Annotated in this window: 96 protein-coding genes and 4 pseudogenes (1 of these 100 running past the window's edge); 56 read left to right on the top strand and 44 right to left on the bottom strand. The window is 67.6% G+C overall.

What is annotated here, in order from left to right; genetic code table 11:
* From ACZYY4_RS11825 to ACZYY4_RS11805, 5 genes and pseudogenes are all read right to left on the bottom strand, one after another.
* Nucleotides 1-847, bottom strand: a pseudogene (locus ACZYY4_RS11825) (DUF5631 domain-containing protein); the annotation flags it as partial.
* 31 nt (nucleotides 848-878) lie between these two features.
* Entirely contained in the window at nucleotides 879-1259 is a 381-nt protein-coding gene (locus ACZYY4_RS11820) for a hypothetical protein (protein ID WP_463810160.1), read from the bottom strand.
* Nucleotides 1260-2336: 1077 nt separating this feature from the next.
* The gene (locus ACZYY4_RS11815; RefSeq protein ID WP_463810159.1) at nucleotides 2337-2816 is read right to left on the bottom strand and encodes a nuclear transport factor 2 family protein; all 480 of its coding nucleotides are present in this window, start codon (nucleotides 2814-2816) and stop codon (nucleotides 2337-2339) included.
* 51 nt (nucleotides 2817-2867) lie between these two features.
* Nucleotides 2868-4547 carry a serine/threonine-protein kinase PknH/PknJ gene (locus ACZYY4_RS11810; RefSeq protein WP_463810158.1) on the bottom strand — a complete coding sequence of 560 codons (1680 nt, stop codon included), beginning with the start codon at nucleotides 4545-4547 and terminating at the stop codon, nucleotides 2868-2870.
* Between the two features lie 104 nt (nucleotides 4548-4651).
* Nucleotides 4652-4882 (bottom strand): annotated as a pseudogene (locus tag ACZYY4_RS11805) (VOC family protein); the annotation flags it as partial.
* A 58-nt stretch (nucleotides 4883-4940) separates the two neighbouring features.
* Here ACZYY4_RS11805 and ACZYY4_RS11800 point away from each other — a divergent pair.
* Nucleotides 4941-5858 (top strand): alpha/beta fold hydrolase, encoded by a 918-nt coding sequence (locus tag ACZYY4_RS11800; RefSeq protein ID WP_463810157.1) that lies wholly within the window; start codon nucleotides 4941-4943, stop codon nucleotides 5856-5858.
* On the opposite strand, the gene ACZYY4_RS11795 is transcribed toward ACZYY4_RS11800, so the two are convergent.
* The gene (locus ACZYY4_RS11795) at nucleotides 5824-6810 is read right to left on the bottom strand and encodes a dipeptidase (RefSeq protein ID WP_463810156.1); all 987 of its coding nucleotides are present in this window, start codon (nucleotides 6808-6810) and stop codon (nucleotides 5824-5826) included. The two genes, ACZYY4_RS11800 and ACZYY4_RS11795, sit on opposite strands and share 35 nt — an antisense overlap.
* A 42-nt stretch (nucleotides 6811-6852) precedes the next feature.
* Here ACZYY4_RS11795 and ACZYY4_RS11790 point away from each other — a divergent pair, with 42 nt between their 5' ends.
* Nucleotides 6853-7458: a GNAT family N-acetyltransferase gene (locus tag ACZYY4_RS11790; RefSeq protein ID WP_463810155.1), complete on the top strand. Its 606-nt coding sequence runs from the start codon at nucleotides 6853-6855 to the stop codon at nucleotides 7456-7458.
* Here ACZYY4_RS11790 and ACZYY4_RS11785 read toward each other — a convergent pair whose 3' ends face one another.
* The 4 genes from ACZYY4_RS11785 to ACZYY4_RS11770 form a co-directional block, all read right to left on the bottom strand.
* Entirely contained in the window at nucleotides 7459-8577 is a 1119-nt protein-coding gene (locus tag ACZYY4_RS11785) for a nitronate monooxygenase (RefSeq protein ID WP_463810154.1), read from the bottom strand.
* A 25-nt stretch (nucleotides 8578-8602) separates the two neighbouring features.
* Nucleotides 8603-10063 carry an alkaline phosphatase family protein gene (locus tag ACZYY4_RS11780; RefSeq protein WP_463810153.1) on the bottom strand — a complete coding sequence of 487 codons (1461 nt, stop codon included), beginning with the start codon at nucleotides 10061-10063 and terminating at the stop codon, nucleotides 8603-8605.
* A gap of 96 nt (nucleotides 10064-10159) precedes the next feature.
* The gene (locus tag ACZYY4_RS11775) at nucleotides 10160-11254 is read right to left on the bottom strand and encodes a DUF4185 domain-containing protein (protein WP_463810152.1); all 1095 of its coding nucleotides are present in this window, start codon (nucleotides 11252-11254) and stop codon (nucleotides 10160-10162) included.
* 3 nt (nucleotides 11255-11257) lie between these two features.
* Nucleotides 11258-11974, bottom strand: coding sequence for a TetR family transcriptional regulator (locus tag ACZYY4_RS11770; protein ID WP_463810151.1), 717 nt, complete (start codon nucleotides 11972-11974; stop codon nucleotides 11258-11260).
* Nucleotides 11975-12044: 70 nt separating this feature from the next.
* On the opposite strand from ACZYY4_RS11770, the gene ACZYY4_RS11765 reads away from it, so the two are divergent.
* Both ACZYY4_RS11765 and ACZYY4_RS11760 read left to right on the top strand, forming a co-directional pair.
* Nucleotides 12045-13094 carry a ferredoxin reductase gene (locus tag ACZYY4_RS11765; RefSeq protein WP_463810150.1) on the top strand — a complete coding sequence of 350 codons (1050 nt, stop codon included), beginning with the start codon at nucleotides 12045-12047 and terminating at the stop codon, nucleotides 13092-13094.
* Nucleotides 13095-13112: 18 nt separating this feature from the next.
* The gene (locus ACZYY4_RS11760) at nucleotides 13113-14231 is read left to right on the top strand and encodes a fatty acid desaturase family protein (RefSeq protein ID WP_463810149.1); all 1119 of its coding nucleotides are present in this window, start codon (nucleotides 13113-13115) and stop codon (nucleotides 14229-14231) included.
* Nucleotides 14232-14246: 15 nt separating this feature from the next.
* Here the strand turns inward: ACZYY4_RS11760 and ACZYY4_RS11755 are convergent, their stop codons facing one another.
* Together ACZYY4_RS11755 and ACZYY4_RS11750 are read right to left on the bottom strand one after the other, a co-directional pair.
* The gene (locus tag ACZYY4_RS11755; RefSeq protein WP_463810148.1) at nucleotides 14247-14459 is read right to left on the bottom strand and encodes a TOBE domain-containing protein; all 213 of its coding nucleotides are present in this window, start codon (nucleotides 14457-14459) and stop codon (nucleotides 14247-14249) included.
* Nucleotides 14460-14504: 45 nt separating this feature from the next.
* Nucleotides 14505-15113 (bottom strand): TetR/AcrR family transcriptional regulator, encoded by a 609-nt coding sequence (locus ACZYY4_RS11750; RefSeq protein ID WP_463810147.1) that lies wholly within the window; start codon nucleotides 15111-15113, stop codon nucleotides 14505-14507.
* 107 nt (nucleotides 15114-15220) lie between these two features.
* Here ACZYY4_RS11750 and ACZYY4_RS11745 point away from each other — a divergent pair, with 107 nt between their 5' ends.
* A complete protein-coding gene (locus tag ACZYY4_RS11745) occupies nucleotides 15221-16561 on the top strand; it encodes a cytochrome P450 (RefSeq protein ID WP_463810146.1) in 1341 nt (446 codons plus the stop codon).
* Between the two features lie 5 nt (nucleotides 16562-16566).
* On the opposite strand, the gene msrA is transcribed toward ACZYY4_RS11745, so the two are convergent.
* Complete coding sequence (msrA, locus tag ACZYY4_RS11740) at nucleotides 16567-17082, bottom strand: peptide-methionine (S)-S-oxide reductase MsrA (protein ID WP_463810145.1); 516 nt, start codon at nucleotides 17080-17082, stop codon at nucleotides 16567-16569.
* 71 nt (nucleotides 17083-17153) lie between these two features.
* Between msrA and ACZYY4_RS11735 the strand changes: the two genes are divergently transcribed.
* Genes ACZYY4_RS11735 through ACZYY4_RS11725 form a run of 3 tightly spaced genes read left to right on the top strand, consistent with a single transcriptional unit; the run spans nucleotide 17154 to nucleotide 19066 of the window.
* The gene (locus tag ACZYY4_RS11735) at nucleotides 17154-17654 is read left to right on the top strand and encodes a nuclear transport factor 2 family protein (RefSeq protein ID WP_463810144.1); all 501 of its coding nucleotides are present in this window, start codon (nucleotides 17154-17156) and stop codon (nucleotides 17652-17654) included.
* Between the two features lie 6 nt (nucleotides 17655-17660).
* Nucleotides 17661-18680, top strand: a complete 1020-nt coding sequence (locus tag ACZYY4_RS11730; protein ID WP_463810223.1) for an NAD-dependent epimerase/dehydratase family protein — start codon at nucleotides 17661-17663, stop codon at nucleotides 18678-18680.
* Between the two features lie 11 nt (nucleotides 18681-18691).
* Nucleotides 18692-19066 carry a DUF427 domain-containing protein gene (locus ACZYY4_RS11725; RefSeq protein ID WP_463810143.1) on the top strand — a complete coding sequence of 125 codons (375 nt, stop codon included), beginning with the start codon at nucleotides 18692-18694 and terminating at the stop codon, nucleotides 19064-19066.
* Nucleotides 19067-19069: 3 nt separating this feature from the next.
* On the opposite strand, the gene ACZYY4_RS11720 is transcribed toward ACZYY4_RS11725, so the two are convergent.
* Nucleotides 19070-19459, bottom strand: a complete 390-nt coding sequence (locus tag ACZYY4_RS11720) for a nuclear transport factor 2 family protein (RefSeq protein ID WP_463810142.1) — start codon at nucleotides 19457-19459, stop codon at nucleotides 19070-19072.
* Between the two features lie 64 nt (nucleotides 19460-19523).
* On the opposite strand from ACZYY4_RS11720, the gene ACZYY4_RS11715 reads away from it, so the two are divergent.
* The gene (locus tag ACZYY4_RS11715) at nucleotides 19524-20438 is read left to right on the top strand and encodes a DNA-3-methyladenine glycosylase family protein (RefSeq protein WP_463810222.1); all 915 of its coding nucleotides are present in this window, start codon (nucleotides 19524-19526) and stop codon (nucleotides 20436-20438) included.
* On the opposite strand, the gene ACZYY4_RS11710 is transcribed toward ACZYY4_RS11715, so the two are convergent.
* Complete coding sequence (locus tag ACZYY4_RS11710) at nucleotides 20425-21018, bottom strand: TetR/AcrR family transcriptional regulator (protein ID WP_463810141.1); 594 nt, start codon at nucleotides 21016-21018, stop codon at nucleotides 20425-20427. The two genes, ACZYY4_RS11715 and ACZYY4_RS11710, sit on opposite strands and share 14 nt — an antisense overlap.
* A gap of 115 nt (nucleotides 21019-21133) precedes the next feature.
* Here ACZYY4_RS11710 and ACZYY4_RS11705 point away from each other — a divergent pair, with 115 nt between their 5' ends.
* From ACZYY4_RS11705 to ACZYY4_RS11690, 4 genes are all read left to right on the top strand, one after another.
* Nucleotides 21134-21799 (top strand): TetR/AcrR family transcriptional regulator, encoded by a 666-nt coding sequence (locus ACZYY4_RS11705; RefSeq protein WP_463810140.1) that lies wholly within the window; start codon nucleotides 21134-21136, stop codon nucleotides 21797-21799.
* 61 nt (nucleotides 21800-21860) lie between these two features.
* Complete coding sequence (locus tag ACZYY4_RS11700; protein WP_463810139.1) at nucleotides 21861-22796, top strand: class I SAM-dependent methyltransferase; 936 nt, start codon at nucleotides 21861-21863, stop codon at nucleotides 22794-22796.
* A gap of 75 nt (nucleotides 22797-22871) precedes the next feature.
* The gene (locus ACZYY4_RS11695; RefSeq protein WP_463810138.1) at nucleotides 22872-24248 is read left to right on the top strand and encodes an aldehyde dehydrogenase family protein; all 1377 of its coding nucleotides are present in this window, start codon (nucleotides 22872-22874) and stop codon (nucleotides 24246-24248) included.
* Nucleotides 24249-24288: 40 nt separating this feature from the next.
* The gene (locus tag ACZYY4_RS11690; protein WP_463810137.1) at nucleotides 24289-25152 is read left to right on the top strand and encodes an SDR family NAD(P)-dependent oxidoreductase; all 864 of its coding nucleotides are present in this window, start codon (nucleotides 24289-24291) and stop codon (nucleotides 25150-25152) included.
* Nucleotides 25153-25173: 21 nt separating this feature from the next.
* Here ACZYY4_RS11690 and ACZYY4_RS11685 read toward each other — a convergent pair whose 3' ends face one another.
* A complete protein-coding gene (locus tag ACZYY4_RS11685; protein ID WP_463810136.1) occupies nucleotides 25174-25989 on the bottom strand; it encodes a tyrosine-protein phosphatase in 816 nt (271 codons plus the stop codon).
* A gap of 100 nt (nucleotides 25990-26089) precedes the next feature.
* Nucleotides 26090-26233 carry a hypothetical protein gene (locus tag ACZYY4_RS11680; protein WP_109535621.1) on the bottom strand — a complete coding sequence of 48 codons (144 nt, stop codon included), beginning with the start codon at nucleotides 26231-26233 and terminating at the stop codon, nucleotides 26090-26092.
* Between the two features lie 132 nt (nucleotides 26234-26365).
* Here ACZYY4_RS11680 and ACZYY4_RS11675 point away from each other — a divergent pair, with 132 nt between their 5' ends.
* Complete coding sequence (locus tag ACZYY4_RS11675) at nucleotides 26366-27013, top strand: TetR/AcrR family transcriptional regulator (protein WP_463810135.1); 648 nt, start codon at nucleotides 26366-26368, stop codon at nucleotides 27011-27013.
* Between the two features lie 6 nt (nucleotides 27014-27019).
* On the opposite strand, the gene ACZYY4_RS11670 is transcribed toward ACZYY4_RS11675, so the two are convergent.
* Nucleotides 27020-27925, bottom strand: coding sequence for an alpha/beta hydrolase (locus ACZYY4_RS11670; RefSeq protein WP_463810134.1), 906 nt, complete (start codon nucleotides 27923-27925; stop codon nucleotides 27020-27022).
* 50 nt (nucleotides 27926-27975) lie between these two features.
* Between ACZYY4_RS11670 and ACZYY4_RS11665 the strand changes: the two genes are divergently transcribed.
* The gene (locus ACZYY4_RS11665) at nucleotides 27976-29316 is read left to right on the top strand and encodes an FAD-binding oxidoreductase (RefSeq protein ID WP_463810221.1); all 1341 of its coding nucleotides are present in this window, start codon (nucleotides 27976-27978) and stop codon (nucleotides 29314-29316) included.
* Here the strand turns inward: ACZYY4_RS11665 and ACZYY4_RS11660 are convergent.
* The gene (locus ACZYY4_RS11660; protein ID WP_463810133.1) at nucleotides 29313-29849 is read right to left on the bottom strand and encodes a TetR/AcrR family transcriptional regulator; all 537 of its coding nucleotides are present in this window, start codon (nucleotides 29847-29849) and stop codon (nucleotides 29313-29315) included. The genes ACZYY4_RS11665 and ACZYY4_RS11660 overlap by 4 nt on opposite strands.
* 162 nt (nucleotides 29850-30011) lie before the next feature.
* Here ACZYY4_RS11660 and ACZYY4_RS11655 point away from each other — a divergent pair, with 162 nt between their 5' ends.
* The gene (locus ACZYY4_RS11655) at nucleotides 30012-30605 is read left to right on the top strand and encodes an SDR family NAD(P)-dependent oxidoreductase (protein ID WP_463810132.1); all 594 of its coding nucleotides are present in this window, start codon (nucleotides 30012-30014) and stop codon (nucleotides 30603-30605) included.
* Here the strand turns inward: ACZYY4_RS11655 and ACZYY4_RS11650 are convergent.
* Nucleotides 30602-31408 (bottom strand): thioesterase family protein, encoded by an 807-nt coding sequence (locus tag ACZYY4_RS11650; protein ID WP_463810131.1) that lies wholly within the window; start codon nucleotides 31406-31408, stop codon nucleotides 30602-30604. The two genes, ACZYY4_RS11655 and ACZYY4_RS11650, sit on opposite strands and share 4 nt — an antisense overlap.
* A 10-nt stretch (nucleotides 31409-31418) precedes the next feature.
* Nucleotides 31419-32288 (bottom strand): SMP-30/gluconolactonase/LRE family protein, encoded by an 870-nt coding sequence (locus ACZYY4_RS11645; RefSeq protein WP_463810130.1) that lies wholly within the window; start codon nucleotides 32286-32288, stop codon nucleotides 31419-31421.
* A gap of 78 nt (nucleotides 32289-32366) precedes the next feature.
* On the opposite strand from ACZYY4_RS11645, the gene ACZYY4_RS11640 reads away from it, so the two are divergent.
* A complete protein-coding gene (locus ACZYY4_RS11640) occupies nucleotides 32367-33266 on the top strand; it encodes an acyl-CoA thioesterase (RefSeq protein ID WP_463810129.1) in 900 nt (299 codons plus the stop codon).
* On the opposite strand, the gene ACZYY4_RS11635 is transcribed toward ACZYY4_RS11640, so the two are convergent.
* Nucleotides 33261-33950 (bottom strand): DUF427 domain-containing protein, encoded by a 690-nt coding sequence (locus ACZYY4_RS11635; RefSeq protein WP_463810128.1) that lies wholly within the window; start codon nucleotides 33948-33950, stop codon nucleotides 33261-33263. The two genes, ACZYY4_RS11640 and ACZYY4_RS11635, sit on opposite strands and share 6 nt — an antisense overlap.
* Before the next feature lie 157 nt (nucleotides 33951-34107).
* Here ACZYY4_RS11635 and ACZYY4_RS11630 point away from each other — a divergent pair, with 157 nt between their 5' ends.
* From ACZYY4_RS11630 to ACZYY4_RS11600, 7 genes are read left to right on the top strand one after another with little or no spacing between them, the layout of a single operon-like run.
* Entirely contained in the window at nucleotides 34108-34665 is a 558-nt protein-coding gene (locus ACZYY4_RS11630) for a hypothetical protein (RefSeq protein WP_463810127.1), read from the top strand.
* Nucleotides 34665-35381 (top strand): NIPSNAP family protein, encoded by a 717-nt coding sequence (locus tag ACZYY4_RS11625; protein WP_463810126.1) that lies wholly within the window; start codon nucleotides 34665-34667, stop codon nucleotides 35379-35381. Before ACZYY4_RS11630 ends, ACZYY4_RS11625 begins: the two co-directional genes overlap by 1 nt.
* 50 nt (nucleotides 35382-35431) lie before the next feature.
* Nucleotides 35432-36601: a cytochrome P450 gene (locus ACZYY4_RS11620; RefSeq protein ID WP_463810220.1), complete on the top strand. Its 1170-nt coding sequence runs from the start codon at nucleotides 35432-35434 to the stop codon at nucleotides 36599-36601.
* Nucleotides 36602-36604: 3 nt separating this feature from the next.
* The gene (locus tag ACZYY4_RS11615; protein ID WP_463810125.1) at nucleotides 36605-37573 is read left to right on the top strand and encodes a zinc-binding dehydrogenase; all 969 of its coding nucleotides are present in this window, start codon (nucleotides 36605-36607) and stop codon (nucleotides 37571-37573) included.
* Nucleotides 37570-38322: an HpcH/HpaI aldolase family protein gene (locus tag ACZYY4_RS11610; RefSeq protein WP_463810124.1), complete on the top strand. Its 753-nt coding sequence runs from the start codon at nucleotides 37570-37572 to the stop codon at nucleotides 38320-38322. Before ACZYY4_RS11615 ends, ACZYY4_RS11610 begins: the two co-directional genes overlap by 4 nt.
* Nucleotides 38322-39053, top strand: coding sequence for an SDR family NAD(P)-dependent oxidoreductase (locus ACZYY4_RS11605; protein ID WP_463810123.1), 732 nt, complete (start codon nucleotides 38322-38324; stop codon nucleotides 39051-39053). The genes ACZYY4_RS11610 and ACZYY4_RS11605 overlap by 1 nt, the downstream gene beginning before the upstream one ends.
* Nucleotides 39050-40537 (top strand): flavin-containing monooxygenase, encoded by a 1488-nt coding sequence (locus tag ACZYY4_RS11600; protein ID WP_463810122.1) that lies wholly within the window; start codon nucleotides 39050-39052, stop codon nucleotides 40535-40537. The genes ACZYY4_RS11605 and ACZYY4_RS11600 overlap by 4 nt, the downstream gene beginning before the upstream one ends.
* Here ACZYY4_RS11600 and ACZYY4_RS11595 read toward each other — a convergent pair.
* Entirely contained in the window at nucleotides 40518-41633 is a 1116-nt protein-coding gene (locus tag ACZYY4_RS11595) for an alcohol dehydrogenase catalytic domain-containing protein (protein ID WP_463810121.1), read from the bottom strand. The genes ACZYY4_RS11600 and ACZYY4_RS11595 overlap by 20 nt on opposite strands.
* A 14-nt stretch (nucleotides 41634-41647) precedes the next feature.
* On the opposite strand from ACZYY4_RS11595, the gene ACZYY4_RS11590 reads away from it, so the two are divergent.
* The 16 genes from ACZYY4_RS11590 (at nucleotide 41648) to ACZYY4_RS11515 (ending at nucleotide 57967) form a co-directional block, all read left to right on the top strand.
* Entirely contained in the window at nucleotides 41648-42133 is a 486-nt protein-coding gene (locus ACZYY4_RS11590) for an acyl-CoA thioesterase (protein WP_463810120.1), read from the top strand.
* A gap of 91 nt (nucleotides 42134-42224) precedes the next feature.
* Complete coding sequence (locus ACZYY4_RS11585) at nucleotides 42225-42665, top strand: SRPBCC family protein (protein ID WP_463810119.1); 441 nt, start codon at nucleotides 42225-42227, stop codon at nucleotides 42663-42665.
* A gap of 77 nt (nucleotides 42666-42742) precedes the next feature.
* Nucleotides 42743-44422, top strand: coding sequence for a fatty-acid--CoA ligase FadD5 (fadD5, locus tag ACZYY4_RS11580; protein ID WP_463810118.1), 1680 nt, complete (start codon nucleotides 42743-42745; stop codon nucleotides 44420-44422).
* A 269-nt stretch (nucleotides 44423-44691) separates the two neighbouring features.
* Nucleotides 44692-45444 carry an MlaE family ABC transporter permease gene (locus ACZYY4_RS11575; protein WP_463810219.1) on the top strand — a complete coding sequence of 251 codons (753 nt, stop codon included), beginning with the start codon at nucleotides 44692-44694 and terminating at the stop codon, nucleotides 45442-45444.
* A 1-nt stretch (nucleotide 45445) separates the two neighbouring features.
* Nucleotides 45446-46315: an ABC transporter permease gene (locus tag ACZYY4_RS11570; RefSeq protein WP_463810117.1), complete on the top strand. Its 870-nt coding sequence runs from the start codon at nucleotides 45446-45448 to the stop codon at nucleotides 46313-46315.
* Between the two features lie 5 nt (nucleotides 46316-46320).
* Entirely contained in the window at nucleotides 46321-47535 is a 1215-nt protein-coding gene (locus tag ACZYY4_RS11565) for an MCE family protein (protein WP_463810116.1), read from the top strand.
* A complete protein-coding gene (locus ACZYY4_RS11560) occupies nucleotides 47532-48560 on the top strand; it encodes an MCE family protein (protein WP_463810115.1) in 1029 nt (342 codons plus the stop codon). The genes ACZYY4_RS11565 and ACZYY4_RS11560 overlap by 4 nt, the downstream gene beginning before the upstream one ends.
* Nucleotides 48557-50155, top strand: coding sequence for an MCE family protein (locus ACZYY4_RS11555; protein ID WP_463810114.1), 1599 nt, complete (start codon nucleotides 48557-48559; stop codon nucleotides 50153-50155). The genes ACZYY4_RS11560 and ACZYY4_RS11555 overlap by 4 nt, the downstream gene beginning before the upstream one ends.
* 6 nt (nucleotides 50156-50161) lie before the next feature.
* Nucleotides 50162-51727, top strand: coding sequence for a virulence factor Mce family protein (locus tag ACZYY4_RS11550; protein ID WP_463810113.1), 1566 nt, complete (start codon nucleotides 50162-50164; stop codon nucleotides 51725-51727).
* A gap of 17 nt (nucleotides 51728-51744) precedes the next feature.
* Nucleotides 51745-52896, top strand: a complete 1152-nt coding sequence (locus tag ACZYY4_RS11545) for an MCE family protein (protein ID WP_463810218.1) — start codon at nucleotides 51745-51747, stop codon at nucleotides 52894-52896.
* Nucleotides 52890-54482, top strand: a complete 1593-nt coding sequence (locus ACZYY4_RS11540) for an MCE family protein (RefSeq protein ID WP_463810112.1) — start codon at nucleotides 52890-52892, stop codon at nucleotides 54480-54482. Before ACZYY4_RS11545 ends, ACZYY4_RS11540 begins: the two co-directional genes overlap by 7 nt.
* Nucleotides 54452-55108: an Mce protein gene (locus tag ACZYY4_RS11535; RefSeq protein WP_085259170.1), complete on the top strand. Its 657-nt coding sequence runs from the start codon at nucleotides 54452-54454 to the stop codon at nucleotides 55106-55108. The genes ACZYY4_RS11540 and ACZYY4_RS11535 overlap by 31 nt, the downstream gene beginning before the upstream one ends.
* The gene (locus ACZYY4_RS11530; RefSeq protein WP_085259169.1) at nucleotides 55105-56058 is read left to right on the top strand and encodes an RDD family protein; all 954 of its coding nucleotides are present in this window, start codon (nucleotides 55105-55107) and stop codon (nucleotides 56056-56058) included. Before ACZYY4_RS11535 ends, ACZYY4_RS11530 begins: the two co-directional genes overlap by 4 nt.
* Complete coding sequence (locus tag ACZYY4_RS11525) at nucleotides 56055-56600, top strand: mammalian cell entry protein (protein ID WP_085259168.1); 546 nt, start codon at nucleotides 56055-56057, stop codon at nucleotides 56598-56600. Before ACZYY4_RS11530 ends, ACZYY4_RS11525 begins: the two co-directional genes overlap by 4 nt.
* Nucleotides 56597-57298 (top strand): mammalian cell entry protein, encoded by a 702-nt coding sequence (locus tag ACZYY4_RS11520; RefSeq protein ID WP_085259167.1) that lies wholly within the window; start codon nucleotides 56597-56599, stop codon nucleotides 57296-57298. The genes ACZYY4_RS11525 and ACZYY4_RS11520 overlap by 4 nt, the downstream gene beginning before the upstream one ends.
* Before the next feature lie 3 nt (nucleotides 57299-57301).
* Nucleotides 57302-57967, top strand: coding sequence for a YoaK family protein (locus ACZYY4_RS11515; protein ID WP_085259166.1), 666 nt, complete (start codon nucleotides 57302-57304; stop codon nucleotides 57965-57967).
* A gap of 87 nt (nucleotides 57968-58054) precedes the next feature.
* Here the strand turns inward: ACZYY4_RS11515 and ACZYY4_RS11510 are convergent, their stop codons facing one another.
* Genes ACZYY4_RS11510 through ACZYY4_RS11490 form a run of 5 tightly spaced genes read right to left on the bottom strand, consistent with a single transcriptional unit; the run spans nucleotide 58055 to nucleotide 63184 of the window.
* Nucleotides 58055-58864, bottom strand: a complete 810-nt coding sequence (locus tag ACZYY4_RS11510) for a mannan-binding family protein (protein WP_234808473.1) — start codon at nucleotides 58862-58864, stop codon at nucleotides 58055-58057.
* 37 nt (nucleotides 58865-58901) lie between these two features.
* Complete coding sequence (locus tag ACZYY4_RS11505) at nucleotides 58902-59510, bottom strand: Mce protein (RefSeq protein ID WP_085259164.1); 609 nt, start codon at nucleotides 59508-59510, stop codon at nucleotides 58902-58904.
* A gap of 19 nt (nucleotides 59511-59529) precedes the next feature.
* Nucleotides 59530-60780: an MlaD family protein gene (locus ACZYY4_RS11500; RefSeq protein WP_085259224.1), complete on the bottom strand. Its 1251-nt coding sequence runs from the start codon at nucleotides 60778-60780 to the stop codon at nucleotides 59530-59532.
* Nucleotides 60777-62003 (bottom strand): MCE family protein, encoded by a 1227-nt coding sequence (locus tag ACZYY4_RS11495; protein ID WP_085259225.1) that lies wholly within the window; start codon nucleotides 62001-62003, stop codon nucleotides 60777-60779. The genes ACZYY4_RS11500 and ACZYY4_RS11495 overlap by 4 nt, the downstream gene beginning before the upstream one ends.
* Before the next feature lie 38 nt (nucleotides 62004-62041).
* The gene (locus ACZYY4_RS11490; protein WP_463810217.1) at nucleotides 62042-63184 is read right to left on the bottom strand and encodes an MCE family protein; all 1143 of its coding nucleotides are present in this window, start codon (nucleotides 63182-63184) and stop codon (nucleotides 62042-62044) included.
* A gap of 371 nt (nucleotides 63185-63555) precedes the next feature.
* Here ACZYY4_RS11490 and ACZYY4_RS11485 point away from each other — a divergent pair, with 371 nt between their 5' ends.
* Entirely contained in the window at nucleotides 63556-64785 is a 1230-nt protein-coding gene (locus ACZYY4_RS11485) for an IS110 family RNA-guided transposase (protein ID WP_463810216.1), read from the top strand.
* An 11-nt stretch (nucleotides 64786-64796) separates the two neighbouring features.
* On the opposite strand, the pseudogene ACZYY4_RS11480 reads toward ACZYY4_RS11485, so the two are convergent.
* The 5 genes and pseudogenes from ACZYY4_RS11480 to ACZYY4_RS11460 form a co-directional block, all read right to left on the bottom strand.
* Nucleotides 64797-65850: pseudogene (locus ACZYY4_RS11480) on the bottom strand (MCE family protein).
* Between the two features lie 4 nt (nucleotides 65851-65854).
* Nucleotides 65855-66949: an MlaD family protein gene (locus ACZYY4_RS11475; RefSeq protein WP_463810111.1), complete on the bottom strand. Its 1095-nt coding sequence runs from the start codon at nucleotides 66947-66949 to the stop codon at nucleotides 65855-65857.
* Nucleotides 66946-68589 carry an MlaD family protein gene (locus tag ACZYY4_RS11470; RefSeq protein WP_463810110.1) on the bottom strand — a complete coding sequence of 548 codons (1644 nt, stop codon included), beginning with the start codon at nucleotides 68587-68589 and terminating at the stop codon, nucleotides 66946-66948. Before ACZYY4_RS11470 ends, ACZYY4_RS11475 begins: the two co-directional genes overlap by 4 nt.
* Complete coding sequence (locus ACZYY4_RS11465; RefSeq protein WP_463810109.1) at nucleotides 68590-69447, bottom strand: ABC transporter permease; 858 nt, start codon at nucleotides 69445-69447, stop codon at nucleotides 68590-68592.
* 1 nt (nucleotide 69448) lies between these two features.
* Nucleotides 69449-70318: an MlaE family ABC transporter permease gene (locus ACZYY4_RS11460; RefSeq protein WP_463810108.1), complete on the bottom strand. Its 870-nt coding sequence runs from the start codon at nucleotides 70316-70318 to the stop codon at nucleotides 69449-69451.
* Between the two features lie 358 nt (nucleotides 70319-70676).
* Here ACZYY4_RS11460 and ACZYY4_RS11455 point away from each other — a divergent pair, with 358 nt between their 5' ends.
* Together ACZYY4_RS11455 and ACZYY4_RS11450 are read left to right on the top strand one after the other, a co-directional pair.
* A complete protein-coding gene (locus tag ACZYY4_RS11455) occupies nucleotides 70677-71270 on the top strand; it encodes a hypothetical protein (RefSeq protein ID WP_463810107.1) in 594 nt (197 codons plus the stop codon).
* 87 nt (nucleotides 71271-71357) lie between these two features.
* The gene (locus ACZYY4_RS11450) at nucleotides 71358-71981 is read left to right on the top strand and encodes a flagellar basal body-associated FliL family protein (RefSeq protein WP_463810106.1); all 624 of its coding nucleotides are present in this window, start codon (nucleotides 71358-71360) and stop codon (nucleotides 71979-71981) included.
* A 30-nt stretch (nucleotides 71982-72011) separates the two neighbouring features.
* Here the strand turns inward: ACZYY4_RS11450 and ACZYY4_RS11445 are convergent, their stop codons facing one another.
* The 4 genes from ACZYY4_RS11445 to ACZYY4_RS11430 form a co-directional block, all read right to left on the bottom strand.
* The gene (locus ACZYY4_RS11445; RefSeq protein WP_463810105.1) at nucleotides 72012-73100 is read right to left on the bottom strand and encodes a phosphodiester glycosidase family protein; all 1089 of its coding nucleotides are present in this window, start codon (nucleotides 73098-73100) and stop codon (nucleotides 72012-72014) included.
* A 133-nt stretch (nucleotides 73101-73233) separates the two neighbouring features.
* Entirely contained in the window at nucleotides 73234-73956 is a 723-nt protein-coding gene (locus tag ACZYY4_RS11440) for a pirin family protein (RefSeq protein WP_463810215.1), read from the bottom strand.
* Nucleotides 73957-73980: 24 nt separating this feature from the next.
* Nucleotides 73981-75105: an NDMA-dependent alcohol dehydrogenase gene (locus ACZYY4_RS11435; RefSeq protein WP_463810104.1), complete on the bottom strand. Its 1125-nt coding sequence runs from the start codon at nucleotides 75103-75105 to the stop codon at nucleotides 73981-73983.
* Nucleotides 75106-75173: 68 nt separating this feature from the next.
* Entirely contained in the window at nucleotides 75174-75917 is a 744-nt protein-coding gene (locus ACZYY4_RS11430) for a glucose 1-dehydrogenase (protein ID WP_463810103.1), read from the bottom strand.
* Nucleotides 75918-75964: 47 nt separating this feature from the next.
* Between ACZYY4_RS11430 and ACZYY4_RS11425 the strand changes: the two genes are divergently transcribed.
* Genes ACZYY4_RS11425 through ACZYY4_RS11415 form a run of 3 tightly spaced genes read left to right on the top strand, consistent with a single transcriptional unit; the run spans nucleotide 75965 to nucleotide 78114 of the window.
* Nucleotides 75965-76804, top strand: a complete 840-nt coding sequence (locus tag ACZYY4_RS11425) for an alpha/beta hydrolase (protein WP_463810102.1) — start codon at nucleotides 75965-75967, stop codon at nucleotides 76802-76804.
* A 45-nt stretch (nucleotides 76805-76849) separates the two neighbouring features.
* Nucleotides 76850-77611: a DUF2786 domain-containing protein gene (locus ACZYY4_RS11420; protein WP_463810101.1), complete on the top strand. Its 762-nt coding sequence runs from the start codon at nucleotides 76850-76852 to the stop codon at nucleotides 77609-77611.
* Nucleotides 77608-78114 carry a TIGR04338 family metallohydrolase gene (locus ACZYY4_RS11415; RefSeq protein ID WP_463810100.1) on the top strand — a complete coding sequence of 169 codons (507 nt, stop codon included), beginning with the start codon at nucleotides 77608-77610 and terminating at the stop codon, nucleotides 78112-78114. The genes ACZYY4_RS11420 and ACZYY4_RS11415 overlap by 4 nt, the downstream gene beginning before the upstream one ends.
* A 71-nt stretch (nucleotides 78115-78185) precedes the next feature.
* Here ACZYY4_RS11415 and mymT read toward each other — a convergent pair whose 3' ends face one another.
* Nucleotides 78186-78335 (bottom strand): copper-binding metallothionein MymT, encoded by a 150-nt coding sequence (mymT, locus tag ACZYY4_RS11410; RefSeq protein ID WP_463810099.1) that lies wholly within the window; start codon nucleotides 78333-78335, stop codon nucleotides 78186-78188.
* A 120-nt stretch (nucleotides 78336-78455) separates the two neighbouring features.
* Between mymT and ACZYY4_RS11405 the strand changes: the two genes are divergently transcribed.
* Both ACZYY4_RS11405 and ACZYY4_RS11400 read left to right on the top strand, forming a co-directional pair.
* Nucleotides 78456-79115: an O-methyltransferase gene (locus ACZYY4_RS11405; RefSeq protein WP_463810098.1), complete on the top strand. Its 660-nt coding sequence runs from the start codon at nucleotides 78456-78458 to the stop codon at nucleotides 79113-79115.
* Nucleotides 79116-79243: 128 nt separating this feature from the next.
* Nucleotides 79244-79690: an SPW repeat protein gene (locus ACZYY4_RS11400; protein WP_463810097.1), complete on the top strand. Its 447-nt coding sequence runs from the start codon at nucleotides 79244-79246 to the stop codon at nucleotides 79688-79690.
* A 144-nt stretch (nucleotides 79691-79834) separates the two neighbouring features.
* Here ACZYY4_RS11400 and ilvD read toward each other — a convergent pair whose 3' ends face one another.
* Nucleotides 79835-81559: a dihydroxy-acid dehydratase gene (ilvD, locus tag ACZYY4_RS11395; RefSeq protein ID WP_463810096.1), complete on the bottom strand. Its 1725-nt coding sequence runs from the start codon at nucleotides 81557-81559 to the stop codon at nucleotides 79835-79837.
* Between the two features lie 77 nt (nucleotides 81560-81636).
* Between ilvD and ACZYY4_RS11390 the strand changes: the two genes are divergently transcribed.
* The 4 genes from ACZYY4_RS11390 (at nucleotide 81637) to ACZYY4_RS11375 (ending at nucleotide 85096) form a co-directional block, all read left to right on the top strand.
* A complete protein-coding gene (locus ACZYY4_RS11390) occupies nucleotides 81637-82218 on the top strand; it encodes a DUF305 domain-containing protein (RefSeq protein WP_463810095.1) in 582 nt (193 codons plus the stop codon).
* The gene (ricR, locus tag ACZYY4_RS11385; RefSeq protein ID WP_463810094.1) at nucleotides 82215-82508 is read left to right on the top strand and encodes a copper-sensing transcriptional repressor RicR; all 294 of its coding nucleotides are present in this window, start codon (nucleotides 82215-82217) and stop codon (nucleotides 82506-82508) included. The genes ACZYY4_RS11390 and ricR overlap by 4 nt, the downstream gene beginning before the upstream one ends.
* A gap of 78 nt (nucleotides 82509-82586) precedes the next feature.
* Nucleotides 82587-83807 carry an MFS transporter gene (locus ACZYY4_RS11380; protein WP_463810093.1) on the top strand — a complete coding sequence of 407 codons (1221 nt, stop codon included), beginning with the start codon at nucleotides 82587-82589 and terminating at the stop codon, nucleotides 83805-83807.
* A gap of 161 nt (nucleotides 83808-83968) precedes the next feature.
* Nucleotides 83969-85096 (top strand): L,D-transpeptidase, encoded by a 1128-nt coding sequence (locus ACZYY4_RS11375; RefSeq protein ID WP_463810092.1) that lies wholly within the window; start codon nucleotides 83969-83971, stop codon nucleotides 85094-85096.
* A gap of 36 nt (nucleotides 85097-85132) precedes the next feature.
* On the opposite strand, the gene ACZYY4_RS11370 is transcribed toward ACZYY4_RS11375, so the two are convergent.
* A complete protein-coding gene (locus tag ACZYY4_RS11370; RefSeq protein ID WP_463810091.1) occupies nucleotides 85133-87121 on the bottom strand; it encodes a M13 family metallopeptidase in 1989 nt (662 codons plus the stop codon).
* A gap of 52 nt (nucleotides 87122-87173) precedes the next feature.
* On the opposite strand from ACZYY4_RS11370, the gene ACZYY4_RS11365 reads away from it, so the two are divergent.
* Both ACZYY4_RS11365 and ACZYY4_RS11360 read left to right on the top strand, forming a co-directional pair.
* Nucleotides 87174-87875: a hypothetical protein gene (locus ACZYY4_RS11365; RefSeq protein ID WP_463810090.1), complete on the top strand. Its 702-nt coding sequence runs from the start codon at nucleotides 87174-87176 to the stop codon at nucleotides 87873-87875.
* Nucleotides 87872-88585, top strand: a complete 714-nt coding sequence (locus ACZYY4_RS11360) for a hypothetical protein (protein WP_463810089.1) — start codon at nucleotides 87872-87874, stop codon at nucleotides 88583-88585. Before ACZYY4_RS11365 ends, ACZYY4_RS11360 begins: the two co-directional genes overlap by 4 nt.
* 19 nt (nucleotides 88586-88604) lie before the next feature.
* On the opposite strand, the gene ACZYY4_RS11355 is transcribed toward ACZYY4_RS11360, so the two are convergent.
* Together ACZYY4_RS11355 and ACZYY4_RS11350 are read right to left on the bottom strand one after the other, a co-directional pair.
* Entirely contained in the window at nucleotides 88605-89099 is a 495-nt protein-coding gene (locus ACZYY4_RS11355; protein ID WP_463810088.1) for an XRE family transcriptional regulator, read from the bottom strand.
* Nucleotides 89096-92074: an MMPL family transporter gene (locus ACZYY4_RS11350; protein ID WP_463810087.1), complete on the bottom strand. Its 2979-nt coding sequence runs from the start codon at nucleotides 92072-92074 to the stop codon at nucleotides 89096-89098. Before ACZYY4_RS11350 ends, ACZYY4_RS11355 begins: the two co-directional genes overlap by 4 nt.
* Before the next feature lie 188 nt (nucleotides 92075-92262).
* On the opposite strand from ACZYY4_RS11350, the pseudogene ACZYY4_RS11345 reads away from it, so the two are divergent.
* A pseudogene (locus ACZYY4_RS11345) lies at nucleotides 92263-92796 on the top strand (hemophore); the annotation flags it as partial.
* A gap of 16 nt (nucleotides 92797-92812) precedes the next feature.
* On the opposite strand, the gene ACZYY4_RS11340 reads toward ACZYY4_RS11345, so the two are convergent.
* Nucleotides 92813-94036 carry a lysylphosphatidylglycerol synthase transmembrane domain-containing protein gene (locus ACZYY4_RS11340; protein ID WP_463810086.1) on the bottom strand — a complete coding sequence of 408 codons (1224 nt, stop codon included), beginning with the start codon at nucleotides 94034-94036 and terminating at the stop codon, nucleotides 92813-92815.
* A 78-nt stretch (nucleotides 94037-94114) separates the two neighbouring features.
* On the opposite strand from ACZYY4_RS11340, the gene ACZYY4_RS11335 reads away from it, so the two are divergent.
* Nucleotides 94115-95269, top strand: a complete 1155-nt coding sequence (locus tag ACZYY4_RS11335; protein WP_463810085.1) for an AI-2E family transporter — start codon at nucleotides 94115-94117, stop codon at nucleotides 95267-95269.
* On the opposite strand, the gene mmpL3 is transcribed toward ACZYY4_RS11335, so the two are convergent.
* Nucleotides 95229-96265: the 3' end of a trehalose monomycolate exporter MmpL3 gene (gene mmpL3 / locus ACZYY4_RS11330; protein ID WP_463810084.1), read on the bottom strand. It continues 1846 nt past the right edge of the window; only the last 1037 of its 2883 coding nucleotides appear in the window; its start codon lies off the right edge, out of view; its stop codon occupies nucleotides 95229-95231. The genes ACZYY4_RS11335 and mmpL3 overlap by 41 nt on opposite strands.

The raw sequence follows: 96265 nt of genomic DNA, 5'->3' as shown, positions 1-96265 counted from the left end.
CGACAGTGCTACCGCCGGGTGCGGTGTTGGTGCCGCCGGGTGGGGCGCCGACTGGACCGACAGTGTTCCCGTTGGTTGTGCTGGCGGCTGGGCTGACTCCGCCGGGTGTGTTGGTGCTGCCGGGTGTGGCGCCGGCTGGGCCGACAGTGCTACCGCCGGGTGCGGTGTTGGTGCCGCCAGGTATAGCGCCGGCTGGACCGACAGTGCCATCGCTACCCGGACCATTAGCGGAGACCCCGCCGATTCCGGCGCCTGTAGCGCCGCCGCCGTCGGTTCCACCGCCTTTGTGAGGTGTCCTGTTCACGTCGTCCGCGCTGATGTGCGGCGTGGGCGGTGTGCCGAAGTTGGCGCCGTGGTCTTGAAGCCACTCCTGGGCGTCTTGGGCGACGTCCATGTCGTTGAACATCGACTGTGTCGCGGTGACAATCGCACTATTGGCGTCAATACCGGCACTCGCCGCTAAGGCGTTGGCCTTGGCGATTACCCCGTTGATCTCAGGCAGTTTCGATTCCACCGAGCCTTGCCGCGAAAGGATGTCATCGATCTCTTGGTTGCCTTGACGCGCGATCTCGGTTAGCCGATCGCGAAGATGGTTTACCGCGTCAGCAACTCTGCCGTTGGCGGTGCTTTTAGCGCGGCAGTCGTCCCGAATTTTTCTGAGCCGTTTTATTCCTGTCCGCAGCCTGGCAATCATGTCATCGGCGGTGTGGCCGCTGTTGTTCTGTCCGAAGAATGTGAGGACTTTGTCTAACTCGCCGGCTTCTCGCTCTTTGACATCGGCATGGTTGGACCAGAAGCTGATTCCGAGCGTCGGTTGGGCAGGCGGCGCGGGCCACGAGGCACTCACCAGCCAGGCTGACCAGGCCCCGGGCGGTAGGTCACTCACCGCAGAGCTCTTCCATTGTTCCGACCTTGGCGTTCGTAGTTTCGATCGCCGCTTGATATTTTGCGGCGTCCGCCAGGCTTCCTGTAGCTGCCATGTTCTGATAAGCGGCCGCTAATGCGCGTGCAGCGTCGCGGTCCTTTGCGGCTAGCGCTGGGTCTGCGGCCGCGGTTTCGAGCATGAGCGCACCGTTAATCATCGAGATTCTCGCCAGTGCAGTGTCGCCATCCGGCGCCGTTTCGATGTGGGCAGCGCGCGATGCGAGCTTGTATTTATCGCATAGTTGTTCCTGCGCCGCGGTCTTTTCGGCCGCAGTGTAGGCGGGGCTGGGCGATGGCCGGACGAGTGCCAAGATCGCCACGATCAAGGCGGCCACAGCAATCAAACCAGCTAGTACCGGAAGTGCTATCGCGGTCCGACGGTGCGGTTGAACTAGAGGTGGTACAGGCCAGGGCTGTGTCGTGGTCACATTGCGGATGGTAGACCCGATGGGCACTTCTGCGCTTACACCGCTGCTTCATCAGCTGAACAATGGAAGTCGACTGCGGTCGGGCCCTGCCGTACGCCATCGCGCATGCTTAGGCCGGTCGACGCGCGAGCCATCGGACTGCGGGCGTGGCGTGCCGCACACTTATGCAGAGGCGCTTTCATCGGCAGTCGGGCCCACCGGGACGGGTAGGGAGACGGTGGAAGGCCGTTTCGCAGAGTTTCTACGCAAGTAGTTTCGGCACGGAAAGATTGGCCTACCTGCTGCACCAGCCGCGAAGCCGGAGAACGAATCGAGGCTGACATGACAACGAGTTCGGTACCGAGCCTGGACGCTGGTAACCACGGCACCTGTCGCGGTTGCCTGCCTGACCTTGGGCATGGCCTGGGCGGTGCGACACTACCGCGCGTCACCCGCCGCCAGCGCCGACGACTGCGCCGTGGTGGCGCAGTTGGCCCAGCTGTGGAGGGCGGATTCGGAAGACGCAATGGATGGGCTAGCCAGAGACGACAACAACCCGTTCACCGAAGCCGACGGCACCGCTGCGCTGAGCGAGAAGGTGCGCTCCGCAGCGCAGTCGGTTAGCGATCCCGCGATCAAAGCAGAACCTGGCCAGCTGGGCGGATGGCTTCGCGTTGCTGGCTCAGATCATTCGTGGCGACGCACAACGGTCCATGCCAGCAGAGCCGTCCGCGGAATCCGAATGAATCTCCCAGGCCGGCGATCTGATCTACCTGACCGCCGACAAAGCTACGAGCCACCTGCCCCGAGGCCTTTTCGTCTCGTCGCTAACTCTAACCGCGCCAACGGCTTTCAGAATTCCGGCCGCGGTCGGCAGGAAAGGTTGGTTGCCGATCCGGCACCTGGCGCGGCACAACGATGCCTGCTCGGTGGGCGCGGGCGCCCCTACTGAACAAAAGAATTGCAGAAGAGCACTCAGAAGTACTGCGCCGAGCGCAGTAGGTGTTATCGGACGCAGATCTTCCAGCCGTCAGTGCGCTCCAGTCGCAGTGGGGGAGAGCCATTTCCGATGGCTTCGTTTTGGGAGTCGAGTGTCACCGTGGCGACGTCACCGTCGATGTCGACGGCGCTGACCGTTACTCGGGTCATCCCGCCGTCCGCCCGGCCCTTCTTCAGTAGGTCCATGACCGGGCCGTCGGTGAATTGGTCGCGCATCGCCGGGCACATCTGCTGCTTGTAGACGTCCCAATTCTGCGTGTTGTAGGCGTCCTGGAATGCCTGCACGGTCTGGCGGATCTGGTCTTCGTCGGAGGGGGGAGCCGGTGGTTCAGGAGCCGGCGGAGGTGGCGGTGCGGCGGCCACCGGTGCAGGGGAGGAAGAGTGCTCGGCCACAGGAGTTCCCGCGGTCGTCGACGAGTTGCAGGCGGTCACCAGCACGCCGGTGACCAGCAACGAACCGATGCCCGCGTACCAGCGCACAGTCATGATGAGTGGACCTCCTGGTTGTGGTGGCAGTTCATGTTATGACCGACCGGCCTATGGGCGGGGCACCCGGTCGCCGGTGGCGTTGACCAGCGCGGATACGTCGTTGCCGCCACGCGGAAGACACTGCCGGATGTCGATGAGCACATTGCCGCGCACGTTGATGCCGTGCTGGCAGACCGCGGTGCCGTCGCGCAGCTTGGCGGCGGAGGTAACGGTGCCGGCGAATGTCTGCGATTGGTCGAACTCCCAGGCCTGCGGGCCGCTGCCGGGGGCGGCGACGGTGATCGACTGGCCGGCGCAGCTCTGCCATTGTCGCTGCTGTTTCTGCAACGATTGCACCGCGGCCATGTGCGTCGGGTACGAGACAACGGCTTGGACCACACCCTCCTCGGTCACCTTGCGGTTCATCGCGCGAAGGGACTGCACGGCAACGCCGCTCTGCCCGTAACCGGCGTAGCCGTGCTCCTGGGCGGGAGCCCAAGTCCCGACGCAGTCCGCGGGACTAACGGTGCCGGCATCGTCGAGCAGGGTGTCGACGTCTTCTTCAAGGACCAACTCGTGCGCGCTGCTGCCGCGGAGTTGGTCGGCGGGCAACAGAATCGCTCGCAACGCCGCCGGTTGCACGTCATCAGAGGCGGGGCCGAGCGTGGAGTCTTCTTCCGGGCCGGCCAGGGGAATCGTGGAGTGCGCCGGCGTATCCGACGCGACTGCGCCGGTCGGCTCAGAAGGGTGCTCCTGGCCCGTCACCATGACGGCAGCTATCGAACCCGACACCAGCAGTACCGCCGCCGCGCCGCCTGCCAGCATCCAGCTGCGCCGCCGCGGACGCGATGAAGACTCCGGGGCTGGCCGTGGCACAACCTGCGGAGTGGCGTAGCGCAACCCGGCCGGCAGTTGGTTGGACAGTGCGGCCTGCGCCGCCTGAGCGAGCGCGCTTGCCGAGGCGAAGCGAGCCCCTGGATTCTTGGCCATGGCCGTGGCGATGACGACGTCAAGTGCCGGCGGCAGAGCGGGCAGGAAATCGCTGACCCGCGGCGGCGGCTGTTGTAGGTGGGCCATCATCACCGCCGCCACCCCATTGGCCGACGAGAATGGGGCGCGGCCGGTCAGCAGCGAAAACAGGGCGCAGCCCAGCGAGTAGATGTCGGCGCGACGGTCGAGTTGCGTGCCGGACAAGACTTCCGGTGCTGCGTAGGCGATGGTCGCTAACACCGATCCGGTCGCGGTCAGACCGACGTCGTCGAGGGCTCTGGCAATGCCGAAATCGCCCAGCAGTGCTCGCTCGTCTGGCCCCGGCGTACCCGACAGCAAGAAGTTGGCGGGTTTCACGTCACGATGGATGACGCTGCGTGCGTGGGCGTAGTCGAGGGCTTTGGCGACATCGGTGATGATGTGGACGGCGCGCCGCGCTGTCATGGCTCCGCTTTGTTGGGCGGCGTCGGCGTCGGTGCCGTCGACGAATTGCATTGCGATCCACAATTGCCCGTCCGCGGTCTGCCCGCGGTTGTAGACCGAGACGATGTTGGGGTGGTCCAGACCTGCGGCTACTTCGGCTTCGCGAATGAAGCGCGCACGGAAGTCAGGGTTGCGGGACAGCTCCGCGGACAGCACTTTCAGCGCCTCGTGACGGGGCAGTGTCGGATTGGCCGCGAGGTACACCGTTCCCATGCCGCCCGCGCCGAGGACCCGCTCGATGCGGTAGCCGGCGACTATTTGCCCGGCGGTGAACATCGACACCCCCATCGGTCATGGACGTCGCCTGAACGCATACCGCCGCATTGCGGCAAAGACTACCGAGTCGGTGCCTGCAGCATAGGAGATCCCCGCGCGCCCCCTTACCGCGCCAACGGCTTATAGAACACCAGCCCGTTGCCCTTGTTGTCGTAGACCGCGGCGCGACGCTCATGCGCATCGTCGTACGGGCCCTTCACGATCCCGCCACCGCTGGCTTCGATGGCCTTGGCGGCATCGTCGACGTCGTCGGTTTTGATACCGACCACCACCTGGCCGTGGATGGGATGGTCCACCGCGGTCGTCAAGGCCAGCGTCACCGATCCGCCGTCGAGCTGCTGTCTCCTGTCGGTCCGATCTGATTCGAGGCTAGGCCCGGGATACCGTCAGCGGGTGGGTAAACGTCTTGCCGCTTTGGCGATCACGGTCGTTCTTGTCACGCTGCTGGTCAATACGGTGATCAGCGACCGCACTTCGCGGGCCGCTGAATCATTCGGGAGCGGACGGGTGCTCGAGCTACCCGGGCCGGACTTGAACATCCGCGAGTACGGCTCGGATGGGGACCGCGCCGTCGTTCTGCTGCACGGCTATACCGCCTCGATCCGGTGGTGGGAAGCCGTGGCGGCGGAGTTGGCGCACGGCACCCGGGTGATCGCGGTCGACCTGGTCGGCCACGGCGGCTCCGAAGCGCCTCGTGATCGGGCGGCCTACAACGCCGCCGGGCAAGCGAGCGCGGTGCACCAGGCGCTCGATGCCCTGGGGGTGCGGCACGCCGTGCTGGTCGGACATTCGATGGGCGGGCTGGTAGCCACCGCGCTGGCCGAGAGCGCACCGGAGCTGGTGGAGCGGGTGGTGGTCGCCGATACCCCTGGGGCCCAGGGGATGGTGGCCATGCCCGTGTTGGGCAATGCGGTGTGCTGGCCGGTGCTCGGTGCGGCCCTGGACCGATTCCGCAGCATCGACGCTGTCGACAAGCCCTCACTGCAAACCGGCTTCGCTACCGGCTTCGTCGTTCCCGAGCTGGCCTACCAGTCGTTGAAGCGCATGACCCACAACGCATTGTGCGACGCCAAGACGGCGGGTGATATCAACGAGCAGCGTGCCGTGGCCGACCGGCTGGCGGGCTTGGGCAAACCGGTGCGGGTGGTCTGGGGCGAAGATGACGTGCTGACCCCGACGCAGCCCAACGTGGACCGCTACCGCGCAGCCGGCCTGGATCCGGTCGTCATCGCCGGATCAGGACACAGCCCGATCGTGGAGAAGCCGGCAGAATTCGTCAGCGCCGTAAAGCAGTTCGTCCAAGGGGCCTAGCCGCCCAGCTCCGCTCGGCCACCCGACGAAAATTTCCTCCGAGCACCGCACCGATGTCGGCGCCAGCCCAGCCGCGGGCCGAAAGGTGCTCGCCCAGCTCCAGCCACGTCTCCGGTGGCATCCATTGGATCAGCCCCCAACGGGTATAGCTGTCGTCGAACAACTGCGGGTTAGCGGCCATCTCCTCGGTGAGTTCGGTGTGATCGAACGAGTAGTCAGTGCTGACCCCGACGTGCTCGACGCCGACCAGCTCGACCGCGTACTCCAGGTGACGCGTCATCGCCTCAAGCGTTGGAGTGTTGGGGCCCAGGAAGATTCCGACCCCGGTGATGCCAATGACGCCGCCGGTGGCTGCGCACGCCCGGGCCTGATCGTCGGTGATGTTGCGCGGGTGATCCCAGATCGCCCGCATGCAGGAGTGGCTGTAGATCACCGGCCGGGTCGAGACGTCGCACAGGTCCAGGCCAGTGCGGGCGCTGCAGTGTGAGCCGTCGGGCACCATGCCGACGGCGTTCATCTCGACGACGACCTCGCGGCCCCATGCGGTGAGCCCGCCGTCAGTGGCGTCCAGACAACCATGGCCGGCCCGGTTGGCGTGGTTGTAGGTGGGCAGCAGGGTGCGCACCCCGTGCTCGACCAGGATCGCCAGATTTCCGAGGTCGTCGTCGAGCGGGTTGGAGTCCTCCAGATCGAACACCACCGCGATGCCGCCGGCACCGGTGATCGCCTCGACGTCGGCCAGGCCGGCCGCCACCGTCAGGCCCGGATGAGCGTCGATCGCGCTCCGATAGTGCCGCAGCAGGGCCATGGTGTCGGCGAACCGCTGCGGTGAATAGCCGGCGTTGACCGAGAGCACGGCGCCGCCGGGGCGCTGGTAGCGGGTCAGCGGGGCCACCTCGGTGCCGTCGCGCAGCGGCAGGCAGGTGTGCTGGTCCCACAGCAAGGTGCTCATAGCCACTGATCCTGCCCCTGCGGACGGCACTAATCTGGCCAGATGGCGATTGACGTACGGCCCGCGAACAAGCCCGACATCACACCACTGGCACAGACGTTGGGCCGGGCGTTCTACGACGATCCGGTGTCGATGTGGATGCTGCCCGATGACGCCTCCCGTACCGCTCAGCTGGCGGCGTTCTTCGGCACCTCGACCCGGGTGCACCATCTATCCGGCGGCGGGGTTGAGGTGGCCTACGACGGTTCGACCGTGGGGGCGGCGGCGCTGTGGGATCCCCCCAACTGCTGGAAGCAGTCGACGTGGTCGCAGTTGCGGATGGTGCCGGCGTTGATCCGGTCGTTCGGCTTCCGTCTTTCGCAAGGCCGGGCGCTCTCGGATCTGTTGGACGCCAACCATCCTGAGGAGCCGCACTGGTATCTGGCGGTGATCGGCAGTGACCCGAGTGTGCGTGGCAAAGGCTTCGGGAAGGCCGTCATGCAGCCGCGGCTGGATCGCTGCGACGCCGATTACTGCCCGGCCTATCTGGAATCCAGCAAGGAAGAAAACGTGCCGTACTACGAGCGTTTCGGCTTCCAGGTGATCGGGGAGATCACATTGCCCAATGGCGGGCCGACACTGTGGAAGATGTGGCGGGAGCCGCGGTAGTCAGTCCTCGACGGAGGCACCGAGTCGTTCGGCGGCCGCGAGGTAGTCCTGGGCGAACTCGAACACGACGTCGCGGGCGGGCTTGACCTTGTTCATCAGTCCGACGCCCTGGCCCACGAAATAAGTGGACAGTGCTTGCGCCCCGGGGTGGCCGGTGGCGGCGAGGGCGTCGATGCGGCGAAGCGTGGGCTCGGCCAGCATGGACTGCAGCGGCAGCGGCAGAGTTGGGTGACCGGTTTCGTTGGGCCGCCATGCGTCCGTCCACTCCGAGACCAGTTGCCGGGCGGGCTTGCCGGTGCGCCCGGTGGAGCGGATGGTGTCCCGCGAACTCGCCGCGAGCATCTTCTGCTTGGTGTGCGGTGCGGTTTCGGCTTCCTCGGTCGTGAGCCACACCGAACCCGTCCATGCCCCGGCGGCCCCCAACGCCACGCAGGCCGCCATCTGCCGGCCGGTGACGATCCCGCCGGCGGCCAGCACCGGTACCGCGTTGTCGATCGCGTCGATGACCTCGGGAACCAGTACCAGCGTGGAGACTTCGCCGCAGTGGCCGCCTGCCTCGGTGCCCTGGGCGACGATCAGGTCGACGCCGTGCGACACCTGTTTGAGGGCGTGTTCCTTGGCGCCGACCAGGGCCGCGACCGGGATGCCGTTGTCCTGTCCGGACTTGATCATGTAGTCCGGGGGCACGCCGAGTGCATTGGCCATCAGCTTGATGGGATGGGCGACGGCGACCTCGAGCAGTTGTTCTCCGGCGCTGCCGGCGAGCATGGCCGTTCCCAGTCGGGGGGTGTCGTCGGGCTCGATGTCGTGCTGGGCCAACAACTCTGCGATGAACGTCTTGTAGTCATCGGGGATCCGGTCGGACAGCTGGTGACCGGACAGGTTCTCGCCCTTGCCTTCGAATTTGGCCGGCACGATGATGTCGATGCCGTAGGGCTTGCCTTTCACCTGCTCGTCGATCCAGCTCAACTCCTGATCCAACTGCTCGGGGGTGTAGGCGGCACCGCCGAGCACACCGAAGCCGCCGGCGTTCGTCACGGCGGCCACGACGTCGCGGCAGTGGCTGAAGGCGAAGAGCGGAAAGTCGATGCCGTACTGCTCGCAGATGGGGGTCTTCACGTCGCCGCTCCTTCGTTGGACAGGGTCAGCCCACCAGTGCGTCGACGTCGAGCAGCAGGGGCACCTCGGAGTCTCCCAGGTCGGGGACGACAACGGTGTGGTCGGCCAACAAGGCTTCCACCGATCCGGTGAACTCGGCGCTTCCGGGCAGCGGTAGCGGGGCGTCGTTCGGCGCGATGACGCCGGCCCCGGTGAGGTATCCGACCGCCCTGCCCAAATCGGTGGCTACGTCGACCACCACCGGGCCGACGGTGTTGAGCACCCACTGGGCGCCCTGGGCCAGCCCGCTGATCAGAAAGATGTCCTGGTCGATGATCGTCTGCAGGTAGTTGTTGATGGGCGGGAGCAGGTAACTTTCGATGAAGAAGCCGGCGCCGCCGGCCAGCGCACGCAAGCTCAGCATGATGTCGGTACCGATGTTGGGGTAGCCGAAGCTGTTGATCGCATCAGTGAGGGCCTGCTTGAGATCGACCGGGAAGACGACGCTGTTCAGCAGGTCCGGGTCGCTCTGCATCGGGGCGCCGTCGAAATCCGACCGCATCGGGATCCCGAAGGCTTGCAGGATCGTGGGCGTGATGTCGACGGTGCGGTAACTCAAGCTTTGAGCGCCGTCTTGCGCATCATTTCCAGCCAGCGAGAACATGACGAAACTCGATGTCTCGTTGGGCGTCTGGAAGCCGTGGCCGAGGCTGAAACCGGGCAGGGTCAGCGTCTGTTGGTGGCCGTGGTCGGTGACCGCGATGATCGTCCAGCGGTCGCCGGTGGCCGCCTCGGCCTGGGCCACCGCCTCCATGATCTGCTTGATGTTGGCCCCGACGTTGACGACGGCTTGCATGTACTCCTCGGACCCGCCGCTGAACGAGTGTCCGGCGTGGTCGACCTGCGACTGGTAGGAGAACAGGAAGCTCGAGATGTCCGGGTTGTCCGCGGTGGCCAGGATCTTGGCGACGGTCGCGTCGGTGACCAGCGCGTCCATCTCCGCGGAGGTGGAGCCCCCGGAAATGCCGATGATGTTGTCGGCCGGATAGCCGCCCGTGGAGGCCATGTCGGTGAAGAGGCCCCGGCCGGAGATGACGGTGGTGTCGATCTCCGGCTTGTTGTACTCGATCAGGTTGAACACCGACGGCCAGGTCGTGTACGGCTCGGGCCGGTAGATGTTGCTGACCACTCCGTGCTTGTCGTCCCACACCCCGGTGAGGATCGTCGACCACGACGGAGTGGACATCGTCTGGTGGCCGATGACGCTCGTGGCGGCGGTGACGCCCCGGTCCATCAGCATCTTGAATCCGCTGTCGTCGCCTGAGGCGTACTCCAGGATCTTGTCGAGGTTGGTGCCGTCGGTGCCGATCAACAGCACATGCTCGGCGGCGAGCAGCCAATCGGCGGTCAGCGCGGACAGCCCCGTCTGCTGCCCCACCGCCGCGCCCGTTCCGGCGACCAGGCCGGCGACGGCCGCACCACAGAGCAACTGCTTGATGGTTGTCACGATCGATTCCCTCGCCAACGTTGCACCCGGACCAACTGGCGGAGACACTAACAGTTTCCCAGGGAATATTTAGAACCCTCGCAGGGTCGGTCAGTTTCACCAGGAAGTTACTGAGGATTCTCTGGGATGGGAGCCCAGACTTACAGAATTGTCTCGGCCGCTGAGCAACGTCGCCCGGAACTGCATCACCCGGTAGGGCCAGCCCTGCGCGGTGTTCCACTGCGACACCATCAATCCGACCCCGCCGGTGCGGTCAACCCGCGAACCGGGCAGCAGGTAGCCGCCGTAGAGCTGGGCCACCCGGCCGCCGGCGTGGTCCTCGTCGTCCCAGCTACTGCCCATCAGGGGCAGCTGCAGCGGTGCTTCGCACAAGTCGGTGGTGGGCGAGTCCAGCACGCGATAACCCAGCGCATAGCGCGACGACACGAACCCGCCGAGCACCCAAACTCCGGCGGCCAGGCGCCGCAGCGACAGCTCGCCCCACGTCTCACCGGGCGGGGTGATCGGCACCGGGGTCCGGCCCCAGGCCCGCCGTCCACCGCGATACCCCCAGCCGGAGTACTTGGCGGGATCGGCGATGTCGGCGGGGCGCACTCGCCGCAGAATGATGCCCTTGTCGCGCTGAAACCCGGTCGAGACCACATAGATCCAGCCGTCGTCGGGGTCGTAGTCCCACGACCAGCACTGGGTGTGGCCGCGGTGCAGTCGCGCGGGGAACCGAATCCCCATGTTGAGCCACGAGATTCCACTATCGGCGGATTGCCAGATCTCGGTCCAGGCCACCTTGCCGAAGCCGCGGTTGACGATCGCGTGCAGGTACAGCATCTGATCCACCCGCAGCAGATCGGAGGGGATCACGGTACTGATCGAGCTGCGGTCGAGCCGGGAAACCGGGTCGCGGTGCCGGTAGTGCCACAGTTGCCGGGCGTAGTCGCCGTCGGCGCCGCCGGCGCGCTGGTAGCGGATCCGGTGGCCGGCATCGCCGGTCCCGATCAGGATCACCGGGGAACGCCAGTCGCCCCGACCGACCCGCTGCCCGGCGAAGGTGTCGCCGAACACCGACACCAGCGTGCCGCCCGGCGCCAGCACCGAGGCGCCCAGGTCCGCACACGTCACGCCCCACCGGTCGGTGATGCCCGGGCCGGTGACATCGGCCAGTTTGGCGGGGATATTCCGCGCGGCGGGGCTCACCGCTCAGGGCTTGCTGCGCCAGCCGCCGGCAGAAAGGGCGATCATCCGGAGTTGTTTGACGGCAACATGTTTGATCTCGGCGAGAGCCTCATCGTCCGGGGCCTCCTCGATGGCCTCGGCGGTGATGGTCATCGCGTTGACGAACAACCCGGCCAGGATGTTCAGATCCTCGGTGCTCCACCCGCTCAGCGCGGGGAAGCGCGCCAGGTCGGTGGCCAGCTCGGAGGTGATCAACCGGATCTCGGTGCGAATCGCGTAGCGCAGCACCGTCTTCCCGCTGAAGCGTTCCCGGTTGATGAACCGCCAGTACTCGTGGCGGGAGGCCACGCTGTCGATCAGCACCTCGACCGACGACTCGATGATCCGGGCGGGATCGACACCGCCGGTTCGGGCATCGCGCAGCGTCTCCCGCAGCGCGCTGAACGACTCGTCGATGAGCACCAGGCCCAGTGCGTCCATCGACTCGAAATGCCGGTAGAAGGCGGCCGGCACGATGCTGGCCGCACGCGTCACCTCGCGCAGGCTCAGGGCGCTGAAACTGCGTTCGTCGAGCAGGGTGAGTGCCGCGCTGATGATGGCGCGGCGGGTGGCTTCCTTGCGTTCCTCGCGCGATAGCCGCTCCGGCCGGTCAGGACGGTGCGGGCGCTCGGGTCGGGCCGGACGCTCGGGCCGCGGCGGCCTCGTTCGCCCGGACCGTGAATTCGGCGTACGACTGTTCACTGAGTGTGAAGCGTAACACAACCGGCCGATAGCCCTTGACGGGTCGTGAACAAGTGTTCACTGTGTACATATGTTCACTCAAACTTTGACGCGGCGAGTACTGGGGTCCAGCCTGGTCGATCTGCTCACCGGCCCGCACGGGGTCGACCGCTACACCGAACTGGTGTCGCCGACCTGGAGTCGCAATGACGCCCGCGCCCAGGTGGTCGCCGTGCGGCGCGCGACCCCGCGCAGCGTGACTCTGCTGCTGGAGCCCAACGACGCCTTCGCCGGCTTTCACGCCGGCCAACACATCAACTTGTCCGTCGACATCGACGGGCGGCGGCGCACCCGCTGCTACTCACCGGCCAGCGCCGAGGGGCAGCGGCTCATCGAGCTCACCATCGGCCGCCATGAGTCTGGCCTGGTCTCGGAGCACCTGTACCGCAACGCCCGGCCCGGCATGGTCGTCGGCCTGGACAAGGTCGGCGGCGACTTCGTGTTGCCGGCGATACGGCCCCGGCGGATCCTGCTGATCTCCGGCGGCAGCGGGATCACCCCGGTGATGTCGATGCTGCGCACCTTGATCGCCGAAGGCTATGCCGGCCGGGTGACATTCATCCACTACGCCCGCACGCCCGAGGAGGCCTGCTACCGCGAGGAACTGGCCGCGATGCCGCGTGTGCAGGTGCTGCACGGCTACACCCGAACACCTGAAAAGGGTGACCTGCAAGGCTATTTCGACGCCGAGCACCTGCAGGCGACGACGCCGGAGCCGGATGCGGTGTACGTGTGCGGTCCGCCGGCGCTGGTGGTCGCGGTGCGTGAGCACCGTCCCGACGCGATCTCGGAGAGCTTCGTGCCGCCGGAATTCGCGGCCGACCCGTCCGGGGGGAAGGTGACCTTCCTCGGCAGCACCATCTCGGTGGCCGACGACGGCCGGCCACTGCTGGAACAGGCCGAATCGGCCGGCCTGCAACCGGCCAGCGGATGCCGGATGGGCATCTGCCACAGCTGCACCTGCCGCAAAACCGGAGGCACGGTGCGAAACCTGATCACCGGGGCGGTCTCCACCGCCGAGAGCGAAGACATCCAGATCTGCGTGTCAGTGCCCGTCGGCGACGTCGAAATCGACCTCTAGAAACCAAAGGAGCCCACCATGACACAGTCAGTCCTCGAACAGCCGCAGACCGAGCAACCGCAGGCACCCGAGCAACCGCAGGTCCTCCAGCGCTCAGTGCTGCCCGCGCAGCTCGACGCCTTCGGCGCCGAACTCGACGCCATCCGCCAGAGCGTCCTCGACGACCTCGGCGAACGCGACGCCGACTACATCCACCGGATCATCAAGACCCAGCGCACCCTGGAGGTCGGCGGGCGCGCGCTGCTGTTCTTCAGCATCATCCCGCCGGCCTGGCTGGCCGGGACCGCCATGCTGGGGCTGTCGAAGATCCTCGACAACATGGAGATCGGCCATAACGTCATGCACGGCCAGTACGACTGGATGGGCGAGCCGGCGTTGTACGGCAAGGACTTCGAGTGGGACAACGCCTGCCCGGGCGACCAGTGGCGGCATTCGCACAACTACATGCACCACACCCACACCAACATCGTCGGGATGGACCGCGACGTCGGCTACGGCATCCTGCGGATGAGCGACAAGCAGCGTTGGGAACCCTATTTCCTGGGCAACCCGCTGTACGCCTTCCTGCTGATGGTGCTGTTCCAGTACGGGGTGGCGGTGCATGAGCTGGAGACTGAACGCATCCGGGCCGGCGAGATCGGGTTCGCCGACAAGCGCGAGATGCTGCGCGAAACGTGGCAGAAGGTGCGTCGCCAGACCCTCAAGGACTACGTGGCCTTCCCGCTGCTGGCGGGCCCGTTCGCGCCGCTGGTGTTCGCAGGCAACATGACCGCCAACCTGATGCGCAACGTGTGGTCCTACACGATCATCTTCTGCGGGCACTTCCCCGACGGCACGCAGGAATTCACCGTCGAGGAGACCGAGAACGAGTCGCGCGGGATGTGGTACTACCGCCAGATTCTCGGTTCGGCCAACATCGCCGGCGGCAAGTGGTTCCACATCCTGAGCGGCAACCTGTCGTTCCAGGTGGAGCATCACCTGTTCCCCGACCTGCCGGCGCACCGCTACGCCGAGATCGCGCCGCAGGTGCGCGAGATCTGCGAGCGTTACGGCGTCCCGTACAACACCGGCCCGCTGCTCAAGCAGTTCGGCAGCGTGGTGCGCAAGATCTGCAAGCTGGCGCTGCCTTGGAGTTAAAGAGCACTAAGTGGCTTACTCGACCCCGACGGTGACCTCGGTCGATTTGATGAAGACCGTCGCGGGCTGACCGACCTTGAGGTCGAGATCGAGGGCGGCGTCGCGGGTGACCGAGGAGGTGATCACCTGCTCGCCGCCGTCGAGGCGGATCTTGACCACCGCCATGACCGTGCCGACGTCCAGGTCGGAGATGGTTCCGGTGAGTTGATTGCGGGTGGAGAGTTGCATGGCGGTCCTCCGGATTCTCGGTGTCCCTGACGGGTCAACGGTAGATCAGCACCGAGGGCCCAGCAGGGCAATCGAGGCATCGACCGCCGGCTGGGTGATCGCGCCGATGTCGGTGCCGTCCTCGACTGCCAGCGCGGTCAGCTCTCGCAGGCCGCCGAGCAGGATCACCGCCAGTGCCGGGCTCAGCGGCGGCAGATCGGCCCGCCGAAACCCCGGGCTGCCGCTGAGCTCGATCAGCAGGTTCGACATCAGATCCAGGCCGCGCCGCTGGGCTGGTCGCGCCACTTCGCCCAGCGACGGCAACTCGCGGATCCAGCTCAGCGTGATGGCCGGCCGCGACCCGATCTGCGCGACGTAGGCCCCGACCGCCTGGCGGATCTGATCCTGCCAGTCGGCCAGCGGGTCGATCGCCTCGCGAATCCGCTGGGCCAGCGCCTCGTTGTCGACGCGCAGCAACTCCAAGAAGCACTCTTCCTTGCTGGCGAAGTGGCCATAGAAGGTGCGTTTGGAGGTGCGGGCGACGCGCACGATGTCGGCGACGGTGCTGGCCCGGTAGCCGCGCTCGGCGATCGAGTCGGCCAGGCCGTCGAGCAGTCGGCGCCGAAACGGATCGGCGGCACCCGTCACCTCGCCGTCGGCCGCCAGAGTCGTCATCGCCGCACCTCTCCCGTAAACCCTTGCCAGTCCCTGGTACTAGAGAGTACCGTGTCCGACAAGCGTTTGGTACGCGTCGGTACCACGGATCGCCGGGGAGGCATCGTATGACCCACACGGTCGCCAGCAAGGTCACTGACACCACGGACGTGCCTGCGATCAACCTGCCCCCGGGTCCCCGGACACCCAAGATCATCTCGATCCTGCTCTTCACCCTGGCCCGGCGACAGCTGGTGGCGCGACTGACCCGCAAATACGGCACCGCGTTCACCGTCACCAGCCCGGTCTTCGGGTCGACGGTCTTCGTGACCGAACCGGAGCTGGCCAAGCAGGTGTTTCTGGCCAATCCCGAGGATCTCGGCAACATCCAGCCCAACCTGTCCCGGCTGCTGGGGCCCGGCTCGGTGTTCGCCCTCGACGGCGCCGAGCACCGGCGCCGGCGCAATCTGTTGAGTCCGCCTTTCCACGGCAAGAGCATTCGGGCCTACGAGCAGATCATCGTCGAGGAGACCCTCCGCGAGATCGCCGACTGGCCGACCGGGAAGCCGTTCGAAACGCTTGGGCCGATGAATCGGATCACCATCAACGTGATTTTGCGGGCGATCTTCGGAGCCGAAGGCGCTGAACTGGACCAATTGCGGGCCGGCCTGCCGAAATGGGTGACGCTGGGCTCGCGACTGGTGACGCTGCCCATCCCGATCCGCAACTACGGGCGGTTCACCCCATGGGGCCGGCTGGCCGCCTGGCGAGACCAGTACGAGACCATCCTGGACAAGCTGATCGACGACGTGCGGGCCGACCCGAACTTCGAGCACCGCACCGACGTGCTGACCCTGCTGCTGAGCAGCACCTACGACGACGGTACGACCATGACCCGCCAGGAGATCGGTGACGAACTGCTGACCTTTCTGGCGGCCGGCCATGAGACCACGGCGTCGACCATGGCCTGGGTGTTCGAGCGGCTGAGCCGCCATCCCGAACTGCTCGACGAACTGACCGTGGAGGCCGACGGGGACGAGAACACGCTGCGCCGCGCCACGATTCGGGAAGTGCAGCGGGTGCGCACCGTGATCGACTTCGCCGGCCGGCACGTCTACGCGCCCACCGTCCAGATCGGCGAATGGGTGATTCCCCGCGGGCACGGGGTGATCGTCGCGATCAACCAGATCCACCAGAACCCGGGCGCTTTCGCCGAGCCGGGTCGCCTCGATCCCCGGCGTTACCTCGACGGCAGCCCGTCGGCGTTCGAATGGCTGCCCTACGGCGGCGGCAGCCGACGCTGCCCGGGCTCGGCGTTCGCCAATCTGGAGATGGACTTGGTGCTGCGAACCGTGTTGCGGCACTTCACTATCGAACCCACCACCGCACCGGGGGAGAAGTACCACTCCCGGGGAGTGGCCTTCACCCCGAAGAACGGCGGACGGATCACCGTGCACCGCCGCGACTGACGCGGCTACGGCTGGCGCTGCAGCTGCCAGTCCGGCCTGATGTAGTGGCAGGTGTAGCCGCTGGGGAACCGCTCCAGGTAGTCCTGGTGTTCGGGTTCGGCCTCCCAGAAGTCACCGGCCGGGCTGACTTCGGTCACCACCTTGCCCGGCCAGCGCCCGGACGCCTCCACGTCGGCGATGGTGTCCAGCGCGACCCGGCGCTGCTCATCGTCGAGGTAGAAGATCGCCGAACGGTAGCTGGCCCCGACGTCGTTGCCCTGCCGGTCGCGGGTCGTCGGGTCGTGGATGGCGAAGAAGAACTCCAGCAGGCTGCGGTAGTCCGTCGCCCCCGGGTCGTAGGTGATCTCGATGGCCTCGGCATGGGTGCCGTGGTTGCGGTAGGTGGCGTTCGGTACCTCGCCGCCGGTGTAGCCGACCCGGGTGGCCACCACGCCGGGTTGCTTGCGGATCAGGTCCTGCATGCCCCAGAAGCAGCCTCCGGCCAGGATCGCCGTGGCGAAGCCGGTCTCTGAATTGGTCATGCCCCAGTATCCCCCGCGTGAACCCCGGCCATGCCTCGACAACGTCGATAGAACGTGTTCTAGTTCTTCGCATGACGAATCCGCAGTTCAGCCGCGCGGAGCTCGCGGCCGCATTTGACACCTTCGAGCAGACCGTCGCCCGCGCCGCCGAGACCAAGGACTGGGACGCCTGGGTGGGGCATTACACCCCCGACGTCGAGTACGTCGAGCACGCGATGGGCACCATGCACGGTCGTGACGAGGTGCGCAGCTGGATTCGTAAGACCATGTCGACCTTCCCGGGCAGCTACATGACCGAATTCCCGGCGCTGTGGTCGGTTATCGACGAGGCCGGCGGGCGGATCATCTGCGAACTGGACAACCCGATGCGCGACCCCGGCGACGGCACCATCATCAGCGCCACCAACATCTCGATCATCACCTACGCCGGTGACGGCCTGTGGTGCCGCCAGGAGGACATCTACAACCCGCTGCGCTTCGTCGCCGCGACGCTGAAGTGGTGCCGCAAAGCCCAGGAACTCGGCACCCTGGACGACGAGGCGGCCGCCTGGCTGCAGCAGTACGGGGGATAAGGCGTGATCGGCAAGCCCAAGCTCGTCATAGGCGCCAACGGCTTCCTCGGCTCACACGTCACCCGCCAGCTCGTCGATGCCGGTGAAAACGTGCGGGTCATGGTGCGCCCGAACGCCAACACCATCGGGATCGACGACCTCGACGTCACCCGGTTCCACGGTGACGTGTTCGATTCCGCCACGTTGCGCGAGGCGATGACCGGCTGCGACGACATCTACTACTGCGTCGTCGACACCCGGGCCTGGTTGCGCGATCCGGCCCCGCTGTTTCGCACCAACGTCGAGGGCCTGCGCAACGTACTCGAAGTGGCGATCGAGGAGCCGATCGCGGCCAACCTGCGCCGGTTCGTGTTCACCAGCAGCTACGTGACCGTCGGCCGCCGGCGCGGGCACGTCGCCACCGAGATCGACCAGATCAGCCGCCGCCGCCTCACCCCCTACGTGCGGTCCCGGGTGCAGGCCGAGGACCTGGTACTGCGCTACGCGGCCGAGGCCGCTCTGCCGGCGGTGGCGATGTGCGTGTCGAGCACCTACGGCGACGGCGACTGGGGCCGCACCCCGCACGGTGCATTCATCGCCGGCGCCGTCTACGGCAAGCTGCCGTTCATGATGGACGGCATTCGACTGGAGGCTGTCGGGGTCGACGACGCGGCGCAGGCGCTGATCCTGGCCGCCGGGCGCGGCCGCGACGGCGAGCGCTACCTGATCTCCGAGCGGATGATCACCAACCCCGAGGTGATCCGGATCGCCGCCGACGAGGCCGGGGTGCCGCCGCCGGCGCGGGCGATCTCGGTGCCGATGCTCTACGCGCTGGGGGCACTGGGCGCGCTGAAGGCCCGCCTGCGCGGCAAGGACGCCGAGCTCTCGCTGAAATCCGTGCGGATGATGCGCGCAGAGTCCGAGGTCGACCATTCCAAGGCGATGCAGGAGCTGGGCTGGAAGCCCCGGCCGGTCGAGGAATCGATCCGGGAGGCGGCACGTTTCTGGATGAAGCTGCGTGACGCCAGGAAGCTTGCCAAGAATTGAGGGACCGCCGCATGAGCGAACGACCAGTTCTCACCCCGACCGCCGAATACCCGATCACCGTGTCCCCGACCGGTGGCCGGGTCACGGTGCGGATCGGCGACGAAGTCGTTGCCGAAACCGACAACGCATTGACCCTGCAGGAATCGACGCGGCCTGCGGTGCAATACATTCCGCTGGCCGATGTCAGGCAGGAGGTGTTGAGCCGCACCGCGACGACCAGTTACTGCCCGTTCAAGGGCGACGCCGCCTACTACACGGTGACCACCGCGGCCGGGCAGACCGTCGCCGACGTGACCTGGACCTACGAGCAGCCGTTTCCCGCGGTCGCAGCGATCGCCGGACACGTGGCGTTCTACCCGGACAAGGCCGACATCAGCATCGCCTGACGGCTAAATTCCCAGTACCTGCCCGGCGAACCGCGTCTCGGTGTACTCGCGGACCGACACGATCCGGCCGTCGCGGGTGTCGACGATGAACACCAGCGGACTGTCGTAGTGGGCGCCATCGGCGGTGATGCAGTCGCCCTGCGCCTCGATCACCACGGTCTCGTGCTCGTTGATGCAGCGAAGCAGATCCAGGGTGACCCGTAGGCCGTGGCGGCGCTCCTCGACCTGCTGGCGCAGCGCGCTCGCATCGATCGCCTGGCGGTTCAGGATGCTCCAGTAGCTGAAGTCGTCGCTGACCAGGGTGAAGATCTCGTCCAGGTCGTCGTCGCCGCAGATGCCCTGCAGAAACATCCACGCCAATTCCGCCTGCGGATCGTCGAACGGGGTGCCCACCCCCTCATGGTGTCGTGGCAAAGCGAAGCGGTCAACGTGAACACGACGTCCCTATCATTACGTCATCAACAGTTCGCTTCGCCGTACCGTCACTTTCCCCGGCCCGGCCACTCCGGCGCTGACCCTGTCGCCGCTGCGCCGCGGGCCAGGCGACCCCTGCCTGCAAATCACCGACGGTGCGATCTGGCGGACCAGCCTGATGTCCAGTGGGCCGGTGACGGCGCGGATCACCCGGGCGGCGCCCGACGCGGTGGACTGCGTGGCGTGGGGCGTCGGCGCCGCGGAGTTCCTCGACGGCATACCGGGACTGTTGGGGGCCGACGACGACGCGAGGGACTTCACGCCGACCGAGCCGACGGTGGCCGCCGCGCACCGGCGCCTGCCGCACCTTCGACTCGGCAGAACCGGACGGGTGCTCGAAGCGCTCATCCCGGCCGTACTCGAACAGCGGGTGCCCGGCGCCGACGCGTTCCGGGCCTGGCGGGTGCTGGTCACCGAGTTCGGCGCCGAGGCGCCCGGGCCGGCGCCGGCGCGGATGCGGGTGCCACCGTCGGCCGAGGTGTGGCGGAGGATTCCGTCATGGAAGTTCCACGGCGCCAACGTCGACGGCGGCCGGGCCCGCACCGTCGTCGGCTGCGCGCAGCGGGCGGCGTCGCTGGAACGGCTGGTGAGCAGGCCGGCCGCGGAGGCGCAGGTGGCACTGATGTCGCTGCCCGGGGTCGGGGTGTGGACTGCGGCCGAGACGGCGCAGCGTGCCTTCGGCGACGCCGACGCGCTGTCGGTCGGCGACTACCACGTCGCGAAGATGATCGGCTGGACGCTGCTCGGTCATCCGATCGACGATGACGCCATGATCGAACTGCTCGAGCCGATGCGACCGCACCGGCACCGGGTGGTGCGGTTGCTGATCGAAAGTGGGCTGGCCGTCGAACCGCGGCGCGGGCCGCGGCTGGCGGTGCAGCGCATCAGCTCGCTGTGAACGGCTGTCCGGGGACTGAGGCACTCGCGGCGCTGACGAATCGACCCGAGTCGAGCGCATCGAGCAACTGCTCGGCTATCCAGGCGATCGCGGAGCTGTCGCGCGGTAGCAGCGCCTGCTCGTAACCGATCAGCATGTACATGCCCCAGCAGGCGAACAGGTGCGCCGGACGCTCCTCTTGCAGGACTTCCAGTGCCGACTCGTAGAGGATGTCGAAGCGTTGCTGGTCCACCTCGGCCTGCACCGCCTGCACCCGCGAATCCGCCGAACTCCAGGAGCGGATGGCGGCCTCGGCGCCGTGCGGCAGCGCCAGCCCGATCTGGATCAGGCTGTCGAGGCGTTCGCGTGGATCCGGCAGCGCGCGCACGAACTCCACGTGCTGGATGGTGCGGGCCTCCAGCCAGTGTTGAACCAGGTCGCGGGTGTAGACCGGCCAGCTGGCGAAATAGTGGTAGAACGAGCCCGTCGTCACGCCCAGTCGATTGCACACTTCGGCCAGCTTGAGGCCGCCGTAGCCCTGTTCGGACAGCACTTCGAGACCTGCCTCGAAATATGCCTGTCGGGATAGGACCGCGCCCATAAGTCGACTTTAGTTCGCCGCGGCCCCGGCGGGTACTGAACGCGGGATGCAGAAGTGAATGATCGTAATGCGGAATTTACTCGCGGGTAAGTGCGACGGTGGCAGAATTTTATCCATGTCAGAGGACAGGTTTCCCAGGCTCGGGCGCCCGCGCGGCGCTCGGTCGAACGTGACCCGGGAACGCATCGTGGTCGCTGCCAGCGGTGTCTTCGGCGAGTACGGCTACCACGCGGCGACCTTCCAGGCCGTTGCGGCGCGGGCGCATCTGACTCGCCCGGCGATCAACCACTACTTTCCGAACAAGCAGCTGCTCTACCAGGCGGTGCTGAACCGGAATGAAGCGATTCTCGACAATGCCGTCGAACGGGCGCGCACCGAGCACGGTCTGGTCTCGCGGGTGTCGTCGGTCATCTACGCGTTCGCCCAGCTCGGCGAAGAGGACCGCACGGCCGCGTCTTTCGCCGTCACCGCGGTGCTGGACGCGCAGCGTGACCCGGAACTGCGGCTATTGGTCGGTGACCTGCAGGGTCCCACCCGGCAGTTCCTCACCGAGACACTCACCGAGGCCATCGATCGGGGCGAGCTGGCCACGGCGGCGACGGTAGGCGACCTGACCGAGACACTGTTGGCCGTGTTGTGGGGAATCGGGTTCTACATGGCCGCCCTCGGCGATCGCGACGAGTCGGCGGCGGTGATCGCCAGCGTGCAGGCCTTATTGGCGAACCGACTCTGGCAACTGCACCAGCCGACGTCGGTGCCCCTAGCCGGAAGCAGTGAATAGCTCGCCTAACTTTTTCGGTAGCATGGCTTGCGACACCGACAGCAAGCTAGCGAGGTAACCGATGAGCACACTGCGTACCCATGACGACAGCTGGGACATCGCCACCAGCGTCGGCTCCACGGCGGTGATGGTGGCCGCTGCCCGCGCGGTCGAGACCGACAGCGCCGACCCGCTGATCTCCGATCCGTACGCGAAACTCCTGGTCGCCAAGGCTGGTACCGGCGTGTGGGAGACACTGCTCGACGACGCGCTGATCGACAAGCTGGAGTCCGTCGACCCCGAGATCGCCGCGGTGTATCACCACATGCGCAACTATCAGGCGGTCCGGACGCACTTCTTCGACGCGTACTTCGCCGACGCGGTCGACTCCGGTATCCGTCAAGTCGTGATCTTGGCCTCCGGCCTGGACTCCCGGGCCTACCGGCTGGACTGGCCGGCCGGCACCACGCTCTATGAGATCGACCAGCCGAAAGTCCTGGCCTACAAGGAGATGACGCTGGCGGCCAACGACGTGACGCCGTCGGTGCAGCACCGCGCGGTGGCCATCGACCTGCGGCAGGACTGGCCCGCCGCATTGACCGCCGCCGGCTTCGACCCCGCGGCCCCGACGGCGTGGCTGGCCGAGGGACTGCTGATGTATCTGCCGGCCGACGGCCAGGACCGGCTGTTCGACCAGATCACCGCGCTCAGTGCCCCCGGTAGCCGGATCGCAGCGGAGACCGCGGCCAACCACGCCGACCAGCGGCGCCAGGAGATGTCGGAGCGGTTCAAGAAGGTCGCCGAGCAGATCGGTCTGGAGCAAACCGTCGACGTGCAGGATCTGATCTACCACGATGAGCACCGTGCGGCGGTGTCCGAGTGGCTCAACGGGCACGGTTGGCGCGCCACCGCGCAGCACGCCACCGACGAGATGCGCCGCCTGGACCGCTGGGTGAACGTCCCGATGGGCGATGACGCGGATGCGTTCGCGGAGTTCGTCACCGCGGTGCGCGGCTGACCCGGGCGAATCCCGGCGGGCCCTTCTTGCGCCGATCGTGCGGCACGAGCGGTCGCTCAGCGGTAGGAATGGGCCATGACCACCACCATCGGTGTCGCGGACACCGTAGCCAGGCTCCGCAGCACCTTCGCCACCGGCCGGACCCGCGATGTGCAATGGCGGCGCACCCAGTTGCAGCGCCTCGAGCAGATGATGACCGAGAACGAGGCGCAGATCGCCGCTGCGCTGGCGACCGACCTGGACCGCAAGCCGTTCGAGGCGTGGCTGGCCGACAGTGCGGGCACCGCCGCCGAGGCCCGCTACGCGGCCAAACACGTCAAGAAATGGATGCGCCGCCGCCACCGACTCCTCGAGCTGGCCCAACTGCCCGGCCGCGGCTGGGTGGAGTACGAGCCCTACGGCACGGTGCTGATCATCGGCGCCTGGAACTTCCCGTTCTACCTGACGCTGGGGCCGCTGGTGGGCGCGATCGCCGCGGGAAACACCGTGGTGCTCAAGCCATCCGAAATCGCCCCCGCCTCGTCGCACCTGATGGCCGAGTTGGTGCCGCGCTACCTGGACACCGACGCGATCGTGGTGGTCGAAGGCGACGGGGCGGTGAGCCAGGAGTTGATCGCGCAGGGCTTCGATCGGGTGATGTTCACCGGCGGAACCGAGATCGGACGCAAGATCATGGCCGGCGCGGCCGAACACCTGACCCCGGTGACGCTTGAACTGGGCGGCAAGAGCCCGTGCATCGTGGCCGCCGACGCCGACATCGACGTCGCGGCCAAGCGGATCGCGTGGACCAAACTGCTGAACTCGGGCCAGACCTGCGTTGCACCGGATTACGTGTTGGCCGACGTCACGATCCGCGATGAGCTGGTCACCAAGATCGGCGAGGCCATCACCGGTTTCCGGGCGCAAGAGCCGCACGGCATGCGGATCGTCAACGAGCGTCAATTCGACCGTCTGACACGTTATCTGGCCGACACCAGCGGCACGGTGGCGCTCGGCGGCGGCTCCGACGCCGCGACACTGCGGATCGAACCGACCGTGGTCGTCGATCCCGACCCGTCCGAGGCGTTGATGACCAACGAGATCTTCGGGCCTATCCTTCCGGTGATCTCCGTCGAATCCGTCGATGACGCGATCGATTTCGTCAATGCCCGGCCAAAGCCGCTGGCGGCCTACCTGTTCACCAAGGCCCGCGCAGTTCGCGAGAAGGTGATCAACCGGGTGCCCTCGGGCGGCATGCTGGTCAACCACCTGGTGTTCCAGGTGTCCACCGCCAAGCTGCCCTTCGGCGGGGTCGGTCCGTCCGGGATGGGGGCCTACCACGGCCGGTGGGGCTTCGAGGAGTTCAGCCACCGCAAGACGGTGCTGACCAAGCCGACCCGACCCGACATGGCGCGCCTGATCTATCCCCCGTATACAGATAAGGCCTGGAAGTTGGCGCGCCGGTTGTTCTAGGCCGGTTTTAGCGCGGCGATCGAATCGAGGAAGGAAAGTCATGCCCGGAGTACAGGATCGTGTTGTCGTCGTCACCGGAGCCGGTGGAGGGTTGGGTCGTGAATACGCCTTGACGCTGGCCCGCGAGGGCGCCGCTGTGGTGGTCAACGATCTCGGTGGGGCCCGGGATGGCACCGGAGCCGGGCACAACATGGCCGACCACGTGGTCGCCGAGATCAAAGAGGCCGGCGGACGGGCCGTCGCCAACTACGACAGCGTCGCCGACGCCGACGGGGCGGCCAACATCATCAAGACCGCGGTCGACGAGTTCGGCAAGGTCGACGGCGTGGTCAGCAACGCCGGCATCCTGCGTGACGGCACCTTCCACAAGATGACCTTCGAGAACTGGAACGCCGTGCTGCAGGTGCACCTCTACGGCGGGTACAACGTGGTCCGCGCCGCCTGGCCGCACTTCCGCGAGCAGGGCTTCGGCCGGGTGGTGGTCGCCACCTCCACCAGTGGACTGTTCGGCAACTTCGGCCAGGCCAACTACGGGGCCGCCAAGCTCGGCCTGGTGGGCATGATCAACACGCTGGCCATCGAGGGCGCCAAGTACAACATCAAGGCCAACGCGATCGCGCCGATCGCCGCGACCCGCATGACCGAGGACATCCTGCCGGCGGAGGTGCTGGAGAAGCTCAAGCCCGAGTACGTCGCTCCGGTGGTGGCCTACCTGTGCACCGAAGAGGTCGCCGAGACCGGTTCGGTGTTCATCGCCGGCGGCGGCAAGGTGCAGCGGGCGGCGCTGTTCGAGAACGCCGGCGCCAACTTCGACAACCCGCCGTCGGTCGACGACATCGCGGCGCAGTGGTCGACGATCGCCGACCTGTCGGCGGCCAAGGCGGCCAACTTCTCGCTGCAGTAGGTGAGCTGCGCTGCTCGGCGCTCAGCCGAGCAGCGCGCCGCGCAGACCGTCCAGGTCGGCGGCGGTGACACCGGAGGCGTCCAGGAAGCCGTCCAGCGAGCCGAAGTTCTGCTCGATCGAGCGGTGGGCGGCTTCCAGATAGTCGGCGCGCACGCCGAGCACCTCGTCGGAGAGTCGGGCCTCGCTGAAGGTCAGTATCTCGGGGGTGATCTCGGCCTCGGGCCGCGACCGGATCATGTCCATGATGCGGTCACGCAGAATCGGTACGGCGGTGTTGCTGCGCAGGTAATCGGCCACCACGGCGTCGCGGTCGACGCCGGCCGCCTGCAGCACCACCGCGACGACGAACCCGGTGCGGTCCTTGCCGGCGAAGCAGTGCGCCAGCACCGGCCGGCCCGTCGCCAGCAGGGACACCACCCGGTGCACCGCTCGGCGGGATCCGCCCAGGGTCGGGAAGCGCTGGTACTCCTCGAGCATGTAGCGGGCGGCGACGTCGGCCGCGGAGTCCGCGTCGGGCTTCTCGGCCATCATCTTGCGGAACACGTCCTCGTGCGGCGAGGAACTGTCGGGTGACTGATCGGCCGCCAGGTCGGGGAAGGGCAGCAGGTGGATGTCGACACCGTCGGGCACCAGGCCCGGCCCGCGGCGCGTCACCTCCCGCGGTGACCGCAGATCGGCGACATCGCCGACACCGATCCGCCGCAGCTGTTCGCGGCCCCGATCGTCGAGGCGACTCAGCTCGCTGGACCGGAACAGCCGGCCCGGGCGCAGCACGCCGGTGGTCTCTGAAACGTCGCGAAAATTCCACGCCCCGGGCAGTTCTGGCTGGGAGGTCACCTGGTCACGATAAGACACGACCCACACGACGTCGTCGGCCAGACGCAAATGACCCCCGATCCGGGCTGGATCGAGGGTCGCCCGAGTCTGCTCGTCGGGATCAGATCGGCGGGTAGTTCTGTGGGGGGTAGCCGCCGCCGCCGTCGACGCCACGCAGGCCCCAGGTCAGGTACTTGAAGAAGAACTCGGCTTCGTCGGTTATCTCGTAATCCGGATTCGGATCGTAACCGTAACCAGGACCCATGTCATCAACCCCTCAGCTTGGATACCACCAGTTTAGTCGCCTCGTCAACGGCACGACACCGGACTGCATAGAATCCTTCCAACCAGTTGATTGATACGCCGATGACACCGGCCGGCCGGATAGCGAGTGCACATGCCAAACGACAAGGGTGCGTCGGGAAGTTCCCCCCAGGGGCCCTCCCGCCGCGAGGAGTTGCTCGCGGTCGCCACCAAGTTGTTCGCCGCCCGCGGCTACCACGGCACCCGCATGGACGACGTCGCCGATGTGGTCGGGCTGAACAAGGCGACGGTCTACCACTATTACGCGAGCAAGTCGCTGATCCTCTACGACATCTACCAGCAGGCCGCGGAACGGACGCTGGCCGCCGTGCACGATGACCCGTCCTGGACCGCTCGCGAGGCGCTCTACCAATACACGGCACGCCTGCTGGGCCAGATCGCCGAGAACCCGGAGGGCGCCGCGGTCTACTGGCAGGAGCAGCCCTACATCACCGAGTGGTTCACCGACGAACAGGTTGCCGAGGTCCGGGAGAAGGAGACCCAGGTCTATGAGCACGTGCACGGCCTGATCGACCGGGGTATCGCCAGCGGCGAGTTCTACCCCTGCGACTCGCATGTGCTGGCGCTCGGCTACATCGGCATGACGATGGGTGCCTACCGCTGGCTGCGGCCCAGCGGTAGGCGCAGCGCCAAGGAGATCGCCGCGGAGTTCTCCACGGCGCTGCTGCGTGGGCTGATCCGCGACGAGAAGATCCGCGTCGAGTCACCGCTGGGTGATTAGCCGGGCCTACTTGGCCGTCTTGAGAGTGCGGTCCAGGAACTCCAGCTGGTCGGCGACAACCCGCTCGAAGGCGTCGCCGACATAGATGTCGAAGTGCCCCTCCCGGTAGCGCTTCACCGTGCCGCGGGGGGCCCGCGCGGCGTGGCGCAGGGTGGGTCCCGGCGGGGCGACCGAGTCGGTGTCGCAGACGCAGAACAGGATCGGGCAGGCCACCTTGGCCGCCAGCCGGCCCGGACGGTAGGTGAGAATCTTCGTCGCGATCCGCGCGGCGACCTCGTTGCGTACGGTCTCTCCTTCCGGCACCAGCTTCAGGTAACCCGAATAGGCGTCCGGCGTGGTCATCAGCGCGACCTCCCCGGGGCGGCCGGCGGTGGCCACCATCACCGGCGGGTTGCCGAGCCGGGCAGCGACCAGATCACGTAGACCCAGCAGACTGACCCGCGCGGTGGTCAGCGGCGGAATGGTGCGCGCCGAGGCGATTCCGTCGGTGAAGGGGCACTGCGCCACCACCGCCGCCACCGGCAGCCGTGCCGCCGTGGCGATGACGTGCCCCCCGCTGAACGAGGTGCCCCACAAGCCGATCCGGGCCGGGTCGACACCGGCCAGGGTGTGCGCGAAGTCGACCGCGGCGGCCCAATCGGCCAGCTGCATGCCCACATCGAGCAACTGGCGCGGCGCGCCGTCGCTGTCGCCGAAGTTGCGGTAGTCGAACACCAGGCAGGCGTAGCCGGCGGCGGCGAACCGCTCGGCGTAGGCGTCCAGGCGCATCGTGCGTACCGCGCCCAGGCCGTGCGCCATGACCAGCAGTGGCGCGCCGCTCGGGCCGGCTGCGCCGGCTGGGTCGGGGCGGTACAGCCAGGCGCTGACTCGATCGGCGCCGGATCGGAAGGAGACGTCCTCGCGGTTAGCCATGTAGAGAAAGGTAGCGCGGCGTGTGGTAGACCGGGGCGGTGACGGCGAGCCTGCTGCAGAGTCTGGCCGAGGTGGTTGGACCCTCCTATGTCACCGACGATCCCGATGTGCTGGCCGGCCGCAGTGTCGATTACACCGGACGCTACCGCGGCCGGGCCGGTGCGCTGGTGCGCCCGGGATCGCCCGACGAGGTCGCTGCGGTGCTGCGGGTCTGCCGGGACGGCGGCGCCTACGTCACCGTCCAGGGCGGCCGCACCTCGCTGGTGGCCGGCACCGTCCCCGAACATGACGATGTGCTGCTGTCCACCGAGCGGCTGAACACCATCGGCGATGTCGACACCGTCGAGCGCCGGGTGAGCGTGGGCTCCGGTGTCACGCTCGCGGCGGTGCAACACGCCGCCGCGGCGGCCGACCTGGTGTTCGGTGTCGACCTGACTGCCCGCGACACCGCGACCGTGGGCGGGATGGCCTCGACCAACGCCGGCGGTCTGTGCACCGTGCACTACGGCAACATGGGCGAACAGGTGCTCGGCGCGCAGGTGGCGCTGCCCGACGGTTCACTGCTGGCCCGGCACAGCGCGGTGCGCGCCGACAACACCGGCTACAACCTGCCGGCCCTGTTCGTCGGTGCCGAGGGCACCCTGGGCGTCATCACCGGCCTGGATCTGAGGCTGCGCCCGGCACCGGCGCATCGGATCACCGCGGTCTGCGGCTTCGCCGACCTCGACGACCTGGTCGACGCCGCCCGGGTCTTCCGCGACCTGGACGGCATCGCGACGCTGGAGTTGATCGACGCCGGCGTCGCCGCGCTCACCGGGGAGCGACTCGGGGTCGCCGCGCCGGTGGGCGGGGACTGGCTGCTGCTGGTGGAGTTGGCCGGCGACACCGACCAGACCGATCGGCTCGCCGCCCTGCTGCGGCAGGTGTCGTCCGGCGACGAGCCGGCGGTCGGTGTTGACGCCGCCACCCGACAGCGGCTCTGGCGGCTGCGCGAGGCCGTGGCTGACGTGCTCGGGGCGTTCGGCCCACCGTTGAAATTCGATGTCTCGCTGCCGTTGTCCGCCGTCGCCGGGTTCGCCGCCGCGGCCGGCACCTTGGTGCGCAAGCTTGCGCCGGACGCGCTGCCGGTGCTGTTCGGCCATATCGGCGAGGGCAACCTGCACCTGAACGTGCTGCGCTGTTCGGCAGCGGCCGAACCGGGGCTCTACGCCGCAATGATGGAGCTCATCGCCGAGTGCGGCGGCAATGTCAGTTCCGAACACGGAGTGGGCAGCCGCAAGCGGGCCTACCTGCCGATGTCGCGCGGGCCGGCCGACATCGCGGCCATGCGGACGGTCAAAGCCGCGTTCGATCCGGCCGGCTATCTCAATGCCGCGGTGCTCTTCGACTAATCGCGGTGGCGGATTCCGACCGCCTGACGCAGCTGGGCGAGGAACTGGTCGGAGTCGTCACTGCGGATGATGTAGTGCGAGATGGCAATCCGGATGGCCGCCGCCGCCTTCACCGCCGCATCCGGGCCGGACAGCATCCGCTGCAGCCCCTCGCGCATCGGGACGATGATCCGGGAGAAGTCGCCGAGCACATGTTTGGGTTCGATGTCGATCATCCGTACCCCGGTGGACGAGTGCTGGTAGTCGACGATGAAACGCAGTGCCGCGTCGAGTTTCTCGGTGCCCTTCAATCCCTCGGTGGCTTGGCTGAGGCCACTGTCGAAGCTATGCCGCTCGTAGCGGGAGAACGCCGTGACCAGTTCCTCCTTCGACGGGAACCACCGGTACAGGGTAGGGCGTGACACCCCGGCCTGGGAGGCCACCTCGGACAGGCTGAGCTTGGTCATTCCGTTGCGACCGAGCACTTCGGCGGTGGCTGCGAGGATCCGCTGCCGGGTCGAACCGTCGGGGCTGTCCACCGTGCTGCGGGTCATAGCAGAGACTTTACAAAAAATAGCGAGACTGTCACGCTGGTTCGGTGCCTGGCCATCGTTCCTCACCGTCGCGGGGCCACTGGATAGGGCGGTAGGGCAATTATCGTGATCGAAGCGCCACAAGTCACGTGCGAGGAACGCAGCCATCCGCAGCGTGTCGTCATGGTCGTCACCGAGCCGTCCGGGATCGGGCGGGCAGCCGCGGCGCGGTTGGCCCTGAACGGGCACCTGGTGCTGATCGGTAGCAGGCACATCGAGAGTGCCGAGCGGTTCGCCGCGCAGCTTCGGGAGCGCGGAGACAGTGCGTTCGCCGCCCACCTGGATCTCGCCGACCCGCCGTCGATCGACGGGTTTCTGGCCGCCGCGGAATATCTCATCGGCACGCCCGACGTGCTCATCACCGATGTGGGCCTATCGGCGCCACCGTCCGGCGCGCACGGGGCACGGGTCGGGGCGCAAATCCTTGCCACCCGGGTGATTCCGGAGATGGTCGCACGTGGGCGCGGTGATGTCGTCCTGGTCAGCCCGGAATTGGCCGGGGTGAGCTGTGCCGGTGTCCGCCGGGAGTTCGACGCCTGGGCTGCGGCGTTGGATGCGGAATTCGTGGGTACCGAGGTGCGGGCGTCGATCATCCGGTCGGCACACCCGAGCGCCGCCGCGTCGACCGGCGATGCCGGGCGTCTGGTGGCCGGGATGATCACCGGCTCGCGGCTGCGGCTCGTCGAGTTGCTCCCGCCCGCCGTCGCGGCCTGCTAACGCCGTCGCACCAGCACTGACTGCTGGATGCCGGCCACCGCGCCCTGCTCGTCGAAGAGGGTGCCGATCGTCGTCCCGATGCCGTCCGGCCCGTAATTGGTCTCGGCGCGGATACCGATCCATTCGCCCTCGGGAATCCGGTGCACGTGCACCACCAGGTCGGTGTTGAGGAAGGTCCATTTCCTGATGTCGAGTTTGGTGCCGACACCGTTGGCATCGTCGGCCACCGCGAACAGCCGCTGCAGCGGGGTCATCGTCTCGCCGGCCACCAGGTCCACGATCGGTGAGATCCAGGATTCGCCGGCACCGGGGGCCAGCGGCTTGGTCAGCCACCGCCAATCCAGGCTGTGCACGTAGTTGCGATCCCAGTTCTCCTGCATGTTGTTACTGCGCGCCTCGCTGACCGGCCGCAGCGGAGCGGCCGAGGCGTGCATGACGTCACCGGTGTCCAAGGTCTGCAGCCGCCAACCGGTCGCGCGGGACACCGGTCGCGGATGTTGGTCGGGGCCCGGGGCCAGCATCTCGGCGCTGATCAGTTCGATCTGCTTGCCGGCCCGGTCGACCTGCGCGTGAACCCACAGCGCACCCTCGGCGGGAACCGGTCCCAACAGGTCGATGGCGACCCGGCTCAGCCGGGTGTCGTCCCGGGCCTCGTGGCGTTCCAGCGCCCGCACCAGCAGCGCCGAAACCGGTGCAGCGTGCTGGATCTGAGCCGACCAGGTACCGCGCACCAGATCGGTGGCACCGAACTTCTCGCCCCGCGGGTCGGCGGCATCCAGCAGTTCGTAGTAGGAGTCGGTCATCAGATGCCTTTCAGGGCAGCCCGGCGCCGGGTATCTCCACGGCCACCGTGTCCAAGCGGGATTCGCGAGTCCCGATCAGGCGCTTGGGGTAGGCACCGGGGCTCGACAGCAGGAACAGGGTGCGGCGCTTGGGCCCGCCCAGCGTGCAAGCGATCGCGGCCCGGTCGCCGACGTCGATGCGGTGGGTGACCGCGCCGCCCGGCACGATGCGCTCGAACTGATGGGCCAGCGTCATCGACGTCCAGACCCCGCCCGCCGCGTCGAGGGTGATGCCGTCCGGCGGCCCGTCGAGCGCATCGGCGAAGACTCGGCGGTCACGCAACCCGCCGTCGGCGCCGACCGTGAACGCCGTGAGCCGGCGGCCCATCGATTCGGCGACGATCAATGTGCGACCGTCCGGGGTGATCACCATCCCGTTGGGAAAGTCGAGGTCGGTGGCGACGGTGTGCACGCCCGCATCCGGATCGACCCGCACGACCACCCCACCGGAGTGGGCCTGCGAACCGATGTAGGCCCGGCCCGCCTTGTCGATCACCATGTCGCCGAGGTCGGCCGGGACGCAGCCGCTGAGGTCGACCAGCATGGTGACGGTGTCGCCGTCGTAGCAGAGCACCTGGCGGTCCTCGGCGGACGCGATCAGCAGCGATCCATCCGGGCGGAAGCCCAGCCCCGTCGGGGTGTGCCCGGGCAGGGGCACCGTGGTCATCGAGCCCTGCAGGTCAACGGTGTGGACCGCTTCGCCGAGCATGTCGGAGAACCACAGCATGCCCTCGAACCAGCGCGGACCCTCCCCGAAGCAGAAGCCGCCGGCCAGTGGGGCCGGCGTGAGCCCGGCTGCCGGGGTGTCGGATTCGAGGCGTGTTTCGGCGATGCTCAACACTGTCGTCCTCCTGTCCTGCGGGCGTGTACGAAATCAGGCCTACTTTACAAAACGTGACTGAAATGTCACGCTCGCGGAATGGTCCAGCCCACCAAACCCACCGACACATCCCCGTCCGCGCACTGGTCGGTCAGCGGCCTGCTCGACCTGTTCGAGGTGACGCCGGATGGCCAGGACCGCTTCACCGGTGCGACCGGCCTCGCCGGCGACGACGAACGGCAAGTGGTGGAAGGCACCCAACTGCTGGCGCAAGCCATCGTCGGGGCGGCGAAACGCTTCGGCGACAAGTCGATCCGATCGGTGCACGCCGTGTTCGCCCGGGCCGTCCTGGTCGGACCGCCGGCGGAGTACACCATCGACGTGATCAACGAGGGCCGCTCGACGGCCACCGCGGTCATTTCGGTACTGCAGAACGGAAAGCGCTGCGCCACGATGACGGTGCTCGCCGACGTCCCGACGGCCGACGTCATCACCCACCACCTGCCGCGCCCGGAAGTCGCCTCGCCGGCGCAGGCCAACCCCTGCGCGATGGCCATGGACGGACGTGAAGTGCGGCTGGTGGACGTCGTTGATGTCAACAGTCCCGACGAGGTGGGACCGCCCGAGCTCTACGCCTGGCTGCACTACGACCCCATCCCCGCACGCGACGACCTCGCGAAAGCGCTGATCGCTTATTTCACCGGTCATTTGGGCATCTCGACCACGATGCGCGCGCACGCGGGCATCGGCACCAGTCAGTCGCATCTGACCGTGTCCACCGCGCCGATGACCGTCACCGTGAGTTTCCACGAGCCGGTGCGCTGGAACGGCTGGATTCTCTACGGCCACGAGAGCACCCAGGTGGGCGCGGGGATGTCCTACGTCCGCGGCACCGTGCACACCGAGGAGGGTGAGCTCATCGCGTCCTTCGTCCAGGACGGTCTCATCCGCCCGCTGCGCACCAGCGACAACAAGATCGCCGAACAAGCGCGGCTATAGCGCAGCGGCCGGCTCCGGCAGTTCGGCGAACCCGTCGGCACGGGTCATATCGAAGCTGAAAAACCCTGCAATGGGCTGACTCTCGGGTGGTGGATCCGGATAACTCCACGCCACGTCCTCGACGAGCGTCTCACCGATGACCGCGGACCAGTACGTCGCGTAGCCCTTGTAGTTGCAGTAGGTCGAGGTGGTCGACGCCTGAAGCAGGTCGGTGCGGACGTGCTCGGCCGCGACGTAGAGCCGGGTCTGCACGGAGGTCTCGAAGACGATGACCGTGTCATCGGTGTCCACCAGGAGCACGCCGCCGACCTCGACGCGCAGTGCCCGCCTGGTGGGCCGGCAGTCGACCCGGTGATACGGGTTGGGCGGGTAGTGCACCAGTTGGCGGCCCTCCTCGAACCAGGCGTCCACGGCATCCCACGGGACCTGCACGTACCCGGGTGCCTCGGGCACCGCTCGATGCGGCAGATCGCCGACGGTCTCGGCTGCAAAGGCGTAGCTGAGCGGCTGACCTCGGCGATGCACCAGCAGGACGCGTTCGGTGTCCAGCACCGTGCGATCAGCGCGGACCGCCTGAACCCGGCGGGGGTGCGGCTCGACGTACACCAGGTCCGTGGAGATCTCGGGGGAGAACCAGCCGGCTCGTTCGGTGCTGAGCGGGCCGTGTCCGGCGACCAGACTCACTTCGCCTCACCCCTTTCCACGACGGTGTTCAACGATTCGTGACTTTACAACTTCAGCGTCAACTGTAATATCTCCCAGAGTTGCGCCACGCGGACGGGAGACCCTCGTGCGGCCGGTGGCGCCGTCTGAGATTCTCACGACGAGCTGGGATGATGCGATGACGAGCACCGCTGCGACGCTGGACCCGCTACCCGAGTACCGGCATCTGCGCTACCGCCTCGATGTCATTGCGCTCGACATCGCCGGTCTGGTGCAGGCGGCCGGCGGGTGGCTGTATCACCGGGTGGCGACCGGCTGGGACGTCAACGTGATGGTGCCGTCGGGCCAGAACCTACGGCCGCTGCAGATCCTGGGTGTGCAGACCACCGACCTGGAGACCGAACTGTCCGCACCGCCCGGCGCCGTGGCGGGCCACGGGCTGGCCGTCGTCGCCGATGCCTTCGTGGCCGACCCGCGGATCGGCGAGCGGGTGCAGTTGGCGCTGCGGCGCAGCCTGACCGAGGTCGTGCTGTGGGGTGAGAGTTGGCCGGTGGCGGTGAATCACCGGCTCAGCGCGGTGCGCCACGTGCTCACACCGGCGGGGCGGGTGTTCAAGAGGGAGGCGCTGACTGCCGCCGACGCCCGGGTCGACGACCGGGCCGACGACCCCGAGGTTTTCCGCAGTGACCGAAAGCGCTGTCTGCCTGTCGATTCCGATCTGACACCGGTCGATTGATGCGCAAGCACTACGACCACACGCTGCTGTATCTGCACGAGACGATCGACCTCGGCCGCGGTCTGGCCGTCGAATTCACCGAGGCATTCGCCGGCATCTACCAGCCGATGATGACCGAGCTGGGCGCCCGGTTGTTCGCGCTGTGGGAGACCACCCGCTACAACGGACACTGGCCGCAGGTCACGATCATCTGGGAGATCGACGCGTTCGCCGACTACGCCCGCATCGGACGGGCGCAGCGCCGCGGAGGCAGCCACGCCCAGCCCGCCGCCGACTGGTCGGCGTACCTCGCCGGGATCGGCGCATCGGGGGAGGGTCGCATCATGTATCCCGGCCCGCACAACAAGACCCTGTCGCAGCTCTGCGCCGCCGGCTTCGATGCCACCCTGGTGATTCAGGAGATCATGCAGACCAAGCCCGGCCGGCAGGATGACTACATCCGGGAGCTGGAGCGCCTGTACGTGCCGTGGTCGGAACGCACCGGCAAACGCTGGCTCGGTTCGTTCACCACCACGTTCCGCTTCAACGAGGTCATCCACTACTGGGCGCTCGACGGCGACTGGGATTGCTTCGCCGAACACTATCCGTCCTGGAAGGGGCAACCGCCGGCCGAGATCGTGACGTGGATGAGTGTGGCGCCGGCGCTGCGAGACGGCTGGGAGGACTCGATCCTGCAGGCCCTGCCGCCCGCCCCGCTCCAAGGGGGCGCGGCGTGAAAACAGTTGCGGAACCGGACTTCTCCTACGACCCGTTCGACCCGGCGGTGATGGCCGACCCGCTCCCGTATTATCGCGTGCTGCGTGACCACCACCCGGTGTACTACGTACCGAAGTGGGATCTGTACGCCTTATCCCGATTCGATGACATCTGGGATGTGCTGGGGATCAGTGACGGCACATTCGTCGCCTCCGAGGGAACGCTGCCCGCGGCCAACGTACTGGCGCAGCACAACAGCGGGCCGGTCCCCGATCCACCCCTGCATCCGCTGCCGTTCCACGCCGTCTTCGACAAGCCGATCTACGACGACATCCGCCGGCTGCAGTCACCGGCGTTTCGGCCCCGGTCGGTGGCCGACTGGGCGGATCGGATCCGCACGCTGGCCAATCAGCGCCTCGATGAGCTGCTGCCGCAGGGCAGCTTCGACCTGACCTGTGACTACGGCGGAATCGTGGTGGCCCAGGTGGTTTGCGAACTGCTGGGCATCCCCATCGGTTTCGCGCCAGACGTGCTGGCCGCGGTGAACGCCGGCAGCCTGGCCGAGGCAGGCAGCGGGGTCGACACCGCCCGGGCCCGGCCCAACTACCTGGAACATCTCGTCCCGGCCGTGCAACGTCGGCGCGCCGAACAGCGCGGCGAGCTCCCGATCGTGGACGGCATGTTGACCTACCGGCTGCCGGACGGTAGCGCGCTCGACGACATCGAAGCGGCAACCCAGCTGCTGTGCATCTACATCGGCGGCACCGAGACGGTGCCCAAGATCGTCGCGCACGGATTGTGGGAGCTGGCTCGCCGCCCCGATCAACTCGCCGCGGTGCGAGCCGACCTGGCCGGAGTGGAGCTGGCCCGCGAGGAGATGTTCCGGTATTGCGCGCCGGCGCAATGGTTCGCGCGCACGGCCCGCAAACCGTTCACCCTGCACGACACCACCATCACGCCGGGCCAGCGCATCATCACGTTGCTGGCCTCGGCGAGCCGCGATGAGCGCCAGTACCCCGACCCCGACGAATTCCATTGGAACCGGCCGATCAAACGATCGTTGGCCTTCGGCCGCGGACAGCACTTCTGCATCGGCTATCACCTGGCCCGCCTCGAAGTGACTGTCCTGGTGCAGGAATGGCTGCGCCGGGTCGGCGACTACCGCATTGTCGAAGACGGTGCGACCAGGTTGCCCTCGAGTTTCCAGTGGGGCTGGAACACTATTCCGGTGGAGGTCTGAAACATGTGGGCACACCGGCTTATCGCGCCATACGAATTCGAGCGGATCGAGGTCCCCGACCTCACCGAGCACCAGGTCGCCGACGGGCAGGTGCTGCTGGCCTTCGTCGCCGCCGGAGTGTGCGGCAGCGACATTCCGGCCTTCCGTGGGGCGCAGGGCAGGCTGCCCGGTGACAGCGGTGCCGGCGCGGCGGAGAAGAACGGCTTCCCGATCCACGAGATCGTCGGGGACGTGATCACCAGTCGACATCCCAGGCATCGTCCCGGCGATCGCGTTGTCGGCTGGGCGTCGGGCTTCGACGGCCTGATGCAGCGGGTGGTCAGCGACGGCGACGGACTCGCCGACTACGACCCGACCCTGGCTCCTGCCGAAGCGGTGGGCCTGCAGCCGCTGGCGTGCGTGCTCTACGCCGTCGAACAGCTTCCCGATCTGGCCGGCCGCCACGTGGCGATACTCGGCCAGGGCTCGATCGGTCTGCTGTTCAGTGCCGTGGCCAAAGCGGCCGGCGCGCGGCGGGTCACCGGCGTCGACCCGGTCGACCGGCGAGATGTCGCTGCCGCCTTCGGCGTCGACACCGTCGTGCGGTCCACCAGCGACCGCTGGGTGCATCACCTGGACACCACCGACCGGCCCGAGATCGTGATCGAGGCGGTCGGCCACCAGGTCGCCACCCTGGGTCACGCCATCGAAGCAGTCGCACCCGGCGGCACGGTGTTCTACTTCGGCGTTCCCGACGACGACAGCTACCCGATCAGCATGCGCACCATGCTGCGCAACAACCTGACGCTGATAGCGGGTGTCACCCACGACCGCGGGCGGATGCTGGAAGCCGCCGGCAAGTTCGCTGCCGATCATCCCGATCTGCTGGGCAACTACGTCACCCACGTCTTCGGTTTCGACGACGCCCAGGCCGCCTTCGAGTTGGCGACCCGTCCGGTACCGGACCGGGTCAAGATCGCGATCGTCGCATGATGTCGGCGCTGCGGGTCGCGCTGGCGAACCGGACACCGCTGTGGGGCGGCTGGATCACCGGGCCGACGGTGCTGGGCCCGGAGGAGTTCGCCCGCGCGGGCTACGACTACGTGGGTTTCGATGCCCAACACAGCTACCTCGACGACGCCGAGATCGCGGGAATGCTGCGGCATGTCGAACACCTGCCGATCGCCACCGCGGTGCGGCTGCCGAATGCGGATCCGGCGCCGATCGGCAGGGTGCTCGACGCCGGGGCCGACGCGGTCATCATCGCGATGATCGAGACCGCCGAGCAGGCGGCGGCGGCGGTGGCAGCCACCCGCTATCCGCCGGCCGGGGTGCGAAGCTTCGGTCCGCTGCGATCAGGTTTGGGCCGTGACCTGAGCGCCCTGGAATCCCGTGCGGATGTGTTCGCGATGATCGAAACCGCTGCAGCACTTGCCGATGTGGAGCAGATCTGTGCGGTGCCCGGACTGGCCGGGATCTACGTCGGGCCCGCCGATCTGGCGATCTCGCTGGGCGTGGAAGTTGCCCAGGCCACCACCCATCCCGACCTGCACGACGCGATGACACGGATCCATCGCGCGGCGTCGGCGGCGGGCGTGATCGCCGCGATACACGGCGGTTCCGGTGCGGCAGGACGCAAGCTGGCCGGGCTGGGCTACCAGATGATCACGCTGGCAGCCGAATCCCAGGCATTACGGTGCGGGGCGCTCGAGTATCTCAACGAGGCCAGAGGCAGCCACTGATGACCGAAGCACAGGTAGCACTGGTCACCGGCGCCGCCCGCGGTCAGGGGTGGGCGATCGTCGAACGACTGCGAGCCGACGGGTTCGCGGTGGCCGCCTGCGACATCAACGAAGCGGAGCTGGTTGCCGCCGTCAGCAAGCGGGCCGACGACGCGGTGATCGGTATTCCGCTCGATGTGACCTCCCGGGCGCAGTGGGATGCCGCGGTGAACGCGACCGTGGCGCGTTTCGGGGCGCTGACCGCACTGGTCAACAACGCCGGTGTGCTGCACCGGGCCGCGATCGCCGAGGAGACACCGGACGGTTTCGAAAATGCTTGGCGGGTCAACTGTCTCGGACCGTTCCTGGGTATCCAGGCGGCGCTGGGGCACCTTCGCAAGGCTGACGGTGCCGCCATCGTGAACACCTGCAGCACCGGTGCGATCCGCCCCTTTCCGCAGCACAGCGCCTACGGATCATCGAAGTGGGCGTTGCGCGGACTGACCCAGACCGTCGCGGCCGAACTCGCGACGTCGGGCATCCGGGTCAATGCGGTGTTTCCCGGGCCGATCGCCACCCCGATGCTCGACGACACCACCCAACAACGACTTGCCGCGGTGGCCGCAAACGGCCGGCTCGGCCGGCCGGGCGAGGTGGCCGATGCGGTGGCCTTCCTGGTTTCGTCGGCAGCGTCGTTCGTCACCGGCGCGGAACTCATCGTGGACGGCGGCCAGTGCCTGCAGATCCGATGACCTCCCGGAAGTCGGGTCTGTCCGTCGGCATCATCGGTGCCGGCCCGGGCGGGCTCGCGCTGGGAATCCTGCTGCGGCGCGCGGGGTTCTCCGACTTCACCATCTTCGACCGTGAGGACGGCGTCGGGGGTACCTGGCGGATCAACACCTATCCGGGACTGGCGTGCGACGTCAAATCGCACCTGTACTCCTACTCCTTCGACCTGAACCCGCATTGGTCGCGGCAGTGGTCGAAGCAACCCGAGATCCTGGCGTACTTCGAACGCTGCGCCATCGACCACGGTCTCGAGCCGCACTTGATGCTGCGCACCGAGATCCGCTCGGCACGCTGGGAGCAAGACCGTCGCCAGTGGTGCCTGGTGACCGGCGACGGTATCGAGCACCGGTTCGACATCATGGTCTCGGCGGTCGGCCTGTTCACCCGGCCGGTGCTGCCCGACTTGGTTGAGGAGCAGCCGTTCACCGGCACCGTGATGCACTCGGCGCGCTGGGATCACTCGGTGCGACTCGACGGCGCCAGGGTCGCCGTGCTCGGGACCGGTTCCACCGCAGCGCAGTTGGTGCCGGAGTTGGCCGAGGTCGCCGCGAAGGTCTATTCGGTGCAGCGGTCGCCGACCTGGATCCTGCCCAAACCGGATCGGCGCTACACGCCGCGGGAGCGCTGGGTGTTCACCCGTGTCCCGTTGGCCAAGCGGCTCTACCGGATGCGGCTGTGGCTGCGCAGCGAGGCGAACATCTCGGTGATCGAGAACGGCAGCGACAAGACCCGCGACTTCACCGCCACCGCTCGAGAGTTGCTGGACAACAACATCGCCGACCAGCGGCTGCGAGCCGCGCTGACCCCCGACCACCCGCTGGGCTGCAAACGTCTGGTCTTCTCCTCCGACTACCTGCCCGCACTGGCGCGGCCCAACGTCGAGGTGGTGACCAGCCCGGCCAAGGCACTGCGTTCCCGGTCCCTGGTCACCGAGGACGGCACCGAGTGCGAGGTCGACGTGGTGGTCTGCGCGACCGGGTATGCCGCGGCCGACTACCTCGGCCAGATCGAGGTGACCGGCGAAGCCGGCACCACGCTGCGGCAGGCGTGGCACGACGAGCCGCGTGCCTACCTGGGCATGACGATGCCCGGATTCCCCAACTTCTTCATGCTCTACGGACCCAACACCAACGTCGGCTCCAACAGCGTGATCTTCGTGTTGGAAGCCCAGGCGCGCTACATCGTCCGGGTGCTCCGACACCTGCGGCGCAGACGCAAGACCTATGTCGCGGTACGGCCCGCCACGCTGGCCGACTTCATCACCAAGATCGACCGCTGGATGCACGGCACCGTATGGACAACGCGGTGCAGCAACTATTTTCGGGCGGCCAACGGCCGCGTGGTCACCCAGTGGCCGCGCAGTGCGGGCGCCTTCTGGGCGATGACCCGCCGCTTCCGGCCGGCCGACTTCAACTTCGAGCAGCCGGTCAGCGCGGATCGAACATGATGACCTGGCGCACCGCGGCGCCGTCGGCCAACCGGTCCATCGCCTCATTGATGTCGTCGAGGGTGATGGTCGCCGACACCAGCTGTTGCACGGGCAGCCGCCCGGCACGCCACAGCGCGACGAATTTCGGGATGTCGCGGGCGGGCACCGCCGAGCCGAGATAGCTACCGATCAGTGACCGGCCCTCGGCGACGAAGCCCAGCGGGGACACGCTGATCCGGGCATCGGGAGGCGGCAGTCCGACGGTGATGGTGCGGCCTCCGGGGGCGGTCAGTGCGATCGCGGTCTGCAACGCGGCCGGATGTCCGGCAGCCTCGATCACCATCGGGGCGCGTACGCCGGCGTCGACGGCCTGCTGCGGTGTGTAGGTGCGCTGCACGCCCAGACTGCTGGCCGCGGCGAGCTTTTCGGGGAGCTGATCGATGGCGATCACATCGACACCATCGTGGGCCAGCACGGTCAGCACCGCCGCCATGCCGACGCCGCCGAGTCCGACCACGGCCACCGTCTGCCCGGGGGCCGGGCGGGCCACGTTCAGCACCGCCCCGCCGCCGGTCAGCACCGCGCACCCCAGCAGCGCCGCCACCGACGGCGGTACGTCGTCGGGCACCGGTACGGCACTGGTCGCGCTGACCACCGCGTGGGTCGCGAAACCGGAGACACCGAGATGGTGGAAGACCGGTTGCCCGGCCCGGTGCAGCCGGATCCCGCCGCCGATCAGGGTGCCGGCGCCGTTGGCCGCGCTGCCGGGCTCGCAGGGGGTCAGGCCGTCGGTGGCGCACGCCGGGCAATGCCCGCACCGGGGCAGGAACGTCAGCACCACCCGCTGCCCGCGGATGACCGTGTCCACGCCGGCACCGACGTCCTCGACGATGCCGGCGGCCTCATGGCCGAGCAGCATCGGCACCGGCCGCACCCGATTGCCGTCCACCACCGACAGGTCGGAGTGGCAGATCCCGGCGGCTTCCACCCGGACCAGCAGTTCCCCGGGGCCGGGGAGCGCCAGGTCCAGCTCTGTCACCGCGAGCGGCCGTGACCGGGCGTAGGGGCGTGGCGCCCCGATCCGCTCCAGCACCGCGCCGCGGATGGCAACCATGTTGGAATACAACCATGAGTTCGGACGCCGCGGTCCCGCCCGCACCGGAAGGGTTGACCAGCCACGACTTTCCGGTGCACTGGCCGGTGCTGACCCGCTGGGCCGACAACGACATGTTCGGCCACCTCAACAACGCGGTGTACTACCAACTGTTCGACACCGCGATCAACGGATGGATCGGCGCCAACGCCCAAGCCGTCGATCCGATCGGCATGCCGGAGCTGGGGGTGGTGGCCGAGTCGGGTTGTCGTTTCCTGGGCGAACTGGGCTTCCCGGACCGGCTCGTGGTGGGGCTGGCGGTCACAAGGCTGGGGCGCAGCAGCGTCACCTACCGGCTCACGGTGTTCCGGGATTCCGACGAGGGCGGCGCCGACAGCACCGATGCTGCGCCGTTGGCCGCGCTCGGGCACTGGGTGCACGTCTACGTCGACCGCGGCACCCGGCGCCCGGTGCCGATCCCCGACGGCATCCGGGCACTGCTCGCCACCGCTCAGGTTTAACGCGAAACCGACGTTTGGTAGCCAAAGTGCGAGAGCGCTGCTGCCAAACGTCGGTCTCGGCGCTCGAATCGACGGTGGCTATGCTCGGCGGATGCCGCTCGTGAGCAAGACCGTCGAAGTCACCGCCGACGCCACCACGATCATGGGCATCGTGGCCGATTTCGAGGCATACCCGCAGTGGAACGAAGAGATCAAAGGGCTGTGGGTGTTGCACCGCTACGACGACGGCCGTCCCAGCCAGGTGCGGCTGGACGCATCGTTCTCCGGCTTCGACGGCACCTTCATTCAGGCGGTCTACTACCCCAGCGAGACCCAGATCCAGACCGTGATGCAGCAGGGTGACCTGTTCACCAAGCAGGAGCAGCTGTTCAGTGTGGTCGGGATGGGCCCTACCACGCTGCTCACCGTCGACATGGATGTCGAAACCCAGATGCCGGTGCCCAAGCCGATGGTCAAGAAGGCCGCCAACGACGCCCTGGACTACCTGGCCGACAATCTCAAACGCCGCGCCGAGCAACTGGCTTCGGGTTAGCGTCGGGTCGTCGCCGTCGTCCTAGCGTCGACCGCAAGCTCGGTGGAGCCGGGCCTCGACGAAGCGGGAGAGCCGAATTGAGCCAACCAACCGATCCCGCTGAGCAGCCCTACCGCGCTCGACGGCAGAACTGGGTCAACCAGCTGGACCGGCACGCGCTGATGCAACCCGACGCCCCGGCGCTGCGGTTCCTGGGCCAGACCACCACGTGGGCGCAGTTGCGGAAAAGGGTCGCCGCGCTGGCCGACGCGCTGAGCCGCCGCGGAGTCGGTTTCGGCGACCGGGTCATGATCCTGATGCTCAACCGCACCGAGTTCGTGGAGGCGGTGCTGGCCGCGAACATGCTCGGCGCGATCGCCGTTCCGGTGAACTTCCGGCTCACTCCACCGGAGATCGCCTACCTGGTCACCGACTGCCAGGCGCAGGTGCTGATCACCGAACCGGCGCTGGCGCCGGTGGCCGTCGGTGTGCGCGAGCTGACCGGAACGCTGCAAACGGTGGTGGTCGCGGGTGGTTCAGCGAGGCTCGACGGAGGAGAGGCGAAGCTGGGACCGCCGCATGAACCCGGTGATGCGGCAGGTGAGGGCCTGATCGCCTACGAGGACCTGATCAACGAGACCGGTCAACCGCATCAGCCGGTGGACATCGAAAACGATTCGCCGGCCCTGATCATGTACACCTCGGGAACCACCGGCCGGCCCAAGGGCGCGGTGCTCACCCACACCAACCTCACCGGCCAGGCGATGACCGCGCTCTACACTGCCGGCACCGGTTCCGGCGACGTCGCCTTCATCGGAGTGCCGTTCTTCCACATCGCCGGTGTCGGCAACCTGCTGCCCGGCATGTGGCTGGGTATTCCGACGGTGATCAATCCGCTCGGTGCCTTCGACGCCGGCCAACTGCTCGACGTGCTCGCCGCCGAGAAGGTCACCGGCATCTTCCTGGTGCCCGCGCAATGGCAGGCGGTCTGCGCCCAGCAGCAGGCCAACCCGCGCGACATCGTGTTGCGGACCATGTCCTGGGGCGCGGCGCCGGCCTCCGATGCGCTCCTGCGCCAGATGGCGGCAACCTTCCCGGGCACCAAGATCCTGGCGGCATTCGGGCAGACCGAGATGTCGCCGGTCACCTGCATGCTGCTCGGCGAGGACGCCGTTCGAAAGCTCGGATCGGTCGGCACCGTCATCCCGACCGTCGCCGCCCGGGTCGTCGACGACGAAATGAACGACGTAGCCGTCGGTGATGTCGGTGAAATCGTCTACCGGGCACCCACCTTGATGAGCGGCTATTGGAACAACCCGGAGGCCACCGCCGAAGCCTTTGCCGGCGGATGGTTCCACTCCGGGGATCTGGTCCGGATGGATTCCGAGGGCTACGTCTGGGTGGTCGACCGCAAGAAGGACATGATCATCTCCGGCGGCGAGAACGTGTACTGCGCCGAGGTGGAGAACGTCCTGGCCGGTCACCCCGACATCGCCGAGGTGGCCGTGATCGGCCGCGCCCACGAGCAATGGGGCGAGGTTCCGATCGCGGTCGCCGCCCTCACCCGGGCCGGTCTGGACCTGACGGACCTCGATGACTATCTGACCGAGCGACTGGCGCGTTATAAGCACCCCAAAGGCTTGGAGATCGTCGAGGCTCTGCCGCGCAACCCGGCCGGCAAGGTGCTCAAGACCGAGCTGCGAATCCGCTACGGGAACGCCTCGGGATACGAGTCGGTAACGGCCGCAAGCGATACTGCGCAGAATGGCGACGGTTGAGGTGGCGGCACGTTACTCTCCGGTAGGAACGCAACGCACGTTGGACCGAATCGATCTCCTTCTCACGGAGCCATCAGGTATGGTCCGATGGTCGCCAACGGCACGTTGGGCCGCTATGGTGACGCGGGTCTCGGAGGAACATTGGACGGACGGAGAGACACTGTGCGACGCGATTCCTGGCTGCGTCGTGACGCGGGCTCTCCGGTGAGGGGGGTGTTGTGACGGCTCCGACGCGTCCCCGCGTGGTCGATTTCGCCCGTGATCGGGTGATGCCGCCGCTGGTCATGGTCGGCGGCTTTTTCCGGATGTGTGCGCTGACCGCCCGTGCGCTGTTCCTGCCGCCCTTCCAGTGGCGCGAGACACTCCAACAGGGCTGGTTCATCACCAGCGTCGCCCTCGTGCCGACCGTTGCGGTCGCCATCCCGCTGACCGTGCTCTTGGTCTTCACGCTGAATATCTTGTTGGCCCAGTTCGGAGCTGCCGACGTCTCGGGTGCCGGCGCCGGCATCGCGGCCGTGACCCAGTTGGGGCCGCTGGTCACCGTGCTGGTGGTGGCCGGCGCTGGTTCGACCGCCATCTGCGCCGACCTGGGCGCCCGCACCATTCGCGAAGAGATCGACGCGATGGAGGTGCTCGGTATCGACCCGATCCATCGCCTGGTGGTGCCGCGGGTGATCGCCGCCACCGTCGTCGCCCTGCTGCTCAACGCCCTGGTGATTGTCATCGGTCTGTTCGGCGGCTTCCTGTTCGGGGTGTACCTGCAGAACGTGTCCGGGGGCGCCTACCTGTCCACGCTGACATTGCTGACCGGACTTCCCGAGGTGATCATCTCCACAGTGAAAGCGAGCGTGTTCGGACTTATCGCCGGCTTGGTCGGTTGTTATCGGGGTCTTACTGTTCGCGGCGGCTCCAAAGGGCTCGGTACCGCCGTGAACGAGACGGTGGTGTTGTGCGTGATCGCACTGTTCGCGGTGAACGTCGTGCTGACCACCATCGGCGTGAAGTTCGGAACGGGGACCTGACATGTCGACTTCGGCAGTGCTGCGGGGCAGATTTCCCGGGCTGATCGCGAACTACCAACGTTACGTCGGGGCGGCCGGACGTTCGCTCGACAAGAGCGGCCAGATGGGCTGGTTCTTCCTGACCGCGATCCGGGCGATCCCATGGGCGCTGCGCAGATACCGCAGGGAGACGCTGCGCCTCATCGCCGAGTTGGGGATGGGCACCGGCGCGATGGCCGTGATCGGCGGCACCGTGGCGATCATCGGTTTTGTGCTGCTCGCCAGCGGCTCACTGATCGCCATCCAGGGCTTCACCTCACTGGGCAACATCGGCGTGGAGACCTACACCGGTTTCGCCGCGGCGCTGGTCAACGTCCGTGTGGTGGGCCCGGTCAACGCCGGTATCGCCCTGGCCGCGACGGTCGGGGCGGGAGCCACCGCGGAGCTCGGTGCGATGCGGATCAGCGAGGAGATCGACGCACTCGAGGTGATGGGGATCAACTCGATCTCCTACCTGGTGTCGACCCGGGTGGTGGCCGGCTTCACCGTGATCATCCCGCTGTACGCACTGGCCCTGATCATGGCGTTCGCCTCGCCTCAGGTCGTCACGACGCTGTTCTTCGGGCAGTCGTCGGGAACCTACGACCATTACTTCCGAACTTTCCTGCGACCCGACGACGTGTTCTGGTCGTTTCTGGAGACCATCTTGATCGCGGTCGTGGTCATGGTCACGCACTGTTACTACGGCTTCAATGCCAGTGGCGGCCCGGTTGGTGTCGGCGAGGCAGTCGGCCGATCGATGCGGCTCTCGCTGATCTCGGTGCCGACCATCGTGTTGTTCGCTGCGTTGGCGCTCTACGGCGTCGACCCCAACTTCAACCTGACGATGTGATGGCCATGGCAACCGGGAGACAGAACAAATCGCACACCCCGCCATACCGGATGGCGGGCGTGGTGACTTTCGCGGTCCTGGCGATCATCACCGCGTTGGTGTACGGCCAATTCCGCGGGGCATTCATCAAGACGACACCGCTGACCATGGTCTCGCCGCGCGCAGGCCTGGTGATGGACCCGGGTGGGCCGGTGACCTACAACGGCGTGCAGATCGGACGGGTCGGAAGCATCTCGCCGACCGAGTACCAGGACAAGCCGGCGGCCAAGTTCACCCTCGACGTGGACCCGCAATACATCAAGCTGATCCCGTCGAACGTCGAGGCCAACATCCTGGCCACCACGTTGTTCGGCAACAAGTACGTGTCGCTGACCGCGCCGGAGCACCCCACGCGTGAACGCATCAGCACCAAGCACATCATCGCGACGTCGGTGACGACGGAACTGAACACCCTGTTCGAGACCGTGACCAAGCTTTCCGAGAGCGTCGACCCGATCAAACTGAACCTCACGCTGCACGCCGCGGCGGAGGCGTTGACGGGCCTCGGGGACAAGTTCGGCGAATCCCTGGTCAACGGCAACGCGATCCTCGATGACGTCAACGCCCGGATGCCCTTGTTCCGCCGCGACCTCAAAGGCTTCGCGGCCCTCGGGGACGTCTACGCCAACGGCGCACCGGATCTGGTCGGCTTCTTGGAGAGTTCGACCACCCCGGTGAAGACGATCACGGCCCAGCAGAAGCAACTGGACGCGGCATTGCTGGCCGCGGCCGGCGTGGGCAACCTCGGCGGGGACATCACCGACCGCTTCGGGCCGTACTTCCGGGCGCAGTTCTCCGACCTGGTCCCGGTGTCGGCCTTGCTGGACGAGTACAGCCCGGAGTTGTTCTGCGCCATTCGCAACCTCGCCGAGGGGTCGCCCAAGGTGTACGAATTCCTCGGCGGTGGAGACGGTTACGCACTCGACACCGTCAGCGAGCTGGTCAGCCCGGCCAACCCCTACCTCTACCCGGACAACCTGCCGCGTTACAACGCCCGCGGCGGGCCGGGCGGGGCTCCGGGCTGTTGGCAGGAGATCACCCACGATTTCTGGCCGGCGCCCTACCTGGTCGCCGACACCGGTGTCAGCCAAGCACCGTACAACCATTTCGAGGTCGGATCGCCCTGGGCCATTGATTACGTCTGGGGCCGCCAAGTCGGGGATAACACGATCAACCCATGAACATCACCAGGACTGCAGTCAAACTCGGCGCCGTTGGATCGGTGCTGCTCCTCTTCACGGTCGGGCTGGTCGTGGTGTTCGGCCAGATCCGGTTCGACCGGACGACCCGCTACTCCGCGGAGTTCACCAACGCCAGCGGCCTACGCCAGGGGCAGTTCGTCCGTGCCTCCGGAGTGGAGATCGGCAAGGTCAAGGACGTGCAGCTGGTCGACGGCGGCCGCCGCGTCGTAGTGAATTTCGACGTCGACCGCTCACTGCCGCTGTACCAGTCGACCACCGCGCAGATCCGTTACTCCGACCTCATCGGTAACCGGTACATGGAGCTCAAGCGGGGCGACGGTGAGGGCGCGGACCAGCGGCTGCCCGCCGGCGGGTTCATTCCGGCCGCTCGCACCCAGCCCGCTCTCGACCTCGACGCGCTGATCGGTGGTTTCAAGCCGGTGTTCCGGTCGTTGGATCCGGACAAGATCAACACCATCGCCTCCTCCATCGTCACCGTGTTCCAGGGGCAGGGCGGCACCATCAACGACATCCTGCAGCAGACCGCGCAGCTGACCGCGCACATCGCCGACCGGGACGCCGCGATCGGTGAGGTGGTCAAGAACCTCAATACGGTGCTGGACACCGCGGTTCGGCACCGCAAGACGTTCGACGAGACCGTCGACAACTTCGACAAGCTCGTCAAGGGGCTGAACAACCACGCTGACGGCCTGGCGTTCGGCACCGCCGAATTCGGCAATGCTGCCGGCAACCTCGCCGACCTGTTGGCCGACAACCGTCCGCAGCTGCACAGCATCTTCCCGGTGGCGGGCCCGGAGCCGCCGGACCGCATGGCCGACGTCGAGGGTCTGTTGCAGCGGATTCCGAAGGCGATGAAGCTCATCGGGCGGACCGGCGTCTACGGCGACTTCTTCAACTTCTACATCTGTGACGCAACCATCAAGCTTCCGGGCCTGCAGCCCGGCGGACCGGTTCGCAATGTCCGGCTCTGGCAGCAGCCGACCGGAAGGTGTACACCCCAGTGAGGACTCTGGAACCGTCCAACCGGCCGCGCATCGGCGTGATCGGCATCATCACGGTTGCGCTGGTGACCCTGGTGGGGCAGACCTTCACCACGGTGCCGATGCTCTTCGCGGAACCGAGCTACTTCGGCGAGCTCTCCGACACCGGCGGGCTCACCGCCGGAGACAAGGTCCGTATCTCGGGCGTGGACGTCGGCAAAGTCCAGGATCTCTCCATCGACGGGGATCACGTCCTGGTGCGGTTCTCCGTCGGCGCCAACCCGATCGGCACGGACAGCATGATCGGGGTGAAGACCGACACCATTCTGGGCCGGAAGGTGTTGGCGATCGACCCCAAGGGCGAGAAGAAGATGCCGCCGCAGGGCGTGCTGCCGCTGGGGCAGAGCACCACGCCCTACCAGCTCTACGACGCGGTCTTCGATGTCACCAAGGCCGCATCCGGCTGGGATATCGACACCGTCAAGCGGTCACTGAAGGTGCTCTCGGACACGGTCAGCGAGACCGCCCCCGACCTGAGCACCGCGCTCGACGGCGTCGCCAGATTCTCCGACACCATCGGCAAGCGTGACGACGAGATCACCCACCTGCTGGCCCAGGCCAACCAGATCGCCGCCGTGCTGGGAGACCGCAGCACCCAGGTCGACGCGGTACTGCGCAACACGCAAACCCTGCTGGCCGCGGTCAACAAGCGCAGTCAGGCCATCTCGGCGCTGCTGGGCAACATCGCCTACTTCGGCGAACAGGTGCAGGGCCTGGTCAAAGACAACCCGGGACTGGACCTTCACCACGTGTTCGAAGAAGCCGACAACATCACCAGCATGCTGGTGCGGCGCCAAGACGACATGCGGGACATCTTCACCACATTGGGCAGGTACCTGACGATCGTCAACGACGCGATCGCCTCGGGGCCGTACTTCAAGGTTTCGGCGCTCAACGTGGTCCCGTTCTGGATTCTGCAACCGTGGGTCGACTCGGCGTTCAAGAAGCGGGGCATCTCGCCGGAGGAGTTCTGGCGTAACGCCGGCCTGCCGGAGTTCCGCTACCCCGACCCCAACGGGACCAGGTTCGCCAACGGTGCGCCGCCACCGGCGCCGCAGGTGCTCGAGGGCACGCCCGAGCACCCCGGACCGGCGGTCGCGCCGGGTTCGCCGTGCTCGTACGCACCGGCGGCCGGAATGTTCCCGACCCCGGGCAACCCGCTGCCTTGCGGGAACCTGGACCCGAACTCGGGACCGTTCGGCCAGAGCGGGCCGTATCCGGGTCCGACCGATGTGTTGATCTCGCCGCCGAATCCGGACGGCCTGCCGTCCACGCCGGGGATTCCGATCGCCGGTCGGCCGGGAGAAACACCGCCGGTGGTGCCGGGCACCCCGGTACCGATGCCCGACGCCAACCCCGGAGCGCGCTCCGAACCGATGGGTCCGATGCCCGGACCGGCTCCGGCCAACCCGGGCGCGGCGCCTCCGCCGGGGCCCAGGGCCCCCGGGCCGCCGGCACCGCCCGGGCCCGGCGACCAGTTGCCCGCGCCGTTCATCGCACCCGGTGAAGGCGGAAACAGTCAGCCAGGCGGCGGCGGCGGATCACTGGAAGGGAGGTAGCCGGACGTGAGTACCGTTTTCGATATTCGCAACGTGCGACTGCCCCAGATGTCGCGTGCGGCAGTCATCGTCGGATCGGCGCTGCTGGTGCTGGCATTGGTGGCCGGCTTCGGTGCCGTGCAGCTGTACCGCAAGCTCACCAGCACCACCGTGGTCGCCTACTTCCCGGAGACCGATGCGCTGTACTCCGGTGACGCGGTCCAGATCATGGGCGTCCGGGTGGGCGCCATCGACAAGATCGAACCGGCCGGCGACAAGATGAAGGTCACCCTGCACTACAAGAGCAAGTACAAGGTGCCGGCCGACGCCAAGGCGATCATCTTGAACCCGACCCTGGTGGCGTCGCGCAACATTCAGTTGGAGCCGCCGTATCGGGGTGGCCCGGTGCTGGCCAACCACGCCGTGATCCCCGAGGAGCGCACCGAGGTTCCGGTCGAGTGGGACACACTGCGCAACGACGTCACCAACCTCATCGACAAACTGGGTCCGACCAAAGAGCAGCCGAAAGGGCCGATCGGCGAAGCGATCGAGACCTTCGCCGACAGCCTGGCCGGCAAGGGCCAGCAGATCAACACGACGTTTGCCAGCCTCTCGGACGCGCTGACCGCGCTGAACAAGGGCCGCGGCGACTTCTACGGTGTGACGCGCAGCCTGGCCCTGTTCGTCCGAGCGCTGGACCACAACGACCAGCAGTTCGTCGCGCTGAACCGGGACCTGGCCAAGTTCACCAACAACCTGACCGGCACCGATCAGGACCTCGCGCAGGCCACCGATCAGTTCTACGCCACCATGACGATCATCCGGGCGTTCTTGAACCAGAACCAGAAGTCGCTGGTCAACACCATCGACAACCTCGCCCAGGTGACCACGGCCATCACGCAGCCGGACCCGCTGGAGGGCTTCGAGACCGCGCTGCACGTGCTGCCGAACGTGCTGGCCGGGGCGGGCGAGATCTACCACCCCGCGCAGGGCGCTGTCACCGGTTTCCCGGTGCTGCCGAACTTCGCCAACCCGATGCAGTTCATCTGCAGCGCGATCCAGGCCGGTAGCCGGCTGGGTTACCAGGACTCGGCCGAACTGTGCGCGGAGTATCTCGCCCCGGTGGCCGACGCGATCAAGTTCAACTACCTGCCGTTCGGTATCAACATCTGGACCAGCGCGTACACCACGCCCAAGCAGATCGCGTACTCCGAGCCGCGACTGCAGCCGCCGCCGGGATACAAGGACACCACCGTGCCGGGTATCTGGGTGCCGGACACCCCGTTGTCGCACAAGAACTCCCAGCCGGGGTGGATCACCGCACCGGGGATGCAGGGCGTGCAGCCCGGCCACGACACCGAGCGACTGTTGACGCCGGAGTCACTGGCGCAGCTGATGGGCGGCCCGGACCCGGCGCCGATCGAGTCCCAGTACCAGACCCCGCCCGGGCCGCCGAACGCCTATGACGAGGCTCCGGGACCGCTGCCCTTCGTCGGTCAGCCGCCCGGGGTGGGCCCGATAGCACCGCCCCCGCCGGGGCCCAACGTGATCCCGGGCCCGGTGGCACCGCTTCCCCCGCGAGGTGAGGGCTGATGACACGGAGCAGAGTGATGAAGACCGTCAGTCGGCGCTCCTGGCAGGCCGTGGTTCTGCTGATGGTGGCGCTGACGCTGACGTCGTGCCGGGATTGGCGGGGTATCGCCAACGTCCCGCTTCCGGGCGGGCCGGGCAGCGGTGCCGGCTCCTACACCGTGTACGTGCAGGTGCCCGACACCCTCGCGCTCAGCGGTAACAGCCGGGTGCTGGTGGCCGACGTGTTCGTCGGCGCGGTCGACCAGATCGAGTTGAAGAACTGGGTCGCCACCCTGAAGCTCAAGCTCAACAAGGACGTCCACCTGCCGCGTAACGCCACGGCGAAGATCGGGCAGACCAGCTTGCTGGGGTCTCAGCACATCGAGCTTTCGGCGCCGCGGGACCCGGTGGGTGAACTCAAGAACGGCGACACGATCGGGCTGAACAACTCGTCGTCGTTCCCGACCATCGAGCGGACTCTCGCAGGTCTGTCCTTGCTGCTGCAGCGGGGTGGATTGTCGGACCTGGACACCATCACCACCGAATTCGACGCGATCATGGGTGGGCGGGCCCAGCAGATCCGGGCTTTCCTGGACAAGCTGGACATCTTCATCGGCTCGCTCAACGACCAACGCGACGACATCACGCATGCGATCGACTCCAGCAACCGCTTGCTGAGCTACATCGGCGCGCACAACGACACCATCGAGAAGGTGCTGACGGACTTCCCGCCGCTGTTCAAGTACTTCAATGATCAGCAGACGGTCTTCATCAACGCCATCGACGGGCTCGGCCAGATGGGCAGAGCGACCAATGAACAGATCGCGCCGGTCCGGTCCGACTTGCATCAGGTGCTGACGTCGATGCAGTGCCCGGCGCGCGAACTGCGGAAGGCGTCACCGTACATACCCGACCTGTTGCAGGTCATGATCACCGCGCCGTACCACGTCGATGGTGCTTTCAAGGCGGTGCGAGGCGACTTCATCAACTCGTCGCTGGTCGTGGACCTGACCTACGCGTCAATCGACAACGCGATCCTGACCGGGACCGGGTTCTCGGGGATGCTGCGCGCACTCGAACAGTCCTTCGGCCACGATCCCGAGAAGATGATCCCGGACGTCCGGTACACGCCGAACCCCGCCACCGCGCCCGGCGGTCCGTATGTGGAAAGGGCTGACCGGAATTGCTGACCTCTCAGATCAAACGGCAGCTGGTGATCTTCAGCATCGTGACCGTCGCCGCCCTGGCGGTGTTGGGTGTGTACTACCTGCGCCTGCCGACCCTGGCCGGGCTCGGCCAGTACACGCTCAAGGCGAACCTGCCCGAGGCGGGCGGCCTGTACAAGACCGCGAACGTCACCTACCGCGGAACCATCATCGGGCGAGTCACGGCGGTCGAGCCGACCGAAACGGGCGCGCAGGCGACGATGCAGATCTCCAACGATTACAAGATTCCAGCCGACGCGTCGGCGAACGTGCATTCGGTGTCGGCGATCGGTGAGCAGTACCTGGATCTGGTGTCCACGGACAACCCGGGCCAGTACCTGAAGAACGGCCAGACGATCACCAAGGGCACGGTGCCGTCGGCGATCGGGCCGGCACTGGACGCCGCCCAGCGTGGCCTGGCTGCGTTGCCGACCGGAAAGATCTCGGCGGTACTCGACGAGACGGCGACGGCCGTCGGGGGCTTGGGCCCGTCGCTGCAGCGCCTGGTCGACTCGACGCAGGCCATCGTCGGTGATCTCAAAGCCAACCTCGGCGATGTCGACGACATCATCGAGAAGGCAGCCCCGATCATCGAAAGCCAGGTCCAGTCGAGCGACTCGATTACGCAGTGGGCGCGCAACCTCAACATCCTCAGCAGCCAGGCCGCGAGCCGGGACGAGACGGTGAAGCACATCATCACCGATCTGCCGCCGCTGGTCGACCAGGTGCACACGATATTCAGTGACACCCGGGACAGCCTGCCGCAGATGATGGCGAACGCGGCGATCCTGACCGAGATGGCCAGGCGCTATAACCGCAACACCGAGCAGGTGTTGGTGTTCCTGCCGCAGGCCGGTTCCATCGTCCAGACGGTCAGCTCGACGTTCCCGGGGCGCGCATCAATAGACGTGGCACTCGGGGCCTTCCCGGGCCCGGTTTTCCCGATCCCGATTCCGGGCCTGAGCCTGGGCTACCCGCCGCCGTGTCTGACCGGCTACCTGCCGGCATCGGAGTGGCGGGCGTTCGCCGACACCAGTCCCGCCGACCTCCCCGACGTCTCCTGCCGGATTCCGCAGGACACGCCGTCGAACAACGTGCGCGGCGTCCGCAACATCCCGTGTGTCGACGTGCCGGGCAAGCGGGCCCCGACGCCGAAGGATTGCCGCAGCGACAAGCCGTACATTCCGATGGGCACCAACCCCTGGTACGGCGACCCGAACCAGATCCGCAACTGCCCGGCACTGGGGGCGCGCTGTGATCAGCCGATCGAACCGGGCCACGTGATCCCGGCGCCGTCGATCAATAACGGCCTCAACCCGCTACCGGCGGATATGGTGCCCCCGACGCCGCCGCCGCTGAACGACCCGCTGACCCGGCCGGGTACCGGTAGCGTGCAGTGCAACGGGCAGCAACCGAACCCTTGCGTCTACACCCCGGGTGGGGGTCCCGCTGCAATCTACAATCCACAGAGTGGCCAGGCGGTGGGGCCGGACGGCGTCGAATACTCCGTCGAGAACTCGACCAACATAGGAGACGACGCATGGAAGGGGATGCTGGCACCGTTCCGGTGAGTCCGGACGGGGAGCAGCAGACCGCAGACACCGCCGAGACCGCAGACACGACGGACGAGGACACCGCAGCAGACACCGCGACGACGGAGCCGGTACCGACCGATGTGGCAGACGCCGGGTCGGGGCAGTCCCGCCTCGGGCGTCGCCACCTGGTCGCCCTGTGTGTCGTGCTGGTCGTGCTGGCCGCGGGTCTAGCGACCGCGGGATACCTGGGGCTGCGGGATCACGCCGCGAGCCAGGCCATGGCGCGTGACAACGCGGAGGCGATCGCGGCGGCCAAGCACTGCGTGTTGGCTACCCAGGCGCCCGACAGTGCCGATATCGCCTTGGCGCAGCAGACGATCCTCGACTGCGCCGCGGGAGAATTCCGAACCCAGGCCACTTATTTCGCGGAGATCTTCGTCCAGGCGTATCGAGCGGCCAAGGTGCACATCGAGCTCACCGAGATGGGCGCCGCGGTCGAGCGGAACAATCCAGACGGCTCGGTCGACGTGCTGGTGGCCTTCCGGGTCAAGGTCGACAATGTCGAGACCCAGGGCAAGGAGGTCGGCTACCGGCTGCGGGCTCAGATGGTCCGCGAGGACGGTCAGTACCGGATCGGAAGACTTGACCAGGTGGCGCGGTGACCGACGCAGTAACCGCGGTGCCGCAGGCTCAACCGGCCGGGTGGCGGACCCGAGCGGCCGCGCTGGGCGTCGACCTGCTGCCCGGCGTGATCGTGCTGGCCGCGATGGCGCTGGCGGCGCTGTCCTTCCCGCACCGCGGAATATGGTGGTGGATCGCGGTGACGATCGCCGGGCTGGCGATCCTGGCGACCGCGGTCAACCGGACGTTGCTGCCGGCGTACGCCGGGTGGAGCCTGGGCCGCGCGTTCCGCGGGATCGAGGTGGTGCGCGGCGGCGGCAAGGCCGAGACTGTCGGCGCCGGCCGCCTGCTGCTGCGCGACGTGGCGCACCTGCTCGACACCGCACCGGTCTTCGCCGGCTGGCTCTGGCCGCTGCGCGACAGGCGTCGGCGCACCTTCGCAGATATCTTGGCGCGCACCGAGGTTCGCCCGGCCGTCAACCGGCAGCCCCCGGTGGGCATCCGGACCCGGACCGGCGCGGTATTCGGAGCGGCGGCCGCCCTGAGCGTCATCGCCGCCGTGGCCGGCTACTTCCTGGTCTACCAGCCCGAACACGCGTCGGATGTGGCGAGGACCCAGGTCTCCCGGCAGGGTCCGAAGATCGTCGCGGACATGCTGTCCTACGACCCCGAGTCGCTGCAGGACGATTTCGCCCGTGCCCAATCGTTGGCGACCGCGAAATACCGCGAACAGTTGGTGCCCCAGCAAGAAGCGATCGGCGGCGCCAAACCGACACCGAACTACTACCGGGTTGCCGATGCCGCGGTGCTGAGCGCGACGCCGCACCGGGCGACGATGCTGCTGTTCCTGCAGGGTCAACGCGGGGCTCCCGGCAAGGAGCGCCTGATCAGCGCCACTGTGCGGGTCACGTTCGCGAAGACGGCGGGGGACTGGCTCGTCGACGACCTCACCGTCGTCAGCAAGCCGCTGCCCGCCGAGGAGGAGAAATGAGTCCGCGGCGCCGGATCGGCCCCGACGACACGCCGCTGTTCGTCGAGCGCAACGCCCCGAGTCGGGTGCTGGCCACCGCACTGGTCGCCGCTGTGCTGCTGGGGGTCGCGGCGATCACGGTGTGCGCCCTGGTGCTGGTCTCGCACACGTCGCACCATCGGGCGGCGATGCGAGACGTCGAGGTGCTCGGCGAGGTGCAGTCCTTCATGACGATGTTCACCTCGCCGGATCCGTTCCACGCCAACGACTACCTGGCCGACGTGCTGGCGCACGCCACCGGTGAATTCGAGAAGGAGTGCCAGGACAAGGCCAACCGGATCCTGCTCGCGGTCGCGCGTAGCGAACGGACCACCGGGACGGTGACCGGGGCCGGGGTCGAGCGGTGGAACGACGACGGCAGCGCGAATGTGCTGGTGGCCGTGGAGAACACCGGGAAGTCACCGGACGGCAAGCAGGATGTCAGCGCCGCGTCCCGCTGGCTACTGACGGCAGAGAAGGAAGGGGACCAGTGGAAGATCAGCAATCTGAACCAGGTGCTGTGACCGAGACGTCCTCCGAGACCGGGGACGGTCGGATCGACCTGGAAGGCGACGACAGCGGCGAGCCCGAGGCCGGCGGAACCGACACCGACGGTGACACCGAAAGCAACGAGGCGGCTGATGGCGCCGAGGTCGAGGCCGGCGAGGAAACCGAGGCCGAACCCGAAAAGCCCCGTGCTCGTGGGCGAATCGGCCTGCGGGTGGCCGGAGCGCTGGCAGCCGCGCTGTTCGTGGCCTCCGCCGCCTTCGCCGCCGGCGCGTCCCAGCCGTATCTTGTCGACCGGGCAGAAGTGGCCACCAAACTGGATATCGCCCGCACCGCGGCCCGAGCGATCCACACACTGTGGAACTACACGCCGGAGAACATGGACACGCTTCCGGACCGGGCGGCGGTCTACCTCAGCGGCGACCTGGAAGCCCAGTACCGCAAGTTCATCGCCACGATCGCCGAGAGCAACAAACAGGCCAAGGTCACCGACAGCACCGAGATCGTCGGCGCCGCGGTCGAATCGCTGGACGGCCCCGAGGCGACCGTGCTGGTCTACACCAATACCTCGGCGACCAGCGAACTGAGCAAGAGCATCCCGCAGATCAAGTACCTGACCTACCGGCTGTACATGAAACGCGACCAGAACCGCTGGGTGGTCACCAGGATGCCGACGATCACCTCGCTGGACCTCACACCGCGGTTCCCGAACTGAGCCATGCCGGTCACCTCGCCGCTGTCACAACGGCGCACGGTGGCGGCATTGCTGCTGCTGACCTTCGCCACCGGGCTGATCGACGCGGTCAGCGTGCTGGTGCTCGGGCGGGTGTTCGTCGCGAATATGACCGGCAATGTGATCTTTCTGGGCTTCCTGTTCGTCGCCCACACCGGCATTGACCTGACCGCGGCGATCGTGGCGGTCGGTGGGTTCCTGCTCGGCGCGATCGTCGGCGGTCGCCTGGTGCGGGCACTGGGCCGGCGTCCCCGGACCTGGGTCACCACCGCGCTGGGCATCGAGGTGGCACTGCTGGTGGGGCTGGCCGCGCTGGCAGGGTTCGGTGTGCTGCGTTACCACGACGCCAGCAAGCTGATCCTGATCCTCGGCCTCGCGATGGCCTTCGGCGTGCAGAACTCGACCGCGCGCCAGTTCGGCATCCAGGAGCTCTACACCACCGTGCTCACCTCGACCATCGCCGGCATCGGCGTGGACAGCAGGCTGGCCGGCGGCACCGGGAACCGCGAAAAGCTGCGCTACGGCGTGGTGTTGACGATGATCGGCGGCGCCGTCGTCGGAGCGACGCTGACCCATGTCGCCGTTGCGCCGGTGATCGCGCTGACAGCGGCCGTGGTCACGGTGAGCCTGCTGCTCTTCCGTTACGGCTGAGCAGCGCAGGCGAAAGTGCCTCAGGCCCAGCTACTGTTGCGGCGGTCCCTGCGTCGCCTCTCCTTCGTCGAGGCTCGCTGAACCGCTCTACTGTTGCGGCGGTCCCTGCGTCGCCTCTCCTTCGTCGAGGCTCGCTGAACCGCCGTATTCCGGGCGGAGGATGGAACGCAGCGCCGCCAGCGGGATGTGCGCCTGGACGTTACCGCCGTCCATGTACCACTGCATCTGGTTGTACTGGACCGGGGAGTCGTGGCCGACCGGATAGTCGGGCATGTACAGGATCAACTCATCGGGGGTCAACGCCCACGACCGGTAACCACCGGAGAACACCTTGTCGGGGGTGAAGCGCTCCGCGACGAACGGGTAGTCGCCGGGCCGATGCTCCCAGAACGCCCGGTCGAGGGCCTCGGTGATGTAGGGCTCGCCGAGTTGCGGAATCGTCGCCAGCGGATCGACCCCGGGCCTGGTGATGTCGGCCAACTGCAGTTGCCGGCCGCCGGCCATATCGAAGGTGAAGGTGCGGTAGGCATTGTTGATGTACGGACCGTCGGAGTGGTAGTCCTCGTGGAAGACCGCGGTGAGCGCGTCGCCGTGCTGGAAAATCTCGAAATTCTCGTTGCCCCAACTGTCGGCGACCATCGAAGCGCCCTTGGCGCGCCAGTTGGTGAACAACTTCGCCAGGTAATCGCGGATCGGTGGCCCGGCCACCGGGTGATCGACCAGATCCCCCGGCACCGCCATCCGGATGTAGCGGGTTGCCAGCCGCTCGGAGTGCACGTCGGTGCTGCAGTAGTGCCCGTCCCAATCGCCGCCCAGCCCGTTGCAGAACGACGGCGCCGAGGCACCGGCGTCCGGTGTGGCCGCCACCGCCAGTGCCACCGTGGCCAGGGCCGTCATCCCCGTCAGTAGTCGGGTCGCCCACATAGCTTCCCTCCTAGGGCAATTCGACCTTGCTCGCCAGCCATCGACCGTCGACCTTCTGCATCGTCATCTTCATTCGGCTGCGATCCACCCGCGGATCAGGACGGGTGGTGTTGGTGACTGTTTGGTTGACCATCACCAGCACCACCACCTTGTCGGCGGACTCGGATTGGACGGCCGAGTCCACCACGACGCCCTGCGCCGACGCCTTGTTGTCGATCAACAGCTGGCGCAGCTGGACGCTGGCCTTGGTATAGGTGTCCTTGAAATCCCCGGTCGCGCCGTTGAGCACTGCGGTGAAGTCGTCGTCCACCCTGTTCGAGTCGATGCTGGTCAATACCTGGGCGTAGTCCACCGCGGCACGCTGCCCGGCTGCCCCGGCAGCGGCGATCCGGTGCTGCTGCCACAGTTGCCAGCCGAGCCCGCCGACCAGGCCGAACACCACCAGGTAGGCGGCGGCGATGCCCCCGAGCGTCAGCGACTCCCGCCGCGTCCGGGGGGACCGTGACCGCGGTGCCGGCAGCGCGGTGGTCTCGGCCGGCTTTTCGGCCGCGGCCGACTCCGCCTCGCGCGCAGTGGTTTTGTCGTCTTCGGTGGCATCCGGCTCGTCGTCGGTACTCATGGTGGCGTCTCCTTGAACATCAGCGTGGCGGCTCGATCAACAACGGCGGGCCGCCGTAGTCGGTGGGAATCGTGTAGCGGCCCTTGGGGGTCGGGTCGGTGGTCGCCGCCAGGTCGGCGCCGGGCGGCGGGCCGGCGGTGTCATCGCCGGGCGGACGCGGCGCGTTGTGAGCACCCCGTACCAACACGGACTGATCGGTGTCGCGACAGTAGCCGTACAGGAACGGTTCGGGGAAGTCCGCTGCCGACGGGGGCCGCCGCGGTGTCCCGTAGTCGCAGGTGTAGCGCGGGTAAATGTCGACGGTCGCCCACATTCCGCCCTCGTGGATCGCCGAGTCGAGCGCCGCGACCGTCGAGCCGCGGTAGTTCGGGAACAGCGCGTTGAGCGCCGGCGCCCGGACGTAGAGCAACTGTGCCGTGGTGACCAGGTTGCCGAGCAGCCCGACCATGGTGTCGGAGTTATCGTCGAAGAGCCCGTCGACCGACGACAGCATCCCGGGCGCCTGGTCGACCAGGCGTTGATAGCCGCCGATCATCGGGTTGATGCCCTTGAACACCTTGTCGAGGTTGTCCGTTGTGGCGGCCAGACCGTTGTTGACGTCGCTGAGCATGGTGAGCACGACCCGGCTCGATGTCAGCAGGCTCACCGTCTCCGGCAGCACCGTATCCAGGGTGGACAGCAGGAAGGTGCCGCCGTCGACGATGTCGGTGAGCTTGCGCGGGCCCTCATCGGACAGGCTGAGTTCCTTTTTGACCAGCTCGAGCTTGCCCGGGTCGGTCTGGGCCAGCATGCCGTCGGCGTCGGCCAGCAACTGCGAGATCGGAATCGGCGTGGTCGCCTGGTCCCGCGAGACCACGCTGCCGCCGGACAGGAACGGACCGGTGCTCGACAGGGGCTCGAAGTCGATGTACTGCTCCCCGGCGGCCGACAGGCCGGAAACCCGCACCTTGCTGGCCGCGGGAATCTGCACCGTCGACTCGATGTTGGCGACCGCGTCGACACCGGTACTGGTGATGCGCAGCGACTCGATCCGGCCCACCGGTACCCCGCGCACCGACACGTCCTGGTCGGTGAGCAGCCCGCCGGAATCCGGCAGCGCGATGGTGATCTGGTAGGTCGAGCGCGTCGGGTTCACCCGCAGTGCGCCCACCAGCAGGTAGGCGGTCCCCACCACCAGGGTCATCGCCAACGCGACCCCCGACAGCAGGTTCTTGCGCCGGTAACCGGCGCGGACCAGGGCCACCAGGCGCCGGCTGAATGCGTCGATCATGGCCTCGGTCCCGGTCCCGGCGGCCCCGGTCCCGGCGGGCCCGGCTCGACGGGGCCCCACTCGGCTTCGGCCGGGGTCGGCGGTATCGGCGGACCGACCGCCGTCCACGGTGCCTGCCCCATGTCGGAGTCCGGACCGCGTCCCACCACGCGTTCTTGTAGGCGCCACAGCGCGTACTTGATCGAGCCGGCCATCTTGGCCCAGTCGTAGCGCTTCGGGCCGTGGAACGCCGGGTCGCCCTTGAACCCGGCGTCGGGCATCGAGCCCCACACCAGACGGTCGATGCTGGCGTGCACCGAAACACCCGACCCGGAAGTCATCTTGATGAACGGCGCCACCAGCCGGTTCAGGGCGTACAGGCTGGTGTTGGGGTCGGTCGCCACGTCGTTCCACGCGCCGGCGAGCAGGTTGGCGTCCTTGATGAAGCTGTGCCCGGAATCGTCGGTCCCGGCAATCGACGGGAACCGGGTCAGCTGCCGGCTGGTCGCGCCCAGTTCCTCGACCAGGTCGGCGAGCTGGCTGGTGTTGTCCACCAGTGTGTCGGTCGCCGGACCGGCCGCGTCGAGGACGTCGGTGAGCGCGGCGCTGCGGGCATCGAGCCGGTCGGCCAGTTGGCTGGTTTCGCGCAGCGCCGTCTCGATCTCGCCGGAGCGGGCGTTGAGTTTCGCCAGTAGCTCGTTGGACTGGTTGATCAGCTTTCCGAATGCCTTGCCCTGGTCGCCGGTCGCCTTCCCGGCGCCGTTGACGAGATTGGTGAAGTTCTGCACCGCGCCACCGTTGACCAGCAGCGCCGCCGAGCTCAACACCGATTCCACGGTGGCCGCTGACGCGGTGGACTCCAGCCCGATGGCGTCGCCGCCCTTGAGCAGCGGCGCCGACGGGTCGAGGTGAACCGGCGGCTTGATCGCCACGAACACGTCACCGAGCGGGGTCGCCGACCGCAACTCGGCGGTGCTGCCCACCGGGATCCGGACGCCGTCCATGATGCGCAACGTGGTGACCGCGGTGTAGTTGCGCGCGACCATCGACTCCATCTGGCCGATGTCGGCACCGGAGAGCTTCACCTTGGCGTGCCCGGGCAAATTCAGCGCGTTGGCGAACACCGCGGTGATCAGATAGCCCCCGCTGCCGATACCCGGAGCCGGCAGCGGCAGGCTGTCCAGGCCGCTGGTGCCGCAGCCGGCCGCCGACGACGCGATGGTCGCGCTGCACAGCAGCGCCATCGCGGCCTTGGCTGTCCGCCTGTTGCGCGCCGCCACGTCTACTGCCCCATCATCGAGAGGCCGTCGAGGACATACGTCAGACCGAAGTCGGGGCCGTAATCGGCCAGAGTTCCTGTGCCACAACCCAACTGTCGAAGGTGCATCATGTTGCACAGCTCCTTGGTGCTTTGGCTGTCGACGAGGATCTTGTCCACCAGGGCGTGCAGCCGGACCGCCCCGTTGTTGGTGTCGACGGCGTTATAGAGGTTTTCCATTGTCATCGGCAGCAGGTTGAGGAGTTCTGCCAGGTCGCGCTGCTTGTCCACCAGGGTGGTCACGGCGGTGTCGCCGTTGAGAATGGCATGCTTGAGGTTGTCCCGGTTGGCCTGCAGCAGCGACGTCGCCTGGGTGACGATCTCGTTGATCTTGCGGCCGGTGCGCCCGGTCCCGAAATCCTCGTTGGCGAGCATCTGACTCAACTGGCGTGTGGTGGAGCCGAATTGACGCAACTTCGCGTCGTTGCGGGCCGCCGCGTCCATCAGCGAGCTGAGGTTGGTGATGATCGTGGTCAGCTGATCGCCGGTCGTCTCGCCGCGGTCGGAGCTGAGTTGCAGGGCCCGTGACAACTCGCTCAGCGTTGATTTGATCCTCTCGCCGTTGCCGTCGGCGATGTCGGCGCCGGCGTTGATCACGTCGGCCACCGGCCCGTTGCCCTTGCCGTCGCCGCCGAGCGATTTGGAGACCTTGTCGAGCATGTCCAGCACCCGATCGAACGCGACCGGCGTCCGGGTGCGGTTCAGCCCGATGGTGGTGCGGTCGGCCAGCACCGGACCGCCCGCATACGCCGGGGTCAGCTCGATCTGCCGTGCGGTCAGGATCGAGGTGTTGATGGTCACGGCGCGCACGTCGGCGGGGATCTTCACGCCGCGGTCGACGGTGAATTCGGCCTCGACGTACTCGCCCTTCGGAGTGACCTTGCGGATCTTGCCCACCGGCATCCCGAGCACCGCGACCACATTGCCTTCGTAAAGCCCTGCGGCGCTGTCGAATTGGGTGGTGACAGTGATATGACCGCCGAACGGGTTGAAGTAGTAGGCGGCCGCGGCGGAGACGATCAGTGCCCCGGCGATCAGCGCAGAGATCAGCGCCGTGACGCGGCGCCGGCCGGTGGGGGTGACTGTCGGCGCCGAACGGCGCGGCACCGCGACGGTGTCTGTCGGCTCCTCGATCGGATCGTCGGCGGCGACGGTCGGTGGCGCGCTCACTGGTGCACCATCCTTATGTCACTGGTCTTGGATGGGTCGGTGATGCGCCCGAGGTGCCGCCAGGTCATCGCCCGGCTCGCTTGACACGGTTGATGTCCAAAATGAGATCTGCGAGATCTGGCGGTTGCCCGGGACGTGCGGACCGTCGACAGGGCTGAGCGCCAAGGCCGCGTGCTGCGAGCGCCGATCAGTGAGCGAACCGGCAGCCACGTTCCGGCGCCACCGGCACCACAAGTGGGCGCCTCCCCACTGGAGCTAGCAGCGAGGAGGCTGACGTGAAGTCTGCCAGCACTACCCCAATTACCCAATTGCCCGAGACACCGCCGAACGACGTGACCGGGGGCCTGGACTGGGCCCGCGACGATCACGCGGTATCGGTCGTCGACGCCCGCGGCCGGGAAGCTCTGCGGCACACCGTCGAGCACACCGCGGCCGGGCTGGCCGAACTGATCGACGTGCTGGCCGGTGCCGGCTGTCGGGAGGTCGCAATCGAACGTCCGGACGGCCCGGTCGTCGACGCCCTGCTCGCCGCCGAGATGACCGTGGTGATCATCAGTCCGAACCAGATCAAGAATCTGCGCGGCCGCTACGGGTCGGCCGGCAACAAAGACGACCGATTCGACGCGTTCGTGCTGGCCGACACACTGCGCACCGACCGCGTCCGACTGCGCGCGCTGGTCCCCGACACCGCGCCCACCGTGGCGTTGCGCCGCGCCTGCCGCGCCCGCCGTGATCTCATTGCTCATCGGGTCGGCACCGCCAACCAACTGCGGGCGCACCTGCGCGCCGTGTTCCCCGGCGCTGTCGGACTGTTCGCCGCCATCGACAGCTCGATCAGCCTGAAGTTCTTGACCCGCTTCACCACCCAGAACCAGGCCGACTGGCTCAGCCCGACCCGACTGGGCAAGTGGTTGTCTAGTGTCGGCTACTCCGGCAAAGTCGACCCGGCAGTTCTGCACTCGCGGCTCGTCGCAGCACCCCGTGGCCTCACCGGCGCAGACGCCGATGCGCACGCCGCCATCACCCGCGCCTACGTCGCCGTGCTCACCAGCTTGCTCGAACAGATCAAGGCCATCACCGGCGAGATCGAGACCCAACTGGCCGCGCACACCGACGCGCACATCTTCACCAGCTTGCCCCGCGCCGGCCGCGTCCGCGCTGCCCGACTGCTCGCCGAGATCGGCGACTGCCGCGCCAAGTTTCCCACCCCCGAATCGCTGGCATGCCTGGCCGGAGTTGCGCCCTCGACCCGCCAGTCCGGCAAGATCCGCGCCGTCGGCTTCCGTTGGGCCTGCGATAAACAACTGCGCGACGCCGTCTGCAACTTCGCCGGCGACTCTCGTCGAGCCAACCCGTGGGCTGCCGACCTCTACCAACGCGCCCGAGCCCGCGGCCATGACCATCCCCACGCCGTCCGCATCCTCGCCCGCGCCTGGCTCACCATCATCTGGCACTGCTGGCGAGACGGGGTCGACTACGACCCCACCACACACCGCGCTCTCCAGCGCCTCCTGCAGGACCAAAAACAGGTGGCTTGACACAGGGCTTCTCATTTGCAGTCCTTGAAGTACTCGATCATGCCGAACTGCTTGGCGCGGCCGCTGATGGCGCACATCCACGAGTCGATCGCGATCCCGTTGCCGGCGAAGAACTCGATACCGGGGCCGTAGCCGGTGGCGTTGGTGATACCCCGCAATGGTGGCGGCGCGGACTGGATCAGGCTGCGCAACAGGTCGTCGTGCTGGCCGAGCATGTCCGACAGCGCCCGCACGTTGATCAGCATCTCGTCGAGCATCGACCGGTCGGTGACCACGACGTTGTTCAGATTGCCGGTGAGGTTGGTCAGCGCAGCCAGCATGGCGTGGAAGGTGTTCTGCCGTGCCACCAGTTCCCCGATGAAGTCCTGGCCCTGATCAACCAGGTTTCCCAGGTGCGTCTGCTGGTTGCGCAGCGTGTTGGCCACCCGCTGGGTGCTGGCGAGCAGGGTGCCGAGCTGATCGCGCCGATCGGCGGTGAGCTTGGCCAGCGAGTGCAGATTGGCCATCGCTTGCGGAATCACCGGGGGGAAGTCCGCTCAGTTGTTGGCCGAGCACGGCCAGGGACTGCCCGAACTGGTCGGAATCGACCTGGTCGAACGTGGTGGTGGCGTCCTCCAGCAGCGACTCCAGCGAGTAGGGGACCTCGGTGTGGGCGAGGTTGATCCGCTTGCCGGGCAGTGCGCCGGAACCGGCGGGCTCCAGTTTCAGATACCGCGACCCGAGGATCGTCATCACCTGGATCTTCGCCCGGGTGTCCTTGCCCAGCCCGATGTCGTTGCGCACGGTCAGGCCGGCTTCGACGTGGTCACCGGCGAGCCGCATGCTCGCTACCCGGCCCACCTCGATGCCCGCGACCACGATCGGGTTGCCGGGGGCCAGCGCGGCGGCTTGGGCGAACTCCGCGGTGTAGCGGGTATAGCCGACGCCGAGCACCTTGACGAACAGCGCCGCGGCCACCACGACAGCCACCACGGCCAGTGCCCCGAACCCCAGCCAGGTGGTGTTGTAGGACTCCAGCGGCCGCGCCCGCCGCTGGCGGAAGAAGGTGCCGGGCCGTGACGTCATCGCGTTACCCATCGACGGTGTTCCTGCACTTCGGCGTGTGCCAGGCCAGGTTCTTCTGGGTTATCGGGCGAGCATTGCCGGGGGTCGCCGCGTTGACGATGATCGTGGTGATGTCGTTGAGGCCCGGGAAGAATCCGGCGACGTTCAGGTCGCAGAGGTAGGCGTTGCCGTAGGCGCCCTCCCCGAACGCCCGGCCCAGGCCCTTGAGCAGCAGCGGCAGGTTGGCCCCGGTGAACGCCAGCTGCGGTTCGATGCCGGCCATGTGCTTGGTGAAACCGGGCTCGCGGTTGATCATCTCCTCCAGGGACGGGAAGACCTCGTCGGCGATCCGCGAGAGCTGCCGCGTCACCTGGGCCAGCGACCCGACCGAGGACTGCAACGCCGGGCGGCGCGAGTCCAGGTCTGCTACCGCGATGCGGGCCTGGGTCAGCGCATGGTCGAGCTGGTCGTTTTGTCCGGCGATGGTGCCGGTCAGTCTGTTCAGGCTGGTGATGAGACCACCCAGCATCTCGTCGCGCCCGGCCAGTGTCGCGGTCAACGTCGACGACTGGTCCACCAGCGCGGTGATCGACGCCTGGTCACCCTGCAGCGACTGCAGCACACCGCGGGTCAGATCGTCGGCCTGCTTGGGATTGAGCAGCGACATCAGTGGTTTGAAGCCGTTGAGCAGGGCGCCGACGTCGAAGGACGGTTCGGTGTGCTCGACGCCGATCACGCTCCCGCGGGGCAGCAGTTCGGTGCTGCCGTGGGAACCCAGCGACAATCCGAGATACCGCTGGCCGATGATGTTCTGATACGTCACCGACGCGACCGTGTTGCCGTACAGCTTCTGGTCGCTTTGGACGATGAACGAGACTTTTGCTTTCGGGGGGCCGGCCGGCTCCCCGTCCAGTTCGACCTTCTCCACCCGGCCCACCCGCACCCCGGCCATCCGGACGTCGTCGCCCTCGCGCAGCCCGTAGACGTCGGTGAACACCGCCGCGTACGGGGTCGTCGCCCCGGCCACATCGCGGCGCAGAGTGGCGTAGACCAGCCAGGTCAGCACCATCGCGACGACCATGAACAGGGACAGTCCGATCACGGGACCGCGGCATTTCACTTCTGCCCTCCGGTGCTTGCGGGGGCCGGGGCGAACGACACCGCGTTGCCCCGCGCGAGGGGACCGAGCAACAGCTGGGTGGCCACCGATGCCGGCTGACGCTGCCCGGTGATGACACCGAGCTGGTCGCGTTCGGTCTGGCTGCCGACCGGACCGACATTGCCGCCGAAGGCAGCGGGACCGACATTGCCGCCGAAGGCGGCGGGACCGACCGACCCGACTGCGCCGCTAAAGGACGATGCGGGCGCAACCGGCGCCGGCGGCTGCCACTCCGGGGCGTGCGGTTGGGCCGGGATGGGAGGGCTCGCCGGTGGTGGCGGCGCGGGGTCGAGCGGGTCGGCGTTGCTGGGTACTCGCGGGAAGGGCCCGGTCCACCAGGGCAGTGGCGGGTTGGTGTCCGCCAGGCTGCGATCGGGGTTGATCAGCGGCGGCCCGACGGCACGCAGGTTCCCGTCGGGGCCGATCTCGGTACCCGCCGGTGGTTCCAGGCCGGCCGGGAAGTGGTAGTTCTGCGGCAGCATCGTCTCGGGGAGTTCGGGCCGTACCGAGATCATCGGTGCGGTGAAGCAGCTCGGTCCCTTCAGTTCGCCGTACTGCGGGCAGTCCGCGCGGGTGTAGGTGTGCAGCGGGGTGAAGGACAGGTTGGCGCGCAGGGTCCCGGTGATCAACCGCGGATCGTAGAGCTGGTCGAAGAACTTGTCGGACAGCCGGTTGACCCGGGTGAAGATCGGGACGTACTTTTCGGCGTGGTTGGCCAGCACCCCCACCACCGGCGTGAGGTCGTGGGTGATCCGGATCAGCTGGTCGATGTGGTTGTCGAACGCCTCGCGCGCGACGCCCACGGTGTGCTGGCCGCCGCCGACCAGCGAGGCCAACTCGGCGCGCTTTTGGGCGAACGCCCGCATCGGCTCGACCGCCTGGTGCAGTGCGTCGACCAGGTCCGGGGCGGTCGCCTGCAGACCGTGGGTGGCGTCGAGCAACGCCGAGACCGTCGAGGGCCCGGGCTCGGTGGCGACGATGCCGTTGAGCTGATCCAGCAGCCGGGACATGTGTGCGCCGGCATTGAGCAGCTTGACGCGCCGATTGTCGGTGGCCGCACCGACGGCAGCCAGGATGCCCAGGCTGTGGTCCTCGCGGCCGCGGCCGGTGGCGGCCAGGATGTCGCGCAGTTTGGAGACCGTGGTCTGGAAGATCACCGTCGACAATTCACCGTTCTCGGCGATGTGCGTGCCGTCGCGGATCGCGGAGCCGGCGCCGGCGCCGGCGTCGACCAGCTGAATCGACGACACCGCGAAGACGTTCGACGGCACCACCCGGGCGGTCACCGAAGTCCGGATGTCCTTGGCGTGGTCGGGTTTGAGGTTGATGTGCACGTAGTTGGGTTTGCCGTAGGCAGCCGGGATCACGTCGGTGACGCTGCCGACCAGCAGACCGTGGTACTTGACGTCGGACTGGGCGGGCAGCCCGTCGCCCACGTTCATCAGGTCGGCCACCACCCGCACGTAGCTGTTGAGCGCGCCGGTGGACTTGGCCAGTAGGCCCGCGGTGGCCAGCGCGATCACCAGCAGGACGGCGATCCCGGCACCCAGCAGCTGGGGTTCGGAGGGGCCGCGCCCGTCGGTGTCGAGGGAATTGCCCATTCAACCGCCGAACCTTGCGCCGGCGTCGATGCTCCACAACGCCATCGTCATCAGCATGTTGACCATGATCACGATCGTGATGCTGGCCCGCATGGCGCGGCCGGCGGCCACACCGACGCCTTCCGGTCCGCCGGACGCGTAGAACCCGTAGTAGCACTGCACGGTGGAGGCCAGCCACACGAAGACCACGCACTTGAGCACCGAGAAGACGATGTCCTTGCCGCTCAGCATCATCGTGAAGTAATGCAGGTACGGGCCGATGGACCCACCGCTGATGATGCCGGTGACCACCTGGCAGGTCAGGTAGGTGATCGCCAGGCAGGCCACGTACAACGGGATCACCGCGACGGTTGCGGCCAACAACCGGGTGGTGACCAGGAACGGGATCGGCCGGATCGCGATCGCATCGAGGGCGTCGATCTCTTCGGCGATCCGCATCGCGCCCAGCTGCGCGGTGAATCGGCAGCCGGCCTGCATGGCGAAAGCCATCGACGCCATGATCGGCGCCAACTCGCGGGTGTTGACCAAAGACGAGATGATGCCGGTCGCCGGACCCAGGCCGAGCAGATTCAAGAAGTTATAGCCCTCGATCGCCACCAGCGCGCCGGCGGTGAAACCGAGTACCACGGCCACCCCGGCGGTGCCCCCGCCGACGACGATGGAACCGTTGCCCCAGGCGATGTCGGACAGCAGCCGCAGGAACTCTCTGCGGTAGTGGCGCAGCACGGTCGGCACACCGGCCGCGGCGCGGCCGAAGAAGACCAGCATGTGGCCCAGCCGCATGGTTGGGCCTGATGCCGTCCGGTAGGCGCGCAGCAGCGGCCGCGCAATCGCCGGGACATACGGGGAGACCGTCATCTCAGAGCCCCGTCCGCGGGTACAGCACGTTGTAGAGCTCGCTGATGCCGACGTTGACGATCATCAGGACCAGGATCGACTCGACCACCGACGCGTTCACCGAGTTCGCGACGCCGGCCGGCCCGCCCCGGGTGGACAGCCCCTTCTGGCAGGACACCACCGCAACGATCGCGCCGTAAATGACCGCCTTGATCAGCGCGACGACCATGTCACCGGTGGTGGCGAACGAGGAGAAGGTCGCCACGAAACTTCCGGGCGCGCCCTTTTGGAAGTAGACGTTGAACAGATAGCTGGCCAGGAAGCCGACGAAACAGGTGATCCCGGTCAGGGCGACTCCGATCATGATGGCCGCACCGAACCGCGGGACCACCAGGCGGCGGATCACCGAGACACCCATCACCTCCATGGCGTCAATCTCCTCGCGCATGGTGCGGGAGCCCAGATCGGCGGTGATGGCCGAACCGACCGCGGCGGCCATCAGCATGGCCGCCACCAGTGAGGCGGCCTGCCGGATGACGGCCAGCCCGGCGGCAGCGCCGGCCAGTGAGGTCGCACCGACCTGGTTGGCCAGCAGCGCGAATTGGATGGACAGTGTCACCCCGATCGGCAGCGCCACCAAGACGGTCGGCAGCACCGCGGTGTTGGCCATGAACGCGCTTTGGCGGACGAACTCGCCCCACTGAAACCGGCCGCTGAACAGGTCGGCGAAGAAGTACTGCACCGTGCGCACCGCTAGAACGCACTGCTCGCCGACCGTGGTCAGCGATGCCAGCGGATGGCGGTTGACGTAGCCGACGGTCCAGTCCTGGACGGCGGCCACCCCGTCGAGCGGCACCTCGTCGGCGAATTCACGTTCGCCCTGGGTGGTCATCGGCCGCCGGTTGTGCGCTTGCGCCGAGGATGCATGGCGGACATGCTAGCCACGGTTCTTACTGCGGGGTAAGAATCGACGATTTCCGACCAGAGGAATCGAGCAATCCCCAGCACGGGGAATTTAAACCGCGAAATTGGCGGCAAGACAAGCTCTATGGAGCCCATAGGAAGTCCGCCCCGCCTTTCATCCGGCAATGATGTCGGACACGATGCCCCGGCATGGCACTTCGGGCAACATGACTCGGGTTATGGGCGGGTTACTCACCGGTAGCACCGATTTCGCGGATTCAGGCCCGCTGAATTGGTGCCGGTAGCGATACTCGACCCTGACGAAGCCGAGCGCGGGGAGGGTATTGATGCGGCAGAGGTGGGCGCGGGCCGCCGCGGTGGTAGCCGCGTGCGCGACGGTAGCCGCCGGCCTCGCGGCGCCCGGTCCGGCCGTCGCAGACCCCGACCAGTCACCGGCGCTTCCAGGCTTCACGCCCGCGCCCACCGACTGGTCGCCGCACATGGACTTCTGGCCTTACAACACCTTCACCTACCAAGTCACGCCCGAGATGATCGGCGGCATGTCGGATTCGTGCCAGTGGTTCAACGCGCAGTTCGATCCGTTGATGGGGCGGATCAACGACTTCAACCGCAACCTCGACGAGCATCACGACGGCTACACCGGCGTGCAGTCGCAGGCCGATGCGGTGCTGGCCGATATCGACCGGTCGACGGGTTTCCTGGGCCCGCGGCTGAAGCCGCTGACGATCCGCAATACCCCCGACAACTACGGCCCCTATTCGCCGATCTACGGCGGCGAACAGCTGACCGGTGTGCTGTTCCAGCTGTCCCGCATCGCCGACAACATGCGCAAGAAGCAGCCGTCGGGCTTCACCCGTCCCCATATCGATTCCGCCGCCGGGTGGGGTAACGCGTTGCGGAATTCCGGGGCTTGCACGTGAGCGCCCACCGCCGCGGCTTGCGGTAGGTTCGTGGTGCCATGCGGCCGAACGGCTCGGCCAGCTCGGACCAGGGGAGGGTAGTTCGAGGTGTCGGAGGAGCGGGAATCGACCGATGAGGTCGAAGTCGCCGACGACACTGTCGAGCCGGCGGCCACCGACGACACCGACGGGCCCCAGGCCGTCACTGACGAACCGCAGCCCGGCGAAGCCGCCGATGAGGCTGACGGTCCCCAGGTGGGTCCGCGTCGCCGGCGGTGGATCGCCGCTGCGGTGCTGGCGCTGGGCCTGATCGGGGTCGCCTACGAGGGCTGGCTGCTGTTCGCCCACCATCAGCGTGCGGTGGCCGCCGCTCAGGCTCTCGACACTGCCGAGAAGTACACCCTGGTGCTGACCGGTGTGGACCCCAGTGCGATCGACAAGAATTTCGCCGAGGTACTCGACGGGGCAACCGGCGAATTCAAGGACATGTACGCCGCGTCCAGTGAACAGCTCCGCCAGCTACTGATCGAGAACAAGGCTGCCGCGCACGGCACCGTCATCGACGCGGCGGTCAAATCCGCCACCAAGAACAAGGTCGAGGTGATCCTGTTCGTGGATCAGTCGGTGAGCAACAAGGCCGCGCCGGAGGCGAAGATCGACCGCAGTCGCATCGTGATGACCATGGAGAAGGTGAACGGCCGCTGGCTGGCCGCCAAGGTCGACATGCCCTGAGCATGGCGGCGGCCCGCCGCCTGAGCATGGCTAGTTGAACGCCAACCAGCTGGGCAGCGCGCGTTCGTGAGCGTCGCACAGCACCTGGGCGGTGTCGCACGAGCCGCGCGGCACACCGGCACCGGTCCACATGCCACCGGCGTCGCGGCGCAGCACGACCGCCGACGACGAACCGCCATCGAGCAGGACGGCGTGATCGCTGTTCAGGCCGCGGAACAGATCTTGCATGTTGTCCGGGGTGTAGTGGCCGCCCTGGAAGATGTACATCTCGTCCTTGGCCCGGGAATAGCCCAGGGCGGTGCGCGCCGCGCTCGGCCCGCCGTCATTGAGTTGTCCGGTGACGCCGGGCGCCAGCAGCCCCAACCCGCTCACCGCCACGAATCGGTCTCCGCGCTCCACCAGGCCGGCGACCGTCGGCCCGGCCGCGTCGTAGTCTCCGCCGTCGCGGCCGCCGCGCGGCCACAACACAGCTGGTGCACCACGGGTCGGCAGGATCATCGTGGTCAGCGTCGACCAGTGCTCGTTGCCGCCGGACAGTCCCTGCTTGCCGGCGTAGGGGATGGTGCCGGTGACCGCGACGTTGGCCCGGCCCTTGCCGCGGGTGTTGTCTACGTAGGCGCCCAGCGGTGAACTGCACTTGGTGGTCCGCCAGGATCCGCCGCGCTGGCCGCGAATGTCGAAGAAGTTGGCGTTGATCGCCACCATCGGCCGGCCCAGCGCCTGCCAGGCCTGCAGCGGGGTATACAGCTCGGAGGCCTGCATCAACCCCTCGCCGGTGCGGGCCCGCGGATCGCGTTCGCAGCGGCTCTGAACACCGCTGTGACTGTCGACCAGCAGGTGCGGGTCGATGCGCTGCGAGGCCGCCTTGAGCACGACCAGGTGCCCGCCGCCGGACATCTCGTACCAGTCGCCGGCGGCGTTGAGCATCGGGGCGGGATGCCCGCCGCCGAAGTTGTAGACCAGGTAGGAGCCCGGGGTGCGGGCGATCGCGGCGGCCAACTGGTCTTGGGCGGCGGCGCGCGCGGTCGGCACGCCGGGGCCGATCGCCAGGGTGGCGCAGAGCAGCACCACGGTGGCGCCGGCCGCCAGCCGACGCACGAAAGCCACTGGAGTCAACATTGTTTGCCCCTTCGGCTCCGGGTGGGAGACACCAAGTTCCCAGGCTAGCCACAGAAACCGTGGGGGTAGCGTGCCGTGATCGGACTGTGCTGCGTCGGTGGCGGATCGGTTATCTCCAGGGGGCGGTGAGTGATCAGCCGCCCAACCGTTTTTGCATCGCCCAGATCAAGACTTCCGACGGTGTGGAGGCGGTGAGCCGTTGACCGCCGCCACCGGTGAATCGGACCGCGTCGCCGGCATCCAGCTCACCGGTGCCCTCCAGATCGACCCGGCCCAGCGGGACGAACAGGTGCACATACGGCGCGTCGGGTAGGTCGACGCTGTCTCCGGGTTGCAGTCGGGCGGCGTACAGCGTGGCGCCGGCGTTGCCGATGGTGATCGCGGCGGCCGGGTCGGTGCCGGAGGCGACGACGATGAGGTCCCCGCCCGTCAGCGCGTCGCCGATCTCCTGCTGCTGATAGCTGGGGGTGTGACCGGGAGTGTCCGGCATGATCCACATCTGAACGAAATGCACCGGCTCACTGGCCGACTCGTTCTTCTCCGAATGTTGGATGCCGGTGCCTGCCGACATCCGCTGGGCCAGCCCGGGACGGATCACCCCGGCGTTGCCGATCGAATCGCGGTGGCTCAACGCGCCGGACAGCACCCAGGTGACGATCTCGGCGTCGCGGTGCGGGTGAGCGTCAAACCCGGCTGCGGGTGCCACGATGTCGTCATTGTTGACCAGCAGCAGCCCGTGGTGGGTGTTGTCCGGGTCGTAATAGTCGTTGAACGAGAACGAATGCCGCGAGTTCAGCCACGGTGCGCGGGTGACCGCCCGGTCAGCGGCCCGTCGCACATCAGGCGCATCAGGCACTAGAGGCACAAGCCCAGGCTAGCGTTACCAGTCCGATTCGTCGAAGGTGATGACGCCGCGGATGTTCTTGCCGTCGACCATGTCCTGGTAGCCAGTGTTGATGTCTTCGAGCTTGTAAGTCGTGGTGATCATCTCGTCGATCTTGAGCAGCCCGGACTTGTACAGACCCACCAGCTTGGGCGTCTCGATGTGCGAGCTTCCGCCGCCGAAGATGTTGCCCTTCAACGTCTTCTGTAACATGGTGAACAGGAACAGGTTCAGCTTGACGTCCGCGTCGACCATGGATCCCATGCCGGTGACCACGCAGGTGCCGGTCTTGGCGGTCAGGATCATCGCCTCTTCGATGTACTCGCCCTTCATGTCGCCTACGGCGATGATCACCTTGTCGGCCATCAGGCCCCAGGTCTCCTCCATGACCGGCATGATCGCCTCGGCCATCGACGGGTAGACGTGGGTAGCGCCGAACTTGACGGCCTGGTCGCGCTTGAACGCCACCGGGTCGATCGCGATGACGCGGCGAGCACCGGAGAGCACCGCACCCTGCAGGGCGCTCATGCCGATACCGCCGACACCGATGATGATCACGGTCTCGCCGGGCTTGACCTCGGCGACATTGGTGGCCGAACCGAACCCGGTCGGCACCGCACAGCCCATGATCGCCGCGGTCTCGAACGGCACATCCTTGTCGATCTTGACCACCGAGTCCTGGTGCAAGGTCGCGTACGGCGCGAACGTGCCGAGCAGGTTCATCGCCGACACTTCCCGCGAACCGGCGTGGATCCGGTTGGTGCCGTCGGCGATGGCCTTGCCGCCCAGCAGCACCGCCCCGCGATCACACAGTGATCGGAAGCCCTTCATACACGGCGGGCAGTTGCCGCAGGCCGGGATGAAGGCCATCACGACGTGGTCGCCCTCTTCCAGACCGGTGACGCCCTTGCCGACCTTGGTGATGACGCCGGCGCCCTCGTGGCCGCCCAGCGCCGGCAGGGCCATCGGGGTGGCTCCGGTGGTCAGGTGATAGTCGGAGTGACACATCCCCGCGGCGTGCATCCGCACCTGGACTTCGCCGTCAACGGGGTCGCCCAGCTCGATCTCGTCGACCCGCCACGGCGAGTTCAGCTCCCACAACAATGCGCCCTTGGTCTTCATGACCGGCCATCATAGAACACGTTCCAGAAGGCACTTCGATCAATACCTTGAGCTGGGGAAACAACGGGCTAGCCGGTCTTGTGCGGAATCCCTACGGACAGGCCGCCGTCGATGACCAGGTCAGCCCCGGTCATGTAGGCCGACTCATCCGATGCCAAGAACAGCACCGCGGTGGACACCTCCGCAGACTTGGCACCCCGCCCCAGCGGAATCTGCAGCGCGTCGTCGGGGATGGCGATCGTCATCCGGGTGCGGATCAGGCCCGGCAGCACGCTGTTGATCCGGATGTTGTGCGGCGCCAGTTCCAGGGCGGCGGCCTTGGCCAGGCCGCGCACCCCCCACTTCGATGCCACGTAGCCGTACAGGCCGGCAGAGCCGCGCATCCCCTCCACCGAGGAGATGTTGATGATGGAACCGCCGCCGGCGGATTTCATCGGAGCGACGGCGGCGTGCATGCCCAGCATGGTGCCAGTCAGATTGACGTCGAGAACCTGCTGCCAGGCGACGAGGTCGAAATTCTCCAGGGTGTTGTATTTGGCGATCCCGGCGTTGTTCACCAATACGTCCAGACTGCCGAACTCCGCGACGGCGGTCTGCGCGGCCGATTGCCAGTGGTCGGCCTGGGTGACGTCGAGACGGACGAACCGTGCGGTGTCAGCGCCCAGCTCGTCGGCGAGCTTGGTGCCCTCCTCCTCGAGGATGTCGCCGATCACGATCTTCGCGCCCTCGGCGGCCAATGCCCGCACATGTGCTGCGCCCATGCCCCGTGCGCCGCCGCTGATCAGCGCAACCTTGCCCTCGACTCGTCCCATGGCGCCTCAGGTTACTGGGCGTGGTGTTTGCCCGTTACGCTGCCTTGATGGCCGTGACCCGCACCGAACGAGCCTTTGACGGCGTTCAGGGAGTGCGGATCGTCTACGACACCTGGACACCGCAGGCCGACCCTCGCGCCGTGGTGGTGCTGTCGCACGGCTTCGGTGAGCATGCCCGGCGCTATGACCACGTCGCGGCGCGCTTCGGCGAGGCCGGACTGGTGACCTATGCGCTGGACCATCGCGGGCATGGCCGCTCCGGGGGCAAGCGGGTGCTGTGCCGGAACATGTCGGAGTACACCGGCGACTTTCACACCCTCGCCGGTATCGGCGCCCGGGAACACCCCGGGCTGCCGCGGGTGGTGCTCGGGCACAGCATGGGCGGGGCGATCGTGTTCAGCTACGGGGTCGACCGTCCCGACGACTACCAGCTGATGGTGTTGTCCGGGCCCGCCGTGGACATGGTGGACACGGTTTCGCCGCTGTTGGCGGTCGTAGCCAAGATGCTCGGTGCCGTCGCACCCAGGCTGCCGGTCGAAAAGCTCGACAGCAGCCTGGTGTCACGCGATCCGGCGGTGGTGGCCGCCTATGACAACGATCCCCTGGTGCACCACGGCCGGGTGCCGGCCGGTGTGGCGCGGGCGCTGATCAAGGTCGGCGAGACCATGCCGTCGCGGGCGCCGGCACTGACGGCACCGCTGCTGGTGGTGCACGGAGCCGACGACGGTCTGATTCCCGCCGAGGGCAGCAAACGGCTGGCGGGGCGGGTGGGCTCCTCCGACGTGCGGTTGACCGTGTATCCGGGTCTGTACCACGAGGTGTTCAACGAACCCGAGCGCGCGCTGGTGCTCGACGACGTGGTGGGCTGGATCGACGCGCGCCTGTGAATAACCGTCGGGGCGCTGTCGCCGGAGTCGGTTAGCGTGGCCGCCATGAGTAGTGCCGCAACCGACGACAAGATGCTGGCGCGCATCGCCGCCCTGCTGCGCCAGGCCGAAGGCACCGACAACGCGCACGAAGCCGAAGCGTTCATGGCGGCGGCGCAGCGGCTGGCGACTGCGACCTCCATCGATCTCGCGGTGGCGCGATCGCACGCCGCCACCCGGACGGCGGCCACCGCGCCGGTGCAGCGCACCATCACCATCGGATCACCCGGTGCCCGGGGCCTACGGACCTACGTGCAGCTGTTCGTGGGAATCGCCGCGGCCAACGACGTGCGTTGCGACGTGGCGTCGAACTCCACGTTCGTCTACGCCTATGGTTTCGCCGAGGACATCGATGCCACGCATGCCCTCTACGCCAGCCTGGTCGTCCAGATGGTCCGGTCCTCGGACGTCTATATCGCCACCGGGGCGCATCGGCCTACTCCGACCATCACTGCCCGGCTGAATTTCCACCTGGCATTCGGCGCCCGGGTCGGCCAGCGGCTGGCCGAGGCCCGCGATGAGACCCGCCGTGATGCCGAGAAGGACCGTCGACGTCCGCCGGGAACCGCGATCGCGTTGCGCAACAAGGAAATCGAACTCACCGACTTCTACCGCGGCGCTTCGCAGGCACGCGGCACCTGGCGGGCTGCCCGCGCTTCGGCGGGTTATTCGTCGGCGGCGCGGCGGGCCGGCGATCGTGCCGGCCGGCGAGCTCGGCTGGGCGACGATACCGAGCTGTCGGTGGCGCGGTCCGCGCTGGAGCGGTGAGCGAGCGTCCCGAGCGCGACACCCAGCGCGCCAAGGTTTACGCCGCGGAAGTCTTCGTGCGCACCTTGTTCGAGCGCGCCGCCGAACGCGGATCGGGCGACATCGATTTCTTCGGCACCGCGCTGACGCTTCCGCCAGAGGCCCGCTTCGGTTCGGTGGCGGCGGTGCAGCGCTACATCGACGACGTACTGGTGCTGCCGTCCGTTCGTGATCGCTGGCCGGATGCGGCGGAATTGACCGTGCGCGCGCGCCGAGGTACCACCGCCGCCCACTACGAAATTCTTGACGGCGCAGGCATTATCGCCGTCCCGGACCGCCGCGGCGTGGGCTGGGCGTTGCGGGAACTGGTGGTACTGCACGAGATTGCGCACCATCTGTGCGACGCACGGCCGCCGCACGGACGGGAGTTCGTCGCCACGTTCTGCGAGCTGGCCGAGCTGGTGATGGGCCCCGAGTTGGGCTACGTGCTGCGCGTGGTGTTCGCCAAAGAGGGCGTGCGGTAGTGCAGTCGTTGTTACGCCGAGCGGGCCGGTGACGCACAACGGTCGAGGCCGTGCGTCACCGGCGTCCCTCGTCAACTGCTGACGGCGACCAGCTCGTCACCGCAGGTGCAGCGGTAGGCCTCGCCGGCTCCTGAGCAGTGGCATGGTGCCTCGATGCGAACGCGACATCCGCACCCTTCGTGGCCGCATGTCAGCACAGTTCCCGCTTCGTAGTTGGTCATGAGTCGCACCTTTCTGTTGCATCCCGGCGGGCGCCGGTCCGACTCACTATATACCCCATAGGGGTATAGGGTAAAGACCTTGTGGTGGTCGAATTCGTGTTCGCGCGTAGCCTCGGCTGGGTGACCGAAGCCCCCGCGCCCCGCGACGTCGACACCCTGCTGGACCGCATTTTTACCGCTCATGACCCGGAACTAGAGGCTGCGCTGGCCGCCAGTGATGCGGCCGGGCTGCCGGCCATCGCGGTCTCCCGGCAGCAGGGCAAGTTCTTGAGCCTGCTGGCCGCCGCGACCGGAGCCACCCGCATTCTGGAGATCGGAACCCTGGGTGGCTACAGCACGATCTGGCTGGCGCGGGCGGCCGGGCCCGAGGGTGCGGTGGTGACGCTGGAGTACGAGCCCAAGCACGCCGAGGTCGCCCGGGCCAACCTGGACCGGGCCGGCGTGGGTGATCGGGTGCAGGTGTTGGTCGGCGCTGCGCTTGACACCCTGCCGACATTGACCGGCGAGCCGTTCGATCTGGTGTTCATCGACGCCGACAAGGAGAACAATGTCGGTTACCTGAACTGGGCGGTGCAGCTGTGCCGCCCCGGATCAGTCATTGTGGTGGACAACGTGATTCGTGAAGGCGCAATCCTGGATCCGGGGCCCGACGATGTGACGGCGCGCGGCAGCCGGGATGTGCTGGAACTGATGGGCTCCCACCCTGGACTGCAGGCCGCGGCGATTCAGACCGTCGGGGCCAAGGGCTGGGACGGCTTCGCGTTCGCCGTGGTGCAGTAGCCGAGGTCGGGCTCTCCGGCCAGCCAGATTTTCCGTTGCTGACCGATCGCTGGCGAGCGTAGCCTTTCATCAGATGGGTGGGTGCAGTCGGCAGCAAAATGCCTGCTGCATAACGGAAAGGTTGCGAAATGAGTACAGTCCATTCATCAATCGAACATCATCCGGATCTGTTAGCTCTTCGGGCGACTTATGACAGAGCGGCCGAGTCGGTGGCGGCACAAGTCACCTTCGGGATGACGTTGTTGACGGCGGTCTATGCGGCCTTGTCGCCGTGGATCGTCGGATTCGAGGGCACGTCCCGGCTGGCTTTCAACAATTTCATCATCGGGGCAGTGGTCGCCTTCCTGGCGTGCGGTTTGGCCTCGGCGCTGGACCGCACCCACGGCTTGGCGTGGACCCTGCCGGTCCTCGGCGTGTGGTTCATCGTTTCCCCGTGGATCCTGCGGGGTGTGTCACCGACGCCCGGCATGGCCTGGTCGAACGTGGTTGCCGGTGCGGTGTTGACCGCCCTGGGCCTGATCGCCGCGTACTTCGGTATGCGCGCCCGTCACGACGCGGCCACGCACGCGTCGTGACGCCGGTAGGTGGCTGGCCGGCCGACGGGGATGCTCGCCGGCCGGTCAACCCAGCGCAGCGCTGCGCTAGCCGCGATGATCGCCGCCGTTAAAGCGCCGTCACGATCTCCGAACGAACACCTCACGCCCGGCTCGGGCGTCGTGTTACCCGCAGACGGCGCCGACAGCGGCGGAACCGACCAGCTTGCGGTACTTGGCCAGCACGCCGGTGGTATAGCGCGGCGGTGGAGGAATGAAACCCTCGGCGCGGGCGGCGAATTCGGCGGTGTTGTCCACCAGCACGTCCAGCGTCGCATTGGCGACGTCGAGCCGGATCCTGTCCCCGTCACGCAGGAACGCCACCGGCCCGCCGTCCACCGCCTCGGGTGCGATGTGGCCGACGCAGAGCCCGGTGGTGCCGCCGGAGAACCGGCCGTCGGTCAGCAGCAGCACGTCTTTGCCGAGTCCGGCGCCCTTGATCGCGCCGGTGATCGCCAGCATCTCGCGCATCCCGGGGCCGCCCTTGGGGCCCTCGTAGCGGATCACCACGGCGTCGCCCGCGCTGATCGTTCCGTCTTCGAGGGCATCCAGTGCTGCCCGCTCGCCGTCGAAAACCCGTGCGGTGCCTTCGAACACGTCGCTGTCGAAGCCCGCCGACTTGACTACCGCGCCCTCTGGAGCCAGCGAGCCGTGCAGGATGGTGATGCCGCCGGTCGGGTGGATGGGGTTGGTCAGCGCGTGCAGCACCTTGCCGTCCACGACCGGGGGATTGAGGTCAGCGATGTTCTCCGCCATCGTCTTTCCGGTGACGGTCAGGCAGTCGCCGTGTAAAAGGCCGGCGTCCAACAGGGTTTTCAACATGACCGGCACACCGCCGATCTTGTCGATGTCGAACATCACGTGCTGGCCGAACGGCTTCACGTCGGCCAGATGCGGCACCTTCGCGCCGACCCGGGAGAAGTCGGCCAGGGTCAGGTCCACCTCGGCCTCATGAGCGATCGCCAGCAGGTGCAGCACCGCGTTGGTGGACCCGCCGAACGCCATCACCACTGCGATCGCGTTCTCGAACGCGTCCTTGGTCAGGATGTCGCGGGCGGTGATACCGCGACGCAGCAACTCCACCACGGCCTGGCCGCTGCGCCGGGCGTAACCGTCCCGGCGCCGATCGGCCGACGGCGGCGAGGCGCTGCCCGGCAGCGACATGCCCAGCGCTTCGGCGGCGCTGGCCATGGTGTTGGCGGTGTACATGCCGCCGCAGGCGCCTTCGCCGGGACAGATGGAGCGTTCGATGATGTCGACGTCCTCGCGGCTCATCAGCCCGCGGGAACAGGCACCGACCGCCTCGAAGGCGTCGATGATCGTCACCTCACGCTCGGTGCCGTCGGAGAGTTGGGCGTAGCCCGGCATGGTGGAGCCCGCATAGAGGAAGACCGATGCCAGATCCAGGCGGGCCGCGGCCATCAGCATCCCGGGCAGCGACTTGTCGCAGCCGGCCAGCAGCACCGAGCCGTCGAGTCGTTCGGCGCACATCACGGTCTCGACGCTGTCGGCAATCACCTCGCGGCTGACCAGCGAGAAGTGCATGCCCTCATGGCCCATCGAGATGCCGTCGGAGACCGAGATGGTGCCGAACTCCAGCGGGTAGCCACCGGCTTCGAAGACACCTTCCTTGGCGGCCTTGGCCAACCGGTCCAGCGACAGGTTGCACGGGGTGATCTCGTTCCACGACGACGCCACCCCGATCTGGGACTTGGCGAAGTCGTCGTCGCCCATGCCTACCGCCCTCAGCATGCCGCGGGCGGCGGTCCGTTCCAGGCCGTCGGTGACGTCACGGCTGCGCGGTTTGATGTCGACGGACGCCCCGGCGGCGTGGGTGCTCCCAGAATTCACCCGTTAAGTATGCCGGTAGGGGGTGACCGGGCAAAACGAATTAAATACCCCGCGGGGGTATGCGCTAGAGTGAGCGCATGAGATCAGTCCTCGCCGTCGTCCTCGCGCTCGTCGTCAGCATCGCTGCGGGCGCCTGTCACCGCACGGCTCCGGAACCCCAGGCGTCGAGCAGTTCGGCGATGACCAACACCGGCAGCCCCGAGGACGTCACTTTCCTGGAGAACATGGTCGTCCACCATCAGCAGGCGCTGGAGATGACGACCATGGTGCCCGGGCAGAGCACCGATCCGGCGCTGTTGGCGCTCGCCGACCATATCGCCGCGCAGCAGCGAACCGAACTGCAGGGCTGTCAGGCGCAACTGCTGCAGTGGGAGGCGCCCAGCGCCGATTCGGGCGAGCACGACGGGGCCCCGGGCCAACGCGCCATCCCCGGCATGGTCGATCAGGCCACCATGGAAAAACTGCGGGGCTTGCACGGCCCGGCATTCGAGAAGCTTTGGCTGCAGTCGATGATCGAGCATCACCGTGGCGCGATCACGATGGCGCACAACGAGATCGAACACGGCCAGAGCCCGGAGGCCATCAGCATCGCGCAGTCCTTGGCTTCGCGGCAGCAGACCGAGATAGATCAGATGAACCAACAGTTGGGGACGCTATGACCACCGATGCCCCCGGGTACTCCCCGCGGAAAGACAACTACGCCAAACGGATGCGACGCATCGAGGGACAGGTGCGGGGCATCGCCAAGATGATCGACGAGGACAAGTACTGCATCGACGTCCTCACCCAGATCAGCGCGGTCAACAGTGCGTTGCGCTCGGTGGCGCTGAACCTGCTCGACGAGCATCTCGTGCACTGCGTCAGCGGGGCCGTCACGTCCGGCGGCGAGGAGGCCGACGCGAAACTCACCGAAGCGTCGGCCGCTATCGCGCGGTTGGTTCGTTCCTGACCCACGCGCCGTTACCATGTGATCCAGCAGTTACCGGGAGCGCGATGCGCCAACACCACTCGACGCTGCCTCCACACCATGACTGTCGAAACTGGAAATACCCGAAGCGGGCCCCTGACGCCCTGGACGCCGCGGACCACCTCGCAGTTGGCGATCCTGGCGGCCGCCGCGTTCATCTACGCGACCGCTGAGATCCTGCCGGTCGGGGCGCTGCCTGCGATCTCAGAGGGCCTGGGCGTCAGCGAAGCGCTGGTCGGGACCCTGCTGGCCTGGTACGCGGTGGTGGCGGCGGCGACGACGATTCCGCTGGTGCGCTGGACCGCCTGTTGGCCGCGCCGCCGGGTGCTGCTGATCACCCTGGTCTGTCTGACCGCCTCGCAGGTGATCTCCGCGATGGCGCCGAACTTCGCCGTGCTGGCCGGCGGCCGTGCGCTGTGCGCCGTCACCCACGGCCTGATGTGGTCGGTACTGGCGCCCATCGCCACCCGGTTGGTCCCGCCCAGCCATTCCGGCCGCGCGACCACGGCGATTTATGTGGGCACCAGCCTCGCACTGGTCGTCGGTATCCCGCTGACGTCGGCCATGAGCCTGCTCTGGGGCTGGCGGCTGGCCGTTGTGGTCATCACCGTGGCGGCGGCGGCCATCACCCTGGCGGCCCGCGTCGCGCTGCCCGCACTGGTGCTCAGCACCGACCAACTGGCGCTGGTCGGGCGGCATCACCACCGCAACGGACGACTACTGGGCGTGAGCACGGTGATGCTGATCGCCGTCACCGGCCACTTCATCTCCTACACCTTCATCGCCGTGATCATCGGTGACGTGGTCGGCGTGCCGGGGGCCCGGCTGGCCTGGCTACTGGCGGCGTTCGGGGCGGCCGGCCTGATCGCGATGCCGCTGCTGGCCCGACCGGTGGACCACCGGCCCAAGGCGATCACCGGTAGCTGCATGGCCGCGCTGTCGGCGGCTTTCGTCGTGCTGGCCGCCTTGTCGATCGGTGGGCACCACACGACCGCCACGACGGTGGTGGGGGCAGCGGCGATCGTTTTGTGGGGTGCGATGGCGATGGCGGTGTCGCCGATGCTGCAGTCCGCGGCGATGCGCACCGCGCCGGACGACCCCGACGGCGCGTCGGGTCTGTACGTGACGGCGTTCCAGGTCGGCATAACCGGGGGATCGCTGGCCGGGGGCCTGCTGTTCGAACGGGCCGGAACGTCGGCGATGTTGAGTGCATCGGCGGTGCTGGTGGGCATCGCCGCGGTGGGGATAGCGGCCAGCAAACGCCTATTCGTTGTTCCCTGATGTGCTGGGCGCGGTAACGTTCGCCACTACGTGGGCCACTGAAGCCGCAGCTCATTGACGCGTAAGGCGTCATTTTGGGGTGTTTTCCGCTCGCCGTGCGAGTTAGCTGGCGGTCGTCCTGTGCCACACTTGAAGCCAAGATTGCGACCGGAGGTATACGCATGTCGGGATGGAAGCTCGCGGGGATCGGAGCCTGGCTGTCCACCGCGGGAATGGCCGCGGTGCTCACGCTGGGCTGCGGAGCGGCGCTGGCCGACCCGCCGCAGCAGCCCGGGGATCCGGCGGCGGTGGATGCCGGCCCGGTTGATCCGGCCGCACCGCCGCCACCGGGGGAGTTGCCGCCCCCGCCGGACCCCTTCCCGGGGCCTCCGCTTCCGCCACCGGCAGACCCGCCACCGGCAGACCCAATGGCGTTCCCGCCCCCGCCGGAGCCCGCACCGCCGGTCCCGGGTGAGCCGTTGCCGCCGTTGGCGGGCGAGCCGGTGCCTCCGCCGCCGCCGGGCGCAGCGCCGCCCGATGCGACACAGCCGGTCGCGTCGGGTCCAGCCGTCGGGCAGAACCCGGAGCCGTTCACCGGAACGCCGCCGTTCCTTCCGCCGTCCTTCAATCCGCTGAACGCTTCGATGGTGGGCGTCGCCAAGCCGATCATCATCAACTTCCAGCGGCCGATCGCGGACAAGGCGATGGCCGAACAGGCCATCCACATCTCGTCGAGCCCGCCGGTGCCGGGCAAGTTCTACTGGATGACCCCCAGCCAGGTGCGGTGGCGTCCGTTCAACTTCTGGCCCGCCCACACCACCGTCAACATCGACGCGGCCGGCACGAAGTCGACCTTCCGCACCGGCGACTCCTTGGTGGCCACCGCCGATGACAAGACGCACCAGATGACGATCACCCGTGATGGCAAGGTGGAGAAGACCTTCCCGATGTCGATGGGCATGTCCAGCGGCGGGCACGAGACCCCCAACGGCACCTACTATGTGCTGGAGAAGTTCCCCACGGTGGTGATGGACTCCTCCACCTACGGGGTCCCGATCAACTCCACCTACGGCTACAAGGTGACGGTGCAGGACGCGGTTCGCATCGACAACAGCGGCGGCTTCGTGCACAGCGCCCCCTGGTCGGTCAATGATCAGGGCAAGCGCAACGTCAGCCACGGCTGCATCAACCTGAGCCCGGCCAACGCCAAGTGGTTCTACGACAACTTCGGCAGCGGCGACCCGGTCGTGGTGAAGAACTCCATCGGTAGCTACACCAAGAACGACGGCGCCCAAGACTGGCAGATGTAGGGCCGTAGGCCACTGCTCGCCAGGGGAAGGCGACCCCTAGTTCCAGATGCGGACCCGCTGCGCGGGCTCCAGATACAGCGCGTCGTCTTGCGCCACACCGAAGGCGTCGTAGAACGCGTCGATGTTGCGGATCACTCCGTTGCAGCGGAACTCCGGCGGTGAATGCGGATCGGTCGCCAGACGCCGGATCGCTTCGGCATCACGGGATTTCGTACGCCACACCTGCGCCCAGCCGTAGAAGACGCGCTGGGTGCCGGTCAGGCCGTCGATCACCGGTGCCTCGGCGCCGCCCAGCGACAACCGGTAGGCGAGCAGGGCGATCGAAAGCCCGCCGAGGTCGCCGATGTTCTCCCCGACGGTGAACGCCCCGTTCACATGCCGGTCGGCGGCCAACGCACGCGGCACGTAGGCCTCGTACTGAGCGATCAACGCGTCGGTGCGGAAACCGAATTCGCTGCGGTCGGCATCGGTCCACCAGTCGATCAGGTTCCCGTCGCCGTCGTACTTGGCGCCCTGGTCGTCGAAGCCGTGGCCGATCTCGTGGCCGATCACCGCACCGATGCCGCCGTAGTTGGCCGCGTCGTCGGCGTCGGGATCGAAGAACGGCGGCTGCAGGATCGCGGCGGGAAAGACGATCTCGTTCATCCCCGGGTTGTAGTAGGCGTTGACCGTCTGCGGTGTCATGAACCATTCTTCGCGATCCACCTCCTGACCCAGCTTCGCCAGTTCACGGTGGTAGTTGACCGCATAGCCGCGCAGGAAGTTCCCGTACAGGTCGGCGCGATCGGTGACCAGGCCCGAATAGTCGCGCCACGTGGCCGGATAGCCGACCTTGGCGGTGAACTTGTCCAGCTTGGCCAGCGCCCGCTCCCGGGTCGCCGGGGTCATCCAGTCCAGGCCGGTGATGCTCACCCGGTAGGCCTCCCGCAGATTCGCCACCAGCGCATCGATGCGATCTTTGGCATCCGGCGGGAAATGCCGTGCCACATACAGCTTCCCGACGGCGTCGCCCATCATCGACTCCACCAGGGAGACACCGCGCTTCCACCGGTCCCGGATCTGTTCGGTGCCGGACAGCCGGCGCCCGTAGAACTCGAAGTCCTCGGCGATCAGCGCATCGGTCAGGATTCCGGCGCGGCCGTGAATAAGCCGCCACCGCGCCCAGTCCTGCCAGTCGGCCAGCTCCGCGGACTCCCACAGCGCGGCGAAGGCCGTCAGATAGTCCGGTTGGCGCACCACCAGTTCCGCAGCGACGTCACCGGAGACGCCGAGGGCACTGACCCAGGCCGTCCAGTCGAAACCGGGTGCCTCGTCCGGCAGCCCGGCGAAGGTGCGCAGGTTGTAGGTCAGATCGGCGTCGCGGCGTTTCACCACATCCCAGTGCGCACCCGCCAGTGCCGTCTCCAGCGCGACGATGCGGGCCGCGACCGCGGCGTACCCGCCCGGCTCTCCGCCGTAGACCAGCGCGAACATCGTGGCGATGTGGCCCGGGTAGGCGGCCAGGATCTCGGCGTGCTGTTCGTCGCGATAGTAGGACTCGTCCGGCAGGCCGAGACCCGACTGGGTCAGGTGCAGCAAGTACCGGCTCGAGTCCTTTGAATCGGTGTCCACATACAGGCCGACGCCGCCGCCGACCCCGGAGCGTTGCAGGGCACCCAGTACCTGCGCGAGGGCGTCGCGGTCACCGGTGCTGTCGATCGTGGACAGCTCCGCCAGCAGCGGCTCCACCCCGCGGGCTTGCACGGTCTGCTCGTCGAGGAAGCTGGCGTACAGATCGCCGATCCGCCGCTCATCGGTGCCGGCCGCCTCCGAAGACTCGCGGGCGGCTTCGGTGAGCAGGTCACGCACCTGGATCTCGGCTCGGTCGAACAGCGCGCGGAACGCTCCGTCGGTGGCGCGGTCCGGCGGCATCTCGTAGCCGTCGAGCCAGCGGCCGTTGACATGACCGAACAGGTCGTCCTGCGGGCGGACAGCGCCGTCGAGATGGCTGAGATCGAGGCCGGAACGGGTGGCTGGTGAGGTCATCGGGCCCATCCTTTCACGGCGAACCGTACAGCTGTCCTGTAGCGTCACCGCCATGCCTGACGAGGAGCAGCCCGACATCTCCACTGAAGCGGACGACGACATCGGTGATCCCGGCGAGACCGCCGTCGAGGTGCAGAAGGACGACGAGAAGCCCGAGAAGTCAGCGGCCAGAAAAAGCGCCCACGGTAAGCCGGCTGCGGTGGTCTCTCCGGCTTCGGGCGGGATCTTCTCCAGCTACGGACTGGTGTCGGCGTTCCTCGGACTGGTCGCGGTCGCCGCCTTGGTGTTCGGTCTGATCACCTGGAACGTGCACCGTGACGACGTCAACGAGCGCGGCTACCGCAGCCGGGTGCTGCAGACCGCCGCGAGTTGGACCAGCGTGCTGATCAACCTGAACGCCGAGAACGTCGAGAAGGGAATGGCGCGGCTGCGCGACAAGACGGTCGGCGAACTCAACAGCGAGTTCGACGCCGCGTTGGCGCCGTACCGGGACGTCGTGCAGAAGATCCAGTCGCGCAGCAGCGGCCGGATCGAGGCGGTCGCCATCGAGATGGAACGCCACAACCTCGACGACCCGGCCGCCACCACCGACGAGCCGACGAGTCCCGGGCGCACCGACCCGGTGATGGTGATCGCCACCTCGATCGCCGAGAACGTCGGCGGTCGGCCGCAGACCGTGCACTGGGCGCTGCACCTCGACGTCAGCGACGTCGACGGGCACTTGATGATTTCCCGATTGAGGTCGATTCGATGAACAAGCTGGGACTGCTGAAGTCGCGGACGCTGTGGCGAGTACTGACCTTCGACATTGTCGCCCCGCTGGCCGCGATCGCCGGCCTGCTGCTGCTCGGGCTGGTGTGGGAGTGGCCGCTGTGGTGGGTGTCGGTGTGCTCGGTGCTGGTGCTGCTAATCGTCGAGGGCATGGTGGTGAACTTCCTGCTGCTGCGTCGCGATGCCGTCACGGTCGGCACCGACAACGATCGTCCCGGCCTGCGACTGGGTGTGGTCGCCCTGGCCGCCACGGCGCTGGTCGTCCCGGCGGTGTTCGGCTACCTGGACTGGACGAAGCCCGACCGTGCCCTGGAAGCGGACTCCGGTGAGGTGGTCAAGACCGCTGTCGCCATGGCCCAGGCCGCGGCGACGGTGTCCCCGGCCAACCCGGACGCATCGATCGAGAAGGCCGCGGCTTTCATGGTCCCCGACCGGGTCAACGCCTTCCGGGAGAGCATCGGCCGGACCGCCACCGAGATGGCCAACCGCAACATCGCGGTCGACGCCGAGACACTCAGTGCCGGCGTCGAGGCGCTCGGGCCGTCGGCAGCTCGGGTGGCGGTTGTGCTGCGCAGCGTTCAGTCCGTGGCGAACCAGCAGGTCAAGCAGGCTGTGGTGCCGGTGCGGGTGACACTGACCAAGCGCGGCGACCAGTGGATGGTTCTGGAGATGTCACCGATCCACGCTCGCTGACGCGCAGCGTCAGATGACGTCAGGTGTGCCGCGGGCTGTGCATCTTGACGAACCGGTCCGACAGTCGGCGCATCCGGATCATCAGCGAGGCAGGTGGACTGACGGTGCCGTCGAGGTATTCACTCAGAGCATCGGCGGGCACCCCGACCCGGGAACAGAACTCCTGCTGGCTCAGGCCCGACCGCGCTATCAACACCCGCACGTGGCGGCCGACCTCGGCGCGTTCGTTGGCCTCCAGGTGGGCCCGGGCGCGGGCCAGCACCTCCGACAGCGCCTTGGAGATGCCGTAGGGTTCGGTGCCTTCCAGCACCTCTTCGACCTGGCGTGCAGTGCGCCCGTACGGGTCGCGCTTGAGTGCCACCACGATGAGCTGCCAGGTGGCGATGTCGCCGGTCTGCAGTGCCGCACGAATGGCGGACGTCGGCCAGAACTCCACCGGCCGGTCGGTGTTGCCGGGCCTTGAACCGGCCCTGAGCGGCTGCGATGCACGGCGTCGGTCCGCGGCCAACGTCACCTCGCCTCCTCCAGCATCGACACCGCAACCGCCAGGCAGCGTTCGCGGACCCGTTCCCAGTCTGTGCCCGCTCGGGGCGCACCGTCACCGGAGTCGTCTTCCTCGCGCTCGGCGGGCTCCGGGTCGGCGAGCCGACAGACCAGCTGCGTGGCCATCCATTGTCGTTCGGCTGGTTGCCCAGCGTAGTACTTGTCGATCCCGCCGAGTGCCTCCGCAACGGTTTCCGGGTCGAGTACGTCGACGAGCTCGGCGAGTTCCGCGTAGTCCCGGCGGCTGTTGCGCGACATCAGCAGGTACCCCTTGAGGCGCAGCGTCTCGGCGCAGGTGGGGATCTGCAGCCGGTCGCCGGTCGGCAGCTGTACGGCGGCGGTCTCCATCGGGCGGCGCCGGGTCAACGCCGGACCTTCGAGTCCGATCTCATTGGCCGCCCAGGCCTCGGTTTCCAGCGCGTCGAGTGCCACCGCGAGCCGGCGCCGCCACACGGTGACCGGGTGCACGGGCCGCACCGCCTTCGGCAGCGCCCTGCCGCTACCGGTACGAGACGGCCAGCCGCCGGCGAGTTTGGCCAGCGCGTGGCCCACCACGTTGCTGCCGGCCGGTGCCGCGGCCGCGCCGACCGGCAGCGCCACCGTGGCGAGCTCGGCATGCCCGCACCCGCGCAGCGCCAAGGGGTCGCCGACGCAGACGGCGTCGGGAACCAGGTTTTTGAGCCGGGCCGCCGACTTCACCACCACCCGAAGGTCCGCGCTGGGGGTGATCAGTGCGGAGATGTCATCGGGGATCACCACGACGTCGCCCAGATCTACTGTGGGCAGCGGTTTCTCGAAGTCCACCGACGGCAGGATCCGAGCCAGCCAGCGCGGCAGCCACCAGTTCCACTCGTCGAACATCGCCATCAGCGCCGGCACCAGCACCAGCCGCACCACGGTGGCGTCCACCGCGATCGCCACCGCGCAGGCCACTCCGAGTTCGGCGACCAGCGGCATCCCGGCGAACGCGAATCCGATGAACACCGCGATCATGATCAGCGCGGCGCTCGTGATGGTGCGCGCACTGGTGCTGACGCCATGGGCGACGGCGTCATGGGTGTTGCCGGACTGCAGGAAACGCTCCCGGATCCGGGTCAACAGGAAGATCTCGTAGTCCATCGACAGGCCGAACGTCATGGCCAGCACGATCGGCGGGATGAAGCTGTCGATCGAACCGGTGGCCGCGAACCCGAGCCGTTCCAGCCATCCCCACTGGAACACCGCCACCAGGCTTCCGTAGGCGGCCGCCACCGACAGCACCGTCATCACGACGCCTTTGAACGCCAGGAACACCGACTGGATCGAGATCAACAGCATCAGGAACGCGATCACCGCGACGAACACCAGCACCAGCGGTTCGGCTGCCGCGACCCGGTCGTCGAAGTCCTTGATCAACGCGGTCGGCCCGCCGACATCCACCCGTACCGACGGCGAACCGGCCGCCGCCGGCAGGTGTTCGCGCATCCAGTCGATGGTCTCGCGCGCGGCCATATCCTCGGGATCGACCGACAGCACCGCAGACAGCAGCCCACTGCTGTCGTCATTGCCGAAGACCGGGGGCGATACCGAGACGATGTTGGGGGCCTGCGTCATCGCCTCGCGGACCGCCGCGAACGTCTCGGCGTGCGAGGGCCCCGACGCGTTCGCGCCGGGGATGGAGACCAGCACCCGGACCGGCCCCAGCGCGCCCGGGCCGAGGGCTTGGGCCGCCGCGGCCACCCCGCCCCGGATCTCGTGGGAGGAATCGAACTGACGCAGCATGCTGTTGCCCTGCTCCAGCCACAGCGCCGGCGCCGCGAGCGTCAGCAGGAATCCGGCGGCCAGCAGTGCCGACACCCACGGGCGGCGCATCACCCAAGCCGTCCAACGGGTCCAGAACCGTGAGTGCGCGGTCTGCGGACTGCGCGACCAGTGCAACAGGGCAGACCGCTTGGCGACCGGGCGGCCGAACACCGCCAGCACCACCGGGGTGAGGCTGACCGCTGCCAGCACCGCGACCGAGACGGACAAGATCGCCCCGGTGGCCATCGACACCAGCACCGGGGTATTGATCAGATAAATTCCGGTCAGCGAGGCCACCACAGTCAGTCCGGACAGCACCACTGCCAGCCCGGACGTCGCCATCGCCGCGTCGACGGCCTCCTGCGGCTGGCGGCCGGCCCGCAGTTCTTCGCGGTAGCGCATCAGGATGAAAAGCGAGTAGTCGATAGCCAGCGCGATCCCGAACATCGACACCGTCGATGTGACGAACACCGACATCGCGGTGAACATCGACAGCAGATAGACCAGCCCCATGGTGACGATCACCGTGCCGATCCCGAGCGCCAGCGGGATGGCGGCGGCCGCCAGGGAGCCGAACACCGCCAGCAACACGATCAGCACGATCGGCATGTTCCACTGTTCGGCCGCCGCGATGTCCTGCTTGGTCTTCGCCGATGCCGCGGCGCCCAGCGCGCCCTGCCCGATCACGTACAGGTTCACCGAGCCGTTCTCGATCCGGCCGGGTTGCTCGCCTGCCACCCCCAGCTTGGTCCGCAGCTTCTTGGCGACGTCGACCGCCCCGGTGTTGTTGAAGTCCACCCGCAGTGACACCACATAAGGCCGGTCGGGCCGCGGCGGCGGCTGGGTCTTGTCGGGAATCACCGTGACGTTGGACGCCTCGCCGCCGACGCGCTGCAGCAAGGCGACCGCGTGCTGCATGTCCTGGTAGGTGGCGTCGGCGCGAGGTGCGGCCACCAGGGCCAGCGGCGACGCGCCCTGGTCGGGGAAGTGATCCTCGAGTTGATACTGCACGTGCAGCGACTGCGATCCCTCGACCTCGAAGCCCCCGCCGGTGAGGTGACCGGACTGGGTGGCGGCCAGGTAGAGCGCGGGAATGACAGCCAGTAGCCACCCTGTGAAGACCACCCAGCGGAATCTGCGCAGGTTGCTGCTGAAGCGCATCATGAACTGCTGGATTTCGACTCTCCCCGCTCTCGCCCGCACCGGTGCGTCGCGTGCTGCGAGCCTACCGCAGCGAGCTGTCGCGCTGTCGGTTTCTCGCCGCCCCTGAGCTGCTCTGATGCCGTCCGGGAACCGCACTGTGACCAGGCTGACGTGCGCTCGGGTGGCGACGGTCAGCGGATGCTGACAGGATGACGCACGGGTCCCGCCGGATTCGGCGAGCGGTGCAGTTCCGCGAGCAAGAGATCCGGCGACGACGGCACCGTCGGATCGTGCGGCTGCTGCCGGGAGACCTCCCGTCATACCAAAACACCCGAGTGTCTCCGCAATGTGGCGGAACCGACCGGGAATCTCGCCAGTCGTTAGGAGAATTCGTGAACACCACCCGTGCCGCTCTGCGGCGCAGCCTGACCGGCGTCGCGATCGCCACCGCCGTGGGAGGTGCGGTCACCGTTGCCCTGCTGGCGGTCCCGTCGGCGCCGTCGGCAACCGCGTCCAAGGATCCCTGCGTGGCCAGCGAGCTGGCCCGCACGGTGGGCAAGGCGGTCACCTCGACCGGCGACTACCTCGACTCACACCCGGACACCAACCAGGTGCTCACGGGGGCACTGCAGCAGCAACCCGGACCGCAGACGCTGGCGAATCTCAAGAGCTACTTCGACGCCAACCCGAAGGTCGGCGACGACCTGGCCAAGATCACCGCGCCGGTGACGGAGGTGAACGACCAGTGCAAGCTGGCGGTCAGCCTGCCGCAGGTGCTCGGGCTGCTGCAGGCCGCACAGGCCCAGGGCGGTCTGCCCGGTGGCCTGCCCGGCGGCCTGCCCGGCGGTCTGTCGAGCGGAGGCCTGCCGGTGAGTGGGCCTCCCGCCGGGGCCGTGACTCAGCCGGTGGCGGTTCGCTAGCGGGGGTAGCGCAACCCGCGCTGTCGCAGCCGGCCGTGTTCTCGGTGCGGAAGGCGAAGAAGAACACCACCCAGCCGACGGCGCCGACGAGCAGCCAGCTGATCATCCGGTAGACCAACACCGCGGAGATGGCGTCCGGCCAGCTCAAGCCGCTGGAAACCAGGCCTGGCACCAACACGGCCTCGACGACCAGCAGCCCGCCCGGCATCAGCGGGATTGTTCCCGCGGCACGGGCGGCGGCATAGGCGACCGTCAACCCGGCCACCGACGCCCGCCCGCCGGCTGCATAGGCCGCGCACGCCAGGCAGGCGACGTCGGCGACCCAGTTGAACAATGACCAGCCGAATGCCGTCGACAGATCCCGGCGCCCCAGGCTGACCGACTCGAGTTGTTCCAGCATTCGGCGCCAGGTCGCCAGCCCGGTGTCGGCGGGCTTATCGCGCAGCGAGTTGGCGCAGGAGAGCACGCGGACGCCGATACCGTCGATCAACTCCGGCCGCGACGCGACTGCCTGGGCCAGCAGCAGCAGCGCGACGAAGCCGCCGAGGGTGAACAGCAGGGAGAACGGATTGCTGCGCGCACCGAGCAGAAACGCGCCACCCAGCCCCAGCAGCACCAGCCCCACGGCCTGCAGCACCCCTGACATCACCAGCTGCCACGACGCCACCACCGGCGAAGCTCCCCAGCGCCGCTGTTGCCGGTACAGGAAGGTCGTCGACAGGACCGGCCCGCCGGGCAGCGTGGTGCTCAGCGAGTTGGCGGCGTAAAAGGCGGCCTCGGAACGCCACTGGGTGACGTGCACCCCGGCCGAGCCCAGCAGGGTGCGCTGGATCTGGGCGAAGCTGTGCATGGACGCCGCCGCCGCCAGGACCGCGCCGAACAACCAGCGTCCGTCGGCGCGCCACAGGCTGCCCCACGCGGTGGCAAGCTGCTCTCGCACCAGCACGACCTCGACGGTCAGCACTACCGCGACCAGACCGAAGATCACCGGACGCACCCACCGGTAGGCACCGGAAGGACGTTGCGGGGCCCGGGGCGGGACACCGATTACGTCGTGGGACACGAAATCAAAGGTTAGCCGCGCAACATCGATATTCGGGTACTCGATGTGGTCCCGCTGCGGCATCGTTACGCTACCGGAATGTCAGCCAGCGCAGACGAATCCGTACATCCGACCGTGCGCAAGGCGGCGGCGTGGGCCTGGCGTCTGCTGGTGTTGTTCGCCGCGGCGCTGGTGGTGTTGCTGATCGCCCGGCGGCTCGAGGTGATCGTCGTCCCGGTGGCGCTGGCAATGATGATGTCGGCGTTGCTGCTGCCCGGCGTGGACTGGCTGGACCGGCGCGGCGTGCCGCGCGGCCTAGCGGTGTTCCTGTTGCTGCTCGGTGGGGTGGCGGTGCTCGCCGGACTGCTGAGCTTCGTGGTCGACCAGTTCATCGACGGTGTGCCCGGGCTGGTGGAGCAGGTCACCCAGGTGGTCAACTCGACCCAGCGGTGGCTGATCGAAGGCCCGCTGCACCTGAGCAGGGATCAGATTGACAGCGCCGGCGACACGGTGGTCAACGGACTGCGCAACAACCAGGCCAAGCTGACCAGCGGCGCGCTGTCGACGGCCGAGATCATCACCAAAATCTTCACCGGCGCGTTCGTCGTGCTGTTCACGCTGATCTTCTTCCTCTACGGTGGCCGCAATATCTGGCAGTTCACCGTCAAGTTCTTCCCCAGCAGCGTGCGGGCCAAGGTGCACGTGGCCGGCGTCGCGGGCTTCGAATCGCTGATCGGCTACATCCGGGCCACCTTCCTGGTGGCGCTGGTCGACGCCGTCGGAATCGGTGTCGGTCTGGTAATCATGGCCGTGCCGTTGGCGCTGCCGCTGGCTTCCCTGGTTTTCCTGGGAGCCTTCATCCCGTTGGTCGGTGCGGTGCTCACCGGACTGCTGGCGGTGCTCGTCGCACTGATAGCCAAGGGCTGGATCTACGGGTTGGTCACCTTGGGCCTGATCATCGCGGTCAACCAACTGGAAGCCCATGTGCTGCAGCCGTTGGTGATGGGTCGCGCGGTCTCGATCCACCCGCTGGCGGTGGTGCTGGGGATCTCCACCGGAGGAATTCTGGCCGGCATTGTCGGCGCGCTGCTGGCCGTCCCGTTGATCGCCTTCATCGACCGGGCGGTGCGGGTACTGGTCGGCTCGTCGGACGACAGCTTGTCCGACGACGGTTTGTCAGATACCGCCTCGTCAGACCCACCGGCCGTGACGATCAGTACCGACCCTCCCGACGCAGCAGCTCCGCAGCACTGAGACCACCGGCAGCACCGCGGCGCTGCGGATTGTCGCCGGCCTTATCGCCCTTGTCGCCCTTGTCACTGGGAGCGGCGAACTTCTCGGTCACCGGGTTGTCCGGGTCGGGCGGACTCGGGGGGGTGCCTTGGGAACCCTGAACCGGGATGGCGGTGGTGGGGGCGTTCTCGGCGTTCTCGGCGGGCTGGGACGCCGGGGCGTCCGGTCCGCCCCGCCGCGACGACGCCACACCACGCCCGCCGCGCAGTTCGCCGAGCCATGACTCGATCTCGCGATCGGGCGCGTCCGGGCCTGGGGAGTCTTTGCTGGGTGCCTCCACCCGCTCGGTCACGGCCTCGGCCGCGGAGAAGCGGGTGGTCGGGGCCTCAGGGGGACCGGCGTTGATCCGGCTGGTCCGGGCGCTCGACGGGTTGCCGGTCACCGGCCGGGTCGGCAATTGTTCGGTGGCCGCAGAGCGGGGCTGGACGGACCCGCCCGGAGCCGGGTGAGTGGGGTCGTGGGTCGGGCGCAGGGCGGCGGCACCGGCCGGAGTCGGCGCGGCCGCGGCGGCCGCGAATCGGCGGGTCACCTTCCGTCGTTCATCGGGCAGCCGGATCTCGCCCAGCCCGATCCGGTTCTGGAGACGCTTCATCCAGCGCGGCGCCCACCAGCAATCGTCGCCGAGCAGCTTCATCACCGACGGCACCAGGAACATCCGGATCACGGTGGCGTCCAGCAGCAGCGCGGCCATCAGACCGAACGCCAGGTACTTCATCATCACCAGGTCGGAGAAGACGAACGACGCGGCGACGACCGCGAGGATCAGCGCGGCCGCGGTGATCAGTCGGCCGGTGGTCGCCGTACCGATCCGGATCGCCTCGGTGGTGGACATCCCGGATTCCCGGGCCTCCACCATCCGGGAGACCAGGAACACCTCGTAGTCGGTGGCCAGACCCCAGCCCACCGCGACGACCAGTGCGATCACCACCACCATCAGTGGTGTCGGAGTGAAGTTCA

The sequence above is a fragment of the Mycobacterium sp. IDUB_21 genome (genome assembly GCF_055419425.1).
This window is presented reverse-complemented; position numbering and strand designations above follow the sequence as displayed.

What these genes read in the sequence shown, in the direction of transcription:
- ACZYY4_RS11695 (WP_463810138.1), top strand. Translation starts at nt 22,872, where the DNA reads ATGACCACCACCATCGGTGTCGCGGACACCGTAGCCAGGCTCCGCAGC.
- ACZYY4_RS11600 (WP_463810122.1), top strand. Translation starts at nt 39,050, where the DNA reads ATGACCTCCCGGAAGTCGGGTCTGTCCGTCGGCATCATCGGTGCCGGC.
- ACZYY4_RS11435 (WP_463810104.1), bottom strand. Translation starts at nt 75,105, where the DNA reads ATGAAGACCAAGGGCGCATTGTTGTGGGAGCTGAACTCGCCGTGGCGG.
- ACZYY4_RS11725 (WP_463810143.1), top strand. Translation starts at nt 18,692, where the DNA reads ATGAGCGAACGACCAGTTCTCACCCCGACCGCCGAATACCCGATCACC.
- ACZYY4_RS11570 (WP_463810117.1), top strand. Translation starts at nt 45,446, where the DNA reads ATGTCGACTTCGGCAGTGCTGCGGGGCAGATTTCCCGGGCTGATCGCG.
- ricR (WP_463810094.1), top strand. Translation starts at nt 82,215, where the DNA reads ATGACCACCGATGCCCCCGGGTACTCCCCGCGGAAAGACAACTACGCC.
- ACZYY4_RS11460 (WP_463810108.1), bottom strand. Translation starts at nt 70,318, where the DNA reads ATGACCACCCAGGGCGAACGTGAATTCGCCGACGAGGTGCCGCTCGAC.
- ACZYY4_RS11335 (WP_463810085.1), top strand. Translation starts at nt 94,115, where the DNA reads ATGTCAGCCAGCGCAGACGAATCCGTACATCCGACCGTGCGCAAGGCG.
- ACZYY4_RS11350 (WP_463810087.1), bottom strand. Translation starts at nt 92,074, where the DNA reads ATGATGCGCTTCAGCAGCAACCTGCGCAGATTCCGCTGGGTGGTCTTC.
- ACZYY4_RS11640 (WP_463810129.1), top strand. Translation starts at nt 32,367, where the DNA reads ATGGTCCAGCCCACCAAACCCACCGACACATCCCCGTCCGCGCACTGG.
- ACZYY4_RS11810 (WP_463810158.1), bottom strand. Translation starts at nt 4,547, where the DNA reads ATGTTCACCGCCGGGCAAATAGTCGCCGGCTACCGCATCGAGCGGGTC.
- ACZYY4_RS11815 (WP_463810159.1), bottom strand. Translation starts at nt 2,816, where the DNA reads ATGACTGTGCGCTGGTACGCGGGCATCGGTTCGTTGCTGGTCACCGGC.
- ACZYY4_RS11425 (WP_463810102.1), top strand. Translation starts at nt 75,965, where the DNA reads ATGGCCGTGACCCGCACCGAACGAGCCTTTGACGGCGTTCAGGGAGTG.
- ACZYY4_RS11610 (WP_463810124.1), top strand. Translation starts at nt 37,570, where the DNA reads ATGATGTCGGCGCTGCGGGTCGCGCTGGCGAACCGGACACCGCTGTGG.
- ACZYY4_RS11745 (WP_463810146.1), top strand. Translation starts at nt 15,221, where the DNA reads ATGACCCACACGGTCGCCAGCAAGGTCACTGACACCACGGACGTGCCT.
- ACZYY4_RS11500 (WP_085259224.1), bottom strand. Translation starts at nt 60,780, where the DNA reads ATGATCGACGCATTCAGCCGGCGCCTGGTGGCCCTGGTCCGCGCCGGT.
- ACZYY4_RS11650 (WP_463810131.1), bottom strand. Translation starts at nt 31,408, where the DNA reads ATGACCGACTCCTACTACGAACTGCTGGATGCCGCCGACCCGCGGGGC.
- ACZYY4_RS11360 (WP_463810089.1), top strand. Translation starts at nt 87,872, where the DNA reads ATGAACAAGCTGGGACTGCTGAAGTCGCGGACGCTGTGGCGAGTACTG.
- ACZYY4_RS11590 (WP_463810120.1), top strand. Translation starts at nt 41,648, where the DNA reads ATGAGTTCGGACGCCGCGGTCCCGCCCGCACCGGAAGGGTTGACCAGC.
- ACZYY4_RS11760 (WP_463810149.1), top strand. Translation starts at nt 13,113, where the DNA reads ATGACACAGTCAGTCCTCGAACAGCCGCAGACCGAGCAACCGCAGGCA.
- ACZYY4_RS11735 (WP_463810144.1), top strand. Translation starts at nt 17,154, where the DNA reads ATGACGAATCCGCAGTTCAGCCGCGCGGAGCTCGCGGCCGCATTTGAC.
- ACZYY4_RS11575 (WP_463810219.1), top strand. Translation starts at nt 44,692, where the DNA reads ATGCCGCCGCTGGTCATGGTCGGCGGCTTTTTCCGGATGTGTGCGCTG.
- ACZYY4_RS11380 (WP_463810093.1), top strand. Translation starts at nt 82,587, where the DNA reads ATGACTGTCGAAACTGGAAATACCCGAAGCGGGCCCCTGACGCCCTGG.
- ACZYY4_RS11515 (WP_085259166.1), top strand. Translation starts at nt 57,302, where the DNA reads ATGCCGGTCACCTCGCCGCTGTCACAACGGCGCACGGTGGCGGCATTG.
- ACZYY4_RS11375 (WP_463810092.1), top strand. Translation starts at nt 83,969, where the DNA reads ATGTCGGGATGGAAGCTCGCGGGGATCGGAGCCTGGCTGTCCACCGCG.
- ACZYY4_RS11710 (WP_463810141.1), bottom strand. Translation starts at nt 21,018, where the DNA reads ATGGGCGCGGTCCTATCCCGACAGGCATATTTCGAGGCAGGTCTCGAA.
- ACZYY4_RS11430 (WP_463810103.1), bottom strand. Translation starts at nt 75,917, where the DNA reads ATGGGACGAGTCGAGGGCAAGGTTGCGCTGATCAGCGGCGGCGCACGG.
- ACZYY4_RS11765 (WP_463810150.1), top strand. Translation starts at nt 12,045, where the DNA reads ATGTTCACTCAAACTTTGACGCGGCGAGTACTGGGGTCCAGCCTGGTC.
- ACZYY4_RS11470 (WP_463810110.1), bottom strand. Translation starts at nt 68,589, where the DNA reads ATGGGCAATTCCCTCGACACCGACGGGCGCGGCCCCTCCGAACCCCAG.
- ACZYY4_RS11605 (WP_463810123.1), top strand. Translation starts at nt 38,322, where the DNA reads ATGACCGAAGCACAGGTAGCACTGGTCACCGGCGCCGCCCGCGGTCAG.
- ACZYY4_RS11400 (WP_463810097.1), top strand. Translation starts at nt 79,244, where the DNA reads ATGAGTACAGTCCATTCATCAATCGAACATCATCCGGATCTGTTAGCT.
- ACZYY4_RS11705 (WP_463810140.1), top strand. Translation starts at nt 21,134, where the DNA reads ATGTCAGAGGACAGGTTTCCCAGGCTCGGGCGCCCGCGCGGCGCTCGG.
- ACZYY4_RS11560 (WP_463810115.1), top strand. Translation starts at nt 47,532, where the DNA reads ATGAACATCACCAGGACTGCAGTCAAACTCGGCGCCGTTGGATCGGTG.
- ACZYY4_RS11790 (WP_463810155.1), top strand. Translation starts at nt 6,853, where the DNA reads ATGGCGATTGACGTACGGCCCGCGAACAAGCCCGACATCACACCACTG.
- ACZYY4_RS11505 (WP_085259164.1), bottom strand. Translation starts at nt 59,510, where the DNA reads ATGAGTACCGACGACGAGCCGGATGCCACCGAAGACGACAAAACCACT.
- ACZYY4_RS11615 (WP_463810125.1), top strand. Translation starts at nt 36,605, where the DNA reads ATGTGGGCACACCGGCTTATCGCGCCATACGAATTCGAGCGGATCGAG.
- mymT (WP_463810099.1), bottom strand. Translation starts at nt 78,335, where the DNA reads ATGACCAACTACGAAGCGGGAACTGTGCTGACATGCGGCCACGAAGGG.
- ACZYY4_RS11420 (WP_463810101.1), top strand. Translation starts at nt 76,850, where the DNA reads ATGAGTAGTGCCGCAACCGACGACAAGATGCTGGCGCGCATCGCCGCC.
- ACZYY4_RS11675 (WP_463810135.1), top strand. Translation starts at nt 26,366, where the DNA reads ATGCCAAACGACAAGGGTGCGTCGGGAAGTTCCCCCCAGGGGCCCTCC.
- ACZYY4_RS11510 (WP_234808473.1), bottom strand. Translation starts at nt 58,864, where the DNA reads ATGACGGCCCTGGCCACGGTGGCACTGGCGGTGGCGGCCACACCGGAC.
- ACZYY4_RS11455 (WP_463810107.1), top strand. Translation starts at nt 70,677, where the DNA reads ATGCGGCAGAGGTGGGCGCGGGCCGCCGCGGTGGTAGCCGCGTGCGCG.
- ACZYY4_RS11620 (WP_463810220.1), top strand. Translation starts at nt 35,432, where the DNA reads ATGGCCGACCCGCTCCCGTATTATCGCGTGCTGCGTGACCACCACCCG.
- ACZYY4_RS11700 (WP_463810139.1), top strand. Translation starts at nt 21,861, where the DNA reads ATGAGCACACTGCGTACCCATGACGACAGCTGGGACATCGCCACCAGC.
- ACZYY4_RS11750 (WP_463810147.1), bottom strand. Translation starts at nt 15,113, where the DNA reads ATGACGACTCTGGCGGCCGACGGCGAGGTGACGGGTGCCGCCGATCCG.
- ACZYY4_RS11465 (WP_463810109.1), bottom strand. Translation starts at nt 69,447, where the DNA reads ATGACGGTCTCCCCGTATGTCCCGGCGATTGCGCGGCCGCTGCTGCGC.
- ACZYY4_RS11390 (WP_463810095.1), top strand. Translation starts at nt 81,637, where the DNA reads ATGAGATCAGTCCTCGCCGTCGTCCTCGCGCTCGTCGTCAGCATCGCT.
- ACZYY4_RS11690 (WP_463810137.1), top strand. Translation starts at nt 24,289, where the DNA reads ATGCCCGGAGTACAGGATCGTGTTGTCGTCGTCACCGGAGCCGGTGGA.
- ACZYY4_RS11660 (WP_463810133.1), bottom strand. Translation starts at nt 29,849, where the DNA reads ATGACCCGCAGCACGGTGGACAGCCCCGACGGTTCGACCCGGCAGCGG.
- ACZYY4_RS11595 (WP_463810121.1), bottom strand. Translation starts at nt 41,633, where the DNA reads ATGGTTGCCATCCGCGGCGCGGTGCTGGAGCGGATCGGGGCGCCACGC.
- ACZYY4_RS11655 (WP_463810132.1), top strand. Translation starts at nt 30,012, where the DNA reads ATGGTCGTCACCGAGCCGTCCGGGATCGGGCGGGCAGCCGCGGCGCGG.
- ACZYY4_RS11630 (WP_463810127.1), top strand. Translation starts at nt 34,108, where the DNA reads ATGACGAGCACCGCTGCGACGCTGGACCCGCTACCCGAGTACCGGCAT.
- ACZYY4_RS11565 (WP_463810116.1), top strand. Translation starts at nt 46,321, where the DNA reads ATGGCAACCGGGAGACAGAACAAATCGCACACCCCGCCATACCGGATG.
- ACZYY4_RS11370 (WP_463810091.1), bottom strand. Translation starts at nt 87,121, where the DNA reads ATGACCTCACCAGCCACCCGTTCCGGCCTCGATCTCAGCCATCTCGAC.
- ACZYY4_RS11755 (WP_463810148.1), bottom strand. Translation starts at nt 14,459, where the DNA reads ATGCAACTCTCCACCCGCAATCAACTCACCGGAACCATCTCCGACCTG.
- ACZYY4_RS11585 (WP_463810119.1), top strand. Translation starts at nt 42,225, where the DNA reads ATGCCGCTCGTGAGCAAGACCGTCGAAGTCACCGCCGACGCCACCACG.
- msrA (WP_463810145.1), bottom strand. Translation starts at nt 17,082, where the DNA reads ATGACCAATTCAGAGACCGGCTTCGCCACGGCGATCCTGGCCGGAGGC.
- ACZYY4_RS11670 (WP_463810134.1), bottom strand. Translation starts at nt 27,925, where the DNA reads ATGGCTAACCGCGAGGACGTCTCCTTCCGATCCGGCGCCGATCGAGTC.
- ACZYY4_RS11535 (WP_085259170.1), top strand. Translation starts at nt 54,452, where the DNA reads ATGGAAGGGGATGCTGGCACCGTTCCGGTGAGTCCGGACGGGGAGCAG.
- ACZYY4_RS11495 (WP_085259225.1), bottom strand. Translation starts at nt 62,003, where the DNA reads ATGGCGCTGCTGTGCAGCGCGACCATCGCGTCGTCGGCGGCCGGCTGC.
- ACZYY4_RS11445 (WP_463810105.1), bottom strand. Translation starts at nt 73,100, where the DNA reads ATGTTGACTCCAGTGGCTTTCGTGCGTCGGCTGGCGGCCGGCGCCACC.
- ACZYY4_RS11680 (WP_109535621.1), bottom strand. Translation starts at nt 26,233, where the DNA reads ATGGGTCCTGGTTACGGTTACGATCCGAATCCGGATTACGAGATAACC.
- ACZYY4_RS11545 (WP_463810218.1), top strand. Translation starts at nt 51,745, where the DNA reads ATGAAGACCGTCAGTCGGCGCTCCTGGCAGGCCGTGGTTCTGCTGATG.
- ACZYY4_RS11525 (WP_085259168.1), top strand. Translation starts at nt 56,055, where the DNA reads ATGAGTCCGCGGCGCCGGATCGGCCCCGACGACACGCCGCTGTTCGTC.
- ACZYY4_RS11625 (WP_463810126.1), top strand. Translation starts at nt 34,665, where the DNA reads ATGCGCAAGCACTACGACCACACGCTGCTGTATCTGCACGAGACGATC.
- ACZYY4_RS11365 (WP_463810090.1), top strand. Translation starts at nt 87,174, where the DNA reads ATGCCTGACGAGGAGCAGCCCGACATCTCCACTGAAGCGGACGACGAC.
- ACZYY4_RS11795 (WP_463810156.1), bottom strand. Translation starts at nt 6,810, where the DNA reads ATGAGCACCTTGCTGTGGGACCAGCACACCTGCCTGCCGCTGCGCGAC.